At 68.9% G+C, this 115343-nt stretch carries 91 protein-coding genes and 1 pseudogene (2 of these 92 only partly in view); 40 read left to right on the top strand and 52 right to left on the bottom strand.

Annotation, left to right across the window (positions count from 1 at the left end):
- Positions 1–410, top strand: partial view of an ABC transporter ATP-binding protein gene (locus tag OID54_RS02015; RefSeq protein ID WP_443055746.1) — the 3' end only. Its footprint begins 1483 nt before the window's first position; 410 of the gene's 1893 nt are visible here — the last part of the coding sequence; its start codon lies off the left edge, out of view; it ends in the stop codon at positions 408–410.
- Positions 411–425: 15 nt separating this feature from the next.
- Positions 426–1481, top strand: coding sequence for an iron-siderophore ABC transporter substrate-binding protein (locus tag OID54_RS02010; protein ID WP_329012974.1), 1056 nt, complete (start codon positions 426–428; stop codon positions 1479–1481).
- 134 nt (positions 1482–1615) lie between these two features.
- Here the strand turns inward: OID54_RS02010 and OID54_RS02005 are convergent, their stop codons facing one another.
- The 6 genes from OID54_RS02005 to OID54_RS01980 all read right to left on the bottom strand — a co-directional run bounded on the left by OID54_RS02005 (position 1616) and on the right by OID54_RS01980 (position 8370).
- Positions 1616–3307 carry a lysyl oxidase family protein gene (locus OID54_RS02005; RefSeq protein WP_329012972.1) on the bottom strand — a complete coding sequence of 564 codons (1692 nt, stop codon included), beginning with the start codon at positions 3305–3307 and terminating at the stop codon, positions 1616–1618.
- Positions 3308–3593: 286 nt separating this feature from the next.
- A complete protein-coding gene (gene pspAB / locus OID54_RS02000; RefSeq protein WP_329012970.1) occupies positions 3594–4187 on the bottom strand; it encodes a PspA-associated protein PspAB in 594 nt (197 codons plus the stop codon).
- 83 nt (positions 4188–4270) lie between these two features.
- Positions 4271–5188 carry a zinc metalloprotease HtpX gene (htpX, locus tag OID54_RS01995; RefSeq protein ID WP_329012967.1) on the bottom strand — a complete coding sequence of 306 codons (918 nt, stop codon included), beginning with the start codon at positions 5186–5188 and terminating at the stop codon, positions 4271–4273.
- Positions 5189–5514: 326 nt separating this feature from the next.
- Positions 5515–6033 (bottom strand): GNAT family N-acetyltransferase, encoded by a 519-nt coding sequence (locus tag OID54_RS01990; RefSeq protein WP_329012964.1) that lies wholly within the window; start codon positions 6031–6033, stop codon positions 5515–5517.
- Positions 6034–6194: 161 nt separating this feature from the next.
- Positions 6195–7211, bottom strand: a complete 1017-nt coding sequence (locus tag OID54_RS01985) for a methyltransferase (RefSeq protein WP_329012961.1) — start codon at positions 7209–7211, stop codon at positions 6195–6197.
- 361 nt (positions 7212–7572) lie between these two features.
- Entirely contained in the window at positions 7573–8370 is a 798-nt protein-coding gene (locus OID54_RS01980) for an SAM-dependent methyltransferase (protein WP_329012956.1), read from the bottom strand.
- A 576-nt stretch (positions 8371–8946) separates the two neighbouring features.
- On the opposite strand from OID54_RS01980, the gene OID54_RS01975 reads away from it, so the two are divergent.
- Together OID54_RS01975 and OID54_RS01970 are read left to right on the top strand one after the other, a co-directional pair.
- A complete protein-coding gene (locus OID54_RS01975) occupies positions 8947–9387 on the top strand; it encodes a hypothetical protein (protein WP_329012952.1) in 441 nt (146 codons plus the stop codon).
- A 475-nt stretch (positions 9388–9862) separates the two neighbouring features.
- Positions 9863–11794: an HtaA domain-containing protein gene (locus OID54_RS01970; protein ID WP_329012949.1), complete on the top strand. Its 1932-nt coding sequence runs from the start codon at positions 9863–9865 to the stop codon at positions 11792–11794.
- A 194-nt stretch (positions 11795–11988) separates the two neighbouring features.
- Here the strand turns inward: OID54_RS01970 and OID54_RS01965 are convergent, their stop codons facing one another.
- Positions 11989–13386, bottom strand: coding sequence for a cellulose binding domain-containing protein (locus OID54_RS01965; RefSeq protein WP_329012946.1), 1398 nt, complete (start codon positions 13384–13386; stop codon positions 11989–11991).
- Positions 13387–13557: 171 nt separating this feature from the next.
- On the opposite strand from OID54_RS01965, the gene OID54_RS01960 reads away from it, so the two are divergent.
- Both OID54_RS01960 and OID54_RS01955 read left to right on the top strand, forming a co-directional pair.
- Positions 13558–14535 (top strand): hypothetical protein, encoded by a 978-nt coding sequence (locus tag OID54_RS01960; protein ID WP_329012943.1) that lies wholly within the window; start codon positions 13558–13560, stop codon positions 14533–14535.
- Positions 14536–14758: 223 nt separating this feature from the next.
- On the top strand, positions 14759–15049 hold the full coding sequence (locus OID54_RS01955) for a WhiB family transcriptional regulator (protein ID WP_329012940.1): 291 nt from the start codon (positions 14759–14761) through the stop codon (positions 15047–15049).
- Between the two features lie 31 nt (positions 15050–15080).
- Here the strand turns inward: OID54_RS01955 and OID54_RS01950 are convergent, their stop codons facing one another.
- Together OID54_RS01950 and OID54_RS01945 are read right to left on the bottom strand one after the other, a co-directional pair.
- Entirely contained in the window at positions 15081–15326 is a 246-nt protein-coding gene (locus OID54_RS01950; protein WP_329012938.1) for a hypothetical protein, read from the bottom strand.
- A complete protein-coding gene (locus OID54_RS01945; RefSeq protein ID WP_329012935.1) occupies positions 15310–15561 on the bottom strand; it encodes a DUF6400 family protein in 252 nt (83 codons plus the stop codon). The genes OID54_RS01950 and OID54_RS01945 overlap by 17 nt, the downstream gene beginning before the upstream one ends.
- A gap of 636 nt (positions 15562–16197) precedes the next feature.
- Between OID54_RS01945 and OID54_RS01940 the strand changes: the two genes are divergently transcribed.
- Together OID54_RS01940 and OID54_RS01935 are read left to right on the top strand one after the other, a co-directional pair.
- Positions 16198–16539: an ArsR/SmtB family transcription factor gene (locus OID54_RS01940; RefSeq protein WP_329012932.1), complete on the top strand. Its 342-nt coding sequence runs from the start codon at positions 16198–16200 to the stop codon at positions 16537–16539.
- A gap of 439 nt (positions 16540–16978) precedes the next feature.
- Positions 16979–17413: an ATP-binding protein gene (locus OID54_RS01935; protein WP_443055509.1), complete on the top strand. Its 435-nt coding sequence runs from the start codon at positions 16979–16981 to the stop codon at positions 17411–17413.
- Positions 17414–17468: 55 nt separating this feature from the next.
- Here the strand turns inward: OID54_RS01935 and OID54_RS01930 are convergent, their stop codons facing one another.
- The 10 genes from OID54_RS01930 to OID54_RS01885 form a co-directional block, all read right to left on the bottom strand.
- Positions 17469–18164 (bottom strand): alpha/beta fold hydrolase, encoded by a 696-nt coding sequence (locus OID54_RS01930; RefSeq protein WP_329012929.1) that lies wholly within the window; start codon positions 18162–18164, stop codon positions 17469–17471.
- A 176-nt stretch (positions 18165–18340) separates the two neighbouring features.
- Positions 18341–19939 carry a polyamine aminopropyltransferase gene (locus tag OID54_RS01925; RefSeq protein ID WP_329012924.1) on the bottom strand — a complete coding sequence of 533 codons (1599 nt, stop codon included), beginning with the start codon at positions 19937–19939 and terminating at the stop codon, positions 18341–18343.
- Between the two features lie 5 nt (positions 19940–19944).
- Positions 19945–20382: a DUF350 domain-containing protein gene (locus OID54_RS01920; protein ID WP_329012921.1), complete on the bottom strand. Its 438-nt coding sequence runs from the start codon at positions 20380–20382 to the stop codon at positions 19945–19947.
- Positions 20383–20451: 69 nt separating this feature from the next.
- Positions 20452–20865 (bottom strand): DUF4247 domain-containing protein, encoded by a 414-nt coding sequence (locus OID54_RS01915; protein ID WP_329012919.1) that lies wholly within the window; start codon positions 20863–20865, stop codon positions 20452–20454.
- The gene (locus OID54_RS01910) at positions 20862–21356 is read right to left on the bottom strand and encodes a DUF2617 family protein (RefSeq protein WP_329012917.1); all 495 of its coding nucleotides are present in this window, start codon (positions 21354–21356) and stop codon (positions 20862–20864) included. Before OID54_RS01910 ends, OID54_RS01915 begins: the two co-directional genes overlap by 4 nt.
- Positions 21357–22019: 663 nt before the next feature.
- The gene (locus OID54_RS01905; RefSeq protein WP_329012915.1) at positions 22020–22394 is read right to left on the bottom strand and encodes a hypothetical protein; all 375 of its coding nucleotides are present in this window, start codon (positions 22392–22394) and stop codon (positions 22020–22022) included.
- 351 nt (positions 22395–22745) lie between these two features.
- Complete coding sequence (locus OID54_RS01900) at positions 22746–23375, bottom strand: hypothetical protein (RefSeq protein WP_329012913.1); 630 nt, start codon at positions 23373–23375, stop codon at positions 22746–22748.
- Entirely contained in the window at positions 23368–24117 is a 750-nt protein-coding gene (locus OID54_RS01895; RefSeq protein ID WP_329012911.1) for an SDR family oxidoreductase, read from the bottom strand. The genes OID54_RS01900 and OID54_RS01895 overlap by 8 nt, the downstream gene beginning before the upstream one ends.
- 30 nt (positions 24118–24147) lie before the next feature.
- Positions 24148–25086 carry a helix-turn-helix transcriptional regulator gene (locus OID54_RS01890; RefSeq protein ID WP_329012908.1) on the bottom strand — a complete coding sequence of 313 codons (939 nt, stop codon included), beginning with the start codon at positions 25084–25086 and terminating at the stop codon, positions 24148–24150.
- Between the two features lie 208 nt (positions 25087–25294).
- Positions 25295–25630, bottom strand: a complete 336-nt coding sequence (locus tag OID54_RS01885) for a hypothetical protein (RefSeq protein WP_329012905.1) — start codon at positions 25628–25630, stop codon at positions 25295–25297.
- 167 nt (positions 25631–25797) lie between these two features.
- Between OID54_RS01885 and OID54_RS01880 the strand changes: the two genes are divergently transcribed.
- Positions 25798–26028 carry a hypothetical protein gene (locus tag OID54_RS01880; protein ID WP_329012901.1) on the top strand — a complete coding sequence of 77 codons (231 nt, stop codon included), beginning with the start codon at positions 25798–25800 and terminating at the stop codon, positions 26026–26028.
- 101 nt (positions 26029–26129) lie between these two features.
- Here the strand turns inward: OID54_RS01880 and OID54_RS01875 are convergent, their stop codons facing one another.
- Complete coding sequence (locus OID54_RS01875) at positions 26130–26723, bottom strand: TetR/AcrR family transcriptional regulator (RefSeq protein WP_329012898.1); 594 nt, start codon at positions 26721–26723, stop codon at positions 26130–26132.
- A 72-nt stretch (positions 26724–26795) separates the two neighbouring features.
- Here OID54_RS01875 and OID54_RS01870 point away from each other — a divergent pair, with 72 nt between their 5' ends.
- Positions 26796–27626: a class I SAM-dependent methyltransferase gene (locus OID54_RS01870; protein ID WP_329012895.1), complete on the top strand. Its 831-nt coding sequence runs from the start codon at positions 26796–26798 to the stop codon at positions 27624–27626.
- On the opposite strand, the gene OID54_RS01865 is transcribed toward OID54_RS01870, so the two are convergent.
- From OID54_RS01865 to OID54_RS01850, 4 genes are read right to left on the bottom strand one after another with little or no spacing between them, the layout of a single operon-like run.
- The gene (locus OID54_RS01865) at positions 27586–29118 is read right to left on the bottom strand and encodes an ABC transporter ATP-binding protein (protein ID WP_329012893.1); all 1533 of its coding nucleotides are present in this window, start codon (positions 29116–29118) and stop codon (positions 27586–27588) included. The two genes, OID54_RS01870 and OID54_RS01865, sit on opposite strands and share 41 nt — an antisense overlap.
- Complete coding sequence (locus tag OID54_RS01860; protein ID WP_329012890.1) at positions 29115–29951, bottom strand: ABC transporter permease; 837 nt, start codon at positions 29949–29951, stop codon at positions 29115–29117. Before OID54_RS01860 ends, OID54_RS01865 begins: the two co-directional genes overlap by 4 nt.
- Positions 29948–30898 carry an ABC transporter permease gene (locus OID54_RS01855; RefSeq protein WP_329012887.1) on the bottom strand — a complete coding sequence of 317 codons (951 nt, stop codon included), beginning with the start codon at positions 30896–30898 and terminating at the stop codon, positions 29948–29950. The genes OID54_RS01860 and OID54_RS01855 overlap by 4 nt, the downstream gene beginning before the upstream one ends.
- Positions 30895–32502: an ABC transporter substrate-binding protein gene (locus OID54_RS01850; protein ID WP_329012885.1), complete on the bottom strand. Its 1608-nt coding sequence runs from the start codon at positions 32500–32502 to the stop codon at positions 30895–30897. Before OID54_RS01850 ends, OID54_RS01855 begins: the two co-directional genes overlap by 4 nt.
- A 145-nt stretch (positions 32503–32647) precedes the next feature.
- Here OID54_RS01850 and OID54_RS01845 point away from each other — a divergent pair, with 145 nt between their 5' ends.
- Positions 32648–34579: an ABC transporter ATP-binding protein gene (locus OID54_RS01845; protein WP_329012882.1), complete on the top strand. Its 1932-nt coding sequence runs from the start codon at positions 32648–32650 to the stop codon at positions 34577–34579.
- Positions 34576–36330 carry an ABC transporter ATP-binding protein gene (locus OID54_RS01840; RefSeq protein ID WP_329012878.1) on the top strand — a complete coding sequence of 585 codons (1755 nt, stop codon included), beginning with the start codon at positions 34576–34578 and terminating at the stop codon, positions 36328–36330. The genes OID54_RS01845 and OID54_RS01840 overlap by 4 nt, the downstream gene beginning before the upstream one ends.
- 109 nt (positions 36331–36439) lie before the next feature.
- Here the strand turns inward: OID54_RS01840 and OID54_RS01835 are convergent, their stop codons facing one another.
- From OID54_RS01835 to OID54_RS01820, 4 genes are all read right to left on the bottom strand, one after another.
- The gene (locus OID54_RS01835) at positions 36440–37126 is read right to left on the bottom strand and encodes a TetR/AcrR family transcriptional regulator (RefSeq protein ID WP_329012875.1); all 687 of its coding nucleotides are present in this window, start codon (positions 37124–37126) and stop codon (positions 36440–36442) included.
- A gap of 200 nt (positions 37127–37326) precedes the next feature.
- Positions 37327–37923, bottom strand: a complete 597-nt coding sequence (locus tag OID54_RS01830; protein ID WP_329012872.1) for a choice-of-anchor C family protein — start codon at positions 37921–37923, stop codon at positions 37327–37329.
- Positions 37924–38309: 386 nt separating this feature from the next.
- The gene (locus OID54_RS01825) at positions 38310–38735 is read right to left on the bottom strand and encodes a DUF6892 domain-containing protein (protein ID WP_329012870.1); all 426 of its coding nucleotides are present in this window, start codon (positions 38733–38735) and stop codon (positions 38310–38312) included.
- A 268-nt stretch (positions 38736–39003) separates the two neighbouring features.
- Positions 39004–41382 carry a DUF7507 domain-containing protein gene (locus tag OID54_RS01820; RefSeq protein WP_329012867.1) on the bottom strand — a complete coding sequence of 793 codons (2379 nt, stop codon included), beginning with the start codon at positions 41380–41382 and terminating at the stop codon, positions 39004–39006.
- A gap of 675 nt (positions 41383–42057) precedes the next feature.
- Between OID54_RS01820 and OID54_RS01815 the strand changes: the two genes are divergently transcribed.
- Positions 42058–49869, top strand: a complete 7812-nt coding sequence (locus tag OID54_RS01815; RefSeq protein WP_329012864.1) for a SpvB/TcaC N-terminal domain-containing protein — start codon at positions 42058–42060, stop codon at positions 49867–49869.
- A 61-nt stretch (positions 49870–49930) separates the two neighbouring features.
- Complete coding sequence (locus tag OID54_RS01810; protein ID WP_329012861.1) at positions 49931–59926, top strand: neuraminidase-like domain-containing protein; 9996 nt, start codon at positions 49931–49933, stop codon at positions 59924–59926.
- Positions 59927–60123: 197 nt separating this feature from the next.
- Here the strand turns inward: OID54_RS01810 and OID54_RS39100 are convergent, their stop codons facing one another.
- The 3 genes and pseudogenes from OID54_RS39100 to OID54_RS01800 form a co-directional block, all read right to left on the bottom strand.
- Positions 60124–61086: a PDR/VanB family oxidoreductase gene (locus OID54_RS39100; protein ID WP_443055745.1), complete on the bottom strand. Its 963-nt coding sequence runs from the start codon at positions 61084–61086 to the stop codon at positions 60124–60126.
- Positions 61087–61233: 147 nt separating this feature from the next.
- Positions 61234–61761, bottom strand: a pseudogene (locus OID54_RS39095) (cytochrome P450); the annotation flags it as partial.
- Between the two features lie 695 nt (positions 61762–62456).
- Positions 62457–63548, bottom strand: coding sequence for an NAD(P)-dependent alcohol dehydrogenase (locus OID54_RS01800; protein ID WP_329012856.1), 1092 nt, complete (start codon positions 63546–63548; stop codon positions 62457–62459).
- Positions 63549–63620: 72 nt separating this feature from the next.
- Between OID54_RS01800 and OID54_RS01795 the strand changes: the two genes are divergently transcribed.
- From OID54_RS01795 to OID54_RS01765, 7 genes are all read left to right on the top strand, one after another.
- Positions 63621–65069 (top strand): aldehyde dehydrogenase family protein, encoded by a 1449-nt coding sequence (locus OID54_RS01795; protein ID WP_329012853.1) that lies wholly within the window; start codon positions 63621–63623, stop codon positions 65067–65069.
- Between the two features lie 1129 nt (positions 65070–66198).
- A complete protein-coding gene (locus tag OID54_RS01790) occupies positions 66199–66447 on the top strand; it encodes a hypothetical protein (RefSeq protein WP_329012850.1) in 249 nt (82 codons plus the stop codon).
- A gap of 339 nt (positions 66448–66786) precedes the next feature.
- Positions 66787–67875, top strand: a complete 1089-nt coding sequence (locus OID54_RS01785; protein WP_329012847.1) for a BMP family ABC transporter substrate-binding protein — start codon at positions 66787–66789, stop codon at positions 67873–67875.
- A 29-nt stretch (positions 67876–67904) separates the two neighbouring features.
- The gene (locus tag OID54_RS01780; protein ID WP_329012843.1) at positions 67905–69461 is read left to right on the top strand and encodes an ABC transporter ATP-binding protein; all 1557 of its coding nucleotides are present in this window, start codon (positions 67905–67907) and stop codon (positions 69459–69461) included.
- Positions 69458–70636, top strand: coding sequence for an ABC transporter permease (locus OID54_RS01775; protein ID WP_329012840.1), 1179 nt, complete (start codon positions 69458–69460; stop codon positions 70634–70636). Before OID54_RS01780 ends, OID54_RS01775 begins: the two co-directional genes overlap by 4 nt.
- Entirely contained in the window at positions 70633–71547 is a 915-nt protein-coding gene (locus OID54_RS01770) for an ABC transporter permease (protein ID WP_329012837.1), read from the top strand. Before OID54_RS01775 ends, OID54_RS01770 begins: the two co-directional genes overlap by 4 nt.
- Positions 71548–71760: 213 nt before the next feature.
- Positions 71761–72408 (top strand): SMI1/KNR4 family protein, encoded by a 648-nt coding sequence (locus OID54_RS01765; protein ID WP_329012834.1) that lies wholly within the window; start codon positions 71761–71763, stop codon positions 72406–72408.
- Positions 72409–72747: 339 nt separating this feature from the next.
- Here OID54_RS01765 and OID54_RS01760 read toward each other — a convergent pair whose 3' ends face one another.
- From OID54_RS01760 to OID54_RS01745, 4 genes are all read right to left on the bottom strand, one after another.
- The gene (locus OID54_RS01760; protein ID WP_329012831.1) at positions 72748–73215 is read right to left on the bottom strand and encodes a VOC family protein; all 468 of its coding nucleotides are present in this window, start codon (positions 73213–73215) and stop codon (positions 72748–72750) included.
- A gap of 79 nt (positions 73216–73294) precedes the next feature.
- Positions 73295–74698 carry an amidohydrolase family protein gene (locus OID54_RS01755; protein ID WP_329012829.1) on the bottom strand — a complete coding sequence of 468 codons (1404 nt, stop codon included), beginning with the start codon at positions 74696–74698 and terminating at the stop codon, positions 73295–73297.
- Positions 74695–75783 carry a methyltransferase family protein gene (locus tag OID54_RS01750; protein ID WP_329012826.1) on the bottom strand — a complete coding sequence of 363 codons (1089 nt, stop codon included), beginning with the start codon at positions 75781–75783 and terminating at the stop codon, positions 74695–74697. Before OID54_RS01750 ends, OID54_RS01755 begins: the two co-directional genes overlap by 4 nt.
- Entirely contained in the window at positions 75780–76832 is a 1053-nt protein-coding gene (locus OID54_RS01745) for a zinc-binding dehydrogenase (protein WP_329012824.1), read from the bottom strand. The genes OID54_RS01750 and OID54_RS01745 overlap by 4 nt, the downstream gene beginning before the upstream one ends.
- A gap of 520 nt (positions 76833–77352) precedes the next feature.
- On the opposite strand from OID54_RS01745, the gene OID54_RS01740 reads away from it, so the two are divergent.
- From OID54_RS01740 to OID54_RS01725, 4 genes are read left to right on the top strand one after another with little or no spacing between them, the layout of a single operon-like run.
- On the top strand, positions 77353–78213 hold the full coding sequence (locus tag OID54_RS01740) for a fumarylacetoacetate hydrolase family protein (RefSeq protein ID WP_329012821.1): 861 nt from the start codon (positions 77353–77355) through the stop codon (positions 78211–78213).
- A gap of 25 nt (positions 78214–78238) precedes the next feature.
- A complete protein-coding gene (locus tag OID54_RS01735) occupies positions 78239–79402 on the top strand; it encodes an amidohydrolase family protein (protein ID WP_329012818.1) in 1164 nt (387 codons plus the stop codon).
- A 28-nt stretch (positions 79403–79430) separates the two neighbouring features.
- The gene (locus tag OID54_RS01730) at positions 79431–80204 is read left to right on the top strand and encodes an HpcH/HpaI aldolase family protein (protein ID WP_329012816.1); all 774 of its coding nucleotides are present in this window, start codon (positions 79431–79433) and stop codon (positions 80202–80204) included.
- Positions 80201–80557 (top strand): cupin domain-containing protein, encoded by a 357-nt coding sequence (locus tag OID54_RS01725; protein WP_329012814.1) that lies wholly within the window; start codon positions 80201–80203, stop codon positions 80555–80557. Before OID54_RS01730 ends, OID54_RS01725 begins: the two co-directional genes overlap by 4 nt.
- A gap of 95 nt (positions 80558–80652) precedes the next feature.
- Here the strand turns inward: OID54_RS01725 and OID54_RS01720 are convergent, their stop codons facing one another.
- The 3 genes from OID54_RS01720 to fdxA all read right to left on the bottom strand — a co-directional run bounded on the left by OID54_RS01720 (position 80653) and on the right by fdxA (position 83005).
- Positions 80653–81450, bottom strand: coding sequence for an IclR family transcriptional regulator (locus tag OID54_RS01720; protein ID WP_329012812.1), 798 nt, complete (start codon positions 81448–81450; stop codon positions 80653–80655).
- Between the two features lie 191 nt (positions 81451–81641).
- Positions 81642–82649 (bottom strand): NAD(P)/FAD-dependent oxidoreductase, encoded by a 1008-nt coding sequence (locus OID54_RS01715; protein WP_329012809.1) that lies wholly within the window; start codon positions 82647–82649, stop codon positions 81642–81644.
- Positions 82646–83005: a ferredoxin gene (fdxA, locus tag OID54_RS01710; RefSeq protein ID WP_383539646.1), complete on the bottom strand. Its 360-nt coding sequence runs from the start codon at positions 83003–83005 to the stop codon at positions 82646–82648. Before fdxA ends, OID54_RS01715 begins: the two co-directional genes overlap by 4 nt.
- 166 nt (positions 83006–83171) lie before the next feature.
- Here fdxA and OID54_RS01705 point away from each other — a divergent pair, with 166 nt between their 5' ends.
- Genes OID54_RS01705 through OID54_RS01690 form a run of 4 tightly spaced genes read left to right on the top strand, consistent with a single transcriptional unit; the run spans position 83172 to position 87483 of the window.
- A complete protein-coding gene (locus OID54_RS01705; protein ID WP_329012806.1) occupies positions 83172–84524 on the top strand; it encodes an aromatic ring-hydroxylating oxygenase subunit alpha in 1353 nt (450 codons plus the stop codon).
- The gene (locus OID54_RS01700) at positions 84521–85090 is read left to right on the top strand and encodes an aromatic-ring-hydroxylating dioxygenase subunit beta (RefSeq protein WP_329012803.1); all 570 of its coding nucleotides are present in this window, start codon (positions 84521–84523) and stop codon (positions 85088–85090) included. Before OID54_RS01705 ends, OID54_RS01700 begins: the two co-directional genes overlap by 4 nt.
- Before the next feature lie 21 nt (positions 85091–85111).
- A complete protein-coding gene (locus OID54_RS01695) occupies positions 85112–86323 on the top strand; it encodes a Dabb family protein (RefSeq protein WP_329012800.1) in 1212 nt (403 codons plus the stop codon).
- On the top strand, positions 86320–87483 hold the full coding sequence (locus tag OID54_RS01690) for a hypothetical protein (RefSeq protein ID WP_329012797.1): 1164 nt from the start codon (positions 86320–86322) through the stop codon (positions 87481–87483). The genes OID54_RS01695 and OID54_RS01690 overlap by 4 nt, the downstream gene beginning before the upstream one ends.
- 156 nt (positions 87484–87639) lie before the next feature.
- Here the strand turns inward: OID54_RS01690 and OID54_RS01685 are convergent, their stop codons facing one another.
- A complete protein-coding gene (locus tag OID54_RS01685) occupies positions 87640–88107 on the bottom strand; it encodes a MarR family winged helix-turn-helix transcriptional regulator (protein ID WP_329012794.1) in 468 nt (155 codons plus the stop codon).
- A gap of 82 nt (positions 88108–88189) precedes the next feature.
- Here OID54_RS01685 and OID54_RS01680 point away from each other — a divergent pair, with 82 nt between their 5' ends.
- Entirely contained in the window at positions 88190–89065 is an 876-nt protein-coding gene (locus tag OID54_RS01680; RefSeq protein WP_329012792.1) for an alpha/beta fold hydrolase, read from the top strand.
- Between the two features lie 106 nt (positions 89066–89171).
- Here OID54_RS01680 and OID54_RS01675 read toward each other — a convergent pair whose 3' ends face one another.
- The 5 genes from OID54_RS01675 to OID54_RS01655 form a co-directional block, all read right to left on the bottom strand.
- Positions 89172–90281: an ABC transporter ATP-binding protein gene (locus tag OID54_RS01675; RefSeq protein WP_329012789.1), complete on the bottom strand. Its 1110-nt coding sequence runs from the start codon at positions 90279–90281 to the stop codon at positions 89172–89174.
- Positions 90282–90291: 10 nt separating this feature from the next.
- Complete coding sequence (locus tag OID54_RS01670; protein WP_329012787.1) at positions 90292–92094, bottom strand: ABC transporter permease; 1803 nt, start codon at positions 92092–92094, stop codon at positions 90292–90294.
- Positions 92095–92096: 2 nt separating this feature from the next.
- Complete coding sequence (locus tag OID54_RS01665) at positions 92097–93212, bottom strand: ABC transporter substrate-binding protein (RefSeq protein ID WP_329012782.1); 1116 nt, start codon at positions 93210–93212, stop codon at positions 92097–92099.
- A gap of 438 nt (positions 93213–93650) precedes the next feature.
- Positions 93651–94937: a M24 family metallopeptidase gene (locus OID54_RS01660; protein ID WP_329012779.1), complete on the bottom strand. Its 1287-nt coding sequence runs from the start codon at positions 94935–94937 to the stop codon at positions 93651–93653.
- Between the two features lie 325 nt (positions 94938–95262).
- A complete protein-coding gene (locus OID54_RS01655; RefSeq protein ID WP_329012776.1) occupies positions 95263–95847 on the bottom strand; it encodes a MarR family winged helix-turn-helix transcriptional regulator in 585 nt (194 codons plus the stop codon).
- Positions 95848–96035: 188 nt separating this feature from the next.
- Between OID54_RS01655 and OID54_RS01650 the strand changes: the two genes are divergently transcribed.
- The 9 genes from OID54_RS01650 (at position 96036) to OID54_RS01610 (ending at position 106329) form a co-directional block, all read left to right on the top strand.
- Positions 96036–97508: an aldehyde dehydrogenase gene (locus OID54_RS01650; protein WP_443055508.1), complete on the top strand. Its 1473-nt coding sequence runs from the start codon at positions 96036–96038 to the stop codon at positions 97506–97508.
- A 170-nt stretch (positions 97509–97678) separates the two neighbouring features.
- Positions 97679–98212, top strand: coding sequence for a cupin domain-containing protein (locus tag OID54_RS01645; protein WP_329012773.1), 534 nt, complete (start codon positions 97679–97681; stop codon positions 98210–98212).
- A 73-nt stretch (positions 98213–98285) separates the two neighbouring features.
- Positions 98286–99308 (top strand): VOC family protein, encoded by a 1023-nt coding sequence (locus OID54_RS01640; RefSeq protein ID WP_329012770.1) that lies wholly within the window; start codon positions 98286–98288, stop codon positions 99306–99308.
- Positions 99305–100093 carry an aspartate dehydrogenase domain-containing protein gene (locus OID54_RS01635; RefSeq protein ID WP_329012766.1) on the top strand — a complete coding sequence of 263 codons (789 nt, stop codon included), beginning with the start codon at positions 99305–99307 and terminating at the stop codon, positions 100091–100093. Before OID54_RS01640 ends, OID54_RS01635 begins: the two co-directional genes overlap by 4 nt.
- On the top strand, positions 100090–100992 hold the full coding sequence (locus tag OID54_RS01630) for an alpha/beta fold hydrolase (protein ID WP_329012763.1): 903 nt from the start codon (positions 100090–100092) through the stop codon (positions 100990–100992). The genes OID54_RS01635 and OID54_RS01630 overlap by 4 nt, the downstream gene beginning before the upstream one ends.
- A complete protein-coding gene (locus OID54_RS01625) occupies positions 100977–101753 on the top strand; it encodes an SDR family oxidoreductase (RefSeq protein ID WP_329012761.1) in 777 nt (258 codons plus the stop codon). The genes OID54_RS01630 and OID54_RS01625 overlap by 16 nt, the downstream gene beginning before the upstream one ends.
- A 68-nt stretch (positions 101754–101821) precedes the next feature.
- Positions 101822–103516 carry a thiamine pyrophosphate-binding protein gene (locus tag OID54_RS01620; RefSeq protein WP_329012759.1) on the top strand — a complete coding sequence of 565 codons (1695 nt, stop codon included), beginning with the start codon at positions 101822–101824 and terminating at the stop codon, positions 103514–103516.
- A 39-nt stretch (positions 103517–103555) separates the two neighbouring features.
- A complete protein-coding gene (locus OID54_RS01615) occupies positions 103556–105049 on the top strand; it encodes a 4-hydroxyphenylacetate 3-hydroxylase family protein (protein WP_329012755.1) in 1494 nt (497 codons plus the stop codon).
- Positions 105050–105177: 128 nt separating this feature from the next.
- On the top strand, positions 105178–106329 hold the full coding sequence (locus OID54_RS01610; RefSeq protein WP_329012752.1) for a flavin reductase: 1152 nt from the start codon (positions 105178–105180) through the stop codon (positions 106327–106329).
- A gap of 75 nt (positions 106330–106404) precedes the next feature.
- Here the strand turns inward: OID54_RS01610 and OID54_RS01605 are convergent, their stop codons facing one another.
- Genes OID54_RS01605 through OID54_RS01570 form a run of 8 tightly spaced genes read right to left on the bottom strand, consistent with a single transcriptional unit; the run spans position 106405 to position 114250 of the window.
- On the bottom strand, positions 106405–107589 hold the full coding sequence (locus OID54_RS01605) for a 4-hydroxybenzoate 3-monooxygenase (protein WP_329012749.1): 1185 nt from the start codon (positions 107587–107589) through the stop codon (positions 106405–106407).
- Positions 107589–108758 (bottom strand): bifunctional 3-oxoadipate enol-lactonase/4-carboxymuconolactone decarboxylase PcaDC, encoded by a 1170-nt coding sequence (pcaDC, locus tag OID54_RS01600; RefSeq protein WP_329012746.1) that lies wholly within the window; start codon positions 108756–108758, stop codon positions 107589–107591. Before pcaDC ends, OID54_RS01605 begins: the two co-directional genes overlap by 1 nt.
- Entirely contained in the window at positions 108755–110305 is a 1551-nt protein-coding gene (gene pcaB / locus OID54_RS01595) for a 3-carboxy-cis,cis-muconate cycloisomerase (RefSeq protein ID WP_329012743.1), read from the bottom strand. The genes pcaDC and pcaB overlap by 4 nt, the downstream gene beginning before the upstream one ends.
- Positions 110286–110834 (bottom strand): protocatechuate 3,4-dioxygenase subunit alpha, encoded by a 549-nt coding sequence (gene pcaG, locus OID54_RS01590; RefSeq protein ID WP_329012741.1) that lies wholly within the window; start codon positions 110832–110834, stop codon positions 110286–110288. Before pcaG ends, pcaB begins: the two co-directional genes overlap by 20 nt.
- The gene (pcaH, locus tag OID54_RS01585; protein ID WP_329012738.1) at positions 110834–111631 is read right to left on the bottom strand and encodes a protocatechuate 3,4-dioxygenase subunit beta; all 798 of its coding nucleotides are present in this window, start codon (positions 111629–111631) and stop codon (positions 110834–110836) included. The genes pcaG and pcaH overlap by 1 nt, the downstream gene beginning before the upstream one ends.
- Before the next feature lie 4 nt (positions 111632–111635).
- On the bottom strand, positions 111636–112826 hold the full coding sequence (locus tag OID54_RS01580; RefSeq protein ID WP_329012735.1) for a thiolase family protein: 1191 nt from the start codon (positions 112824–112826) through the stop codon (positions 111636–111638).
- A gap of 51 nt (positions 112827–112877) precedes the next feature.
- Positions 112878–113504 (bottom strand): CoA transferase subunit B, encoded by a 627-nt coding sequence (locus OID54_RS01575; protein ID WP_329012732.1) that lies wholly within the window; start codon positions 113502–113504, stop codon positions 112878–112880.
- Entirely contained in the window at positions 113504–114250 is a 747-nt protein-coding gene (locus OID54_RS01570; protein WP_329012729.1) for a CoA transferase subunit A, read from the bottom strand. The genes OID54_RS01575 and OID54_RS01570 overlap by 1 nt, the downstream gene beginning before the upstream one ends.
- 207 nt (positions 114251–114457) lie before the next feature.
- On the opposite strand from OID54_RS01570, the gene OID54_RS01565 reads away from it, so the two are divergent.
- On the top strand, positions 114458–115343 hold the 5' portion of the coding sequence (locus tag OID54_RS01565; RefSeq protein ID WP_329012726.1) for an IclR family transcriptional regulator domain-containing protein. The gene runs 779 nt beyond the window's last position; only the first 886 of its 1665 coding nucleotides appear in the window; it begins with the start codon at positions 114458–114460; the stop codon falls past the right edge of the window.

The following is a 115343-nucleotide window of genomic DNA, read 5'->3' as shown; positions in this document are numbered from 1 at the left end:
TCGTCGGCGAGGGCGGCCACCGACTGAGCGGCGGGCAGACCCAGGCACTGGCACTCGCCCGGCTCGTACTCGCCGATCCCCCCGTCGTGATCCTCGACGAGGCCACCGCGGAAGCGGGCAGCACCGGGGCCCGCGCGCTGGAGAAGGCGGTCGCCCGGGCCATCGACGGTCGGACGGCCCTCATCGTGGCGCACCGACTCACCCAGGCGGCAGCAGCCGACCGGATCGTTGTGATGGAAGCCGGCCGAATCGTCGAAACCGGCACCCACGACGAACTGCGCACTGCCGAGGGGCCCTACGCCGCCCTGTGGGATGCATGGTCGGGCAGCCGACGGACACGGGAGGGAACAATGCCGGGCGACGGCACCCCCGCACCCTCCTCACCGGCGACAACACCCTCAGGAATCTGAACCGAAGGATCACCGATGGCCCGCTTTCGAAGCGCTCCATGGCTCGCCGCCGCACTCGCCTGCGCCCTCCTCGTCTTCGGCACCACCGGGTGCGACGGCTCCGGCGACTCCGCGGGGGAGGAGCCCGCGGGGCCGTCCGGCAAGAGCGGCGCCGTCTATCCCGTCACCGTCAAGCACACGTGGGGCAGCACCACGATCACCTCGGAGCCCCAGCGGATCGTCACCGTCGGACTGACCGACCAGGACGCGGTGCTCGCCCTCGGCAAGGTCCCGATCGCCACCACGGAGTGGCTCGGCGGCTATCCCGGCGCCATCGGGCCCTGGGCCCAGGATCGGGTGGGTGACACAGAGCTCCCCACCGTCCTCAAGGACACGGGAACGGGCCCCCAGGTGGAGAAGATCGCCGCGCTGAAGCCGGACGTCATTCTGGCCCTCCACAGTGGGCTCACCAAGGAGCAGTACACATCCCTGAGCAAGCTGGCCCCGGTCGTCGCCCAGCCTGAGCAGTACGGCGACTACAGGATTCCCTGGCAGGAACTGACCCAGAAGGTCGGCCTGGTGCTCGGCAAGCCCGTGGAGGCGATGGAGGCGATCACCGACACCGAGGCCCAGATAGCCGCTGCCACCAGGATCGGGTTCAAGGACGCCCGCGTCGTCATGGCGACCCGCCACGAGGGCATGTTCGTCTTCGGCAGTCACGACCCGCGTTCGCGACTGCTCGGCAACCTCGGCTTCCGACTGCCGCAGGACCTCGACACGGTGATCGGGAACCGGTTCGGTGCCACCATCGGCAAGGAGCGCATGGATCTGCTCGACCAGGACGCCGTCGTCTGGATCGTGAGCGATGTCGCCAAGGACCGTGCCGAGCTGCACAAGGACCCCTCGTACCGCGATCTGACGGTGGTTTCGGAAGGCCGCGAGGTCTTCGTCCATGAATCGGGCGACTACGGCCGTGCGACCTCGTTCGCCTCGGTGCTCAGCCTGCCCTATGTGGTGGAGCGGCTGGCTCTACAACTGGCGTTTGCCCTCGACGGAATGCCGGAATCCGTTGTGGATCAGCCCATGCCCTGACTGCGCCGTGATACACGAGCGCCCGCCCCGGCCGCGCATGGTGTTGTGCGTCCTCATGCCTGCACGGGTGCACACACACCGAGCCCCGGTCACGTCGCAAGTGACCGGGGCCCGGCTGTGGTGTCAGACTCGCCCTAGTTGGCGTTGATGAGGTCGTGGGCCGGGACGGTTACCGTACGGGCTCCCGGCGTGCCGCCGAGGATGACCTTCCGCATGGCCGAGTTGTTGCTGGTGGTGGTCTCCTTCAACCGCTTCTCGGGGTTGGCGAGGACCTCGATGTAGTACGTGCCGTTGGGCAGGTCGGTGATGTCGAAGGACTGGTCCGGGAGGTCCTGGGTGTAGGTGTCACCGGAACCGACGTCCAAGACCTCGCGGACGGAGATGGCCTTCTCCTCGCCGCACGCGCTCGACAGGTCGGTGCTGAAGGGGTGCCAGTTGGCATTCTTCACCGTGTAGTCCACGGCATCGGTGTTGACCAGGCAGAACGCCTCTTTGCCACTGCGCACTGCCTCCTTCTTGTCCGCCTTCAGCAGTCGGTAGCTCGCGAAGTCGGTGAAGTGCCAGTGGTTGTGACCCGGGCGCGGGTCCCACTCCATCGTGCCGGTGGGGGTGTATCCCACCTGCTTGCCCTTGGCGTCGTAGAAGTACTGGTACGCGTCCATGAGCTCCGCGCCGGGGGCGCGGAATCCGTCGACGACCAGCTGGGCCGGCCCTGCGTTCCAGACGTTGGCGCTGAAGGACATGAAGTCCTTGCCCGCGGGGTTCTCGGGCGAGGTGCTGATCTGGACGTCGAAGGCCGGCAGCGACCGCAGATCCGGCTTCGGGACGTCCGGCACGACGGCCTTGCCGGTCGGGCGCTTGGCGTTGGCCTTCAGGCCGGGAGCCTTGCGGGAGCCGTCGGTCTGGCCCGGGCGGTCACCGACGTTCGCGACCGTGCGAGCGGACTTCTGGAGCGCCCAGGGCAGCGCGGGCGGAGCCGGTGGATACGGTGCATGGCCGACGTTGTACGTCGGGCCGTCACCGCTCGTCGCTTCCTGGAGCGTCATCTTGGGAGCGGGGTCGTGGTGCCCGGCGTGCCCGGCGCCGTGGGAACCGTGCTTGCCCTTCGCTGCGGCACGCTCCATGGGGTTGGCCTCGACCGTGACGGTGACCTTGACCGTTTGCGGCTTGTTCGCGATGCCGAAGAGGTCACGGTACTTCTTGGCCACGTTGATCTTGGCGGTGTACGTGCCGGCCGGCAGGGTGACACCCTCGGTGTACCAGCTGTTGTAGGTGTTGGAGGCCCAGCCGTTCTCCACTCCCCACACCGATCCGAGGGTGAACGGGTTGCGCGGGCAGCTCTCGGGATACCGCGAGGTGGCTGCGGCATCGGGGCGTACCCGTCCGGACGCGTTGTTGGGACAGAAGTTCTCCTTCGCGTCCAGCACCTTCTTGCCCGATGCGTCGGTCATGGTGATGTGGGTGAAGTCGGGGAGCCCCTGGAAGTCCTTCACCAGGCCCGCCGGCAGGTCCTTGGTGGTGACCTTCTTCCCCTGACGGATGGTCTGCTGGACGGTGATGGGATCCTTGTACGACTTGCGCTTTGCCGTGAGCTCCAGGGGGGAGCCCTCGGCGGTGAGGTAGGTGCCGAGATTCAGGTCGAGTCCGGTGGCCCCCTCGTAGGTGTGGATGTTCACCGACTTGGATGCAGCGATAAGAGTGAGCTTCGGTGTGGCCTGGGCCTTCTTGGCGTCAGGCGCCGCTGCGACAACACCGGCGGTCACGGTGAGCGCCGCAGCGGCAGCAAGGGCCGGGCGGGCGAAACGTGCACGTGAAGATCTGGTCATGGGTCCTCGTGAGTGCGAAGCGTTGCGAAAACCGTGGGACATGGTCTGTACCACTGGGGATTGGTCTGTAACTGCCACCGGCGGACAGTTGTTCACACTGCAACCGCCGAAGGGTGCGGGCCGCTCATCCGTCCCGCTGCCCCTGCAGATGTGTCGCGGCCCTCTAGGGTTGTCCGTGTCTTCTCAACGTGAGCAACGTTGGCCAGAATGATGCTGCGCTGGGCAAATCAAGTCATCATTAGTCATTTGGCTACGCCAAATTGATGAACCGTGGTAAGTGGCGTGATCATGGTTCCAAGCCCGGGGCACCCCAGAGCGGAAACCATCGGGCCAGATCGGGCTCCATCGGGAGGTCGACGTCCAGCGACGCCCGGACCTGGAGCTCCAGTGGAGTGTCCCTGCGGTCCTCGGCGCCGGGCAGCGGTGCGAACGGATAGAAGGCGCCGCGCTTGTAGAGGTAGACCAGCCCCAGTGGGCGGCTATGGACCTCATCGGCGAAGGCGACGAGGGAACACAGCAGATGCGGACCGAAGCCCGCCTCCTGGAGCAGGGTGTTGATCGCATGGAGGTCGTTGACCAGAGACACCGTGTCATCGGCCGGATGTCGTACGAGCACCCATGAGTACCCGTACCCGTCCTGGACGAACTCGACCGGCACTCCGCCGTTGCGCGTGCCCACGTCCAGCAGACCCCTGATGTCGTCCTGGAGCCGTAGGAACGCGCCGCCCTCGACGCTCGCGAAGCACACCGATCCGCTGCCCGTGGACAGAAAGCCCGTCTCTGCCTGCAAAGTGAGGGCGGCGGATGGCAGGGCAAACAATTGGTCCAGATCGGGGCGTACCGGCTTGCTGCGGCCGAGGATCGCATCAAGAAACCCCATGAGAGGAATCCTCCGTCCCTCCGACGAGTCGGTCGTTCACCGGGTCTGCGGTCTGCGGTCTGCGGTCGGCGGGTCAGGTCCGGTCAAGGCCGGGTCAGCTCCGCGGAGATCTTGCTCAGCTGCTCCAGACGCTGTTCCAGGGAAGGGTGTGAGGAGAGCAATCGCGCCAAGCTCTCACGCGATGAGAAGGCAGGGGCGAACCAGAAGGCGTTGTACGGCTCCGCCTTGCGCAGGTCCCGCGTGGGGATCCGGGCCATTTCCCCGGTGACCTTGGTCAGCGCGGAGGCGAGCGCGGACGGCCGTCCGGTCAGCAGGGCGGCGGCGCGGTCGGCGGACAGCTCCCGGTAGCGGGAGAGGAGCCGTGTCAGCAGAAAACTCACCGCATAGACGGCGGCGCTGATCAGGGGGATGAGGATCATCAGAACCGCGGCATTGCTGTTGTTGCGGCCGGCCCGACCCAGCCCGCCCCAGAGGGTGGCCCTGGTGATCACACCGGCCAGCACACCGAGGAAGGAGGCGATCGTCATCACCGCCACATCGCGATGGGCGACGTGCGAGAGTTCGTGGGCGAGGACGCCTTCCAGCTCCTCCGGTTCCAGGCGCCGCAGCAACCCCGTCGTTGCGCAGACCAGGGCCGTGCGCTCGTTGCGCCCGGTGGCGAAGGCATTGGGCACATCGCTGTCCGCGATCGCCACCCTGGGTTTGGGCATGTCGGCGAGGGCGCAGATGCGATCGACCGCGCCATGGAGCTCGGGCGCCTGCGCGGGCGAGACCGTGTGCGCCCCCATGCTGTACTCCGCGATGCGGTCGCTGAACCAGAACTGGGCGATGAACAGCCCACCGGAGATCACCAGGATCAACGGCCACGCCTTACTGAATGCCGCCAGCAGGACACCGACGAACACGACGTACAGCAGCCCGATGAAGAACATCGTGGTCACCATGCGGGTCGTGAGCCCCCGGTCCGGGGCGTAGCGGGATCGACGCCGAAGTGCGGCCATCAGTGCACCTCCCGGACATGGCCCCCCGCACTACCCCTCCCATCGATTGTGCGCCTTTTCTCCTCCGATCGGTGGGCCTCTCCTTCCGGGGGCGGCCGGCCCGAGCCGATTCCCTGTCCGGGGGCATCTCAGGCAGCGCGGCTATGCCCGAGCGGAGCGATGGACGAGGTGTGCGCACCATCAACGGACCGTTGCCAGGCGCTCACCCTGCGCAGTGGATGGACTTCTTCTCGCCGCACTGGAGGCACCCGTGCCCGGTCCTGGGAAGGGCGACCGGTGCCCGCCCCAGTTTGCCGGGCCGGTGGGAGCCGAGAGGAGCCGGGCCCTCAGCCCGACTCCGCGCAGCCCGCCGTCGGGAGGGGGCGATGCGCCGCGTACACGGTGACCGCATTGCCCCACAGATCGTCCTCACGCAGCGCAGTGAATCCGAGTCGTTGTGCCACCCGTACCGAGGGGGTGTTCCCGGGCCTGATCATGGCGGTGAGATAGGGGACGTCCAAGGTGGCGAATCCCCACTCCTTGCAGGCTCCGGCCGCCTCGGTGGCGTAACCGTGTCCCCAATGGTCGGCCCGCAGTGTCCAGCCGAGTTCCACCTCGTCGAACTCGTCCCAGTAGTTCAATCCGCATCTGCCGATGAACTCGCCCGTGTCCTTGAGCTCGACCGCACAGAGGCCATGACCTCGCTCCGCCCACTGCTTCTCGACGGCTGCGAGTCGTCGCAGGGCCTGATCGTGGGTGTAGGAGCCGACGAACTCACTGACGCGGGGGTCGTCGTGGAGCGATACAAAGGCTTCGACGTCTGAGGTGGTCAACGGACGTAAGAGGAGACGTGGACTCTCGATCATGCGATCGACACTAGTCCGTCGCCGTTCCTTCTCCTACGCTTGGACGCGGGCCGACCCTCCTCGCCCCATGGCCGACGGGCCGTTGGCTCGGGCGGCATGCCGTGGCTCACCTCCCGAGCCGTGCTCGATCGCACTTCAGGGGCGACTGAAGTGACGCACTGTCAACAGGGCTTCGCCTCGATGATGTGCATTCCGGGCGCCTCCAACGGAAGCGTCCGTAGATGGTGGAAGCCCGCTTCCTTCAGAAGGGCTACGTACTGGGCTTCGGTCCGTTCCCTTCCACCGAGGCCGAACAGCATTACCAGGTCCAGGGCGGTGGTCATATCGGCGCTCGGCCGTTCGGGCAGAACCGCCTCGACGATCAGGAGACGGCCGTGCGACTCGTCCTGGGCTGCCCGGCACCGACGCAACACCCTCAGCGCCCGCTCGTCGTCCCAGTCGTGCAGGATCCAGGACAACAGATGGGTCCTGCCCGTGGGCACTGCGGCGAAGAAGTCACCTGACGCGACCGTCGCGCGCCCGTTCAACCCGGCGGAATCCAGGGCTGCCTGGGCGGGTTCGGCCAGGTCGGGCAGGTCGAACACTGTACCGGTCGGTTCCGGGTGCAGGGTGAGGATGTCCGCCACGAGGGTCCCCAGACCGCCGCCCACATCGACGATGCTGCCCGCCGTGCTGAAGTCGTACGACGTGGCGACCGCCCGTGCGGTACGGCGGGTGAAGCTCGCCATCGCGGCGTGAAAGACCGCACCGTCCTCGGGGTGTTGTGCCATGTGCGCGAAGTAGGTGTTCCCGAAGCGCTCTTCGAACGAGGGTCTTCCGGTACGCAGGGTCGACAGCGGATCATCCAACATCCGGTACGTCACCCGGTACATCAGCTGGAACCAGGGGCGCAGGGTGGTCGGGTGGTCGGATTCGAGGAGTACGCTCTCCTCGGTCCGGCCGTATGTGCCGTCGTCGCCGAGCCGGAGGAATCCGATGCCGACGAGCGGGCGCAGCAGTCGACGAAGTGCGTCGGGCCGGGTGTCGGTCGCCTCGGCCAGTGCGTCCACCGACAGGGGGCCGGCGGCGACAAGGTCGGGTATGCCGAGTTCTGCGGCCGTCTGCAACGCTCGGTCGGTGACGAATCCCCAGGACTGCGCGACGAGCGTGTCTGCCGTGGTGGGAAGGGCGGAGGTCAAGTGTCGGACTCCTTGGCTGCGGCGAAGAGCATGTGCGGGGACGCCACCGTGCGGGCGGTCGCTCCCGCCCAAATATGATCATGGTTGAGCGCCGCGGGGACCGAAAACGGTGACATCTCTTGTGGTGCGACTGCATGCGACCCAATGCCACTGAGTCCGATCGGCACACGACCGACATGATTGACCGGCCGACCGACCTGCTGATGCCCCCATCACTGGGTCGGCCGCGCACCCGGGTCACGATGACGAGCCGGTGGGCCCGATCGCCACCGCTCGCTCGGGGAACTCGCCGCCCGCATCCCGTTGGTCCGGGCTGTCGCCACGGTGATCGACCGGCCACGAGGGGGACCGCGGTCATGGGTCAGGGCTTGCGGGCGACTCCCGCGTACATGTTGGTCGTGGTGCTGGGCAGTTCCTCCCCATCGGCGGGGCGCCACGAGGTCATTGGGACGACTCCCGGTGCGACCAGTTCCAATCGGTCGAAGAGTCGTTCCACCTCGGCACGGTTGCGCAGGTACATGGGGATGCCCCTGCGGGTGTACTCGGCTGCCAGTGCCTCCGAACCGTCGGCGAGATCCGCGGTGGCGAGTGTGATGGCCAGATGACTTCCGGACGCCAACGGTTCCATCAGGGTCTCGACCAACCCCTGTGCGTCCTGGACGAATTGGAGCATGGCGATCACGGTCAGGGCGACCGGCTCGTCCAGATCGAGGGTCTGCCGGAGTTCGGGGGCGGCGAGCAGTGTGTCCGGGGCGTTCATATCGGCCTCCACATAGGCCGTACGACCCTCCGGTGTGCTGCACATGAGGGCGTCGGCGTGGGCGAGGACGATGGGGTCGTTGTCCACGTAGACGATGCGCGACTGCGGATCCACTCCTTGTACGACCTGGTGCAGATTGGGTTCGGTGGGGATTCCGGTGCCGATGTCGAGGAACTGACGCACTCCCGCCTCCGCCGCCAGCCAATGGGCCATCCGACGCATGGCCGCCCGATTGGCCAGCATGCTGGTACGCAGACCCGGCCACGCGCGCAGCGATGCTTCCCCCGCCGCCCGGTCGACCTCGTAGTGGTCTTTGCCGCCCAGGATGTAGTCGTACACCCGCGCCGAATGCGCCTGGCTGCCGGAAGGTGATGTGGTGATGTCGTTCTCCTCGTGCACGGTCTACCGCCTTGTCGAGAGGTTCTTACGGCCGGTTCAGCCCGCCCGTCCTGATGGGTCTGGGGCACTGGTGGAACGCCGGGTGTTGTCCCTCAGGCGTGGACGAGGAGGGAGCGGCTGGCCCGTTCGTGGAGGAAGGCGTGCCGCGAGCGGTTGCGTGCCAGGAAGCGCAGCCCCCTTGACGTCGTATCTGTTCGCAGTGGTGTCCACACGCACCCCCCAGTGCAATCCCGCGTCCCGCGCCTCTCCATCCGCGCGGGACGCTCAGTATGCCGCCTGGCCACCTCGGTCACCCAGCAAATCCCCACCTTGGAGAGGGTTTCGGCGGGGCCTGGTTGAGCCCCCTTCGCCCCTTCTCTCGGTTGGGGAGAGCTGATCCCCATCGGTCGTATCCCGTGCGTGTGGCGTGCGAAGCAACGGGCGTCCCGTGGGGGAAGCGGTGTGTCTGCGAGGCACTTCGCAACAGCCGCGGGCACAGGGCAACACCCTTGAATTGGCACACGGTGCCTCGGTTTGACTTTTATCAGGTCTTTACGATTATGTGCGGATTCAAATATCAAGATCCAGGGGTCGTTCATGCATCGTTCCATCCGTTCCGCCGCCGTGGCCTCCGTGGTTGCCGCCGGCCTCGTGTTCGGCCTCAGTGCCTGTTCCGAGATCAGTGACGCCGCGAAGGACGAGGCCGTCGACCAGGTCGACAAGGCGGTGAACGAGGAGTACGACGTCACCTACGAGGTCACGGGGAAGAGCGTCGACTCCATCCAGTTCTCGGCCGGTGGCGGAAGCGCCATGGCGCCCAAGCTGGAGACGGTGGAGAAGCCGACGCTGCCGTGGACGAAGACCGTGACCCTGCGCGGGATCATGCCTCCGTCGGTCCTGCCCATCGCGCTCGACGCCGGTGCCGATGCACAGGTCACCTGCAAGATCACTTACAAGGGGAAGGCGATCGCGGAGGAGTCTGGAGGCGGCCTCGCTGCCGCCGGAGGCTGCGTCGCGGTCTCTCCGCTCGCTCAGTAGTAGCGCCGCTCGCCCATCCGGTGGGTCAGGAACTCATCCTGCCCCACCGCTATGTGGCGGTGGTGGGCTCAGGGTGCGCACGATGGGAAGTTGTCCATCGCGCGCACCTTTTTGCGTGGCAAGGGGGTCCGGGCCGTGGCTCCGTCCATGAGTGGACCCTTGGGAATGCCAAGGCGGCCTTGAGCGCGCCCGGCGCGCCCGGCGCGGAGAAAACCCTGGTGGGCGGCGTTCGCCGCGACCGTGGATGCTGAACGCCGACTGGTGGTCTCGCTGTTGGGTGCATGGCCCTTGACTGGTTTAAGTCGAAGGGTGATCGATAGTGACAATTTAGGTAAGGCTCACCTAATATGATCAGTGTCGACTTCGGACCCCCCACTCCGAGTGGTCTCTCCTTTTGCCTTTGTCCAAACCCAGGGCGCAGCCATGCGTTTACACGTGTCGGTGGCCCTATCTCCCCGAAGGAGACATGCAACGCATGTCCATGCCTCGCAACAGCCGTCTGGCTGCCCTCGCCGCGCTGACCGTCGTATCCGTGGGTGCGGGCGTCCTCGCCGTTCCCGCGGCAGCCGCCCCGGTCGCCCAGGTGTCCGCGGCCTCCGTCGCACAGGCCGTGGAGCCCAAGAGCGGCGACGCCAGCGCCGCATCCCCGATCCTGGTCTCGGGCCAGGCCGGCTGGGGCTTCAAGGCGTCCTGGGTCGACTACGTGACGAGACTGGGCGGCTCCGTGACGGAGGCCGGCGGCGCGACGAAGGGTGCGAACGGCGTCATCTCGTACCCCGTCGCCCATGGTTCGGTGAACCCTGCCGGTCGTGACGCCGACGTGCGCTTCTCCGGTTCCGTCACCTACGCGGTCCCCGAGCACGGCATCAAGGCGATCACCCTCGCCAACCCGCGGGTCGTGCTGAAGGACGGCGTCGGCACCCTCCACATCGACGTGTCCACGGACCTGGAGGGCAGCACCCCGACGCCCGTCGCCACCGTGCCGTTCGCCACCCTGAAGGCGTCCGCGAGCGCCCTGAACGGTGCCACGGTCAACTGGTCCGGAATCACGGCCGCGCTGACGGACAAGGGCGCGGAGATCTTCTCCTTCCAGGGGCGTCCCATGTACCCGGCCGGGACGGCGCTGGACACCCTCGCCGTCGGCGGCAAGGTCAGCGTCCCCAAGCTGACGGTCAGCCAGGTGGCGGGTCTCGGCGCGGACAACGAGGTGACGGTGACCGGCAGCGGTTACGTCCCCGGCCGCGGTGTCTACCTCGCCCAGACCATCGCGATGCCCGCCGACACCTTCCCGAGCGTCTTCGGCAACGCCGCGTATATCCGTCAGGTCGGCGCCGACGGCACCTTCACGACCAAGCTGAAGCTCAACGAGACCTTCACTCCCGCCGGTGCTCCCGCCGTGAACTGCCGCACCACCGCCTGCTTCGTCGTGAGCTTCAACTCCCACGACGGCAGCGACAGGCACTGGATGGCCTCCCGCGCCCAGGACGTCGCCCGGTCCATCAGCTTCGGCGCGGCAGAGGTGACCACCCAGCCGAAGTCCCGCACCGTTCGTTCGGGCGCCACCGCGACCTTCACCGCAGCCGCCAGCGGCGCGGACTCCGTACGCTGGGAGCGCAGCACCGACCGCGGAGCGAAGTGGACCACCGTGGCCGGTGCCACCTCCAAGACCCTCTCGGTGAAGGCGAGCGGCGCGGTCAACTCCGCCCGCTACCGCGCGGTGTTCACCAACGCGCTCGGTGAGGTGCCCACGTCCTCGGCGACGCTGACCGTCTCCGCAGTGCCGACCCGCGTCATCTCCTTCAACGCCTCCCCGGAGCCGGTGGCGAAGGGCGGCAAGCTGGCGATCACCGGTACGCTCCAGACGATGGGATCGACCGACGACACCTGGCGTCCGCTGGCCAAGACGGCGCTCGTGATCGAGTCGCGGGCCAAGGGCAGCACCACCTGGACCAAGGCGACGAGCGTCACGACCGGCACGAAGGGCACCTTCTCCGCTTCGGTCACCGCAAGCAAGGACAGCGACTGGCGCGCCCGCTCGGTGGGCACCGCCGACCGCGCCGCCGCCGTGAGCTCCAGCGACTATGTGGACGTCCGTCTGAAGACGGCCATTTCGAGCTTTAACGCCGGTCCGGAGCCGGTGCGCAAGGGGCGCGCGATCACCGTGGGGGGCACCCTGCGCAGCCTGGACGGTTCTTGGAAGAACACTGCGAGCCAGTCCGTGACGATCTGGTTCAAGGCCGACGGCGCCAAGACCTGGTCCAAGCAGAGCACGGTCCGCACCAACAGCAAGGGCGCCTTCACCAAGGCGTTCACGGCGAACAAGGACGGCAGCTGGAAGGCCGTGTTCACGGCCACCTCGTCGCGCCTGCGCACCACCAGCGGCAGCGACCGGGTCGACGTGCGCTGACCCCGTTGGTAGACGGACGCGCGCTGTAGTGGACGGCCGTTGGCGGCGGGCCTGTTGGGCTCCGCCGACACCGGCCGTCCTTTCTGACTCACCAGCGCTGCTGGTTTCCGGGGCGTACTCCCGGTGGGATCCGCCAGGTCCGGCAATGCGTCCGACGGGAGTTGTGGTGGGGCCGACTCATGCGTGGGCCGGGATCATCCCGCGGTCACCGTGTCCTCGAAGGTCTTGCCCGCAAGGCGATACGCACTGACCTTGGCCGCGACCGCTGCCGGAGTGAGCACCCGGTCCTTGATGTGCAGTACGTAGTCCACCTGCTGCTCGTACGCCCGTGCCGCGGTGGCGGTCTGGCCGGTCAGATCCGTCAGCCACTGGTTGAAGGCGATCACCATCCCGCGCTCCGGCAGATAGGCGGCACCGTGGGTGCTGAAGAGCTGCCCGTCGATGTAGTACCGGATGTCGTTGTTGTCGATGGTCACGACGAGGTCGCGCCACCCCGCGTGGCTGCTGCGGGCCACCGTGTGCTGGTTGACGCTCTGCCCCGTAAGGGAGTCATAGGTTTCCCACGACGTGGTGAAGAAGATGTTCGAGGTCTCGCCCCAACCGCCGTTGGGCAGGTACTCGAAGTCGTACTCCGCGTAGTCGTCGGCCATCGGCGCCTTGAGGTCGTTGATGGTGAAGAACGTCTGGACCACATGATCACCATCGGGCCCGTACACGGGTGCGTCGCTGAACTTCACCCGGGCCGCGTAGGTGCCGTTCTTGAACTTCATCGCCGAGGACGAGATCTCGGCCTGTCGGGTGCTTGCCGCAGTGCCGGATGTGGAGGTCTCCAGGCGCATCACGGAGTTGCCGTCGGCGGCGGAGAAGCTCACGTTGTCGGGTGACCAGGTCGCGCCCGGGACCCCCGGGCCCCCGGACCACGAGCGCAGGCTCCAACCGTGGGCGGAGAGTCGCGGATCGGTGTGGGTGTTGTAGTTGAAGTCGTCGAAAAGGGTCTGGGCGGGCGGCGGCTCCACCGTTCCCCCCGGCTCGGTGCCCCACACGGTCGTTCCGGCGAATTGAGCGGTGGCCTTCGGCCAGTCCGTCCACGTGCTCTGCCCGCCGCCGAAGGAATGGTCGTCGCTCTGGTTGATCTGCTGCCAGTCGGCTCGGTGGAAGCGGAGTTGTATGTCCCCGGTGTCTGCGTTGGGGGCGAGAGAGCCGGCGGCGGTGGTGAAGCCGATCTCCAGATAGCGGTCGGCAGTCGGTGTGGGGTTGGTGAGCGTGCCGAACGTACCCGTGATGTTGGCACAGCCCTTCACGGCCCAGTCACAGGCGAACCGGTAGACGGCGTTCGTCGAGTCGGCCTTGAAGTAGTAGCGGACCTTGACACCGCCGAGCGAAACCGGGGAACTGCCGGTGTTGCGCACCTTGAACCAGGGTGCGGACTGGGCGACTTGGGAGCCCGACGCGCTCGTACGGTACTGAACGCTGAGGGTGCTTTCGGCGGCGTTCGCGGTGGTGGGAAGCACCGCGAGGCCGATCGCGCCGAGGGCCATGGCGAGCGCGCTGGTGGCGGTGGTACGAAGCCGACGGTGGGGGGTTCTTCGCATGACGCTGCCTCTCCTGAACGGTTGAGACTGACGAGGCACCCGAGGGGGAACCGGGTGCCAGAGCATGATCGTACTCAGGCGTCCCCCACACCCACGGTGTGCTGTTGACTTGACCTTCTCCCCGTGTCAACGGCTGGGCTGGTCCTGTCGCCATATCGAAGGAGGACACGGATGCTCCCCTACACAGGCTCCGGCCCGTACTGCTACGCGAACTCGCTGGCCATGGCCGCGGGCGATCAACTGCTGCCACCGCCGGGGGTCATTGAGACGCTGACGGGCTCGCCCTTCGGCTTCCAGTTGATCGGAGGCACGATGCCCCTGTTCGACCCCTACGGCTGGGACCCGGAACGCGGCCTCGACGCTGCCGTCGATCTGCTCGGCCTGCGTTGTACCCGTACCGCAGGAGGCAGCCGGGCCGCGGCGAGCGCCCGACTGCAACGCGCCGCAGCCCGGGGCCCGGTGCTCGCGGGACCGGTGGACATGGGGCTGCTGCTCTACCGACCGGGCACCCCTGCACCGGGCTCCGGGGACCACTACGTCGTGGTGCTCGCCGCCGATGACGATGTCGTGCTCCTGCACGATCCTGAGGGCCATCCCTACGCAACCCTGCGGACCTCGGCGTTCCTCGACGCATGGCGGGCGGATGCCGTCGACTACGGCGAGGCGCCGTTCGTGATGCGGAGCGAATTCGTCCGCGAGCGGGAGGTCGCCGCTCGGGACGCACTGTGGCAGGCGCTCCCCGGGGCAATCGCCTGGCTCTCGGGGCGCACCGATCTTCCCGTGCCTGCCGGGACGCTCGGCGGAGCCGACGGGGTCGGAGCCTTCGCAGACCTGGTGGAACACGGACTGGATCCGGGCACCAGGGACCTGCTGGGCTCCTTTGCCATCCGAGTTGGCGCCCGCCGCCTCTCCGACGCTTGCGTCTGCCTCGAACTGTTGCACCTGCCGGGGCCCGCGGCCATCGCCGGGGAACTGTCCCGTCGGCTGGGGGCGCTGCAGGAACCGCTGGTCACCCAGGACGACAAGGTCCTGGCGGCGGGGCTGCGCAGCATTGCGCCCGGATACGGACAGCTGTGCGACGCACTGCGTCAGGCAGTCAAGGCCGGTCGCCCTCGGATGGCGTCGAGCCACCCCGGTCCTCTCGGCTGAGAGCTGCTCGTGAGCCTGCCCCGTGTGCAGGGGAGCGGATTCACGGCGCTGAGGGCGTCGTGTCCCTCTGGGCACCGGGGCCGGCCGAACCGTCCGTTCCGGTACTTCCTCAGACTATCTCGCAACAGCTCAAGGGCACTTCAGCAACCCCCTGGGCGTTCAGGTGTTCGGCGGCGACATAGGCTCGCGGTCAGCCGTGTTGCGGGAGAGAAGGGAAGACCTGATGAATGCATTACTCCACTGGGGCGAGCAGGCAGCCTGCCGGGCTACGGACCCGGAGTCGCTGTTCGCCGAAGCCGCTCAGCAGAATCGGGCCAAGACCGTCTGCGCACCTTGCCCCGTACGCACCGAGTGCCTCAGCGAAGCCCTCGACAACCGTCTGGAGTTCGGTGTTTGGGGCGGGATGACCGAGAGGGAACGGCGAGCCCTGCTGCGTCGCAGGCCGGATGTCACCTCCTGGCGCAGGGTTCTGCGTGCTGCTCACCACGGCCACCGACAGGCCAGCCCGGACTGAGCGAGCCGGTTTGTGCTGCCACGGCCGACGATCAGCAGACGGGGTCGTCCTCAGGGCGCAGGCGGACACCGGGCCTGGTGTTGAGTGACCACATATGGGTGCAGCCAGGACATTGCAGATGGACCACCGGCCCCCTGTTGGAGATCAGATAGCGCCAGTGCAGGGAGCAGTTCCTTCCCTCGGCGCAGACCGCGCAGGCGCGGGCGTCATCACAGGCGGGGCAGTCCACCCAGGCCCGGCGAGCGATGTCCGCCTGCGGATCAATGGGAAGGCGCACGACCCGACCCCTCTCCCGGCAGAACACCCGCCGCGACGAGCAGGTCGTAGGTGCGCTGCTGCTCGCCGTCGAGACCCGAATAGAGCAGTGCGTACGCCTCGTCCTCGCCCTGGAGGACGGCCAGAGGATCCCAGTCCGCCCCGAGGGCGGCGATGACCTCGGCCCGTCGTCGGGACTCATCGACGGAGAGGTCGAGGGTGAACGGAATGACCTCGTTGGTTCTGTCCTGGTTCATCACTGGGCTTCCGATGTGAGGACGGGGCACATCTAGCTCTACCAGAGGAGCACCACTTCAAGGAAGGGTGCCCTAAGTTGCAAGGTGTAGGTGGGTGGATACGTTCCGTTCGGTGCGCGGGTGAATTACCTCGGAGGGCCCGGAGGTTGCTGGTGTCGAGCGCGGTCCGACGCCGCCGTCGAGTCGGTGTGTTGTGACACACCTCATACCCATCGACCATTCCGCACTCCGCGCGTGACCTGAGGGCGCGGACGGCGTTGCGTCCTTAGCGGATGCTCCGAGGGGCCATCGGCCTCGGTCCGTGCTTGGGGGCCGCGGGATGTCCGTACCGGATCCCCCGTGGTGAGGTGTCGTGTGCGGTCCACAGGTGCGCGACCAGCCGTCGAGGAGTGACGGTATGGGCTGTGTGCGTCCGGCCTGCCGGGGGGAGCGGTGTCCGTGCGCAGGTGGGCGGGCCGGAAGTGCACCCCGCCCCCGTGTTACGGCTGTTGAGGGGCGAACCCCTCAACACGAGCTTCTTTCTAGCGAATTGCATATTTCTGCACTTCGCTAGATGCTGTGGGGGCTGAGCTCGCGGCGGAAGCGGGCGCAGTGGGACGCCCCGGCCCGCCCGGGTGGCGAAAGGAGTCAGCGAACGTGCCGGTTCCGCTGTATCAGGCGAAGGCTGAGTTCTTCCGGATGCTGGGTCACCCCGTGCGCATTCGGGTGCTGGAGTTGTTGCAGGACGGGCCGATGCCCGTGCGTGACCTCCTGGCCCAGATCGAGATCGAACCCGCCGCGCTCTCGCAGCAGTTGGCCGTGTTGCGTCGATCCGGGATCGTGACCTCCACCCGGGAGGGGGCGACCGTGGTCTACGAACTCGCGGGCGGTGATGTTGCGGAGCTGATGCGAGCGGCGCGCCGCATCCTGACCGAGATGCTGGCCGGGCAGCACCAACTGTTGACCGAACTCAGGGACGCCGAGGTCGCCCCCGAGTGAGCCACGTATCCGCGAAGAGCCCTGGCTCATAGGGGCCGCGCCCCTTTCTGAGCGTCTCCCTGTCGGGCGCGGTGTGGTCCGTGAGCCGCCATCCCCTCGCCTGGCGAGCCGGCTGGAACGAGCTGCTACCTGAGATGGCACCGCCCATCTGCTGCGGCTTCGAGCATGGCCATGCGCTTGGGCCGGTCCGCGGTCCAACGCCAGCCGGTTCGCGGCCCCCTTCCTGGCCCACCCCCACCAGCATCGAAGAGGCCGTACGAATGACCGAGTCCCCCTGTCTTCAACATGACCAAGCGCCCGCAGTCAGCGGCCCCTTGCTCATCGAGGACCCGTATCGTCCACCTGCCCGCAGTGTGAATCCCCTCGACCGCTCGGCCCGGCGCATCGCGCACCGCCGTCCGACCCTGCGGGCACGTCGACTCTCCCCTGCGGGGCTGCGATGATGACCGGGCTCGCGGGGCTCCCCGCACTGCCCCACCGGCTCGTACTGAGCCTGCCGGCCAAGGGCCACGCCGTCCGTACCGCCCGTGAGACCACCGAACAGATCCTGGTGCAGTGGGGCATCGGTCTACGGCATCCGCACATCGGCCCCGCCCTGTTGGTACTCGCCGAACTGGTCACCAACAGTGTGCGACATGCTGCCGAACTCTCGCCCACCATCACCCTGCTGCTGGCCGCGGGCCCCGAGACACTGGCCTTCGCCGTCCACGACAAGCACCCCCATCGGCCCGAGCTGTATGGCCCCGGGGCGAGTGCAGCCGGCGGTGGACTGGCCACGGTGACCGAACTGATCACCGGACTGGGGGGAACGGCCGCGGTGCACGGTGATGCGAAGGGACCGGGCAAGAGCGTGTGGATCACGGTTCCCCTGTAGTCGCGAGGCTGTCGCCGCGAGACGGACCCGTACGCCGCACCGGTGGCCCGCGGGGTCAGGAGGCCCCGCCGAGCTGGGCCAGCAACTGTCGTGCCGTCACCGGAGCGCCTTCCGGTGCATCCCGGTCGGTCAGGGCGGTGGGCAAGGGGGCTAGTCCGAGCAGACCGCACACCAACGATGTGGTGATGTGCTGCCAGGTGTGTGCGTCACGGACCATGGCATGGCCTCCCTTCGGCATGCTGACCCCCAGGGTGTACGCGCCCGCCCGCTCTGCCCGCGCGAGGTACTCCCAGGTGTCCTCGGCCACCGTGACCCGATCGCTTCCGTCGTGCAGTGCCACCAGGTGCCGATCGCCCACCTCGGCAAGAGGTTCACCCGGCGGGCACCACGGCGCCAACGCCACGACACCCTTGATCTGTGCCTCACCCGCCAACCGAAGTGCGGCCCGCGCGCCCATCGAGTGGCCCACGAGGACCACCGGCACGTCGCCCGCCGTATCGACGACGGCCCGCAGGGCCTGCCGAGCGTCTGGGACGGCATCCTCCCGTACTCCGTTCCAACCCCGATGGCGGTAGCGCACCCTTCCGACCAGGACCTGGTCGTTGCGCGTCGCGCGCATGATGCTCGAAGCGAATGGTCTCAACCGGACGGCAGGAAGGTTGACGGCGGGAGGCGCCTCCAGGGCGTCGGCACGGCCTCCGTGCAGCAGAAGGACGGCGGCCTGTGGGCTCGGCGGCAGCCGGCGGATCACCAACGCTCCCCGCCCGGAGTGTCGGGGCGGGTCGGATCGATCGGGCGTCTGCGATGGTTGCACGGGCTCAGTCCTCGGTCGGGTCTTCGACGTCCCGTCTGTCTGTCGTGCCCTGCGGGCGGACGACGCTCCCTCGAAGACACTCCCTACAGTTTGCGGGGGCACACAACGGTCCATCAGTAGTTCTGCCACTCATGGCGTGTGTATTCGAGCACCGAGGGGTCCATCAGGGTACTGGGTCGAACGTCCAAGGGCCGCCGGTCCCGTGGGAAGACCGTCGAAGCCGCGAGCACCTCACTGTCCAACGAGCGCAGTGACGGCGCGTCCGCGGCCAGCCGAGGGGAGGACGGTGGACGCCCGGTGGGCAAGGTGGCGAGGACGAACCCCCAGTTGCCGAAGCTGGGCACGTCCATCTGGTAGGCGGTCGTCCCATAGCCGGCCGCGCCAATGGTGGTGACGATGGACCAGTACGCCTTCGGGGCGAAGAAGGGCGAGCCTCCTTGCACCACGATCTGTGAGTGGGGATGCAGGACGCGGCCCAACAGATGGTAGAACTCCACGCTGTACAGCTTGGCCACCGCCGCGGTGTCCGGGTCCGGGAAATCGATCACCACGGCGTCGTACCGCTGTTTCGCGTCCCGTAGCCAGTTGAAGGCATCCGCGTTGACGACCTGGGCGCGCGGGTCGTCGAGCGCATGCTTGTTGAGTTCGGCCAGGGGCCCGAAGGAGCGGGCGAGCCGGGTCATCGACGGGTCGAGATCGACCAGCGTCACCCGGTCGACGTCGTCGTACCGCAGGACCTCGCGCAGGGCCAGTGCATCGCCGCCCCCCAGGATCAACACCGAGGAGCGCTTGCCGGACAGGGCGGGATGAACGAGGGCCTCGTGGTAGCGGTACTCGTCGATTGAGGAGAACTGGAGGTCGCCGTTGAGGAAGAGCCGGGTGTCGGGTTGTCCGGTGAAGGCAGTCGACTGGGTGACGACGATGTCCTGGTAGGGCGTGGTCTCGGCATGGACGATCGGATCGCGGTAGAGCTGCTGGCGGGCGGTGACCTCGATGTCGTCGGCGAGGACGTACACGGTGGCGAGTACGCCGAGTACGGTCGCCATCGCGGCCAGCAGGGCTGCCTGTACGCCCCTGCGCGTCTCACGGCGGAAGATCCACAGCACCACGACGACGCCGGCCACAGCATTGACCGACCCCACCACCAGCGCGCCCTTGAGCTGGCCGAAGGTGGGCAGGAGCAGCAGTGGGAAGCACAATCCCCCCACCAGAGCCCCGACGTAGTCGAAGGCGAACATGTCGGCCACCGCGCTGCCGGCCTCCTGGCGTCTGATGCGCTGGAGCAGTGTCATCAGCAGGGGAATCTCCGCACCGATCAGAAGACCTACGGTGAAGGAGATCGCCACCATGGCGGGCATGTAGATGCGCAGCCACGCGAAGCACACGTACAGGACGAGTACCGACAGCCCACCGACGAGCGCCAACAGCACCTCGACGAGCGCGAAGGCACCGACCGCACGTCGTTGGAGCGGTTTCGCAGCCAGGGACCCGATCCCCATCGCGAAGACCATCACGGAGATGACGACCGAGGTCTGCATGACGGAATTGCCGATGAGATAGCTGCCCAGTGCTGCCAGGGCCAGTTCGTAGACCAGGCCACAAGCAGCGCAGACGAAGACCGCGAGCAGCAGCAGGAACCGTACTCCCCGCCCGTGGCGAGGTGGCACCCGCTCGGTGGCGGAAGGAGCGCGCTCCAGCGTGATGGTGCTCATGGCCGTCAGGAAACAGCGGCGCCGACCATGACGGCCGTGCCCAGGTACATGGCTGCCTGGACCCAGGCGGCGGGGTGGGGGCGTTCCCCGTTGTCGTCCAGCACGGCCGCGCCCAGACGGCCGGGCGTCAACAGCCCGACGATCAAAGAGATCAGGGTCATGACCACAACACCGGCAAGGCCGTAGAGCAGGGTGCTGAACAGGCCGTAGCCCAGACCTTGTTCGGACTCACTGGCCCGGATGGACTGCTCGATCACGAGACCGATGGCTATCGTCTGGCCGCCGAGGAGCACGGCGGCGCCCCGGTTGCGTTCCGTCCACACCACATGGAAGAGCTTCCCGGGGGTGACGAGGTCGAGCGCGATGAATCCTGCCGCCATCACGATGAATCCGATGAGACCGTAGAGCAGGGCGATGCCCGCCGATTCGAAGATCTCTGCCACAGGATTGCCTTTCGGGTACGTCGTCGAGGAGTTCGAGAGGGAAAGAAAGGGGGAGCGAACTGCTGGGGACTACTTGCCGGAACCCGGGCCGCCACCACGGAACTCATTGCTGCCGGGGGCCGGCCAGGCGAGGCGCAGGTGCGGGTTCCAACGTGCGTAGCCGACGGCGTAGTCGACGACCTCGATCAGGCTGCCCTTCTTCTGGGGGCTGATGGCCACGATGTCGTCGCGGTACATCAGGAAGACCAGGCCGTCGTTGTCGCGGCGCTTGCGGGCCGCGGTGTGGCCGTCGATCTCCGTGGCCACCTTCCCCACCTGGTCGGCGCTGTCGAGATAGCCCGTGTTGGACGGGGCGTACTGCTGGGATATCCAACTGTGGGGCACGTCGTTGTGTTTCGGCTTCTTCTCCGAGCCGCCGTCGGAACACGCGGTGAGTGTCACCGCAGCCAGGAACATCGCACTGATGCAACGGGCGGACTTCATCGGGCCTCCAGCCGGGTCTGCGTCGCCACGATCTGGCGGCTCTGCGGGTAGGTGTGCCAAGTGCACCAACTCAACCCCGTGGCGTGCCGGTCCACGGTGAGCGCGGTCACCGCTTCGTGGAAGCCGGGGAAGATGCCGTACAGCGCCCGGGGATGTGCGTCCGCCCGGCTGCGTATCTGTTCGACCCGAACAGTGAAGTCCTCGGCAGTGAGGTGTTCACAGTGGGCGGTGAAGCGATAGGTCCAGTTGTCGAAGGACCGTACGGCCGTGTTCGGCAGGCCGCCGGTGACACCGGGCAGGCAGGCGACTGTTTCCCGAACGGGGCCGGCGAAGACCTGATGGGAGGCGCCGAGCAGCCTGAGTTGCACGGCGAGTCCACCGACCGTGAGGTCGCGCACGGCGAGTGCCTCGTGCGCCGGCCAGCCCAGGGTGAAGGAGAGTTGGTCGGCGTCCGTGTCCAAGTACGGTGTGGTGAGGGCTATGCCGCTCATGCCGTGCCGCCCGAGCCGTCGGCCGTGGCCACGAAACTGCCGTGCCGAGGTTCGCGTCCCACTGCGTCACGCACAGCCGGGGACACCACCGGTGCGATGCCGAAACCGGTGAACTTGACCTTGCATGGTGATCCCCCGAGGTGAAATGTGCGGCAAGCGTCGCTGAGTATCGCACAGGGGATCGCATGCGCCAGCGAGGGGAACCCTCGGCGGTTCGGCCCGCCTTGCACCGTCCGGTCCCGTTTCGGCCCCTGGAGCCTTGGGCTTTGTGGCCTTGAGCGGGTTTCGACGAGCGGTGCGGAGAGCCCGCGTCACAGCGTGCGACTACCGGGAATGATCAATGCAATGCCGCGAGAGGGGACCGCACGGTGTGTACGAGTGATGGGGTCGGCCGCCCGCACCGCCGGCGAGGCGGGTGGCCGAAGGGAGTCGCTTCAGGGTTGAGCGTCCCCCATCGCACTTTGGGGTGCATCCGTGACCGATTGACGGGGTGTCGATGTGGAGCGCGCCGGCGGCGCCCCGGCAAGCGGTGGCATCACCCGGGGAGCTACGTGATCGTCGGGTGCGGGGGCGCTCATCAGGACCCGTCACGCCGAGCGTGCGTGCACCTCACGGGGCACGCTGGACCGGCAAAGGACCCGACGGGCGCCCCTCGGACTCCGCCTAGGGTTTGGTCCACGGCGTACAGGCGGTGTCGGCTCCCGCCGGCCCGGTGCACACCCGGTAGCTGAGCACCGGTGCGCTGGGGGCCATGGCCTGCTCCCCGCAGCCGGAGGTGACGCCGTTGGCGTCGTTGATGGTTGCCGTGACCGTGCTTCCGGAGCTGCTCTGGTACGTGTAGTGGGTCCGTACGCCCCAGTTGTCGCTGAACGTGTCGCACGCGTAGACCCGCAGCCCGTCGCCACCGGCCCCTCCGTACCCACGAGCCTGACCGTTGGCCTCGACGATCCGTTCGCTCGCCGCCGCCGGGGTCATGGTGAGGAGCAGGGTGCTCGTGACAGTGAACGCCGTGAGCAGGGCTCTTGTCGTACGTCGCATTTCGGGTTCCCCTCGTTAGGTCCGCTCCCCGGTGCCGGGCGGCGACAGACGTCGCCGTGGCAGGTGTCTGCTCGACACCGGTCCTGCTCCATGCCACGCCCTGGTTGAACGGCACCCGCCGGGTGTTCGGACAAATGGGCGCGCACCGGGAAGCATTGGTCGCGCAGGGATGCGTGAACCTCGTTCACCCCGCCGGTCACCTTCCTGCCTGATGCGCGGGACAAGTGTTCCCTTCGGCTGGACCTCTGTCGGACCTCTGTCGGACCTCTGTCGGATCTTGGTCGGATCTTGGTCGGATCTCGGGAGGTCGGCGGACGGACGGCGGCCCGGTCGAGCCGGTGCCCTACGTCGTCAACGGTCTTCGAACCCGTCGTCCCGTTGCTGTGTGGAGAGCGCGCGGTGGCTCTCCACCTCCGTGAGCACCCGGTCCAATCGACGCGAACGGCGAAGGAGAAGCGGGGACCGAGCTCCACCGAAGGCGAGGAGCGTGACGGGGATCAGCCGGCCGCCCAGAACAGCCAGGGCAATCGTCCAGGGCGGGATGCCCACCAGTGCGCACATCACCACGGCGGCCCGGGGTGTCCAGGGCAACAGGGAGAGGGCGGCCACGGCCCATGCACCGTACTGCGAGATGAGCTCGCCGACTTCGCGCAACTCCTCGCGCTGGGGAGCCAACCCTCCGATGGTGCTCAACAGCCATGGACCTGCCGACTGGAGGACGAGCGCGGTGAGGAAGGCACCCATGGCCGATGCGAGGACGAAGGTGAACGCGATCGTTCGCCAACGTCGCGGATGGAGTGCCGACAGCCCCATCAGGAGCAGTTGGTTCGGAAGCACGGGCAGGGCGTAGTCGCTCATGGGGAAGACGGCGAGGGTCGGGAGGAACCACGGTCTGTGCGCAGCACCGTCGAGACGTATCAGGAGCCGGCCCGCACGGCTGGAGGGAGGTCCGACTTCGATGGTCGTGGGGGCCTCAGCCATGGCGCATCGCCCGGTATCCGAGCGAGGGAGCGACCCTCATGAGGGCCGGGAGGAGGCGTGCCTTGCCGACGTAGATCTCCGCCCTTCCCCGACGCAGGCCGTCGATCACCGAGCCTGCCGCCCGTGCCGAGGTGATCTTTCCCCGACCCCGGCCGGCCGTCATATCGGTGTCGACCAGTGGGAGGACGGCGTCGATCACCTGTATGTGGGGGGCGGCACCCTCGCACTGGTAGCGCAGTGCACGGGTGAAGGTCCGTACCCCCGCCTTGGCGGCGCAGTACACCGGGGCCGAGCGCTTGGGAATGAGGGCCAGCCCACTGCTGATGTTGACGATCGCCGCTGAGGGTTGCTGTGCGAGGTGGGGAAGGAGTCCGGTGGAGAGGGTGATGACCGCGTCGAGATTCACGGCGAGCTCACGACGCAACACCGGCCGGAGTTGTTGAGGGTCGCCGGTCAGGAAGTCGCTCAGGTTCTGTACGCCCGCATTGTTGATGACGACGGACAACCCGGGGTGACGAAGGGGTAGTTCGTCGACGTACGTGTCCACGGCTTCGGAGTTCGAAAGATCGACGACGTCCGTCGACACCAGTGCGCCGTGCTCCGCCGCGAGATCGGCCAGCGCCTCGGGGTTGCTGCCCACCGCCACGACATGGGCGTCGAGTGCGACGAGTTGGCGGGTCAGCTCTCGGCCGATGCCGCGGGCGCCGCCCGTGACGAGAGCCGTCGTGCCGGTGAGTTCCATCGAGTCCTTCTCTTGCGGGTGCGTGGTCTCTTACGGGTGTGGGGTGCGGGTGGGGGTGTTCAACGGCGGCGAGGGGCGAAACGCCGATCGATAGGCCGCAGGTGTCATGGCGGTGTGACGTTTGAAACGACGGGTGAAGTGGGGCTGGTCGGCGTAGCCGCAGGCGAACCCGATCACCCCCACGGGGTGTCCACTGCGCATCAGGAGTTCGGCAGCGGCCTCTGTACGCACGCTGCCGAGGAGTTCGCTGAAGCCACCGGCACCCCTGAGCCGTCGTTGGATGCTCCGTGCGGGAAGGTGGAGTTCGGTGGCGAGGTCGGCGAGCGTCCAACGCCGGGCGAGATCGGTACGGAGCAGTCTGCGGGTCCGCGCCGCCGGATCCGTACCGCGGTCCAGCGTGGGGACGTGGATGTCGCGGGCGACATCGGACCAGGTGAACCGCCAGAAGCCGCTGTCATGGGTGGGTGGTGCCGCGGTGTAGGCGCCGTGTGCCACCACCGTCACCGGCCGGTCGCGGCCCACGGTGACGGCGACGTCCTGTGCGCCCGTCAGGGACAGCAGTGCGCTGAGCACGCCCAGTACCAATGCGTCCTCGGCCGGCTCGGGAGGTGCGGAAGCCGGTCCCACGTGCTGCGCGACCAGTTGCCCGGCACCGTGCTCCAGGATCACCACACGATGACGGGAATGGGTGAACCGCTCCAGCCGCTGCCACCGGTGGAACAGATCATGGGGGTCGACGGCGCTCAGGAGTGCGGAGACGGCGGGGTCGGCCGGGTGCGCCGAGAGCAGTGATCCGACCCGCAGCAAGGGCAGCAGGCCGTGCTCGGCGGCCACAGCGGTCAGGAATCGACGCTTGGCGTCGAAAGGCAACAGGGCGCCGTCGCCGGTGGGGGCGACGGTGGGTATGCCCTCGGCGGCCAGTGCGCCCTGGACCAGCCCGACCAGTCGGGCACTCGCGTACTCGTCCATCGACAACCCTCTCCTCTGCCACTCGGTGAACACGCTACGTCCAGGGTGGGGAGGGTGTCTTGAACGATCGCGCCACCGTGCCCGGCCGATTCGGGGCTCCACGGGGATGTCCTACAGGGGCCGACCGAGCAACGGCCCGCACACGGGGAGACATGGCCGCGGTGTGTTCGCCTGCGCCGACGGTGTGTCCGCCGGCGCAGGCGTTGTGTCACGTCTGGGCACCGCCCCCGCCGATCAGGAAGTCGCCCTGGGTGCACCAGGCGGTTGAGGTGCCACCAGACGGTACGAGCGCGCCGAAGTTGCGATAGGTCTCGATGTCACCCTTCTGACAACTCACGAATGCGCGGAACGGGTGGCCCTCGCAGGTGACGGCCAGCCCCTCACTGCCACCGTTGGTCAAGAACACGTACTCGCACGGGTCGACGGCCGCCGCGGCCTGGGTGGGCACGGCACCGGCCCATGCCGGCCCCGACGAGACGAGGAGCCCGCTCGCGCCGAGAGCAAGAGCTGTGGCGAAGGCGGCGACAGTGCGTCGGATACTCAAAACGACCTCCGAGAGATGAAGCACGAACGCCCACGCTCCATCACTGAGAGTGCTGGGGTGGGCGCATAGCGGGATCACTATGCCTGACCTCTCGGGCGGCCTAGGGACCGCGCTGTAGCCCGTGCTCGCGCTCCGGACTCTCCTCGGGGCGTCCTCATCGACCTGGGGTGAAGGCGCTCATCGCCTTCGGCGCGGCCCGAGTCGGTCGGCACGGCGCTCATGGATGCGCCGGTGGCCGGGCCGTGGCACCGAATGCGGTCCGAGATCTGTCAGGTCTCGTCCTACGGCTCCTCCGCCCGGCCTTGGCGTTGCTGCCGTCGATGCTCATGGTGTCGGCACGGGTAACTGTGGTGACCAACTTCAGCCGCTCGGGGGACAGTCGGCACACCGTCGAGTGAAGCCCCCACACTCTTTCGGCTGAACCGCGACCCTCAGTCGGGTACGGCCCCGCCGTGCGGTTGCCTACCCGAGCCGTCGGGGCGTGGTGGGTGAGCGGCGTTCAGCGTGGTGGCGTCGACAGGGCACCCACGATGACCGAATCCACCACCCTGCGCACGGCCGTGCCATCCGGTGGTGTGCCCGTACGGTCGGCGAAGAGCATATGAGCGGCCCCGATCAGGGTGGTGGCGAGGACGTGGAGGTCGCACCCGGCGTCGATCCGGCCCAACTCCCTTTCGACGGCGAGGTAGGAGCCGAGCATCGCGGCGGCCTCCGTGAGCAGCGGGATGCCGGTTGGTGTCGTCCGTCGAAGTCGAGCGCGGAGTTCGTCCCGAGAGATGACGAGGGAGACGATCGCCACCGCAACGGACCCGAAGAGATCCGTCAACGCAACGGTGAGGTGATGGGAGACGACACCGCTTCCGGCCGAGGTGAGCAGCGCGGTGGCGTCCAAGCGGGCGATGCGGTCACGCACCAACTCGGCGAGGAACGCGTCGAAGTCGGTGAAGTGCCGGTGGAGCACTCCCTTGGCGCAGCCCGCCTCTGTGGTGACCGCCCGGCTGGTCAGCGCGCTCGGCCCGTCCCGCAGCAGTACGCGTTCGGCAGCGTTGAACAGTTGCTCGCGCGGATCGCGGATGGCCACCCCTGTCGGCACGTGGTGGCTTCCTCTCCTCGGTCCGTCACCGGCCTGATTGACGGCGGGCGTGCACCACAGCATAGTGGGCACATGCCCACTATGGAGCCGGAGCCCGCGCCCGGCATCGAACCGGCACCCCACCAACACCCGCGTACAGCAGGTTCGTTCGGCGCCGATGCCGAACGCTACGACCGGACCAGACCCGGCTATCCCCGGGCTATGGTCGAGCGCATCGTCGCCGCTCTTCCCGATTCGCCCCGGGTGCTCGATGTGGGGTGTGGCACCGGCATCGCGGCCCGGCAGTTCCAGGAGGCCGGTTGCCGGGTACTGGGTGTCGATGTCGATGCACGGATGACCGACCTGGCGGGTCGGCGCGGACTCCGGGTCGAAGTCGCCGCCTTTGAGTCATGGGATCCGGCGGGCCGGGAGTTCGACGCGGTGGTGTCCGGGCAGAGTTGGCACTGGGTGGACCCGGTGGCGGGAGCTGCCAAGGCCGGGCAGGCACTACGGCCCGGTGGTCTGTTCGCCGTCTTCTGGAACGCGGGCCGACCTCCGTTGGAGTTGGTGCGGTGCTTCGCCGAGAGCTACCGGCGGGTCGCACCCGAGTCGCTCGCCGCCCGTTTCTGGGCGAGGCCGGCCGAGGACGCGTACGCGAAGCTCTGCACCAAGGCAACAGACGGAGTGCGGGAGGCCGGTGTGTTCGGCCCCGCGGAACGGTGGCGGTTCGATGGGGAGCGGTCGTACACCCGTGATGAGTGGCTGAGCCAGCTACCCACCACGGGTGCTCATGCGCAGCTTCCGCCCGTCCTGGCCTCGCAGGCCGCGGCCGAGATCGGCGCTGCCATCGATGCGGCAGGCGGCGGCTTCACCATGCGCTACGTCACACTGGCGGTCGTCGCCGTGCGTTCGGCGACCGGCTGACTCGGGGCGGTCGTGCGCGGCCGATGGAGCCGTCCGCGAGTTCGACGACTTCATCGGCGATCCGGCCGATCACCTGCGGGTCATGAGTGACCACGAGGAGGGCGAGCGATTCCCGCTCCCGCAGTTCGTCCAGGAGATCCAGTACGGACGCCCGATTCACCGAGTCGAGTGCCGAGGTCATTTCGTCGCACAGGAGCACACGAGGCGCGGCGGCCAGCGCACGGGCGATGGCCGCGCGCTGCCGTTGCCCGCCGGACAGTTCGGCGGGCGCCCGGCGCAGAAGATCCGGCGCGAGGTGGACCAGTGCGAGCAGCCTGGCGGACTCCGCCTCGATCTGCTCCGGATCCCTCATTCCCCGCAGCAGCCGCAGCGGTCTGGTGAGGGCCGCCCCGATGGTGTGGCCGGGGTGGAGCGTTTCCAGCGGGCTCTGCGGTACGAGTTGGACGGCCGCCCGATCCGCGGTGGGGCGCCGGCGCGCCTTTGCCGCCAGGGCGCGGCCGTCCAACAGCACCGCTCCCCGGTCGGGCGGGTGTAAACCCGCGATGCACCGTGCGAGCGTGCTCTTCCCCGAGCCGGACGCTCCTGTGACGGCCAGACAGTGGCCCGGCCGGACGGCCAGGTCCACCGCGTCAAACACTCGCCGGGAACCGTGGGCACACCGCAACCCGGTGACGTGGAGCAGGGGTTGTGCGGGTGACTCGACACCGCTGCGCGTGGTGGGTTCGCGATGTGCCGCCACCAGTCGCCGTGCTGCCGGGGACCGAGGGGACGAAAGCACCTCGTGCGCCGGCCGGTCCTCGACCACGCGCCCGTCGTCCAGGACGACCAGTCGGTCGACGAGGCCCTGGACGGACGCCAGATCATGGGTGATCCACAGCAGGGCGACCCCGGTGGACCGCAGTCGGGCCAGTTCGGTGCGCACCTCCGCCCGGGCCGAGGCGTCGAGGGCCGATGTGGGCTCATCGAGTACGAGTAGCTGGGGCGCCCTGGCGAGCGCGACGGCCAGTGACCCCCGCTGCTGTTGGCCACCTGAGAGTTCGGCGGGGCGCCGGTCGCCGAGCGAGGGGTCGAGCCCCGCCCTGCACAACACCGCATCGACCTCTCGTTCGTTGCCATGGCCACCGCCGAGTGCCGTACGGACTGTTCTCCCCAGCCGTTGGTACGGGTTGAGGGCGGCCCCCGCGTCCTGGCCGACGTACGAGGCGATCCGACCGCGCAGCCCCGACGGCGGCTCGGGGAGGCTGGGTCGGCCCGCGACGGTTACTTGTCCGCCGCGGTGGACCAGGCCAGGGCGCAGCAGGCCCAGTACCGCGAGTGCGAGCGTGGTCTTGCCCGAGCCGGATGCGCCCACCACAGCGATGCTTTCACCGGGTGCCATGCTCAGATGGACCGTGTGGAGGACCGGACCGTTGGGGGAGTGCACCTCCAGGTCGGTCACACGGACCAACGGTTCGGTGGTCGGCTGCTCGGATTCGGCTCTGATCCTGGTCATCGTCCGGTCCTCGGTGTGCGACGGGTCACGCTGTCCGACAGCAGATTGACGCTCACCGCGAGAGTGGCGATGAGCAGGAGCGGTGCGATCAGTGCCACCGGTTGCAGGGTGGCTCCGGGCAGGGCTTCGACGACGAGCGTGCCCCAGTCGGATCCGCCGCTCCCGATTCCGAGGAATCCGGCGGCCGTCACCAGGTAGAGCGCGAGGACGAACCGGAGTCCGACGTCGGCGTGCACCGTGGCGGAGATCAGCGGCAGCACCTCGTACCGGAGGAGCCATCCCCAGCCCTCCCCCCTGGCGATCGCCAACTCCACATGGGGCCGTCGGAGCACCGGGGTTACCGCGGCGTGGACCACTCGGGCGGACAGTGGCGCGCTGGCCACCGCAGCCGCGATTACCACGCCGAGGCGGCCCGGCACCGCCGTCAGTACGAGCAACAGCGCCAGCACCGGAGGGAGGGCAGCGACGGCGTCCAACGGGCGCATCACCAGACCTGACCGGCCTCTTTGATGTCCCAGCAGGGCCGACACCAGACCGGCCGCCGTACCGGTCGCGACGGCTATGGCCGTGGCGAGGACGGAGGTGAGCACCACGGACGGGCCTCCATCGAGGAGTCGGGAGAGCACGTCACGCCCCAGGTGGTCGCCGCCGAGCCACAGCCCGGGGCTGGGGGCCGCATAGGGCGTGGTGATCTGGGTGGTGGGGGAGTGCGGGGCGAAGAACGGGCCGGTCAGCCCGATGAGCAGTACGGCTCCTGTGGTGAGCGCACAGGTCCACAGGAGAAGGGGCCGCGGTGCCCGGACGGTGTCGCTCTGCGCTGCGGGGCGGCTCATGTGGACCTCGTACGGCCGGTGGCTGCGGCGATCAGATCGGCGGCGACTGTGGCCAGGAGGGTGAGCGCACCCATGAACATGGCCAGCGCCTGGACGACGGGGAGGTCCCCGCTCCGGACGGACGACACCAGGATCCCGCCGATGCCGGGGTAATTGAAGACGATCTCCACCAGGACGGTTCCCCCCATCAGCCCGGCAGCGCTGATCAGCCAGATCTGCACTGCCGACGGCAGTACCGCGGGCAGTACCGCCTGCCGCAGGATCGCGCGCTCGGGCATTCCGTTGAGGCGCATGAACTCGATGTGCGGTGCGCGTAGCGCCTGGACGGTCTGCGCGCGGATCATGCGGCTCGCGTACGCCAGACTCACCAGGAGGAGGCTCAGCACGGGCAGCACCAGCACCTCGGGATGGCCCAACGGGTGCTCTCCGGCCGGAACGAGCGAGGCCGCGGGTAGCCATCCCAGCCGGCCGGCCACGACCAGGGCGAGTCCGCTGGCGATGACGAACTCGGGCACCGCCACGGTCAACAACAGCGCGGCCGATCCCGCGCCGTCGAACCGCCCGCCGGCGCGACGACCCAGGGAAACCCCCAGCGCGAGCGAGGCCGGAACGAGCAGGGCGACGGTGATGCCCGTCAGCACGGCGGTGTTCCCCAGCCGCCCGGACAACAGGTCGGCCACGGGCATGCCGTTGGCCGAGCTGCCCAGGTCGCCGCGTAGGAGCCCGGTGACCCACTCCCAGTACCGCTGTGCGAGCGGCTCGTCCAGGCCCAGCCGCTCCCTGGCCTGGTTCGCCTGGTCCGGGGTGGAGCTCGGGCCCAATCTGGCGGTGGCCGGATCACCCGGTAGCAGGTCCACACCGGCGTAGACGACGAGTGACAGTGCACCGAGCAGACCTGCCGCGAGGGCGAGCCTGCCCGAGGCATGGCGCAGGGTCCTCCGCGTCACGCGACGAACCCCGCCTTGCCCAGCCACGGGTACTTCGGTGACTCGCGACCGTCAATGCCGGTGAGCTTCTCCTTGGCCACGCTGAGCACATCACCGCGCCCCCAGGCCACCCAGTTGCCGCGATCGGCCATCACCTGCTGAGCGGTTTCCCAGGCCGCTGCCCGTTCGGTTTCGGACCTGGTGGAAATGGCGGTGGCGACCGCGCGGTTCAGTTCCTCGTCCGGGAGCGCGAGGGTGGGGTAGGCGGCGGAGCGGGTGTAGGTCAGGGCCAGGGAGAAGGGACCCAACGGGAAGGCGAGGGCGTCGCACGCCTTCATGCCCTCCGCGTCGAAGCCCTCGGTGACTCCCACTTTGATGAGGGTCGCCTTCAGACCGAGGCCCCGCAGCTGTTCGACGAACAGTTCGGCGGAGGCGTTGAGTCCGGCTTCGTACTCCGCCGTCCTGACGACGAACGGCTTCCCGTCGGCGCCCGCGGCCTTGAGCAGCTCCTTCGCCTGCCCGGGGTTGTGCTCCGGTACGGGGACGGTGTCCAGGAAGTGTTGTGCCCCGGCCCCGAAGAGGTCGTTGGCAACGGCGCCGAAGCCCAGGAAGACGGACTTGACCAGGGCTTCGCGGTCTATGCCCAATCGGATCGCCTTGCGCACCCGGGGGTCGGCGGACGGGCCGCGGGTGACGTTGAGGACGAACCCGTAGGTGGTGCGCAGTCCTTCGCCGCCGGTTCGGATCTGGAGGCCGGCGCCCCCGGCGCCGGACTTGGCGGTCGAGTAGGAGACGTCGGACGCATAGTCCGCCTGGCCACCTCTGACCGCGTTCACCCGGGCCTGTGGGTCCTCGATGCTGAGGAGTGTGATCTTCTCTGCGTTCCCGGCACCGTTCCAGTACGTGGCATGGCGTTCCAACTGGGTCTCCACGCCTGCTTGGAATCGGGTGACGCGGTAGGGGCCGGTGCCCACGGTGTCGTCGACGGTGAAGCTCCGCGCACCGTTCTTGATGACGTAGAGGCCCGAGCCGGCGAGCAGGGTGGCGGGGTCGCCCACGGTCTTCACGGTGGGGATGACCACCGTGTGGTCATCGACCCGACGGGCGGCCACGAGGTTGAAGTACTGGGAGAGTTCGCTGGGGAAGACACGGTCCGGTGCAGCCCGGTGCTTGAGTGTGTGGACGACATCGGCTGCGGTGAACGGCGAGCCGTCGTGCCAGGTGACGCCCTTGCGGAGGGTCAGGGTGCAATTCTTTCCCTTGGCGTCGGGTTCGGCGGCGGTGGCGAGCGAAGGCTGCGCGGTTCCGTTGTCGAAGGAGAAGAGCTGGTCGAAGACGATGGCGTACCGCACCAGGTCGCAACTCGTCTGACCGACGGTCGGATCGAGGGAATCAGCCGCGCCGGATCCGGGGAAGGCCAGCCGCAGGGTGCCTCCGCGGGTGGCTGCGCCGGTGGGCACACCGCTGGCGACGGGGGTGCCGCCGCCGTTCGACGAGCAGCCGCTGAGGGCGGGCGAGGCCAGCGTCGCCGCGCCGAGGCCGAGCAGGGCGAGGATCCCGCGCCGGGTGACAGGGCCTGTGGCCTGCACGAGTCGGCTATCGGCGGATGACGTTCTTCGGGACATGACACTCCTGGGTCAATGGTCGCCATTTGATGCGTACAGTGTTCGCGTAAGGTTAACCTTACTTGGCTGAATGCGGGCGATGGGGATTACATGCGAATGACAATCATTATCATTAATGTCGCGCGAGCGGAGAGGGAGGGCTCCCATGCCCACTAGCGGTACGACCGTGTACGAGACTCCGCAGGACGACGGAGCCAAGGCCCCATCCACACCTGAGCTCGCAGAAGGCACCGCAGAGCCCGGGGATACCGGAGCGACCCGTGCGGGTCGGGACCCGTTGTTCGCTCTCCTCGGCAGCATCCGCGGCAGGCTCGTCCTCGCCTTCGGTGTGGGCGCCGCAGGCGGTGTGTTCGGTGTCGCCGGTCTGGTCCTCATGGGATTCGCCCTGGACGAACTGCTCTCGTCGGACCCGTCCGGCACCAGCACGGCATGGCTGCTGGGCGCCGCCGCCACAGCGATGATCACCCAGTTCGGCCTGCGCAAACGGGCAGCCGACCTGTCCCACATCGCATCCTTCGAACTGGAGACCACGCTCCGACGCGACCTCGCCCGGCATCTGTCGACCGTCCCCCTCGGCACCGTCCAGTCCTTGGGATCCGGAACCCTGAAGAAGGTCATCCAGGACGACGTCCGTGCCCTGCACGGAGCCGTCGCCGATGCCACACCCATGATCGGAGCCGGTCTCGCCCAACCCCTGGCCGCACTCGCTGCGCTCGCGATCCTCGACTGGCGGCTGCTCCTCGCCGTCCTCGCCATCGTGCCGGCCGTAGTGATCGGCTTCCGACTCGTCACCAAGGACCACGCCGAGCAGCGCCGCGCCTACGACAGGGCCAACGAAGCCATCAACGAAGCCGTGGTCGAGTTCGTCCAGGGAATGCCCGTGGTCCGCGCCTTCGACGACGGCACCACATCCTTCGCGCGGTTCGCCGACCGGGTCGCCGACTTCACCCGGGCCACGGAACAGTGGCAGCGCCGGACGAGGAAGGCGGGGGTCCTCACCCGTGCCGCCATGACCCCGCTGCCCACGCTCGTCATCGTGGTCGCCGTCGGCACCTGGCTGGTTTCGACCGGCTCCCTGTCGCTCGTCGACCTTGTCCTCGCCACCCTGCTCGGGACCATGCCGATCGAGTCCGTCGTCCCCCTGATGTACATCAGCCAGTTCATCACCGAGTCCAGGGCCGGCGCCCAGCGCATCGCAGACCTCCTCGCCATCCGCCCACTCCCGGAAGCCGAGTCACCCCGCACGCCCGCAGACGGCTCGATCGCCTTCACCAGCGTCGACTTCTCCTACGGTGCGGCCTCCGCCGATACTCGCAGGGCGTTGGACGGTGTCAGTCTCCAGGTGCCCGCAGGGTCGGTCTGTGCCCTGGTCGGTGCATCGGGCTCCGGCAAGTCGACCATCGCCCGGCTGATCCCCCGGTTCTGGGACGTGGACTCCGGGGCCGTCCACGTCGGCGGCATGGACGTCCGCGAGATCGACCCCGGCGAACTGCTGCGCCATGTCGGCCTCGTCTTCCAGGAGCCCTTCCTCCTCGACGACACCGTCACCGAGAACATCCGCCTCGCCCGACCCGACGCAACCGATGAAGAGGTCCGAGCCGCTGCCCGCGCCGCACAGGCCGACGACTTCATCCGCCGGGACCTATCCCACGGCTACGACACCCGTGTCGGCGAACGGGGTTCACAACTCTCCGGCGGCCAACGGCAGCGCATCACCATCGCGAGGGCGCTCCTCGCCGACTCCCCGATCATTGTGCTCGACGAGGCGACCGCCTTCGCCGACCCGGAGAACGAGGCGGCCATCCAGCGAGCCCTGGCCGAACTGACCCGCGGACGCACCGTCGTGGTCATCGCCCACCGCCTCAGCACCATCGTCGACGCCGACCAGATCGTCGTACTCGACCGCGGACGGGTCGCCGAGAGCGGCACCCACACCTCCCTCCTCGCCGCCGAAGGCCGCTACGCGGCGATGTGGCGCCAGCACCTCAAAGCGGACCAGTGGGGGCTGTCCGGGCTCTCATCCGCCCGCACCACCCACACGACACGGGTCGGCACCCCAGAGGAGACCCCGGCATGAAGCGCCTGTTCCGTCTGATGATGATCGCCGCCGGCTCACGCGGCGAACGGTTCCTCGCCTCCCTGCGGGCCTCCCTACTCGGCTCCCTGGCCCAGGCCGCCGCCTACGGCGCCCTCATCGGCCTGATCCATGAACTCGCCCAGCCCGACATCGACTCCACCACCGCATGGACCTGGTTCCTCGCCTTCCTCCTCCTGTACGCACTCGAAGCGCTCTGCCGACTCGGCGAGCTCCGCTTCCAGTACGAGGACTGGGCACGGGTGATGTCCGACCTCCGCCTCGGCCTCGGCGAGAAACTGCGCGCCATGCCACTGCGGGAACTGGAGAAGCGCTCGGCGGGCGACCTCAGCACCCTGGTCGGAGGCAACGTCTCGTACGCGTCCATGGGCGCATCCCACATCGCCTTCCTCTTCGTTCAGGCCGTCGTCGTCCCGGTCGTCGTCGTCCTGATCGTCCTGGTGGTCGACTGGCGCGTCGGACTCGTACTCCTGGCAACGCTGCCCGCGGCCCTGCCCTTCGTCCGGGGCATCCAGCGCCGCGCCGGCACGGGACTGCGCGCGACCAACACCGCCGACGGGGCCGCCGCCTCACGGATCGTCGAGTACGTCCAGGGGCTGCCGGTCCTGCGAGCGGCCGGACAGGTCGGTGAGTCCTCCCGCCGGCTCGACGCGGCACTGAAGCACCAGACCCACGTCATGAGCGAGTCACAGAAGTCGCTCACCACACCCAGCATCATCGCCATCGCGGCCGTGCAACTCGCGATCGTCGCCGCCGTCGCGGTGGGAGCGGCCCTCGTGCTCGATGCCAGCCTCTCCGCGCCCCTGCTCGCCGCACTGGCGGTGGCGGCCGTCAAGCTCGCCGAACCGCTCGTCACCGCCACCACGATGATCGCCGTCTTCGAACTGTCGGAAGCCTCCCTCGAACGCATCCAGGAGGTCATGGAGAGCGAACCGCTCCCCGTCGGCGATCCCGAGGCCCGGATCGACCGCTTCGACATCGCCTTCGAAGACGTTGAGTTCCACTACCACCCCGACGACCCCGAACCCGTCCTGGACCGGATCTCCTTCACCCTGCCGGCCCGCTCCCTGACCGCCCTGGTGGGCCCCTCCGGTTCGGGAAAGACGACGATCTCCAAACTCATCACCCGCTACGCGGACCCCGACTCGGGCACCGTCCGCATCGGTGGTACGGATCTGTGCCAGGTCGCTCCCACCGAGATCTACCGCCATGTCGCCGTCGTCTTCCAGGACGTCTACCTCTTCGACGACACCATTCGCGCCAACATCGCCATGGCGCGCCCCGATGCCACCGATGACGAGGTGGAAGCCGCCGCCAGAGCCGCCAACGTCCACGAGTTCGTCAGCCGTCTACCTCGGGGCTACGACACTCGGGTGGGCGAGATCGGTGGCGCGCTCTCCGGAGGGGAACGCCAACGGGTCTCCATCGCCCGCGCCATCCTCAAGGACGCCCCCATCGTCCTCCTCGACGAACCGACCGCCGCGCTCGACAGTGGCAGTGAGGTGGCGGTCCAGCAGGCCATCGACGCACTCGTCGCCCATAAGACGGTCCTCGTCATCGCCCACCGACTGTCCACCGTCACCGGAGCGGATCAGATCCTCGTCATCGACCGCGGCCAGGTCGCCGAGCGGGGCACGCACACCGAACTCCTGACGGCGCAGGGCCGGTACGCGGACATGTGGGCCGCTCAGACCGGGGCACGGCGGTGGCGGGTGGCGGCCAGCGGGACGTGAGACCGACCGCGCTCCGGCCCGACAGATCCCGCCGTCCGCTCACCCGTACTACTAGGCCCCGTGGACCAACCGGCAGGGGGCGATCCCAACCCCTCTGGTACGAAGGGTTTCACTCGCCGTCCACGAGGAGCGCGCTCAGCAACGCCGCGACGGCGCGGCCGAACCGTTCCTCGGGAAGCCGGCCCACAGCGGCCCGGTCCTGCGTCGACCCCAGCACCCGAGCGAAGGCGGGCAGCCGGTCGATGTCGGCCCCCTCCACCGCCACACTGCGCTGGCTCGGCTCCTTCGGCGGTACGAGGGGGTGCTGGGCGAGCAACTCTCCCAGCATGAGGTGCCAACACGCCCAGTACGCGTCCAGCGCCTCCTGAGGTGAAAGCCCGGCTTCCAGGAAGTCCGCGAAGCACGCGTCGACGAAGGAGAAGGCGGTCTCGGCCACGAGGTCACCACGGATGAGGATGTGCAACACCCACACGTGATGCGCGAGGTAGTCGTGAGCGTCCATCAGCCGCCGCAGGAGCCGTTCGCCTGCGGTGTCCCCGGGCACCGTCACCGGCAGTCCCTCGGCGACCTGTTCCAGGATGGCGAGGAGCAGGGCGTCCCGGTCCGCGACGTGCCGGTACAGCGAGGTGGCCGCGGTGTCGAGCTCCCGCGCGACGGTACGCATGGTCAGTGCGTCCAACCCGTCGCGCTCGATCACCCTGCGCCCGGCGGCCACCACGACCGACGTGGTCAGGCCCGGGCGTGGCTTGCGACGACCGTAGCGACCGCGATTGTCCGGATCGGACTGATGCACCATGAGTCCATCGTTTCACGATCACAACGAACCACCGCACGGTGGCGGGCCATGGCTCGCCACCGTGCGGTGGTAGGAAGGGTCGGACCGGGTGGCACCGGTGAGAGCAGAAGGCCGGTCAGGGCATTCCGCCGAATACGCCCCGGCCGATGCCATCGGCTCGACCGGGGGAGTTCTCCGTCCCGGTCAGGACGGTGGGGCCGTCAGGGGGTACAGGAACAGGGCGACGAGCCCGTGACGCGCACGTCGTCGATGACGGGCCCATAGGCGCCGGGCGAGGTGCTGGCGAACCCGAGGGTCGTCGTCGACGCGTTGGCCACGAACGTCACCTGCCGTTGCACATAGCCCATGGCGGCACGGGTCTTCCCGGTGGAGTTGAACGAGAAGTCCTGGAAGTTCTGACCGTCCACGAGGACCCTGCCGGTCTTCACGGCCGGGGCCCCCTCCGGGTTCGCGGCCAGTGCATAGGTGACCGTGTAGGTCCGACCCGGGGTCGTGGTGAAGGTCTGGGTCACTGTGCCCGCCTGGGTTGCGTTGAGGTCGACGGACTGACCTCCCTCGGCCGCCTGCCAGAATCCTTCGCCGATCAGGTCCACGCCTCCGGCGGTGACCTGCCAGGGTCCGATTGCCTGCCCGCTGTTGACCGTGGTGAACGAGTTCGCCGGCGCTGTGGGGTACTCGAAACTGCCGTCGTCGAACCGGCTCACCGCCGCCGCCGACGGGGCGGCCAGTGCGGCACCCGAACCGGCCATGAGAATTCCTGCCGCAACAGCGACGACCAACGAACGCGCAACCTTCATGAATGCCTCCTGAAGAGAATCAGCTTGCCGTTCAACACGATCAGCATTCCGGTCGGCCGGAAGGGAGGGGAAGGGCCCTGGTCAGGCGTGCGGGAGTACGGCACAGGGACGCATGGTCCTGGACCGTATTCGTGTGCTTCAACAAGCCGGGTGGGTCCACCGCGATCACACTTGCGACACCGGCGAGGCGTCCGGGGAAGCGGCTCCGGGCGTGCTATGCGGATGGAAACGGAACGGATGGGAGTCGTGGTGCTCGTGCTTCGACCTCGTCTAGGGGGAAGTCGCTCTTGGTGGCAGAGAAAGTGCGCGGATGCCGGGTGCTCTGCCCACCGGACCGTCGTCGGTGTCGGGCGCGTACTGCGGACCGGTGGGCCGTCGACGGGTGACTACTCGACAGCGATGCCGCGCGCCGCCAGGATCTCCAGCTTGTTGGAAACGGCCAAGAGTGCTTCCTCCGCGCCCTCTATGCACTTGAGGTTCGGCAGGAGCGCGAGGTCGTCGAGTGAGCGGACATCGAAGAGGTCGTCCTCGCCGTCCCACATCGGGGCGCACTCGTTGTAGACCTCGTTGCCGCCGTCCGCCAGCAGCACCTCGACACTGGCCAGCAGTTCGTCACTGATCTCCAGTGCTTCGAAGAAGGCCCGTGCCTCCGGCAGCACGGTATGGGCCAGGTCCCTCTCGACGGCGTAGCCGAAGGGATCGTCGACGCCCAGGTGCTCGGCGAGATTGAACTTCGGGGTGAGCGTCTCGTCCGAGTACATGAGCTGTTCGACGACGAGGAGTTTGAAGTTGAAGTCGGTGAAGGTGGTCATGCCATCAACGTAAGGCACGGCAGTGACATCGGGCAGTCACGCAGATCCTTGCCCTTCGTTGGGAAGGCCCCAGCACGGTGGGCCGCCGTATCCGTTCCTGTTGGCAAGACGGGCAGTGGAAGGGCTGGCGCCGACCCGATGGATCTGCCGGTGGGGCCTGGCGTGTGTTGGGGCCGAGGCCGCTCTCAACGTGTTGTCGTGCCGGGCTCACCCGGTGAGCCCGGCACGACAACAACAACGCCCGTGGGGAGTGCGATGCTCCTCCGGTCTATCCCTTGTCCTTGTCCTTGCCCTTCCCGTTCTCACCGCGCTGGTTGGCGAGGTCGACGGTGACGGGAGTGTCAGCGTTCTGGGCGGTGATCGTGTAGGGCCCGGTCACCGGCTGCGCAGGAAGGACATAGCCCTCGGGGACGTCGGTCTCCTTGAGGTAGTACATGCCGGCGGGCAGACCGTCGAAGACGCACACCCCCGCCCGGTCCGTGGCGCATCCGGCTCCGCGCCTCTCGTCCGCCGCGACGGTGCCGGAGGCCGTGGTCTGGAGCCCGGCCACGCCGTTGGTCTCCCTCCACAGCTCGAACACCGCCCCCGCCAGCGCCCTGCCGTTCTTCGCATCGGTCTTGCGGACCTTGACCGCTCCCTTGACCGGTGGGATGCGCACGGTTGCCGTCACGAGCTCGCTCGCCACGGTGTTCCCGGCGGGGTCCTCCGCGGCTGCCTGCGCTCGGTTGGTGACCTCGCCCGCGGCGCCGTCCGTCTCGGTGATGATGTATTCGCCACGACAGACGGTCGACGCGCCGGGTGCCAGGGTCGTCGTGTCACAGACGACCGTGGTGATGTGGTCGTCGACCACGCGTACCGCGGTCAAAGTTCGGGTGCCGCTGTTGGTGACGGTGTAGGCGTACTGGACGGTGTCCCCGACCCGGTGCGGGCCCGGGCTGGTCACCCGCTTGGTCAAGGAGACCGAAGGCCCGCCCTCGATGGGGAGGGTCGCCTGAGCAGGTGGTGAGGTGACGGTCCGGCCTTCTGCAGTGCCGCTCGCGGTCGCGGTGTTGGTGACGAACCCCGCGTCGGCATCCGCCTGGGTGACGGTGTAGCTGCCCCGACAGGTGGTGCTGTCGCCGCTTTGGCCCTCGGGTTGCAGCGTGCTCGCCTCGCAGATGATGCCGGTGACTCGATCGTCCGTGATCTGAACGCCGGTCAGCGGGTGGCCGCCGGTGTTGCGTACTGTGTAGACGTACTCCACCTCGGTACCCGCACTGTAGGGGCCGGGAGTCTCGACGGCCTTCTCCACGGCGATGCTCGGCGGCTGGGCGATCGGCACCGTCTCGTCGGACGGAGGCGAGGTGACCGGAGTGGTGCCGGAGGTGGCCGTGGCGATCGCGGTGTTCGTGATGGAGCCCTCGGCCACGTCTTGGGCGGTGACGATGTAGATCGCCGTGCAGGTGACCGTCTCGCCCACCCCGAGAGTGGTCACCGGGCAGCTCACCGGCCCCGTCTTCGGATCGTCCACCGTCAACTGAGTGACGGGGGCACCGCCCGAGTTGGTGACCACGAAGTCGTAAGGAACCTCGGTTCCCTCCTCCAGTAGCGCGGGCACCGGTTGGTGCACCTGCTTCACCAGATCGAGCGCGGGCAGCGGACGCTCGGTGGTGATCGTGACATTGCGGATCAGATGGACGTCGGTGAAGAGTCCCGTCGATCCGGCGAAGCCGAACTTGTAGGTGGCCGGGACCGGTTCGGGGGCGGGGGTGGAGATCACCTGGTGGGCGCCGGTGCCGTCGTTGAAGTCGATCGTCACCGTCAGCACCGGATCGGGGGCCGGGGTCAGGTGCACGTTGACCCGGCGGCGCGAGGGCTCCAGAGCGGCTTCCGCCTCGGCGGGGGTGGCCCCGGGCGGCAATGCGGTCAGCGGCCCCTGGAGTTCCCCGGGCAGCGTGGACGGCCAAGGGCCGCTGGTGGAGAAGTTGTCGGTGGACGCGGTGAGGAAGCAGTACCCCTCGATGCCGTCACCCGGGCCGCGGACGGTCACCATGTTGGCTCCCGGAGCGGGAATCCGGAACTCGGTGCCGGCCGGTGAGCGCGTGGCACAACCGTTGCCGCGCTGTTCCCAGTCGCCGAAGTAGTTGCCCAGGACGTCCAGCCCGATACCGAGGTAGCCCCGGTCCACGCCGGGAAGGAAGGCATTGGCGGGGTTGTCGTCCGGCAGTTTCTGCGCGTAGCCGAGGCTGCCGCCGAAGGCACCGGGGTGCGTGAGCGCCGTATCACCGTCGACCAGGAAGAACGAAATGCCGTCCGCGGGGGTCGCAGGGGTCGTGCTGCCGTACTGCCACTGGTCGAAGGTGACGTCGAGGCCCTCGGCCGCGGGCAGCGCTTGGTCGTACAGGACCGCGCCGGCCTGGTCGTTGGAGGCGTCGGTGAGCTGGAGGTACCCGTTCGGTGCGCCGCCGGTCGGAGGAACGGGACCGGTCTGTGCCGCCGGGCACCCGCCGAGCGGATGACTGCCCGGACCCGCCACCGGGGCGGTTGCGGCTCCCGTGAGGCACGCCGACCCCACGGCGACGAATCCGGCATCCGCGGTCGCGCCCGTGAACGTCTCCTGCACCAGTGGGGTACCCGCGAGCAGAGCGCCCGTCGCCGGTTGAGCCACGACGCTCGTACGACCGCCGAAGTCGGCAGCTGTCGAGAGACCCGGCGTCCCCGCTCCCCATGCACAGAGCACCGTTGCCGCGAGGAGGCCCAGAGTTCTTCGCCCGCGGAATCGCGCGGGTTGCTGTGCTTTCACCATGGTCGCGATCAGTACCCCTGAGGAGGGGCTCGGCAGTGGCGCTTGCACTGGAGTCGTCGAGCGTCAGCCGCCTGCACCACGAACGTCCCCCGTACAGCCGCTCGCCCGACCGTCGTGACGGGGACATTGCCGTTGTCTCCCCTGGCCGGTGAGGCGAGGTCAGTTCTTCCACCCGACGCCGCAGAGCACCGCGACGTCGACGACGGGCGGCCCACCGAGGTCGGGTTGCCAGGGGAGGTGGGCACCACACCGGGATCCACCGCTCCGAGCCAAGGAGGCCGCTGATTTACGCGGTCGGTGTGTGCTCGCTCGGCCGGGGCGCCCGCGATGCGCGTACGAGGGACCACGGCGGGCCGGCGCGTACGGACCGGCGCATGCCAACGGCCGCACGCCCGGATGCGGCGCTCGCTGGATTTCGGCAGATCCGAATCACTCGTCCGAGCGATGGGATTCGGCCGGGGAGGCGGCCTATCGTTTTGTCGTCAAGAGCCGCTTCCGCAGTGCGTGTTGAACGTAGGGCCATGGAGGCGAAGTCCCATGCCGGACGCAGTAGTTCCGCCTGCCCCCTCCCGCCAATCCTCGCCCACCACAGCGCGTCAGGACGACACTGGCGTACAACCTCCCTCCGTCACCCTCCCCAAGGGGGGTGGAGCGATCCGTGGGATCGGCGAGAAGTTCGAGACCAACGCGGCCAACGGCACCGGGACGCTCTCGGTCCCCTTGGCCGCCAGCCCCGGCCGCTCGGGCTTCGGCCCCTCCCTGGCCCTGCGCTACGACTCCGGTTCGGGAAACGGTCCGTTCGGCTACGGCTGGCAGGTTTCGCTGCCCGCCATCACCCGCAAGACCGACAAGGGGTTGCCGCGCTACGGGGACGACCCCGAGGACGTCTTCCTGATCTCGGGAGCGGAGGATCTCGTTCCAGAGCCTGGCCCGTGTCGACGCGTGCGCACCCTCGGTGGGCACGCGTACCGGGTGCGCCGCTACCGGCCTCGTACCGAGGGGCTGTTCGCCCGCATCGAGCGATGGACGGACGCTGTCACCGGGGACACCCACTGGCGGTCCATCTCGGTCGGGAACGTGACCAGCCTCTACGGTCGGACGCCCGGCAGCCGCATCGCCGACCCTGCCGACCCCTTGCGCATCTTCACCTGGCTGATCTGCGATAGCTATGACTCCAGCGGCAATGCGATGGTGTACGAGTACAAGGCGGAGGACTCCCAAGGCGTCGACCTTGGGGCCGCACACGAGCGACATCGGACCCCTGCGGCCCGGTCGGCGAACCGATATCCGAAGCGGATCAGCTACGGCAACAGGACACCGCGTTGGACCGATCCGGATCTGACATGTGTCAGTTCCGACGAGCCGGTGAACGATCTCCGCTCGTCAGACACTGCCCGGAACGATCGGGCCGCCTCCGTTTCGGTGAACCCCCCGTGGACGGCGCCGCACCTCGACCCGCCCGACCGTTCTGACCACCCCAGCCGCGTCGTCCCCGAGACCGCCGCACCCGAGCCCGAGTGGATGTTCGAGCTCGTCTTCGACTACGGCGAGCATGATCCGACCCGTCCGCTCCCCGCCGAGACCGCCCGCTGGACTTGTCGGCTCGATCCGTTCTCGACGTACCGCGCGGGATTTGAGGTGCGGACCCATCGCCTCTGTCGACGCGCGCTGATGTTCCACCACTTCCCCGATGAGCCGGGCGTCGGTCGGGACTGCCTCGTTGGGTCCACGGACTTCGCCTACCGTGAGGACCCCACGGCCTCCACCATCGAATCGGTGACTCAGGCCGGATACCGCCGTCTGCCCAGCTCCGGTGGATATGTACGCAAACCGCTGCCCCCGCTGGAGTTCGGTTACACCGAGGCACGGATCGACCCCAAACTGCACGAGCTCCCCCCGGAGAGCCTGGAGAACCTGCCGACGGGACCCGACGGCCCCGGCTATCGATGGGTCGATCTCGACGGCGACGGTCTGGCGGGCATCCTGACCGAACAGGCAGGTGGCTGGTTCTACCGGCGCGCCCTGGGGGAGGGTCGGTACGAGCCCGTACGACAGGTCGCGCCCCGCCCCGCGCCGAGGCTCGACGGTGGAGCCCAACTCGTCGACCTCGCCGGTGACGGACAGCTCGATCTGGTCGAGTTCGAAGGCGGGGCACCCGGCTTCTACGAGCGCACCACCGACGCGGACTGGTTGCCGTTCCGCCCCTTCTCGACACTGCCCGGTCTGCAGTGGCGCGACCCGAACCTGAGGCTCGTGGACCTCACCGGCGACGGTCTCGCCGATGTACTGATCACCGAGGACGAAGTGATCAGCTGGTACCCCTCGCTCGCCGAGGACGGCTTCGGTCCCGCGCAGCGCGTCCGGCCGTCCCTGGACGAGGAGTCCGGGCCCCGACTCGTGCTCGCCGACCGGGAGCAGTCGATCCACCTCGCCGACATGTCCGGCGATGGATTGACCGATCTGGTACGCATTCGCAATGGCGAGGTCTGCTACTGGCCGAATCTGGGGTACGGCCGGTTCGGGCCGAAGACCGTGATGGGCGACGCTCCCTGGTTCGACGAGCCGGACCAGTTCGACCAGCGGCGCGTCCGGCTCGCGGACATCGACGGCACGGGCACGGTCGACATCCTCTATCTCCATCGCTCGGCCGTGCTGATCCACCGCAATCGCTCCGGGAACAGTTGGGCACCCGTGGCCGAATTGCCCGTTCCCTTTCCCCGTGCGGACACGTTGTCGCAGGTCGCCACGGTGGATCTGTTGGGCAACGGAACCGCCTGTCTGGTGTGGTCGTCACCGCTTCCCGGCGACAGCGGCCGGCATGTCCGCTATGTCTCTCTGATGGGCGGAGAGAAACCGCGTCTGCTCGTGCACATGTCCAACGGACTAGGCGCCGAGACCCGGGTCAGCTACGCGCGCTCGACCGTGTTCTCGCTCGCGGACCGGGCCGCAGGACGGCCCTGGCGCACCCGGCTGCCGTTCCCGGTGCACGTCGTCGAGCGGATCGAGACCGTGGACCGGATCAGTGGCAATCGGTTCACCTCCCGATACGCCTACCACGACGGTCACTTCGACGGCATCGAGCGCGAGTTCCACGGCTTCGGCATGGTCGAGCAGTGGGACACCGAGACCTTCGCCGCACTCGCCGCCACGCCCGCCACCAACCGCGACCCCGCCGCACATGTGCCGCCTGTGCTGACCAGGACCTGGTTCCACACGGGAGCGGCAGACGACGGACGGATCGCCCGACGGCCGGGCAACGAGCCCTTCCGGGAGGCGGACGGCGGCACGGTCGTGGGCCGAACACACCTCGCTGAATCGACACTCCCGGACACCCCGCTCACCCCGGACGAACGCCGCCAGGCCCATCGGGCGCTCCGTGGCGCCGTACTGCGCCACGAGGTGTACGCCCTCGACGGCACCGAGGCCGCGGCCCGCCCGTACACCGTCTCCGAGCACAACTACACCGTCCGGCTGCTGCAACACGCCGATCGCGACCCCGGGCTGTCGGGGGCCGAGGCGCCGCACGCGGTGTTCCTCGTCCACCCGAAGGAATCCATCACAGGGCACTACGAGCGCACCCTCGATCCGAGGATCGGCCATGAAGTGGTGCTGGAGGTCGATGACTTCGGCAATGTGCTGAGCTCGGCGTCCATCGCCTACGGGCGCGGCCGGCCCTGCCCGGACACCCCGTCCATCCCGGGCGACCGGGCGCCCCAGGAACGCCTCCATGTCGTCCACACCCGGCACCGCTACACCAACGCCGTCGACCTGCCCGATGCCTACCGCACCCCGGCGCTGTGCGAGACCCGCGTCTGGGAGGTGTGGGGACTGCGTCCCGAGGGCCGGTTGTTCAGCCCAGCCGAGTTGGACGCGCAGCTGAAGTCGACCACCCGGGAGGTGCCCAACGAGCGGTGGGACGAGGCACCGATGGCCCCCACGCGCAGGTTGCTCGCCCACACCCGGACCCGATTCCGCCGTGACGATCTCACCGGTCCGCTGCCCCTGGGCTCGCTGGAGCCGAAAGCCCTGCCGGATCTGAGCCACCGACTGGCCCTCACTCCCAGTCTGGTGACGGCACTCTACGGCGACCGGGTGGACGACGCGCTGCTGTCCGGCCCCGCCGGCTATGTACGGCAGGACGATCACGACGGCTGGTGGATCCCCTCCGGCCGAGCCTTCTACTCCCCTTCCCCGGCTGACGACGAACTGGCCCACGCACAAAGCCACTTCTTTCTCCCGCACCGCTTCCTGGATCCGTTCGGGGCGCTCACCGAGGTGAGCTATGACCCGTACGACCTGCTCACCCGGCAGGTATGCGACCCGGTGGGCAATTTGGTCACCGTCGGGGAGCGGGATGCGGACGGGCGGGTGAGCGGCAACGGGAACGACTACCGGGTCCTGTCCCCAAGACTGGTGACGGACGCCAACGGCAACCGGGCGGAGGTGCTGTTCGACGCCCTCGGCCTGGTGGTGGCGACCGCCGTGACGGGCAAGTCGGGCGAAGCCCGCGGCGACACCCTCGACGGAATCGACCCTGACCCCGATGACGCGCTCGTAGCCGACTACTTCAAGGCCCCCCTCACCGATCCCCATCGGCATCTCGGCGGTGCGACCACACGCGTTCTCTACGATCTCTTCGCCTATGCCCGCACCCGTCGGCAGGAGCGGCCGGCCTGCCCCGCACTGTCCACCCTCACCCGGGAGGTCCATGCGCACGAGCTTGCTGAGGGTGAGCAGTCGCCCGTGCAGCAGAGCTTCTCCTACTCGGACGGATTCGGTCGGGAGATCCAGCAGAAGGCCCAGGCCGAGCCGGGCCCGCTGACCGAGGGCGGACCTGTGGTGGCGGGCCGTTGGGTCGGCACCGGGTGGACCGTCTTCAACAACAAGGGCAAGCCGGTCCGCATCTACGAGCCCTTCTTCTCGGTCACCCACTCCTTTGAGTTCGCGGTCGCCGTGGGCGTGAGCCCGGTGCTCTTCTATGACCCTGTCGAGCGCGTGGTGGCCACCCTCCACCCTGATGACACCTGGGAGAAGGTCACTTTCGACCCCTGGCACCAGGAGACCTGGGACCTCAATGACACGGTGCTGGCCGACCCCCGGGAGGACCCAGACGTCGGCGGCTATCTACGGCGCTATCTGTCGGGCCGCGACGAGTGGCGGAGTTGGTACGGGCGTCGCATCGACGGAAGCCTCGGCGCGGCCGAGCGATCCGCCGCCGAGAAGACCGCCGTCCACGCGGCCACCCCCGCGACGCAGTGGTTGGACAGCCTCGGCCGGCCCTTCCTCAGCCAGGCGCACAACCGATTCCGGGACGGGGACACCACTCGGGAGGAGCGCTACACCACCCGACACCACCTGGATATCGAAGGCCGTGAGCGCCGGATCGTCGACCCGCTGGGCCGAACCCTCGTGCGGCAGGACTTTGACCTCGTGTCCGGCAAGGCATTGGTCGACAGTGCGGACGCCGGCGTGACGGTCGCCCTCCAGGACTGCGGCGGGACGACCATGCTGTCGTGGGACGGCCGTGGGCACACCACCCGACTGACGTACGACGCGCTGCGACGCCCTGTCGGCGTCCATGTGCGCCAGGACAGCGGACCGGAGCTCTTGGTGGAGCGGACCGTTTACGGTGAGTCCCATCCCGATGCGGAAGCTCTCAATCTGCGTACGCGCTACCACCAGCACTACGACGGCGCCGGTGTCGTCACCGCCGAGCGCCACGACTTCAAGGGCAACGTCCTGCGCACCAGCCGGCTGTTGGCCACTGAGTACCGCGAAACCGTCGACTGGGCACCCCTGGACCCGCTGAGCGACGCCGAGATCATCGACCACGTGCCCTACGGGCTGCTGGAGCCGGACGAGTTCGTCCTGACGACGACCTACGACGCACTGAACCGACCGATCACGATCGTCTCACCCGACCGCAGCGTCCTCCGCCCCGGCTACAACAGCGCGGGACTACTGGAACGCGTCGACGTCCGACTCCGTGAAGCCGACCCGCAGTGGACGCCCTTCGTCACCGGCATCGACTACGACGCCCGAGCCCGCCGCACACTGATCCACTACGGCAACGCGGTCCGGAGTGAGTACACCTACGACCCGATGTCCCACCGTCTGAGCCGACTGCGCACCGTCGGGCGGGCGAGTGTCCTCCAGGACCTCAGCTACGTCTACGACCCCTCGGGCAATGTCGTCCATGTCCGCGACGATGCGCAGCAGACCCTCTACTTCGACAACACGGTGGTCGAACCGCACACCGATCACACCTTTGACGCCCTCTACCGGTTGGTCGTCGCATCGGGCCGAGAACACATCGGCAGCCTCCCGACCCCGCAGCCCACCTGGAACGACGAAGCCCGCCGTCATCTGACGCACCCGCATGACGGAACCGCCATGCGGACCTACACCGAGCGGTACTCCTACGACGCGGTCGGCAACATCCTTGCCCTCGTCCATCGGGCGGCCCGTGGCGACTGGACCCGAAACTTCCACTACCGCGAGCCGAGCAGTCTGGAACCGGACCGGTACGGCAATCGGCTGACCGACACCCGGGTGGGAGCCGGCCCCGTGGAGCCGTACACCTACGACGCCCACGGCAACACCCTCTCCATGCCGCACCTGGCCGCGATGGGCTGGGACCACAGGGACCGCCTCCAGCGCGTGGACCGCGGTGGCGGCGGCATCGTGCACTACGTCTACGACACCAACGGTCAGCGGGTTCGGAAGGTGGCCGACCGGCACAACGGCACCCGGCAGTACGAGCGGATCTACATCGGCGGCTTCGAGGCGTACCGCGAGTACCGGGGCGACGGCAAGACCATTGCGTTGGAGCGCACGACGCTGCACATCATGGATGACGCTCGCCGTGTCGCACGGGTCGAGAACCGGACGCGGGGCGACGACGGTTCGCCGGAGCACCTGATTCGGTATCAGTTCGACAATCTGCTGGGCACGGTCTGCCTGGAGACCGATGACCAGGGCGTTCCCACCTCCTACGAGGAGTACCACCCCTTCGGTACGACGTCCTACCAGGCGGTGCGATTCACCGGGGAGCCCTTGAAGCGCTACCGGTTCACCGGCAAGGAACGCGATGAGGAGACGGGGCTCTACTACCACGGCGCCCGCTACTACGCTCCCTGGTTGGGCCGTTGGAGCAGTGTCGACCCTGCGGGGTTGCTCGACGGCCCCGCGCCCTACACCTATGTCAGAAACAACCCGGTGACCCTCTCCGATCCCACCGGGCACCTCAGCGTCGGTCAGTGGGCAGGCATCGGTGCCGCCGTCCTCGTAGGGACCGTGTTCACCATCGCCACCGCGGGGCTTGCGGGCCCCGTAGTAGGCGCAACGGCCGCGGCCGTGATCGGCGGCATCATCGGCGGCGCGGCCGGTGGAGTCGCAGGGGAGCTGATGGAAGCACATGTCGACGGCAGATCCACCAGCTTGGGGCAGGTGGGCAAAGCCGCGGCGATCGGTGGTATCGCCGGTGGGGTTCTCGCGGGCGCGGGGGTCGGGGTCTCGGCGGCTCTGGGCACCACGGCGGGCAAGGCGGTGGTCAGCAGGGTCGCCTCCTCCGCGATCGGTCAGGGTGCCGGCGGGATCGCCAAACGCATCGGCCAGTCAGTGGTGGGACGCGGCGCCTCCCAAGCGAATGCAGCGATCAAGCGTTGGCCCGAGCGTTGGGGACAGCGGATCGCGGACCGCGTTGGCACCGGTCCGAGGGTCCAGGCCGCACGGACCGCTCAACTCGCCCAACAACGTGCGGCTTCGACCACCCGAAACGCCCAGTCGGCGGAGGGCGTCACCCGGGAGATCGCCTCGGCCTCGGGAGAGGAGACGTTCAACCACTCGGTCGGATGGCGGGGCGGATCGGATCAGTCGAAGGGGTTCACCGGTGCATTGGTGGAGTCCCAGGGCGGTTTGCAACTGTCCACCGACGGACTGCGCGCGCAGTGGGGCGAGGGAGCGTATGCCTTCGGGGGCCCGCTGGAGTCGGGACAGACGGGATCGGCCTTCCAGTTCAACGTCGCGCCCCAGACCGCCATCGAAACGGTGACCATCCCGAACCGACCGTCGATCGTGCGTCTCGTTCCCCCACCGGGATCACATATGGTCCCCATCCGCATCACCGGTAGCAACTTCGCCCCGGGTGTACTGGAAGAAGGCCGTCAGGCCGCCGCGCAGCCCATCTGGTTCCGGCCTCCTGTTCCCTTCGGGTACCCCCGCCCGAGCGCCTCGGACGTGTCCGGCCTGACGGGCGGCCTCGGCCAGTTCGGCGGCGTCCTCGTCGCGCCCATCGCCCCCCAGGACGACCAGAGCCCCACCGTCCCCTCCGTGGGCGTGCGGTTCTAGGGCGCCTCCTGCTGAATTCCCGCACCGGGAAACACTTCCCATCGGACCGAAAGGCGCACTCATGGCGTCGCTCATCGTGATCCGCATCCACCCGGTCGAGCCGGTCGACGGGCCCGCGTTCGCCGGGTACCTCAACGGACTCACCATCAAGGCGTGGGACCTCAGCACCAACAGCCCGCTGGAGGGCGTCGAGGTGGGCACTGCCGCCTATCGTGCGCCCGAGAACCCCGCCCTCCCCTGGATCCCGCACCCACGGACCACCATCGTCCAGCACTTCTCGCCGGTCATCGCCGGACAGCCACCGATCCTCCCGCAACCGCTTTCCGTGGCGACCGCGGTGATCAAAGTGCCCGACCCACCCGATCACCCCGAGCATCTGACCAGAGACCTCAGGCTCGAGATCAGCCGCGCGGGCAAACGGATCGTGCACCGCCAGATCTATGTCAACGTTCCCGAAGCCAACCACGCCTGGCCGATGCACCCGGCCGACATGCCCGGCCTCGGCCCGAGCCTCTTCCTCGCCCTGCCCGCCGCCTCTCTCGACAGCCAGAACCCACTGGAACTTCCCGCGAACGGCACCCCGCCCCGATTCGCGGATCTGCGCACCGCCGTACTCGACGTCCTCGGGAACGACCCCGGCGACCCCGGCATCCTCGGCGCCCTCACCCCGCAGCAGGCCCGGCACATCGCCTACGAGATCGTCTGGAACCGCACCCTGCGCCCGCTACCGCTGCCCGACCCGTACACCACGAACGGCAAGCGGTCGCTGGAGGCGATGTACACCGGCAGAAAACGCGATGACGACGAGAGCGAACAGGCCAGACGCCGCTTCGAGGGGGAGCAACAGGCGTACTACGCCAAGGGCAACGCCGAGGCCGAGCGGCTCTCCGGTTTCGTCTACGCGCTCAGCACCGCCGTCGCCGCCGAAGCGGACAGTCGGGGGGCCGAACGCGCCGGACTCGACTTCCCCGTACTGCTGGGGCCACCGTCACCCGATGTGCCCACCGGGGCCCGGTACCGAGAGGCCAAGGTCATCCTCACCGGGCTGGACACCCTGCCCGAGCCGCGGTTCGGCGTGCCCGCCGCCTACTTCTACGTCGTGTCCGCCACCATGCCGACCTCGGTCACCGCAGCCAAGCGCTATGAACTCGCGCTGCTCGCCGAACCCGGACAGACCAAGGACACTCTGCGCGCGGCCGTCGCCCTCGGCGTACTGGAAGAAGAGGCCGACCAGGACGGCGTAGGATTCGCCGCCCCCCTCACCGGCAGCCCGCTCGCCAATATCTCCCAGGCAGCGCGCAGACTCCGTGCCCTGGGTGCGGCGACCGGCCCGGCCGCGACCCTCCCGGTCAGCTCCGTACGATCACTCGTCGAGAGCTGGCTCGCAGTCAAGGAGGAGTCGACCGACGGGTTCTGGGCCGCCCCCACCAGCCCCGTCGCATGGGCCGCACCGCATCTCGAACTGGTGCTCACCGCCCTCACTGCCGGTCATGGTCCGTTGATCGCCGCGATCAAGGCGTTCCCCGTCTCCTCAGCGGCGCAGCTCGCCGAGCGGACCCCTGCCGAGTGGCGGGACAGGTTCGGCCGGCCGGTCGATGTCCTGCTGCTGCCCCCGTTCATCACGGGCGGCAGTCCCGACGACCGGGTCAACGCCTTCATCCGGCACGTGGCGAAGTTCTTCACCCTCCGCTCGGAGCCCGGGGACCGCGAGGATCCCATCCCGGGCGCCCCCAGCCGCTTCCGTGAGCTCACCGACGACCCCCTCACCCGGTTCGTCGGCTTCTACGACGTCAGCGGACCCGACCCGTTCGTCTTCGGCACGGACCGGGACCGGGACCGGATGCGGGTCGCCGTCGCCGATGTCTTCCCCGGCGACCGCGCGGCGCGGGCCTGGCTGGAACAACTGATCCGAACGGTCGACGAACTGGTCCTGCTGGCAGGAGCCGTCGACGATGAGGACCTGCGCTTCTCCCTGATGGAGGCGCTCTTCGCCCGGGGCTTCACCAGCCGCGACCAGGTGCGCCGGACATCAGCCGAGGACTTCACCCGGGCACTCACCGGGACGGTGGCGTACGACCTGGCCCACGTCATCCACGAAGCGGCGGGGGATGCCGACCCGAACGGCCGGGACGGCGGCTTCGTACCCGTCAACCCCGACGGGAGCCTGGTGGACTGCGTCCCTCCGGACCACCTCTCGCCGCTCGGTCCGGTCGCCTACCTCCATGAGCTGCTGCGCCTCAGCTCCCGCTCCACCTGCGAGGATCCCACCCCGGGCGGAGACTTCAGCACCCTCGGAGATCTGGTCGCCGCCCGTCGCGGACCTCTCGGCGAGCTACGGGCGAGCGAAGCGAACCTGGGAACTCCGCTTCCGCTGATCGATCTCGTCAACGAATGTCTGGAGGCAGCCGCAGGCAGCCCCGGCGAGCCCGTCGGCGCCGTCCACGACACCAGCGAAACCGAGGTCGCCGGACACCGGCTGAACGATCCGCACGACCCGGCCACCCTGTTCGCCGCGGTGCCCGAACACTCCACCCCCGCCACGCCGGTCGCCAGGCCGGAGGCGTACGAGGTCCTGCGCCGGGACTTCAGTGCCCCCGTCCTGCCGTACTCCCAGGCACTGGACGTCAACCGCACCTATCTGCGCCAGCTGCGCACCAGCCGGTACGACACCCTGCGCCGCTTCCGGCGTGACATCACCGAGCACGTCCTCGACCCTGCCGCCGAACCGGTGGGCTTCCAACGCCATCTGTGGCGCTACCCGGTCCGGGGCGACCTCGCCCCCGAGTACCTCGGCATCACACCCGAGGAAGCCACACTGCTCTACCGCGCGGAGATCGGTACGGATCCTCCGGGCGGGGCCCCCGAGCCGTGGGAGCTCTACGGCTTCCCCACGCAGACCACGGGGGAGCGGCACTGGACCGAGACCGCCGTACGCCTCGATGAGTTCCTGGCGCGCACCGGCCTGACGTACTGCGAGTTCCTCGACCTCTGGCGCTCCCGGTTCGTGATCTTCCACAACGATCCGGGAGGTGAACGCGATCGGGAGGGACACGGCTCCCGCTTCCCGGACTGCGAACCGTGTCACCTCGACGACTATCGCCTTCGCTTCACCGACCCCCCGGACACGGCCGCCGGCCTCGCCCGGCTCGCCGTCTTCATCCGGCTCCGGCGCAGCCTGAGCGCGCTGCCGGGCGGCGGCTACGGCTTCGACCGGCTCCGCGACATCTGTGAGGTGCTCGGGCTGTACCGCCCGGACGGCTCGGTCAACCCCGACTTCCTGCGCCAACTCGCCGCCTTCCAGATCCTGCGCGACGACTTTGACCTCGCCCTTTCCGCACCTGGCTGGGACGACGACGAAGACGGCAGTTCCGGCTCGCGGCGTACCCCTCTCCTCGCGCTCTGGGAAGGGCCCGAGGCAACCCACTGGGACTGGGCTGTCGATGAACTCCTCGACCAGATCCAGCAGCACGCCCGTGCCCGGCACGGCTGCGGCCACCGTCCGCCCGAGTTCCGCAAACTCCTCGCCGAGAACCTTGACACCCTCGCCCGACTCGCCGGCTTCGGCCCCACCCCATCGGGCGAGGGGAGTCCCGATGACTCCTGGCGTGCCCGCCCCACGCACACCCTGCGGTTCGCGGAAGTCCTCGGAAAGATCTACGCCTCCGACTTCGGCATCGGCGAGATCCTGTTCCTGTTCACCGCCGATGATCACCTCGGCGGCGATGACCCGTTCCCCCTCCAGCCGCAGAACGAGGCACTCGACTCCCCGCTCGGACTTCCGGACGACGAGACCGGCTTCTCGCTGTGGAGCCTGCGCGACACACTCCTCGCCGTGGAGGTGACGGGCGAAGAATCCTCCGCGTGGACCTGGCCCCGCATCGTCCACTCGCTGCGCGACGACTTCGGGTTCGCGCCCCCGGTCGGCGGGTTGGACCCGTTGCTGGTGCTCGGGCAGCACCTCTTCCCCACCGTGCTGACGGCAGCCGGGTATCAGGTCTCCGACGTGTCCCGCCAGTACCGCACCCCACTGCCGTTGAACGAAACCTCGCCGGCGATGTGGAACACCCCGCTCGACGGCCCCTTCCGCTACGACACCGCCACGGAACAGCTGTGGACACGGATCCCGCTGACCGATCAGGCGGTGATCGCCAAACTCAGCCGCATCCGACAGCTGAAGCCCGGCGAACAGACCGCCGTCCAAGAGCTGTACTTCCGGCCCCGAGCCGACCTCACCCCCTTCGCCCTCGTCTTCGGCAACCCGGCCGAGGCCGAGGAACGACTTCTCCAGGAAGAGGACGAGGAGCGCCGCTGGGCCTGGTTCCAGGCCGAGTTCGCCCGGTTCCACGCTCGCTGTGCGGCCATCGCGGACCATCTGAGCCGCCATGTCCGCGCCCGCACCGGCTCCGGTCACACCGTCGGACGCACCGGGGACGGCAGCGGCGAAGGCGACGGCCTCGCGTGGACCCTGTTGCGCCAACTGTTCGCCGATGAGAACCGGGCCGTGGGCCCCTGGGAGTCGGACTCCGGGGCACCGCCAGCTGTCACCTGGCCCGATCGGCCGTCGGGCGGTGCATTCGCAGCCCTCCTCGGACTCACCGGCACCGGTCTCCTGGGCGAGCTCACCCCGGACTGCGCATCCTTGATCTGGCGCGAGACCAGGGGACCCCTGTCCGCTTTCACCTCGCCCCACGATGCCGCGAACGCCGCCCATGTGCAGATTCCCACCGTGCTCCCCTCCCTCGGGCTCACCCTGACCGAGGGGCAGGAGCGCTTCGTCCGGGTCCGCAACGGCTTCGCCCTCGCCAACCCGGACGGACGGCCGCTCGGTGGCGCTCAGGGCTACACCGCCCGGTGGACCGGACAACTCCTGGTCGACGCGGAGGGCCCGTACGACTTCCTCGCCGGGGCGCCCACCCCGCAGGGGCAGCCACCTGACGCACGGGCCGCACAGGGCAAGCGCTGGCGGGTGACCCTGCGGCGAGGCCAGCGCAGTTGGGTCCTCCTCAGCCATCGCTGGCCAGACGAGACCGCACCCGCCCACTGTTCAGGACCGCTGAACCTGCGCAGAGGCGTCCACCAACTCACCGTGGAACTGATCCAGCCGGCTCCGGAGTTTGACAGCCCCGACGACGTCTGCCCGATCGTCGGCGGCTTCGAAATCAAGTACGCGGGACCCGACAGCGCGGGGCAGCCGGTGACGATCCCGTACGAGCGACTCTTCCGCGACCGCAAGGACCAGCCCCTCAGCGATGGACTGCGGGCCCGGGGAGCGGCGGGCGATCTGCTGCGGCTACGGTTCACCAGCACTCTGCGCGATGTTCGGCGCACCTATCAGCGTGCCTTCAAGGCACTGCTGTTCGCCCAACGCTTCGGGCTCCGTGACGACCCGGTGGCCGACGACGGACAGTCCGAGATCGGCTATCTGCTCGCCCATCCCGTCGAGTTCAGCGGACGGTCCTCCTACCGCCGCGGCGCAGGCTTTGCCATCCACCAAGCACACTTCGACGTCAACCTCCTGCCGGTGAAGGACAACTACCATCCGCCGACGCCGGGCCAGGACCGCAGGGCCAGGCCGACCCCCCGCCGTCAACAGGCGCTGTTCGACTGGTGGGAACGGATCTTCGACTACACCGCCGTACGCCGGGCCACCCGACGGGCGCCCGAAGACCCGCTGTGGCTGCTCTTCCACGAAGCAGCCGAGAACCACCCCGACGACCCCGCCCATCTGCTGCGGCACATGGGCGTCGATCTCCTGCACACCCGGCTCGTCCTGCGCTTCCACGACGGCCATGCGGTCACCGGCCTCGACCTACTGGACGAACGCTGGACGGTACGCGTCTTCCACGCCGATCGATGGGTGCGCGCCGTGCGCCGGAACTTCCTCGTCGACGACATCCGGACGGCCCGCCCTGACCTATGGGCAGCAGTCGATCCAGGAGGGACGGCCGCAGGGGAGAGCGAGAGCGGCAACCGGAATCTCACCCGGTTCGTCCGGGACGGTTGCATTGAGAACGGGGAGCCCCTGCGGCACGCCGATGTCCAACACCTCAACGACGGGCTGCGCGAACGCGCCAGAACCGCACTCGCCTCCCATCTGTGCACGATGGATCGGGTGCGAGCCCCGGACGGCACCACCGTCGCCGAACCCGGCAGGCTCGCCGAGGTACTGCTGATCGACGTCTCCACCGGGTTGTGTCGACGTGCATCCCGTATCGAGGAGGCCATCGGCGCCGTACAACTCTTCGTCCGCCGAGCCCTCCTGGGGCTGGAACCGAGGTTCACGGCGACCCCGGCCTTTCGACGGCTGTGGGAGCGGAGTTTCGCGAACTTCGCACTCTGGGCCGCATACACCGGTCGACAGGTCCACCGGGAGAACTGGATCGACTGGGACGAGTTCGAGCACGCACACCGTAGTGAGGCATTCCGTTTCCTGACGGACGAGCTACGCCGGTCCGCTCTCACCGTCGCCGTCCCCGGTGGCCTGGAGCACTGGCCGGGCCCGCGCCCGCCCGGTCATCCGGGGCTGACCCCGCTCCAAGCCGGTGAACCCGCGGGCATCGCGTCCATCAGCCCCGCCCGCGAGGGATACGACCTCCTCGGCACCCCCGAGCGGCACGCCACACCCTCATGGCTCTCCGCACGGGCGCTGCCTTCCTCACCCCACACCGTCGAGTCCCGTACGGACCAACCCCGCACGGACCAGTCCCGCACCGTCGAGTCCCGCACCGACCAGGACGAAGGGCTTTCCACCGGGACCCTCGCCTTCCCGCTCTGGATCGAGGCCGCGATCCGCCTCGGCACCCGCTTCGTCCGGGTCGCCGCAGCAGCCGAACCCCCCGCTTCCACCCGCTTCACACCCCGTGCGGACGGTGATCCCGACGCCTTCGATGTCATGGACGCCGCCCGCTGCGCCTGCGACTGCGGCAGTCCGCATCCGCCGGTCATCGACGAGTACTACTTCTGGACCGTCGACGCCCGACAGCACGAGGAACAGGACCAGCAGGCCGATTGGGACTGGCACACCGCGTCCGCCGTGCCACGACTGTTGCACTGGGACGCCGAACGCACGGTGTGGCTCGCCTGGTGCCGAGTGCACAACGGGCAGTTCACCCAGCCGCGCCGATCCGCCGAAGCGATTCGGGTCGCGGACGGCGGCGGCGACCTGGAGTTCCTCGGCCGGACCGCGGACTCGCTGCTGTTCCGCATCGTCTCCGGCGTCGCCCCACCGCACCACCCGCTGGCCCAGACCGGCTTCCGCTACGACCTGCCGACCGACGAAGCCTTCGCCCTGCCACTCGTCGTCGACCCGGTCGGACCACCTGACCCGGACGACGGCTACCCGGGAGCCCTTCCCGCGTACCCCTACTTCGGCTACCACCGGCCGGGCGCACCGCCCGTCCCCTCATCCCCGTACGCCATTGCCGTAGCCACTGCGGGCGTGCTGCGCACCCACTGCCGGTACGAGGCCGCGCTCGCCTGGTACGACCTGGCCTTCTCGCCGCTGTCATCCGACGCCCGCTGGTGGGGCGAGCCGGAACCCGAGGGGACCGCCCGGCGCGCCCGACGGCGTTCGATCACCCTTCACTACACGGAGACCCTGCTCCAGTGGGGCGACGCCGAACTCGCCCGCAACACCCCCGAATCCTTCGAGCACGCACGACTGATCTTCGACACCGCCGCCCGGCTGCTCGGCCGTCGGCCACGCACCCTGCCGGCGCGATCACCCGCGCGGACCCCGACCGTCGACAGGTTCATCCCGCTCGCCGCGCCGATCAACCCCCGCCTGCTCGCCCTCTACGATCGGGGCGCCGACCGGCTGGCACTGATCGAGTCCTGTCTGAATGCCGCCCGGCTCCACAATGGCGACCCCGAGCGGGACATGCCGTACTGGGGGACGGGCCATCCGCAGGACGGACGGCCCTGCCCGGACGTCATCGACCGTTGCGCACCCCACAGTCCGTATCGCTTCGTCTTCCTCGTACAGAAGGCCGTCGAACTCGCCGGAGAGGTAAGGGCCCTGGGCGCCGCACTGCTCGCCGCCCATGAGAAGGGCGATGCGGAGTACCTCGTGTCACTGCGCGCCACCCAGGAAACCCAACTGCTGAGCCTGGCGACACAGGTCCGCCAGAACCAGTGGCGCGAAGCCGACTGGCAGGTGCAAGCCCTGCGCAAGACCAAGGAGATCACCCAGACACGACGGAACTACTACGCCTTGCTCATCCAGAACGGGCTGATCAGCAAGGAGATCGAACACGAGAACCTGACCGGTACCGGGATGGCCCTGCGCACGGCGAGCAATGTGACCGAGGGCATCGCCCAGGTCATGAGTCTGATCCCGGACATGTTCGTCGGGTTCCCGTGCAACCAGATCCAACCCCCGGTCGGATCCAAGCTCGGCGGGGTGTTCTCCGCAGCGGCCCGGATCACCAACGGGCTTGCCGACATCGCGAGCACCACGGCAGGACTCCGGCTGACGCAGTCGGGCTGGGAGCGCAGGGAGGAGGAGTGGCGTCACCAGGTCGAGGTCCTCGACATTGAACTCGAACAGGTCGAGCGGCAGATCCTGTCCGGCGAACGTCGCCGGGACATCGCCCTGCATGAACTCAACAGCCATCAAAGGCAGTTGGAACACTCGGCGGAGGTGCGGGACTATCTGAGGTCCAAGTTCACCAGCCATGAGCTCTATCTCCACCTGCAACAGGAGACCGCTGCCCTCCACCACCGGATGTCAGAACTCGCCTTCCAGGTGGCCCAGCAGGCCCAACGAGCCTTCAACGTCGAACATGGCCACACCGCACGCGACTTCCTGCCCAGGGAACGGACCGCTGAGCTGCGGGAGAGCCTGCTCGTGGGGGAGCGGCTGCAACTCGCGCTGCGCCGGATGGAACACGCGTATCTGGACGCGAACCAGCGCGAGTACGAACTCACCAAGCACTTCTCGCTCCGCCGCGACTTTCCGTTGCAGTTCCTGCTGCTCCAGGCAACGGGCAGTTGTGAGATCGAGCTGGACGAGTGGATGTTCGACCAGGACCACGGACACTATCTACGACGCATCAAGAGCGTTGCCCTCACGATCCCCTGTGTCGTCGGACCGTATGCGGGGGTGCACTGCCGTCTGACCCTGCTCAGCAGCCGCACGCGGATCAGTCCTGCACTGACCGCACCCGCGACGGGGTGCTGCCCCGGCGGTGAGCCGAACAACGGGTACCCGGCGTTGCCGGACGATCCGCGCATCGTCAATGAGTACGTGGCCACGGAAGCGATCGCCACCTCGACCGGTCAGAACGACACGGGCATGTTCGAGTTGAACTTCAGGGACGAGCGAAGGCTGCCGTTCGAGTTCCGGGGAGCGTTGAGCCGATGGCGGATCGACATGCGGCCCGAGAACAACCGGTTCGACCTCGACACGGTGTCCGATGTGGTGCTGCATCTGAACTACACGGCGAGGGAGGGTGGGGACGTGCTGCGCAGCGCCGCGGAGGAGAGTTCCCGACGCCGGTTGCCGGGGTCGGGGGTGCGGTACTTCGATGTGCGTTACGACATGACGGCGGCCTGGCAGGACTTCCGGTCCGGTCGCCGTGGTGAGCACCACCAGTGGTCCGGTCCCGCCGGTGCTGACGGCGGCCCGGGTGATCATCAGGGGCCTGACGACCGGCACGGGCCCGGCGATCGGCACGGTCCGGTCGGGCGGGAGTTGGCCCTACGGCTGGGGCGGAGCATGTTTCCGTTCCTGCCAGGCGGTCGCGATGTACGGCTCACCAGCGTGGAGATCTTCTTCGAGACCGTCGGAGCTACCAACCCCGCAGAGCACCATCTCCTGCACTTCAGGGCGGCCTCGGACCACGGGCGTTCGTCCACTGACCGGTGCCCTCCGACGGAGGTGCGTTGTGTGGCGTCCGTCGACCGACCCGGCCTCTTCCACGGTGTGCTTCGGGACCCCGCCCTCGGCCGGCACCTCTCCCGTGCACAAGAGCGCCACTTGGGCTCCTTCACCTTCCCGGACCGGCTGCCGGAGGTGACGCGCATCCTTCTGCTCTGCGGCTACGAGGTCTGCTGAGGCAGGGCGAAGGTGTGGTGGGAGCGGTGAGCAGTCGGCCCGCGGGGGAGCGATCGCCTCGGTGGGCCGACTGTTCCGGGTTCGGCCTTGCTCGCATGGCCAAGATCCGCGCTGGACGACGTGGAGCCTCACGCCCACCGTGCCGCCGACCCTGTCATGGGGCGGCCGACGGACGTGCCCCGTCGGCCCGAGCGGGCTCAGAGGTCCAGGACGAGTCGATCGCTCTCGCAGCGCCCGACGCAGATCATCATTGTGCGCCCGGCAAGGCGTTCCTCGTCGCTGAGCACCGAATCCCGATGCTCCGGCGTACCGGCGAGAACACGTGTCTCGCAGGCTCCGCAGTAGCCCTTCTCGCAGTCGTAGGACAGACCGGTCACAGCCTCGCGCAGGACCTCGATGAGACGGCGGTCGGGAGGCACGGTGAGCGTGGCTCCGGTACGCGCGAGCTGCACCTCGAAGCTCCGGTTCTCCGCGGCGTCGAACGCCGTTTCCAGGTCGTCGCCGGCGGCGAAGCGCTCCAGGTGCAGCCGGTCGCTGAGATCCAGCCGGGCGCACTCACGCTCGACTGCCGCCAGCATCGGCGGCGGCCCGCATGCGTACACGGCGGTGTGTGCGTCCAACTCGCCCAGCAGCCGGGGGAGGTCCGGCAGGCCCGCCTCGTCCTGGGGGAGCAGGGTGAGCGCATCGCCGGCCAGTGCGGCGAGTTCGTCGGCGAACGCCATCGTCGAGCGGGTGCGTCCGCCGTACACGACGGTGAAAGGAGTGCCGCGTCCTGCCGCATCCCGGACCATGGCGAGGATCGGTGTGACCCCGATGCCGCCGGCGAGGAACAGATAGGACGGGGCCTCCGCGAGCCGGAAGTGGTTGCGCGGCCCGCGTACCGCGAACGTTGCACCGGGGCGGGCGAGCTCATGGAGTTCGGTGGAACCGCCCCGACCCACAGGCTCTCGCAGAACGCCGATGCGCCACTTCGTGGCATCGGCCGGGTCACCGCACAGGGAGTACTGACGCAGTCGGCCCGAGGGCAGACGCAACTCGATGTGTGCGCCGGGCCGCCACGGGGGGAGCTCGACTCCGTCCGGGAGCCCGAGGCCGACGGCGATGACGCCATCGGCCGCAGCGTGCACGTCCGTCACCTGAAGTGGGGTGGGTGTGTTCAGCGCGCGTACCGTGCCCGTCGTCGCTGCCGCCCGGGGGCCGGGCGTGAAGACCGCAGGGGCCGCATCCCAGCCGGACTGGTTGCCGCGCGTCGGGTAGGCAACGAGTCCCTCCTCGATCACCCGGTAGTCGGGCAGCCGGGTCAGGACCTGCATCATCATCGCGCGGAACATGGCTCGGGCGAGGTGGGCGCCGGCGCACCGGTGCGAACCGATCCCGAAGCTGAGGTGCCGACTGGCGTCGCGGTCGAGCCGAACCAGCTCGGGCTCGGGGAACACCGCGGGGTCGTGGTTCGCGGCGACCCAGGGGATGAGCACCCGGTCGCCCGCCTGCATCGGGCAGCCGCCGACCTCCACGTCCCCGGTGACGGTGCGTGCCATCGACTGCGAAGGGGCGAACGCGCGGAGGAACTCCTCGGTCGCTCCGTCCAGTAGATCGGGGGAGTCGATCAGCCGCTGGAGCTGCTCGGGGTGGCGGGCGAGGTGGACGAGCGTCGACCCCGTCAGGGACGTCGTCGTATCGACGCCGCCTGCGATGAGCAGGCCGATCACCGACACCAGTTCGTCCTCGTCGAACTCGCTGCCGTCGGCGCGCCGGCCGGACACCAGCGTGCTGACAGCATCGGCGCGGGGTGAATGGCGACGCTCGGCGATCAACTCACGGATGCGCTGGTCCATGTAGGCCAGCCCCGCGGCCCCACGCACGGCGCGCTCGCTGCCGGCCGGTGCCGCGAAGATGTCGTGGATCGGCCCGGCCAGCTTCGCCCAGTCCTCCTCGGGGAAGCCCAACCAGTCCAGGGTGACCGCCGCCGGCAGTGGGTTGGTGAGGTCGCGGACGAAGTCGCAGGAGCCGAGCTCGATGAAATCGTCCACGACACGGGCGGCATGGCGCTCGATCATGGGTACCAGCTGCTCGACCGCCTCCGGGGTCAGCAACGGGTTGATCAGTTGCCGGTACTCGGTCGCACGCGGTGGGTCGAGCTCGATCGGATACTGTTCGAGCCCCGGTCCTTTGGGGATGACGATGCCGACCCCCTGCCCGCCATGGTCGCTGCGGGCTGAGGAGAACGTTGCGTCGTCGCGGGCGATGCGCGCCACGTCGGCGTACCGGGTCGTGTAGTGGAAGCCGCCGTGGGATGTCGAGCGGCCCACCGGGCAGCTCTCACGGAAGCCCGCGTAGTAGGCGACCGGATCGGCGTTGGCCTCTTCGGAGTGGTGGTCGAAGTCGATGTCGGCAGACATGGTGGCACGCTCCACGTGCTCGGGACTGTGCGCGGTGTTGTCCGGCCGCGCCACCGGATGTCAACGGCCTCATCGGCGTCGGTCACCCTAAGGTGTGCCGCTGAGCTTGACAACGTTTTACGGGCAAATGTTCAGAAGGTCAGTACGGCTTTGCCGACCGTGCCGGACCGGACCGCCGCGACGGCCTCGTTGATCTGCTCGAACGGGAAGTAGCTGATCATCTTCTCGACCGGGAACCGGCCCTCGGCGTTGAGCTCCAGCAGTTGCGGCAGGAAGAGTTGCGGCACGCTGGACCCGGCGACGATGCCGGTGACCGTGCGTCCGTTGAGGATGCTGCGCCAGTCGAAGCTCATCGACTCGCTCGGGCCGACGCCGATGACACCGGCGCGACCGAGCGGCCCGAGAGCCTCCACCGCCGTGCGCAGGACCTTCTCGTGCCCGGTCGTGTCGATCACGAAGTCGAACCCCTCGGGGACCAGGGCCGTCAGTTGCTCGGCAGTCCCCCCGGCCGATGAGTCGATTGAGTCGATGGTGTGGGTTGCTCCGTAGCCACGGGCCGCCTCCAGCTTGGCCGGGTTCACATCGACGGCCGCGATCACCTTGCAGCTGCTCAGTGCAGCGGCGATGATGGCGGCCACACCGACGGCCCCTGCCCCGAAGATCGCTATCGACGAGCCCGGGCGGGGTTGAAGCACATTGAGCACACCACCGGCCCCGGTCTGGAAGCCGCAGCCGAAGGGGCCGGCCCGCAGCAGGTCCCAGGACGGGTCCATCTTGACGACCGCCCGCTCCGGTGCGACGACATGGCTGGCGAACGACGACTGGCCGAGGAAGTGGGCGTTGACCTCCCGCCCCTCGTGGGTCACCGCGGTGGAGCCGTCAGGGCGGCGGCCGGAGAAGTTCACCGCGTCGAAGCTGCGGCAGTAGGCGGGTGAGCCCGTGCGGCACAGGGCGCACGTACCGCAGGAAGTGAAGGACATGGCGACGTGGTCACCCGGGCGTACGGAGGTGACGTGTGCGCCGACCTTCTCCACGACGCCCGCCCCCTCGTGCCCGAGCAGTGCCGGTGTGGGGAAGAAGCCGGCGAACTCAAGGTCGGTGCCGCAGATGCCGACCGCGGCGACGCGGACGAGCACCTCGTCCGGGCGGGGATCGTCCAGGTCCACTTCGGTCAGGACGAACGGCTGTCCGGGCTGCTCCAACAGAGCGGCGGTGGCGCGCACAGGGCCTCCTCAGTGCCTCACAAAGCGAGACTGCATATTGACATGCGGGACAGGGTCGGTCAATGTTCCCCCATGGCGGCTGTTGACTTCCCTCCTTCCCAACACTTCATCGACGGCGAGTGGGTTGCGGCCCGCGACGGCGGCACACTGGACGTCCTCGACCCGGCCACCCAACAGGTGATCACCGAGGTCGCCCGGGCGGGCGGCGCCGACGTCGACGACGCGGTCACCGCGGCGCGACGCGCCTTCCCTGCCTGGGCTGCGACCAATCCGAGCGAGCGCGGGGCGCTGCTCCGGCGCTGGGCCGACCTGATCATCGCCGAGGTCGAGGCGCTCGCGTCCATCGAGGCACAGGACGTGGGCAAACCACTGTCCGGGGGCCGGACGAACATCTACATCGCCCACGGCATCATCGACTACTTCGCGGGCGCGGCAGACAAGCTCACCGGAGTCACACTGCCGACCCGCAGTCCCGACTACCTGGGCTACACGATTCCCGAGCCGTACGGCGTGTGCGCGATCGTCATCCCGTGGAACGTTCCCGCCGTGCTCACCGCCGCGAACGTCGCGCCGGCGCTCGCCGCGGGCAACACCGTCGTCCTCAAGCCGTCCGAGATCGCGCCGCTGGCCCCGTTCGCACTCGTCGAACTCGCGCGCCGCGCCGGCTTCCCACCAGGGGTGATCAACGTTGTGGCGGGCCTCGGCCCCGAGGCGGGCGTCGCACTCACCTCGCACTCGGGCGTCGACCACATCAGCTTCGTCGGCTCCACCGCCATCGGGCGGGCGATCATGGCGGCTGCGGCACAGAACCTCGTCCCGGTGAAGCTGGAGCTCGGCGGCAAATCGCCGAACGTCCTCTTCGCCGATGCGGACCTGGACACGGCGATCCCGGCGATCGTCACTTCCATCACCGAGAACGCGGGACAGAACTGCTACGCGGGGTCCCGACTGCTCGTGGAGGCATCGGTGCACGACGAGGTCGTGGAGCGGGTCGCCGCCGCCATGGCCAAGGTCAGGACCGGGCCCTGGGAAGCCGACCTGGACATGGGTCCGTTGGTCAGTGCCACTCAGTTCGACCGCGTCAGCGGCTTCCTTGCCCAGACGCCTCGCGAGGGGGCTCGGCTGGTCACCGGTGGCGAACCCGCGGACGAGGGTTGGTTCGTCCGGCCGACCGTGTTCGACCAGGTGGAAGGGGGGATGCGCATTGCCCGTGAGGAAGTCTTCGGCCCGGTTCTCGCCGTGCAGTCCTTCCGTGACACTGCCGAGGCGACCGAGTTGATGAACGCCACCGACTTCGGCCTGTTGGCCTGTATCTGGACCAACGACGTCTCGCGGGCGCTGCGGCTGGCGAAGGAGGTCCGTTCCGGACAGGTAGCCGTCAACCAGTTCCACGACGCGGGAGTGATCGGGTTTCCGTTCAATATGCAGAAGGACAGCGGCTTCAGCCGGGGCGGAGGATACGCGGCGCTGCGTGAATACACCCAGGAGAAGGGCGTGGCCATCCGACTGCTGGACCGCTGAGACCGGACACCACCGTCGGAGCGCGGTCCGGACAGGCCCTGGAGGGGTGGGTCAGGACGCCGCATCCGCCTGAGCGGGGCGGGAGTCGACCCCGGCCGTGCGCTGTGGCGTCGAGCGCGCGGCCGTGTTGTTGCGTACACCTCTCTGTCTCCGGTCGGTCGACTTGGGCCCTCGCCGTGCACAACGGTCGGCCTTGTCGGGCTGCGGTCCGGACGGCGAGCTCGACGGTTGCGGGAGTGGGGATCGACGGCAATGACCGCCGACCGGTTCCCACTCCCGCACGACGAAGATTTCCACTTGCCCTCGGCCCATGGCCATCGTGCCTGATCGGGGCACCCGTGCGGGAGGATGACCGAAGGCGCACGGCGACGTCGAGTTCGCCCATGTACCGAACCCGTTGCGCCCGCTGACGGGCGATGAGCCCGTCGGTGGCCACACCTGGGCGACCTCGAAGAGTGCCTTCTGTCGCACACCGACTCGCCCATGAGATGGCCGCATCCCGCACCAAGGCCGACACGTGCCCGAGTGCGGGTTGCGGCTCATCGCTGTTGTCCGGCTCAGGCAACTGCCATCCATGCGGGCTGCGCAGGCCGTAAGCGGACACGCACCGCGGGCCGATGTCGGCTCTGCCCTCCTGGCCGGCCGGGCGGGACGGTGGGCAGAGCATCTTCGAACGACACTCCGCACCATGACCGGTCGGCTTCAGGGTGCGCCGGATCAAGTGCATTCCCCGCGGAGGCTTCCCTGTCGCCACCGCGCGGATCTGCGCCCCCGATGCTCATACGCCCCTGGGCCTCCTCGCCGCCGACCAGCTGCTGCGCGCTGCTTGTGAGCCGATCCCGGCCGAACAGTGAACCGGCGCTCTCACCCCGCTCGCCGCTCAGGCACGGAACAGGCATTTCGCTCTTCGTTGCGACTTCACGCACCCCGCTGCCGCCCACCTCTCCACCGGCTTTCGCCCTACTGCCACCTGGCCTGTCGCTTGGCGAGCAGGTGAGAAGCCGACGAAAAGAAGATGTGGTGCAGGAGCGTTGACACCACCGTGCGGCGGCGGCAGAGTACCTCGCAATACGTTCCACCACCTCGCAATGCGAGATGGTATGGGTGAGGAGGCTGCCCGGTGCAAGCCATGGCGCAGACCGATTTCGGCGGACCCGAGGCGGTGTTCCCGCAGGACGTCCCAGAAGCGATCAGCGGATCGCGCGACCTCGTCACCCCTGGCGCCCACCGGCAACACCTTCCGGCGCTGAAGGATGCCCGGCGCAACACCGAACGCGCCGGTGAGTCCGTTGTGAACGTCACCACCGCAGAGATCGCCGAGTACATCGGGGCTGTGGCAGGCGAATTACCACCGCTGCCGACAGGCCCGTTCCGCTGAGTGCACTACGTACGAGGTGTTCGGCCGCCGCGACCACAACAACTGCTGTCTGGCGTACACATCGTGCGCGCCGAAGCCGCCCGCACCACCGACGACTCCATCAGCTCCGCCCCAGCCGTATCGACGCCCTCTGGCCCCAGCGGCCGGACAGATGGATTCCCGTGGTTCGCCGTTCTCAGAGACGGCCGCAGGAACAGCCCGGTGAAGAGCCCTTCTTCCACGATGCATGTCTCCTGCGCCGAACTCGAACGAAGCGCCGAACCCGCCAACTGATCGTCACCCCCCGCCGCCACGACCGCCTTGACGGGGCGGTTCCACCCAGCGAATGGAACCACGCACATGACTACACACAGCATGCTCTGGCGTCGTGGGGCCGCGGCCGGCCTCGCCCTCGCAGGAGCCATCGCACTGTCCGGCTGCGCCAGCAACGATGCGACGGCACCCAAGACCACCCCCGCGGCGAAAGGCAACAGCGAATCCGGCGGCAAGCAGCCCGATGTGAACGGCGACGGCAAAGTCGTCATCGGTGTCCTCAGCCCCGGTGACATCAACGACAAGGGCTACTACCAGAGCTTCGTCGACTCGGCCGACGCCTTCGCCAAGGAGAAGGGCTGGACGGTCATCAAGCGTGGCAGTGTGCCCCCGAGTGACGCGCTCACCGCGGCACGGGCGCTGTGTCAACAGAACGTCGACCTGGTAGCGATCGGTGCGAGTGAGCTCAAGACGGCCATCCCCGCCTCGGAGGAGCCGGTCTGCGGCAAGTCCGCCTGGTACGTGCCGATGCAAGCCAACATCGACCAGACCCCGAAGATCGTGCTGTCCACCGACGACCCCAACCAGTCCATGCTCGTCGCTGGCTATGCGGCGGGTCTGAAGATGAAGGCGGCCGGCCACACCAAGGCAGGGTTCATCACCGGCATCAAGGCCGACTACAGCGTCGCCGCCTCCACCGCCTTCCTGGCCGGCATCCGGGAAATCGTGCCGAAGGCCACCCTCACGACCACCTACACCGGCGACTTCAACGACTCGGCCAAGGCCAAGGAGGCCACCCAGGCGCAGATCAGCCAGGGCGTCAAGGTCATATACCCCTATCTCGGCGGCGCGACCGACGCCGCGGCGAAGCTGGCGAACGCCAGCGGCGCACTGACCCTGACCCCCGGCACCGACCGGTGCGCCTCGACGAGCCCGAAGTTCGACATCTCGGTGCTGTTCAGCCCGGGCGACTACTTCCGTGCCGCCCTGGAGGAGTTCGCCAAGGGCAACTTGAAGATGGGCACGACGCGCGTATGGCAGCTGGGCGTCGACCCCTATCCCACCGTGAAGATCTGCAACGGCCAGGGCGACGAGGACCAGCAGCTGTCGGAGTTCATGAAGAAGATCGGCAGCAAGGAGATCGACGCGGCGGCCGAGGTCAAGCGACTCGGCTGACGTGCCGACACCCACGAGGAAGATCAGCAATGACACCGACGACCTCTGCGGTTCCGATTCTCGAACTGCGCGGCATCACCAAGTCCTACGGATCCGTCACGGCCTGCGACGCCGTGGACCTCAGGGTCGACGCCGGCGAGATCCACGGACTCCTGGGTGAGAACGGGGCGGGCAAGTCCAGCCTCATGAAGGTCCTGCTCGGGCTGGTCCGGCGCGATGCCGGCACCGTCCTGGTGCGCGGCGACGAGGTCGCGCTGGACAGCCCGCAGGAGGCAGCCGAACTGGGCATCGGCATGGTGCACCAGCACTTCAGCCTCATCAACGGGCTGACCGTGTGGGAGAACGTGGCGCTCGGCGACACCGGCAAGGTGAACAAGCAGGCCATCTGCTCCGACATCGCCGACGTCTCCGCGCGGTACGGACTGCCGATCGACCCCGAGGCGCGCGTCGAGGAGCTCTCGGCCGGCGAGCGCCAGCGGGTCGAGGTGGTCAAGTGTCTGCGGCGCAACCCTCAGATCCTGATCCTCGACGAGCCCACCTCGGTACTGACCCAGGCCGAATCGCAGGAACTGTTCGCCGTGCTCGGCCGTGTGGTGCAGGAGGAGGGGCGAGCCGTCATCCTCATCAGCCACAAGCTCGCCGAGATCGCCCAGGCGACGGACCGGGTGACGGTCCTGCGCAAGGGCCGTGTCGCCTTCCGGGCCGTCACGGCAGAGACCACCCCACAACTGCTCGCCAAGCAGATGGTGGGCCGTGAAGTGTCTCTGGGCGAGGAAGGCGCAGCCCTCGGCCTACTGCCCGTACAGAATGCAGGCACCGCCGGGGGCGAGGCACAGGGACGGCAGCAGACCGTGCTGCGCCTCGCCGAACTCACCGTCGTACAAGGCGGGGTCACGGTTCTCGACGAGGTCGATCTGACCGTGGGCGCGGGCGAGATCGTCGCCCTCTACGGAGTCGAAGGCAACGGTCAGACGATGCTCGGCGATGTCCTCGCCGGGCTGGTCGTGCCGACCGACGGCACCATCGAGATCGCCGGGAGCCGGGTCGACGCAAGCCTCCCCGGGGCGCTGTCCAAGGCCGGTCTCGGCATCGTGCCGGAAGACCGGCACCGCAGCGGTGTCGTCCTCGACATGAGCATCGCCGAGAACCTGACGATGAAGTCACTGGACAAGGTCAGCGGGCGATTCCTGGTGCGGCGGCGCGCGATGCTCGCCCGAGCCCGACACCTCGCGGACGAGTTCAACATCGTCACACCGTCGCTCGACGCACCCGTGCGCAGCCTGTCCGGCGGCAACCAGCAGCGGGTCGTACTCGCCCGGGAGCTGTCCGGTCACACCCGGGTACTGGTGGCCGCTCAGCCCACCCATGGGTTGGACGTCGGTGCCATCGAGGACATGTACTCCCGACTACGCAGGGCCGCTACAGAGGGCGTCGGGGTGCTGCTCATCTCCACCGAACTTGAGGAAGTCATGGCCCTTGCAACCTGGATCGCAGTGATCTCCTCAGGACGGATCACCGGAGCACTCCCCGTCTCCGAGGCGACTCCCGAGCGGCTCGGCATGCTCGTGGGCGGTGAGGCCGCATGAGTGCCCCCTCGCTGATGGATCCGGACGACCTCGGTCGGCGCTTCCTGGCCCGGCTCCGCCCGGGGCGCGACGGCTGGTTGACGGCGAGCGTGACCTTCGGGCTCGTGGCCGTCGCACTGGCCGTGTCCGCGCTGCTGCTCATGCTGACCGGAGCCTCGCCGAGTGCTTCGCTGTCGGCGATATGGACCGGGAGCCTGGCCACCACCACCGGATGGACGACGACGCTGCTCAACGCCGCGCCGCTGCTCCTGGTGGCGATCGGTGCATGCATCTGTGCGTCCGCCGGTTCGTTCAACATCGGACAGGAGGGCCAGGTACTCGTCGGCGGCCTGTTCGGAGCCTGGGTCGGGCTGCGGCTGGCGCTCCCCGGTCCGACGATGGTCGTCGTGGTGATGGCCGCGGCGGCGGTCGGCGGTGGTCTGTGGGCAGCGCTCAGCGCTCTCATGTCCCGCTTCCGCGGTGTCAATGTTGTGGTGAGCACGCTGCTGATGACGTTCCTCGCCATTCAACTCGTGACCTTCGCGGTCAGCAGCCCATGGCTACAGGAGAGCGCACAGGGCTCCTCCGGCATCGCCGACGCGCAGTCCAACCCGCTGCCGGCGAGCGCCCTGCTCGCCCACTTCGGTCAGTACCCGTCGCTCCAGCTGAACGCGGGACTGTTCATCGCGCTCGTCGCCGCGGTCGGTGTCGCGCTCGTCCTGAGTCGCAGCCGGTGGGGCTTTCGGGTGCGCATGGTCGGATTGAATCCGCTGGCCGCCAAACACACCGGTGTCCGGGTGGCCGCACTCGGCGGCTTCACCCTGGCGTTGTCGGGCGCCTTCGCAGGGCTGGCCGGAGGACTGCTGTTGGCCAGCCCGGTCAGCCCCAACCGGCTACAGCCCGGGCTCTCGGACAACGTCGGCTGGGACGGTCTGCTCGTCGCCCTCGTCGCGCGCAATCGACCCCTGATCGCGATTCCCGTGGCGTTCGGGTTCGCCGTGCTGCGTGCGGGCGGCGACTTCCTCTCGGCCACCGGGGTGCCGTACTACCTCATCGACATCGTCAAGGCGTTGCTCGTCCTCGCATTCGTCGCGCCGCCCATCCTCGTCGACCTCTTCCGCAGGCGTCGCAGTGGCACGCCGTCGACGCCGTCTCCCCTGCCCGTTGTCCCGACCAAGATGGAGGCTGTCGCGTGAGCGTTCTGGACAGCACCACGACCATTCTGTCGAGCGGTGTCCGGCTGACCGTGCCGCTGGCGTTCGCCGCCTGTGGTGAGTACCTGGCCCAGCGCGCCGGAGCGATGAACATCTCCGTCGAGGCGATGATGCTCGGCGCCGCGTTCACCTCGATCGCCACCGCGAGTGCGACCGGCAGCGCCACCATCGGCCTCGCCGCCGGTGTGCTGACCGGCCTCGTCCTCGGCTTCGTGCACGGCAACCTCTCCCATCGGGCACAGATCAACACCTTCGTCGTCGGCCTGGTGCTGAACGCGCTGGTGCTCGGGCTGACGAGTTATCTGATCACTACGGAGCAGTTCGCTTCGCACCAGGTCGGGATGTTGTCGATCCCGGTGCTCCAGGACATCCCCCTCATCGGTCAGCCGCTGTTCTCCGGCCGCTGGCCCGCCTACCTTCTGATCCTGTTGGTGCCGCTGACCTGGTGGCTGGTGGCGCGCAGCCGCTGGGGCCTGGAACTACGAGCGGTGGGGGAGAACCCGCAGGCCGCCGATGTCGCGGGCATCAAGGTTAACGTACGACGCCGGCAGGCCCTGTTGTGGTGCGGCGCACTGGCCGGTCTCGGCGGCGCCTACCTCGCGGTCGGCGAGGTCGGATCGTTCAACCAGAACATGACCGCCGGCCGCGGATACATCGTCATCGCCGCGGTGATCTTCGGAGCGTGGCGGCTCGGCCGTACCCTGATCGGGTGTCTGGTGTTCGGGCTCTCCGACGCCATGCGTCTGGCACTGCCCGCGCTCGGTGTCACCATCAACTCGCAACTCCTCGTCGCAGCCCCGTATCTGCTTGCGCTCCTCGCCATGCTGTTGTTCACCACCAAGCACCGGGAACCTGCCGCGCTCGGCCGGCCCTTCCAGCGAGGATCGACCTGAGTTTACGCATTCCACAACGTTGGACGCCGACCCCGTGAGTGTGCGGAGTCGGCGTTCTCGTACGGTACGGGCAGTCCCGCGGTGGACGCGGTACGGGCAGCGCCGCGGTGGGCCAAGCGGTGCCACGACCGGCTCGGTCTGGAAGCCCGCATGGCAGGCTGCCCGCCCCACTGGGCGACCTCCTCTGTCAGACCCGCCGTCTATCCTCCGCCCATGACAGCTGAGGATCTTGTTGCATTCGATCGGGCATGGGGACGCCTGGAAGCATGGCTCGCTTCGCAGTCGCCTGCGGATCACGCCGCGCTTCGAGCACCGGCAACGGCCAGGGAGATCGCCGAGTTGGAGGAGCGGCTGGGCTTCGCCCTCCACCCTCAACTCAGGAGGTTGCTGGAGCGACGGAACGGTGTCGCCGAGCCGGAGCCGAACAGCGGATCCGAACGAGGAGTGTTCCCGGCCGGAGGCATCCTGCCGCTGGGCCATCGGTTCAGTTCCACCACCGACATCGCTGAGATGCACGAGATTCTCGTGGACGTCGGTGAGGACAACATCGAGTCCGAGCTGTGGGAAGAGGACGACGAGGACCCCGCCGGCCATCTGCACCAGTGCGTGCCCTTCGCCCTGCCCAATGACGGAGGTGTCGCGTTCGTCGACCATCGGCCCGGGGCCACGTACGGACAGGTGTTTGAGATGGGTATCGGATCCGGCGACCTGGAGGGCTCTCTCTGGGGCACAAGCCTGAGCGAGTTCGTCAGGGCAGTGACGGATGCCCTGGAGACGGGCACGGCGTTCTCGCACCACTGGCCCATCACGTTCGAGCACTCGTCGGGCAGGACCTGCATCGCATGGGAGGTCCGTGCCTAGAACGCCGCGCCGGCACGGTTCGCGGAGACGGCGGCGGAGCCGGGCACGCAAAAGCGCCCCCGCTGGTCCTTTGACCAGCGGGGGCGAAACGCCATGGCTTCGCAGTGGGATGGCACCCGCCGAGCCTGACACAACGCAACGACACAACGCAACGACTCAGCCCGTGCATCGCGCACGGGGAGTGCCGACCCCAAGCTCTCGACCGACCAGGTCGCAGCGATCGGCAGTCGGTCACAGCGAACCGGGCGCCGGCGGTCATCTGCCGGCGCCCGTCCGCGGTTCCGACGTCACCGCCCACGATCGACAGGTCGGCCGAGGAGCGTGCGGTCGGCTCCGGTGTTAGCCCCAGAGCTCCTGGATGGTCGAGAACACCTTCTGGTTGTGCGAGAACTCGATGGTGTTGCCGTCGGGGTCGTTCACGGCGCAGATGTACCCGATGTGGGCGGCCATCTCCACCGGCTCCCATCGCAGGTTGCCCGTCTCGCGGGCCTTGGCCGCGACGTCGTCGACGTCCGCGCGGTTGGGCAGTTCGATACCGATGTGCGCGAACGGCGCCAGCGTGGGGATCTTCTTGCCCGGCTCGATGCCGAAGCGCGCCCCGACCTCGGGGATGAACTCGGCTAGGACCAGGACCAACGGCGAGTCGACCTGGCCCTTGTTCGACAGCCAGGCGCTGCGGCCGTTGCTGTCGTCGTTCTTGGTGACCAGGACCAGCGGGGTGATGCGCTCGTAGAACTCGATCGATTGATCCAGGTCGCTGACCGGAATGGCGATGTGGGTCCAGCGGGGTTCGGTCAGTTCTGCCATGGTTCGGCTCTCCTTGTTCGTGTGTTCAGTACGCTGCGTGCGCTAGGTTCGGCCAGACCGCGACGCGTGGGGCGTGGGGTCAGATGGTGGGCCACTTGGCGCGGTTGGGCAGCCCGGAGCGGGCCACGATGCCTTCACCGGCGGTCTGGGCGCGGCGCAGCAGGTCGTCCTCGTCGATCGTGGTGCAGCGGTAGTCGTCGACGACGCGTTGCCCGTCGACGAACACCGTGTGCACGCCCCGCCCATCGGCCGACCACACGAGTTGGTTCGCCACGTTGTGCAGTGGCCGCCACTCCGGCCGATTCGTGTCGTGCAGTACCAGGTCGGCCTTCTTGCCCGTCTCGATCGACCCGATCTCGTGCTCCGCCTGGAGTCCGCGGGCGCCGTTGCGGGTGGCCATCGCGAACGCGTCCTCGGCCGGGAAGATCGTGGCGTCCCGGCGGGCGTCCTTGAACAGTCCGGCGACCAGATAGGTCGCGCGCATCAGATCGTGGTAGTTCGAGGCGTTGTTGCCGTCGGTGCCGATCGCCACGTTCACACCGGCGGCCACCATCTCGGGGAACTTGCCGATCTGGGTCACGCCGTAGGACACCTTGAGTGCCGTGGTCGGGCAGTGCGACACACTCGTGCCGGTGCTGGCGAGCAGTGCCACCTCCTCGTCGTCGACGTGGACGGCATGGGTCAGGATCGCGTTCCGACCCAATACGCCGATCTCGTCGAGGTGCACCATCGGCCGCTGCCCGAAGGTCGCGAGGAAGCCCTCGGGATCCATCGCCGCCGGCGACATATGGGCACTGAACCCGGTGCCGTACTCGATCGACAGTCCCTTCGCGGCCCGCCACAGCTCGTCGCTACAGCAGGTGTGGCCGATGATGATCGGCCATGCCTGGATGCGACCGTTGGCGACCGACCCGTATTTGTCCATCGTGTCGTTCAGTCGCGAGATCGCCTGTGCGGTCGTCATGCGCAGTACCTCGGGCTCAGGCACGAGGTCCCACGCCCATGGTCCTACGCGTGCGCGGATGCCGATCTCGGTCAGTGCTTCGACGACCGGGTCGATGAACCGGATCGTGCCGGCTTCGAGGAACGCGGTCGTACCGCTCTTGAGCATCTCCAGCGCCGCGAGCTGCGCGGAGATGTGCTCGTCTTCCTCGGTGTAGTGCGTGTGGATCGGCGTGAGCCACTCGAAGACGTTCTCCAGGAACGGGGTGTCGTCCGGGACGAAGCCACGCGTGAGCGGTTCACCGGTGATGTGCACATGCGTGTTGATCAGGCCAGGGGTGACGACGAACCGCTCGCCTGCGATGACGTTGTCGCTGTGCCACTGGGCGGTCACATCGTCGGTCTTGCCGACGGCCACGATCGCATCGCCCCGGATGGCCACCGCGCCGTCGCTGATCACACGGCGGGAGTCGTCCATCGTCACGACGAGGGTGTTGACGATCAGGGTGTCGGCGGGTGCCGTGGAGTTCGAAGGATTCATGAGGTGGCCTCCGGGGTGCGGGAGCGGATGAGGCGGACGTGCTGGCGCGGCACCGGTTCGAACGAATCGACCAACTCGGCTCCGGCCGCTTCGGCCCAAGAGCGCAGGTCCGCGACGGTGACACCGAGCCCCGCTGTCGAGGCCAGCATCGTCAGTGACAGGAGCAGTTCGTGGCGCGCGGCGCTGTAGACGGCGCTGCGGTCTTCGCCGCCCCCGCCGATGCCGTCTCGGACCGGGTCGGGACGCGTGTAGTCGACGACCACGACGACGCCGTCCGCACCGGCCAACTCGACTGCACGGGAAAGCAGTTGCTGAGCCCGATCGGTCGGTTCGGCCCGCAGTACATGTGCCAGGACGACAACGTCGGCCGCGGCGACCGGGAGGGTGACTTCGAGATAGTCGCCGGCAACGGCGATCACCTGGTCACGCATACCGAGGTCCTTGGCCGCCTGCTCGGCGATCGGCAGCACGTTCGGCAGGTCGACGGCGATCACCCTGCCGTTCGGCCGGGAGTGCAGCAGTCCGGTCAGCCAAGCCCCCGAGCCGCAGCCGAGGTCGACGACCGTCGGTTGCTCCGGCCACAACCCGCGACGCTCCAACTCGGCGGCGACGGCCTTCGCCACACCGGCCTGGGTCGGGCCGGTCGCGCGTACGAGCGCCGGGTACAGCTCGATCAGATCGGCTGTCACGGTCGGCGCCGGTGCGCCGGTGCGGACGGTGTCGGCGAGGCCGGGCCAGGCATTCTGCGGACCGGGCGAGTACCGAACCAGTGCGGCCATCGAGGCAGGCGCCGTAGACACCAGAAAGCGTTCGGCCGCGGGTGTGAGGTGGAAGCGGTCCTCGACGGCGGTGAGCAGGTCGAGCGCGACGAGGGTCTCCGCCAGTACGGTCACCGGGCCAGGCTCGGCCGCACCGATCGCGGCTGCCAGTTGTGCGGCGTCCAGTCCGGTCCCTGCATCGGCTTCCTTGGCAAGGGCGTCGAACACACCGAGGTCGAGCGCGGCCGAGAGTGCCCAGTAGGACGTGAAGCCGTTGATCACATCCCACACCGGCGCCGGACTGACCGGAGCGGTCGCCGCATTCATGGGCGCAGCACGATCTTGCCGGTGGCCAGCCGTGATTCCATCCGCTCCTGCGCTGCCGCGGCCTCGATCAGCGGGAATTCGCTGTCGATCGGAGTACGGAACGTCGAGTCCCAGTAGGCGTCGAGCATCGCGGCGAACTCACGGCGGTCGTACGGGTCCGAGCCGAGCAGTTGCAGGCCGAAGTGGTAGGCGTACACCAGGTCGAACTCGGCCCGGTTCCCTGTTGTGTTGCCGAAGAACACCAGGCGCCCGCGCGGCGCGAGGCTGTACAGGCCGGTGTTCCAGGTGGCAGGGCCGACGTGATCGAGCACGAGGTCTGCGCCCCGGCCGTCGGTGAACTCGCGCACGGCCGCAACGACATCGCCGGTCGTCGAGTTGACCACGAGGTCGGCGCCCAGGCCGTATGCGTACTCGACCTTCGCGTCCGTGCTGACCGTGGTGACCACGCGGGCACCACTGGCCTTGGCCAACTGGATCAATGCGGTGCTGACGCCGCTGCCTGCCGCATGGATCAGTGCCGTCTCGCCGAGGCGGACCTTGCCGATCTCGATGAGTGCATGCCAGGCCGTCATCCAGATCGTCGGCACGACGGCCGCATCGGCCAGGTCGACCTTGTCCGGGACGTGGTGCACATTGGCCGCCGGCACGAGGACGTACTCGGCATAGCCGCCGGCCAGCGTGGCGCCGATGACGCCCGTGCTCGGGCATCTGCCGTCGGCCCCAGCGGCGCAGCTCGCGCAGTGATCGCACGGCACGGCCGGATTCACGACGACCCGTGCCCCTTCGGCGAACGCGGTTGCGCTGCCCGCCCGTCCGCTGCCCGCCGGGCCCACCGACGCGATGGTGCCCGCGACGTCCATGCCGGCCACGTGCGGTAGTGTGAAGCCCGGGATCAGCCCGGGACCACGACGTTGCAGCACGTCGAGGTGGTTGAGGCCACAGGCTTCGACCCGGACGAGTACCTCGTCCGGTCCTGGTTCGGGCACGGGCACATCGGCGACCTGGAGCACATCAGGACCGCCGTGTGTTCGATGGAGTACGACCTTCATCCGAGAGACCTCCGCTGGCTGTGGGACTTGGGTCGCCGGCCAGCTCGTTGCACGCCTGGTCGGCATGCAACGGTCTCCAAGAAGCGCTGATATGCGCTCCCCCGATCGGTTTGTTGCCCACCCATCGGGTCGGCCCGAACGTTATTGATGCCCGTCGAGGGTTGTCAATGACCCGGTCCAAATCACCTCGAACTCGGCGAGACGGCGAAGTGTGTGCCGACCATCACCGCACACACCGTGATGCCGAGGACGTCGGTGCCGCGACCCGTCGGAGTGAGACAACGACTGCTCCGCCTCACCGTGAAGGGCGTCGCTCCCATCGACCACCACGCACCTAGGGCGCCTCGCTCGTTCACCGTCGTCGGCAGCCCTGCCGCGCGCCGTACGCCCTGCTGGAGCCGCGGAACGCCGTCCCTCTGACCCCCCGTCTACCTCGTCTGCGGACGGGGTATTCGCGCCTCCCGGCCCGGGCTGTCGTATCGCTTGACATGATGCCATCTCGCATTGAAAGATGCTCGCCATGCAAGTAGTGACGACACTGGCCGGCCTTGGCCGGATCGAGGACGGGTCTCTGGCCCTGCTGGACACTGCTTTTCCACACGTCGGCGCGGTCCTTGAACAAGAGGGCTCGCTCCAGTGCCTGACTTCCTGCGCCGTACTCAGGCGTATCCCACTCGACGAGGCAACGCTCACGGCGCCGTTGGGTCGACCCCGCGCGGTGTGGGGTGTCGGGCTCAACTACCGGTCAAAGGCGGCCCGGACCGGCCGGGGGCTGCCCGAGCAGCCGATCCTCTACCTGGCCGCGTCGTCCGGTGCGTCGGCCCCCGGTGCTCAGGTGGTGATCCCGGAGTCCGTGACCGAACCCGACTACGAGGGTGAGATCGCGATCGTCGTCGGCCGCCGGCTGTACCGGGCGACCGAGTCGGAGGTCTGGCCCGCGATCGCCGCCATCACCGCCGCTAATGACATGACGGCGCGCGATGTCATGCGCACCACCGGCACCCCGGCCCTCGCGAAGAGTTATCCGGGGTTCACACCGCTCGGCCCGTCACTGTGCACTCCCGACGACCTCGCCGACCGCGACGCGATCCGCGTACGGACCCGGGTCAACGGCAAGCTCCTCCAGGACGACACGAGCGCCGGGATGATCTTCCCGGTCCCCGACCTGCTCAGCAGGCTCTCCTGGTTCGCCGCGCTCGAACCGGGCGATGTCGTCCTCACCGGAACCCCGGCCGGCACCGGCCAGGACCGCGCGTGCTTCCTCGCCGACGGCGACGAGGTACGAGTCGAGGTGGACGGCGTACTGCCCCTCGTCACCCGCATCGTGCGTCCTTCGGACGCCTCACCGCGCGACCTCCGGCTGACCGCACCGGCCAGCTGACCCCCTCACCTTGGAGACCACACCGATGTCCATCTCCTCCGTGCCGTCCTACGATCTCGTCCTGGCCGGCGGCACCGTCATCGACCCGGCATCGGCCACGAACGCCCGGCTCGATGTGGCGGTCACCGGTGACCGCATCGCCGCGATCGGCGAGGGGCTGGCAGCCAACGCAGCCCGCACGATCGATGTCACCGGGTCCACCGTGCTGCCGGGCCTCGTCGAGGGCCACACCCATATCTTCCAGTACGTCTCCGCCGTCGGCGCCCCTGCCGAGGAAGCCCATCTGCGCCGTGGCGTGGTCGCCGCGGCGGATGCCGGCACGGCCGGCGCCTCGACGTTCGCGGCCTTCCGCAAGCTGGTGGTCGAGCCGAACCCGATGCGGATCGTCAACTTCCTCAATGTCTCGGTGCTCGGTCTGATCGACTTCAGATTCGGCGAGCTGCTGAACCCCGACACCCTGGTCGTCGAGGACGCGCTCGCGATCGCCGAAGCCCACCCCGACATCGTGCGCGGCTTCAAGATCCGTCTCTCCGAGGACGTCGTCGGCGAGAACTGGGAGTCGCTGCTGAAGAAGTCCCTGTCACTGGCCGAACAGGCCGGTCTGCCGCTGATGCTGCACATCGGCGAGACCTCGGAGCCGCTGCCCATCGTCCTGGACTACCTGCGCCCCGGTGACATCGTGGCGCACTGCTACACCGGCAAGCCGCACGGAATACTCGACGGTGACCGTGTGCAGCCCGCCGTGGCCGCGGCCCGTGAGCGCGGTGTGCTGTTCGACTCCGCCCACGGCAGGAGCAACCTCAGCTTCGAGGTGGCGCGCCGGGCGATCGCGGACGGATTCCTGCCCGATGTCCTCAGCTCCGACACCAGCGCACGCAACTGGCGCGGCCCGGTGTTCGATCTGCTCACCAGCATCTCCAAGCTGGTCGCGCTCGGCGCACCGCTGGAGGAGTGCGTTCGGCGGGCCACCGTCGCACCGGCGCAGCTGCTCGGGCTCGATACCGAGGGCTACGGGCGCCTGGAGGTCGGTGGGCGGGCCGATGTCACGGTCGTCACCGAGACCGAAGAGGTCACACTGCCGGACGCCTCGGGCAACACGATCGTCGCGCCCCGTCTGGAGCCGACCGTGGTGCTGCACGGCGGTGCCGAAGTCGACATCGTGCCGTGGCGCGGTCTGCCGTCGGCCTGACCCACTCGCACTCCCAGGGGAGAATCCCATGCCCGCCGGTGAAGTCCATCTGCTGCGGCGCCGACTGCGAGCAGCTCTGACGGCGGGAAGCCCCGCCGTTGGCACGTTCGTCAAACTGGCGTCGCCCGACGTGGTGGAACTCGCCGCGGCGGCCGGATTCGCGTTCGTGGTCGTCGACCTCGAACACTCCACCCTCACCGAGCAGAACGCCGTGGATCTGGTGCGCCACGCGGACGTCTGCGGCCTACCGGCCCTGGTCCGCGTGCCCGACGTGGACGCCGCCGCCATCAACCGGCTCCTGGAGGCCGGGGCGGCCGGCATCCAACTCTCCATGCTCACCCGGATCGCCCAGGTCGAGGCGCTCGTGGCGGCTACCCGGTTCGCTCCGGCCGGCCGCCGCTCGGTGAGCCTGGCCAACAGGACCGCCCGGTTCGGTGCGGTCCCGCTGGCCGGATTCCTGCGCGCAGAGCAGGAAGCCCCGCCCGTGCTCGTCGGCCAGATCGAGACGGCGCGCACCGACCCGCTGGCGGACCTGCTCGCTCCTGTGGACGTGTGCTTCGTCGGCAGCACCGACCTCGCGGTCGACCTGGGCCTGCCGGCGGACCCGTCGGTCCTGCGCGCCGCGGTGGATCGGGTGGGCCGTGCCGCTCGTTCCGCGGCGGTGGCGTTCGGTGGGTGGGCGCCCACCCGGGATGCCGCACGGGATCTGGGCCTCGGTGACGCCGGCTACCTCGTGGTCGGTTCGGACCTGCAGATGTTGGCGGCCGGCCTGCGGGCGACCGCCGGAGAGGGAAATCAGTGAGCACACGCAACGCAGCGCTGTTCAGCACCGTCGTCAACTGGGACGACCTACCGGTGACCCAGGTGCGGCCTGGGGTCCGACGTCGCGTCTACGCAACGGATGAGGTGATGATCTGCCACCACGAGCTGGAGGTCGGCATGACACTCAACCCACACCGGCACGAGGACTTCGACCAGTTGGTCCACATCGCCGAGGGGCGGGCGAACTACTACGTGGACGGTGTCGCACACGACATGCGCCCAGGATCGTTCCTGCTCGTTCCCCGTGGTAGCGAGCACTATGTGGAGCCGACCGAGGCGCCCTGTGTGAACATCGACTTCTTCGTCCCGCCACGGGCCGACCTGCTGCCCTGAGCGGCGGGGACGCTCTCCTGCCCCACCCACGACGGTGTGCAGGTCACGACAGAAGGCCCACCGCCTCCGCGGTGGGCCTTCCGTTGTTCCGCAGGTCAGCCGCCGTTGGGCGTCCCGTCCGAGTTGCCCAGCCGCTGCGACAGTGCGCGGGCGGTCTCCAGCAGTGCTTGCGCCATCGGCGACTTGACGTCGTCGGGTACGGTCGCCGTCGTACCGACGATCGCGAGTGTCCCGCTGATCTTGTCCCCCTCGAAGATGGGCGCCGCGATGGTGCGGACACCATTGACCGTGGGGGAGTTGACCGACAGTCCGTGCTGCTGGATGGCGTCGAGTTCCTCGACGAGCTCGGTCGACCTGCGGACCGAGCGCGGCAGCGTCGGCACTTGCTCCGGAGGCAGGAACGCGAGGAAGACACGGCCCTGTGCCGAGGACGTCAGGTTCAGGCGTGAGCCGACCCGCACGCTGATGCGCACCATGTGATCGGTGTTGTCCACCGAGCGCACCACGGTCGCCGACTCGCCGTCCCAGACCGACAGCACGATCGTCTCGTCGATGCGCCGGACCAGATCCTCCATGTACGGCTCGGCGGCGGCGACGATCGGCAGACCGGCCCGCGCGGCCGAAGCGAGCGTGAGCACCTGGGGGCCCAGCGAGTAGAGCGAGGTGCGCTCGTCGTACCGCAGGAGGTTCGCCGCCCGCAGGGCCTTGGTGTAGCGGTGCGCGGTCGCCTTGCTGGCCCCGAGACGCGCGGTGATCTCATTGAGGCTCATGTGCGGTTTGCCGACCGTGAACGAGCCGAGGATCAGCGCTGCACGCTGCACCGTCTGGATAGTCGGGGCGGTCCTGTCGGGACCGTCCTGCTCACCGGTGCCGTGCTGCACCTTCGTGGCCATGGATTCCACGCTCCTGTCCATGCTCAGTCAAATTGATGGGAACAACAAATGAAACGCTGTCTTGTATAACGTCATGGTAAGGGTGTGCAGAGTGCTCAGGTGCTTCCATGGCGAGCCATGGCGGTGAACGGGAGCCTAGCGGTCGACAGCCGCGGAAGTGCTCCCGTTCACCGCGTTGTTCCTCTGGACGGCTAGGCGTCGGTGGAGTGGCCCGGTGTGGTCGAACGGGTGGGATCGAGCGTTGCGGCGATGTGGTTGACGGCGAGGGCCGCTTCGCCGAAACCGATGGCGATGAGGTTGACCTTGCCGTCGTAGTCGGCGATGTCGCCGGCGGCGAAGATACGTTCGCGATTGGTGCGCATGGTGGGGTCGACGAGGATGCGCCGGCGGCGTAGTCGAAGCGCCCACTGTTCGATGGGCCCGAGGTCCGCGATGAAGCCGAGCGCCGCGACGACGGTTTGGGCGGGGAGTGTGAGCCGGTCCCCGTCGGCATTGGTGACCACGACCTCGGACATCGGTCCGTCGCCGGAGATCTTGTCGACCTCGTAGGGGGTGAGGACCTGCACCGAGGATGTGTGGAGTTGCTCGACCGTGCGCTCGTGGGCGCGGAACCGGGTGCGCCGGTGGACGAGCGTGACGGTCCTCGCGATGGGTTCGAGTGAGAGTGCCCAGTCGAGTGCCGAGTCCCCGCCGCCGACGATGATGACGTCCTGCCCCGCGAGTTCATTGAGGCGTGGGACGAAGTAGCGCAGTCCGCGGCCCAGGTACTCGGTGCCCACCGGAAGCTCGCGGGGGGTGAAGTTGCCGATTCCGCCGCAGATGAGCACGGCGCCGGCAGTGATGCGGGTACCGGTGTCGGTGGTGGCGGCGACGCCGTCGTCGGTGTCGTCGAGTTGGGTGACACTGTGCCCGAGGAGATAGATGGGGTTCGCCTGGTCGGCTTGCTCGGTGAGCCGGTCGACGAGTTCCTGGCCGCGGACGGCGGGGAAGCCGGCGACGTCGTAGATGAGCTTCTCGGGGTAGAGGGCGGTGATCTGGCCGCCCACCTCGGGCAGTGCATCGGCGATGGCGACGCTCAGGCCGCGGAAGCCGGCGTAGTAGGCGGCGTAGAGCCCGGTGGGGCCCGCACCGATGATGAGGAGGTCGACGGACACCTCGGCGCCCGGGCCTGTGCTGTCGGTGGTGGCGTGGCCGGTCACGTTGCCACCTCGGGGTGGTCGAGGCCCGTCGGGCCGACTTTGCGGGCTCCGCCGGGTGATCCGAGGGGCGGGGTGCCGAGGTCGAAGAACTCGGCGTTGACCCGCTCGAAGTGTTTGCTGGCCTCCGGTAGATCTTCGTGGTGGAAGATGGAGACCTGGGGACAGACGGGTTCGCAGCGCCCGCACTCGACGCATTCGTCGGGCTGGATGTAGAGCATCCGATCGCCCTCGTAGATGCAGTCGGCCGGACACTCCTCCATGCAGGACTTGTCCATGATGTCGAGGCAGGCGTCAGTGATGACATACGGCACGAGCTTCTTGCCCTTCACACGATCGCACAGGATGCGAGACGGCATATCTCAATGCGAAACAAGATGATGGTGGCTGTGCCCACTCCGGATGTCAACCGAGGGGGAACGAATGCTTGACACCGTCGAGTGGGACAGGGACGCTAATGCGACATACGAGATGGCGTCTCACTTAGCGCCACTCGGGTCGGGACTTGTGAGAGGCAAACTCCCCATGGGAAGCAATCCCCGGACCGCCCCAGCGCCGATGATCGTCGAGGACTGGGACCAGCTCACCTTCCGGGTCAACCGTGAGGCATATCGCAGCGCGGAGGTCTTCGCCCGGGAACGCGGCTGGGTGTGGATGCACACCTGGCTCTATCTCGGACACGAGACCGAGATCCCCAACCCCAACGACTTCAAGGCCCGCACTCTGGGCGGTCGACCGCTGATCTTCTGCCGGGACACTGCCGGCGAGGTGCACGCGTTCCTTAACTCCTGTCCACACCGCGGCACCGTGTTGTGCCGCGAGAACGAGGGCTCGACCAGACTCTTCCAGTGCTTCTACCACGCCTGGACGTTCCGCAACAATGGCGAGGTCGCCGCAATCCCCGACGCCGGCGCATACGAGTCGACGGACGAGTTCCGAGCCTCGATGGGACTCCGCAGCGTGCCGCGCCTGGAGATCCACGAGGGTTTCGTCTTCATCTCCTTCGACCCCGACGTCCCGCCACTGCTCGAACACCTCGGCGACGCCGCCGACTACATGTCGATGATCGAGCAGCAGCACGTCGGAGGCATGACCACACTGCCAGGGACACAGCTCTACGGTGTGCGGGGCAACTGGAAACTCGCCGTCGAGAACGCCATGGACGGATACCACTTCGCCCCGACCCACAACACCTTCGTGGGCTACCTGCGGGAGAGCGGCTATGCCGTCACCGATGACAACCAGTACGCCTACAACCTCGGCAACGGCCATGGCCTGCTGGTCCTGACCGGCCACGGCGGTCGGATCAGCATGATCTGGGAACCGCGCTTCGGCGAGGACGAGCGCATCCGCACCGACGCCCACCGAGCCGAGATGACACAACGGCTCGGGGAGCAGCGGGCGCACCACGTGGCGGACGAGAGCCACATCCTGTTCGTCTTCCCCAACCTGCTGCTGTTCGACATCGAGGGCCTGTCGATCCGCCAGCTGGAGCCGGTGGCGCCCGACCAGACCGACGTACGCGCCTGGCAGCTGGTCCCGCGCAACGAGGACCCGGAAACGCGCGCCCTGCGGATGAAGACGGTCGTCAGCTTCGTCGGCCCGGGCGGCCTCGCCACACCGGACGACATCGAGGCGTACGAGGCGGTCCAGCGCGGCATCCAGGCCACGGCGGGCAGCGGTCTCCCCGAACTGGACTTCAGCGATATGTCGCGTGGCATGGCGGATGAGGTCAAGGGGGTGCAGGGCCGGTCGATCGACGAAGGCGCGATGCGGGGCTTCTGGCGGCACTGGGTCGATGCGATAGGGCTCGACGACGGCATCGAAGTCAACGGTGAGCGTCCCGCGTCCTTCCTGTCCGGGAGGGATGTGCGATGACCGCGATCGACAACCGCAGCAGCGTGGAGTGCGCGGGTCGCACCATCACCCGCCAGGAGGTGGAGGACTTCCTCTACGCCGAGGCCGACCTCCTCGACCACTGGAACTACGACGGCTGGCTGGCCCTCTTCGAGTCCGGCGCCCGCTATGAGATCCCGACCACCGACTACCGACCCGGTTGGTCGCCGCATGAGACCGGATCCTTCGTCGACGATGACTGGCCCTTGCTCCTGGCCCGGGTCAAGCGTCTGAAGTCGCGCAAGGCGCATGCAGAGAACCCGCACTCACGCACCCACCGGCTCGTGTCCAACGTACGGCTGTCCGCGCACACGGCAAGTGTCAACAGCACCAACGGCACCGAGCACGCCGAGAGCACGGAGGACTGCTTCCGGGTCGCGGCCTCCTTCGTGGTGCACCGCGCTCGCGACGGGCGCTTCGACGCCTACGTCGGCTGGTACGAGCATCTGCTGGTGCCGACCGAGGACGGGCTCCGTTTTCGGTTGCGGCGCTCGGTCCTCGGCCATGAGTCGTTGGCGGCAGGCGCCCGGCTCAGCTTCATCCTCTAGCCGGCGACGGACGGTGACCCGATGATCAGACACACCCTGTCCTTCCGATTCGCCGACGGAGTCGACCAGCCGACGCGCGATTCCGTACTGGACGACCTGCGCACCTTCCCCGGCCGCTACCCCGCCATGCGCGGCTTCGTCCTCGGCGAGAACATCAGCACCCGTGACCAGACCTTCACCCACACGATGGCTGTTGACTTCGACGGTCAGGACGACCTGCTCGCCTATCTCAGCAGTGAGTCCCACGAGGACTTCGTGCGCACGCGCTGGCGACCGGTCATCGCCCAGCAGGCCATCACCTCGTTCGAGTTCGCCGAGCGTGCGTCGCTCACTGCAGGAAGGACACCGCCGGTGAGCACCCGCCCGCACGGCCCGTACGGCATGGAGTACGCCCGGATCGAAGTTCCCGACATGCAGGCCACGATCGACTTCCTCGAATACCACGTCGGCCTCCAGCTGGAGCAGCGTACGGATGAGTACGCCTATCTGCGCGCCGACATCGAGCACCACTCGATCGAGCTGATCCACGCGCCCGAGCGCACCGACGGATGGACGACCGCGGTCGGCTACAGCGTGGCAAGCGAGGAGGTGCTTGAGCAGCTGCACAAGTACGTCCTCGACGCCGGTCTTGAGGTCCTCGAACTCCAGGAGCGCCAGCAGGCGCTGTGCGACAACGGCTTCGCGGTGAAGGACCCGAACGGTCTCGTCATTGAGCTGTTTACCGAGTTCCAGGAGTACGCCGAGCCGCCGCACATAGAGATACGGCCGCTCGACCTGGTGCACCCCTTCATCGCCACCGCGAAGTTCGACGAGACGGTGCACTTCTACCAGGACATCCTGAAGTTTCTGCCGTCGGACCATGTCGTCGGTTCGACCACGTTCTTCCGCTGTGAGGACCGCTACCACCACAGCCTCGCGATACAGAAGAACACGGAGCACTACGTCGCGCACCTGTGCTTCGCGATGAAGAGCCTCGATCACGTCATGCGGATGCGTGCCCGCGCGCTGTACAAGGACGCCCCGATCGCCTCGGACATCGTCAACCACTCGGCGTCGACGTCGATCGCGTTCTACATGCACGATCCGCGCTTCGGCCCTCGGTACGAGCTGTGCGACGACCACCGGGTGTTCACCCCGGAGGAGCACCTGACGCACCGGCCCCGCAGGATGCCGGCCGACCCGCGCAACATCGATGTATGGCGTCCGGCTTCCGATGACTGGGGACGTTTTTGAGACAGCAACTGCTGGACGTCCTGCGACTGCTCGACACGACCCCCGCCCCGCGGGGGGAGGAGCGGGCGGCGGCCCACCGGGTGCGCGGCTGGTGCGCTGAACGGTGGCCGCACATCGAGTGGCAGGTGTTGGAGCACGGCCCCGCGGGCGGCAGTCTGGTCGCCGCACACGGGGCCGGGCCCCTGCTCTACTCCCACCTCGATACCTCGCTGGACGACGACGGCGCCGGCATCGGGCTCGTCACGGGCAACTTCGCCCCGGTCGGTCCGCTCAGTGTGGCCGGTGACAACGTGGCGGGCTTCGGCCTCGGGGTCGCCCGCGGGCCGGTGGCCGCCGCGCTCGTCGCCTTTGCCGAGGCGGGCGCCGGGCGGCTGCTGCTCGCCGGCTCCGGAACACACCGCCGGGGCGGGGGGATCACCGGTCTGGAGGCATACGCCGACGCGTACCCGCTGCCGCGGTCGGCGATCGTGGCCAAGTCCGGCCCGCCCATTCTGTTGTGGCAGGAGCCCGGCTCGTTCTATCTGACCGTCCGGGTGACCGGTCGCTCCGGGCTCGCGATGCTGCCGGATACGGCCACGCCGCCCGGGGGAGTCATCGAGTCGGCCGGTGTCGTCCTGGACGAGCTGGCTCGTTGGCGCACGGACTATCTGGCCGCCGACCCGAGGGTCGGGCAGGCCGGTCGGGCGTGCGGTGTCGGTGCCATCAGCGGGGGTTGGTCACCAAAGCCCGACCTGTTGCCGGCCCAACTGGAGATCGGTCTGTACCTGGTCGCCGGCGATCAGGTGGAGCCAAAGGCGCTGGCGGCCGAACTGGCCGACCGGTTGCGGGCGCGGTGCGCTGATTCTGCGCTGCGGAACTGCGTGGTCGAGGTGGAGGCCGAGTCGGGGGCGGCAGCCGCGGCCACGCCGGCCGACGCCCCGGTGGTCACGGCCGCCCGGGCGGCCTGGCTCGATGAGTTCGGTGCCGAGCCGTCGCCGGTCACCGGTTGGACGGGATCGACCGACGGTGTTGTGTTGCGGGCGCGCGGCGTCGACACCGTGCGGCTCGGCCCGCAAATGCGGCCGGCCGCCGACGATCCGCGTTGCGATGAAATGTCGTTGGCGCAGTTGGGCGCCTATGCGCGTGTCTATCGTCGGCTGTTGACCGAACTGCCCGCGTAGAGAGCCGAACTGCCCGCGTAGACCCGGAATCCCGGGTGGGCGGGAGTCGGTGGCGGTCGACGTACCGTTCAAGCAGCAGTCCGTTCGACGGTACGGGCCGTAGCGGTCCGCACCGGCTCCCCGTCGCAGGGGGCGGGACGGTCCATCCGTCGCGTATCAGTGCGGCGGGTCGCCGTCCCGCTCCCGGCGTACGGACTGTTCGATGCCCGTCAGCGCCAGCAGTTGGTCCCGGGAGAGCGGCCGGGCGAAGTGGCGGTGCACTGATGCGAGGTGGGCGGGCGTGGCTTCGTCATGGGCCCGCCGCCCGGCCGCGGTGAGAACGACGTCGTCGCCCCTGCCGTCGAGTTCGCACGCCTCGCGGCTGATCAGCCCCCGCCGCTCCATCCTGCCGAGCTGACGGGACAGTCGGCTGTGGGCCCAGTCCATCCGAGCGGTCAACTGGCCCACCCTGATGCAGTGGTCGGGGTCGAACAGGGCCACCAGTGCGGCCAGCACGTCGTAGTCGGCCATCGACAGACCGGATTCCCGCTCCAGGTCGCGTGCGATCAGTGTGTCCACGCGCAGTTGAAGACGGCGGTAGGCGGCCCAGGCTTCCTGCTCTGCCGCGGCTCGTGGTGACGTCATCACCTCAGTGTACTCGTGACATGTAACGAACCTTGCCCTACTGTATTCGTTACACGTAACGAACAATCGGGAAGGTTGTTTCATGACCACCAACGCGCGCCTGATCGAGGTCAACGGCCAAGAGCTGAGCACGGAGTTCTTCGGAAACCCCGACGACCCCGCAGTGCTGCTGCTGCACGGCGCGGGTCACTCCCTGGTCAACTGGCCCGACGACTTCGTCGAGCGACTGGCCACCGGCGGACGGTACGTCGTCCGCTACGACAGCCGTGACGCGGGTCGGTCCACGACCTACCCGGTGGGTGCCCCGCCGTACGACCTGCGCGATCTGGTCGCCGATGCGGCTGCGCTGATCGCGGCGTTGGGTCCGGTCCCGGTCCATGTCGTCGGCATGTCCCAAGGTGCCGCGATCGGTCAACTCCTGGCGCTCGATCATCCTGGGCGGGTCGCCACGCTCACGCTCGCCTCCTCGACCCCCGGCGGCCCCGGACACGACCACCCCGACCTACCTCCGATGTCCGACCGTCTCGCGGCCTTCTTCACCCAGGCGGACGGGCAGGTCGACTGGTCCGATCGAACCGCCGCCATCGAGGCGCTCGTCGAGGGGGAACGCCCGTTCGCGGCCGAGTCGCGACCCTTCGACGCGGAGGGCGTGCGGCTTCTCGCGGTGCGCACGGTCGACCGGTCCCACGACATTGCAGCCCAGTCCACCAATCCCTACCTCCTCGACGCCGGCGAACCCTGGCGACACCGGCTCGGTCGGATCGCCGCGCCGACCCTCGTTCTCCACGGAGTCGAGGACCCGCTCTTCCCGATCGAGCACGGGGTCGCCCTGGCGGCGGAGATCCCGAACGCCCACTTCATTGCCCTGGCGGGGACGGGACACGAGGTCTTTCCGCGCGAGGAGTGGGACACTGTGGTCCCGGCGCTCCTGGCCCACACCGCCGGAATGGGGGAGTAGGCTCCCGCGGTTCCGGCGCCATCTCCGACGTGTACGGTCGTCCGGCTCGCAGACGGTGGCAGGTTCCGACGGTCGACCTGGGTTTCGGCCCACGGGCACCCGGGCCCTACTCCCCGGCCACGGACGCCATGGTGATCAGCTTTTCGGCCGGCAGACGCAGACGTACCGTGCCTGACGTGAAAGCGTCCGGACCCGCGGCTGAACGGACGGTGAGCAGACCCAGCGGTGTTTCCACCCGATGGAGGAAGTGCCCGCCCAGATAGTGGTGGTCGACGGGAGTGCCGGTCACCAGGTTGGGCCCGGTGGCGGAATCGCCCTCGGCGAGGACGAACACGATGTCGTCGGGGCGGATGCCGACGGTGAGCCCGGTGCCCACGGCATGGTCGCCCGGACCGGTGCGCAGCCGCTGGCCGCCCGCCGTGACCTCCAGGCCGTGTGGGTCCGAAGAGGCGACCGAGGCGGATCGGATGAGGTTCATGTGGTCGAGGAAGTTGGCGACGAACTCCGTCGCCGGTGCGGTGTACAACTCGTCCGGCGGCCCCTCCTGAACGATCCCACCGCCCTGCATGATGCCGACCCGGTCCGCGAGCATCATCGCCTCCTCCTGGTCGTGGGTGACCAGCAGACAGGTGATGCCCGTACGCCGCGACAGTTCTTTCAGCTCCATCCGGAGGTCCATCCGGAGCCTTGCGTCCAGGTTGGAGAGCGGTTCGTCCATCAGCAGCACCTTGGGGCGCAGCGCGAGTGCCCGAGCCAGCGCAACCCGCTGCTGCTGGCCGCCCGAGAGTTGGGTCACCTTCCGATCCGCCTGCTCGGTCAGCCGGAACATCTCCAGCGCCTCTTCCACCCGGTCCGCCGCCTCCTTCCGGTCCGGGCGTCGCACCCCACGACGGAGCGGGAAGGCAATGTTCTGACGGATCGTCATATGAGGCCATAGGGCGTACGACTGGAAGACCATCGCCTGTGGTCTCTCCTCGGGGCCCACCCAAACCGGGGGAGTGCGGCCCGAGACCTGCCGGCCGTCGATCGACACGGTGCCGTCGTCGGGGCGCTCCAGTCCGGCCACGATGCGCAGGGTGGTCGTCTTTCCGCAGCCGGACGCACCGAGCAGTACGTAGAACTCGCCCTCGGATATCGAGAGGGAGACATCGCGCAGGGCCGGTACCCGGTCGCGGTCCTGGGTGAAGGACTTCGAGACACCTTCGAGGACGATCATGGTCTGACTCCTAGAGGGACTGACGGCGGGCGACGCGGCAGAAGGCGATGAGCAGGATCGTGATCAGCCCGAGCTGGATCACACCGAGGGCGGCGGACAACCCGGTCTCGCCCGCCGAGCTGTAGCCGAAGATCCGTGTGGACATCACGTCGGTGCCGTCGCTGGAGAGGATGAGGGTGATGGTGAGTTCGCGGATGGTCAGCAGGGCGATCCAGAACCAGGCGTAGGTCAGACTGCCGCGCACCACGGGCAGGATGACCGAGACGAACGCCCGGCCCCGACGGATTCCGGAGACCGCCGCAGCCTCCTCCAGTTCGCCGTGGACCTGGAGCATCGTTCCGTGCAGCGTGCGGTACGCCGTCGCCACGAACCGGCAGGCCACCACGAGCGCGAGGAAGGCCGCGGTTCCGTAGAGCGGTAGCCATCGGTAGGTGGAGAGCCCCATGTACACGAAGGAGACCGCCATGACGATCGACGGGATCGCCAGCGTCATCATGATGAGCGCGTCGAGTCCGCGTCGGCCCCGTACGGTGGTGCGGGTGACCAACCACCCGGCGCACGCGGCGAACGCCACGGCGACCGTCGGCACCACGGCCACCAGGAGCAGCGTCGTCGGCAGCACTTCGCCCAGGTCGTAGGCGGCGTCCGTGTAGGCGGCGAAGGACAACTCGCCGAACGCCTCCGCTGACGGCGGCCGTAGATAGGGCACCAGCGAGGCCCAGACGAGGGTCAGTACCGGCAGCACCACACCGACGAGTGCGTACAGGCTGATGAAGCCGTACCCGGCGATGCGGCCCCGGCGGGTGAGTCTGATCGGTTCGCGGGCGGCGCGTTTTCCGGTGACCGTGGCCATCTGCCCCGCCCGCCGCATCGCCCGGTAGTAGGCGAGCATGATCAGGCCGATCGCGAACGCCATGCCGAGTCCGACGGCCGCGGCGTTGCCGTACTCGGGGGAGCCGGTGGTGCCCTGGGTGTACTGGTAGATCAGGGTGGACAACACCGTGATCCGGGCCGGCATCCCGAGCATCCCCGCATAGTCGAAGACCTCGACGGCGACGATGAAGAAGAAGATGGACACCCCGGCGATCGCCGGTGCCGCAATCGGCAGCAGCAGTTGAAGGGCTGCCCGCCAGCGGGGGATGCCATGGACGGCAGCGGCCTCCTCGACGTTCACGTCGATGACCCTCAGGGTGGGCACGAGCATGAAGAAGGCGGGGCCGGCGAAGTCCAACCCCTGGAGCAGGATGATCCACTTCAGGCTGTAGACATCCGTCAGCGGGCCGCTGCCGCCCAACTCCCCCCACCAGGTGTTGATGATCCCGTTGCTCGGGTTGAACATGAAGATGTAGCCCAGGGCGACGAGGAAGCCGGGGATCGCCATCTTCGCGGCGGCCAGGAAGAGGATGACGCTCTTGCCGCGCAGATCCGTCCTGGTGTAGAGCCAGGCCAGCGGGACCGCGACGAGCAGCATCACCACCACACTGCCCACCCCGAGAACGAGGGTGCGCAGCAGTGTTCCCCCCAGCCCGCTGGAGCCGAGCACCGTACGGAAGTTGTCCAAGGACAACTCGCCGCCGCCGAAGCCCTCTCCGGGGCCGAAGGCGGCCCAGACCAGCCCGGCCATCGGGACGATGAGCACCGCGCACAGCAGCGCGATCATCACCCGGACCACGATCAGTGGAACGTCGACCCCTCGCCGTCCGGCGCGAGCCGACGGGGGAGCCCCCGGCGAGGGGGCTCCCTTCTCCTCGGTGCGCCGGCCCTCGGGGGCGGGGCGCGAGGTGGTCAGTTCAGACACCTTGTCCGACCCCATCGCTACTTCCTCAGCAATTGCGCGACCTGCTTGTTGACCTTCTCGTACTCGTTCATCCACCAGTCCGTGTCCGCGGTCATCACCCCGCCCGCCTTCTCGGCCAGCACGTGCAGATCCGTGCCGGGAGTGGTGTAGCGGGGCCAGTCCAGGACCTCGTACGCCTGCTTGCGGCCTTGCTCGGTCGCATTGAGCCAGTAGAGGAAGAGTTGCGAAGCGGAGGGGTTCTTGGCCCCCTTGACGACGAGTCCGGCGCGCGGCACCACGGGCACCTTGATGGGGGCGTAGTCGACCGGAGCCTTGGAGACGCGCTGGCGCTCGCCTATGCGGACTCCGTAGCCGATGGGGAACTCCCCACTGCTCACCTGGGTGCGGATGGCGGTCGGCACCGATGCCAGGGACACCCTGCCGTTCTCCAGCAGACGGCGCACGAAGTCCAGCGTCTTGTCGACGCCGAGGCCAGCGGCCAGCGGGCTGAAGACGTCGGGCAGTCCGGCAGTGACGATCTTGCCGCGCCACTTGTCGGTGAGCAGTTCCTCCAAGGACTTGGGGGCGTCTTCCGCCTTGATGTCCTTGGTGTTGTAGAGGACCGTCCGGGCGATCTCGGCGATGTAGATGCCCTGGTGGTCGGCCCATACGTCGGCCGCGGCCACGCCATCCATGGAGCCCCAGTCGACCGACTGGACCAGATTGGCACCGCTGAGTTGCTTGACCACCAAGGGGGTGGTCGCGAACACATCGATCGACGGTGCGACCTGTGCCTTGGCCTCCTGCACCAGTTTGTTGGCGAAGGCCGGGTCCGGTTCCCCACTGACGAACTTGATCTCGATGTCGGCACCGGTGTCGGCCCGCAGGGCTCGGGAGAGCTTCCGGGCGTGTGCGGGGGTGCGGGAGTCGGTGCTGACGAAGAGCCGGACCTGGCCCTCCTTGGTGGCCTTGTCGGCGAGCGACTTGAGGGAGGAGGGCAAATTGCCACCGGAACCGGACTTGGCGGAACCGGAACCGGAACCTGAACCGGGGGAGGAGCCGTCGCCGCAGGCGGCCAGCAGGCCACCCGCTCCCACGGCGGCCATGCCGTGCAGAAGGGAGCGCCGGTTGAGCGATGGGGGCCGCTTTGTCATGATCAATACCACCTTGCCGGGAGGGTGGCCGGGCAGTCCGGCCGGGAAGGGATGAATGACCGGGGCGCGGGGTCACCCGGTTGTACGGGGTCCGGCTGTGGGAACCGGAGGACGGGTCGCCAAGACGCCGGGTGCCGGGGAAGGGCCCGGGGCCGGCCGGGGCGACTCGGTCGGAAGAACGCGCGTACGGGCCGGCGTGCGGGGGAGCCGGGCCGGGATGCCGGATCGGCGGCGTCCGTGGCGTCATGTGCGGGTGGCTGCGATGACCGTACGGCCGGTCGAAGCGGATCGTATCCGACCGGAACGGGCTGAACCAGGCCGGATCCTACGAGGTCGGGTGGGCGCCGGGCCTGAGCCGGCGCCTCGCGCGGCGAACCGTCATGGGCGCGCTGCCCGAGCGATTCGGCCGCCCCCGGCCGGTGTCCAGACGTCCACCGTCTAGACGTCCACCGAGTTGAGCCGGGTGGAGACCGTGTTGAACTCGCGGCAGCCGGACTCCGTCGCGGCCACCACCCCGCCAACGATCGCGCCCCGCCTGCCGAGCCGGGCGTCCGGCTGGAGTGAGAAGGTCATGCCGGCCTCGATCTCGAAGTCGAAGAAGGGGCCCGCATGCCCGTCCGCCTGCGGATACGCGCCGGCGAAGGAGTCGACGTGATCGCGGATGCCCAGGGCCGAGCCGCCTCCGGACAGCAAGGGGTTCAGCGAGGCGAACTGCGGGGTCAGATGCCACATCCCGGCCTCGGTGAGCGGTACCTCCATCGCCGCGCACACCTCGGCGAAGGTCGCGCCGGGCCGTACCGCGGCAACACCGGCCTCATAGGACGCACGGGCGACCTCGGCGCAGCGCAGCGTCTCGGTCGGCGGGGTGCCGAGGGTGAAGCTCATGTTGACGTGGGTGTTCAGCTCGGCGTAGTTGGGGAAGATCTCGGCCCACACCATGTCGGAGCGTTCCAGCTTCCGGGCCTGCTCCGGGCGGGTCAGCCAGGTGGGTTCCCCCCAAGCGTAGTTGTCGAGACCCGTCTGGAAGAGCATCCAGGTGACGCGCATTCCCTTGCGCATCATCGTCGCCACGCCCTCGGCGTACAGCGCCGTCTCGTCCTGGCCCGGTGCGGCCAGGGCCATCATGGCCTCGATGGCCGCGTCCCCGGCCGCGGCTGCGGTGGCGATGTGCTCCAGGTCCTCGTCGCTGCGCCGGGCCATCACCAGCCCGTAGTCACGGGTGACGTCGAGGAGCGTGGCTTCCGGCAGCCGTTCGCTGATCGCGTCCCACACGGACCGGGAGACCCAGCCGCCCGGGTAGAACGGCGATCCGTAGCCGGCCCCGATCACACCGAGTCGGCCGCGACCGAGTTGCTTCTCCCGTGCGATCTCCGGCAGGAGTTCCGGTGCGGACCCCACCCGGATGTCCTCGATCCAGGTCTCAAGGCCGCGCTCCCGGGTGAGCTGGTGCTGCGCCGCGACCTGTGCGGCGAAGGCGACCATCGTGGGCTCGCCGTGCCGGGGTACGACGAAGTGCTGGTAGCGGCGGTCGCGGAAGAGGTACTGGCCGGCGTCGTAGCGGTCGCTTCGATCGGCCCCGAAGACGAGCAGACCGTCGAGTTCATGGGCGTCCATGAACTCCTGGGTGCGGCGCATCCGGAACGCGCGTTCGTCGTGCGGTTCCTCCGGGGTACCGGTTGCGAGTGCGGTCTGCTGGGTGGCCCCGGAGATGGTCGGAGTCGGCACGGATGGCTCCCTTCGTGGCCCCTTCGACGGTCACCGCTCATTCGGCGGGGACCGCGGGGGCGTGGACTCAAGCCCTCGTAGTCGGATGTCCGTCAGGTCGGCCGACGCCGTCGTGCACGGCGGTTGCGGGCCTGTGACCTGGAGGGTTGATCTACGTTGCCGAGACCATAGACCCCACCGTCCGAAATCCACAAGGCTTAGGTCAAAGAAGCTTTTAGTTAAGAGGTTGAGGGCTGAGCCCCAAAACGGGCCGGCCTCCGTGTTGCGGCTGATCGCCGCATGCCACGGAGGCCGGGGGAGTGTCGGGCGGAGTCGCGGATGCCGATCAGTCCAGGTCGCGCAGTCGGGTTTCGAGCTTCCTCAACAGCCCGGCGAGCTGCTGCTGCTCCTCATCGCTGAGCGTCTCCAGCATCTCCCGCTCCCGTTCCAGGTGCTCGTCGATGATGCGGTCGATCAGGGCGAAGCCCGCCGGGGTCAACTCCGCGTACACGCTGCGACGGTCCTCGGCCGAGCGGATCCTGCGGATCAGTCCGTCCCGCTCCATCCGGTCGAGCCTCATCGTCATCCCGCCCGAGGTCAGGAGCGATGAGGTCGCCAGCTCCCGTGCGGTCTTGCGGTAGGGGGGTCCCATCCTGCGCAGGCTCGCCAGCACGTCGAAGATCGACTGGTTGATGGAGTGGCGGTCGTACATGCGGTTCGACAGATTGCGGACCAGTAGTCCGCAGCGGGTGACGCGGCCCACGACGTCGATGCTGCTGGCGTCGAGGCCCGGCCGCTCGGTCCGCCACTCGCTGATGATCCGGTCCACCTCGTCGGGGCGGCCCTCCCGGGCGGACTCCCGGACCTGCTCCGTCAGTCCCGCCGATGCGGAATCGGCCGCGGAGGAACGCCTGTCGGGTCGATGGCTCACGTGTGCGCCTGCCTACGGGTCGTCATGAAAAGGCTGAGATCGAAGAATAACAGCACTATGTATTGACGCTCTAAGAGACTTAGATCTAAGTTTTCTCCCGCTGAGCAAACCGGCGTACGGATCCGGTGGCGAGAGCACTGCCCGGACACCGGCGGAGCCGCTCGCGAACCAGCGGAGAGAGGGGCGTCATGGCCGGTGGAAGCATGGACATCATCGTGGCGGGCCGGCACCGACCGGGGCGCGGCCCGACCATGGAGTCGGTCGACCCGGCGACCGGCGCCGCCTTCGCCGAGGTCACCACAGCCACCGCCGAGGACGTCGACGACGCGGTGACGGCAGGTGCCGCAGCCATGCGCGATCCGGCCTGGCGGAACCTCCTTCCCCATGAGCGCGCCCGACTGCTCCACCGGACCGGTGCGCTCATCGAGGAGGAGTCGGAGGAACTCGCCCGGCTCCAGAGTCGGGACATCGGCAAACCGCTCTCGGAGACACGGGCCCTGGTGGCGAGTGCCGCCGGGACCTTTCGCTACGTCGCCGCGGCCCTCGAAACCCTGGACGAGGCGCTCACCACCCCGCGCGGCCCGTACCTGAGCATGAGCGTGCACGAGCCGATCGGCCCGGTCGCCGCCATCACCCCCTGGAACTCACCGATCGCCAGCGAGGCCCAGAAGGCCGCGCCGGCACTCGCCGCCGGGAACGCGGTGCTGATCAAACCGGCCGAGTGGTCACCGCTGGCCGCACTGCGCCTCGGCGATCTGCTGCTGCGCGCCGGCATTCCCCCGGGCCTGGTCAGCGTGCTACCCGGGGCCGGCCGAGTGGTGGGTGAGGCGCTGGTGCGTCACCCGGGAGTCCGCAAGGTCGCCTTCACCGGCGGAACCACCACCGGCCGACGGATCGCCTCGATCGCCGCCGACAAGCTGATGCCCGTCTCCCTCGAACTGGGCGGCAAATCACCCGTGATCGTGCTGCCCGACGCGGATCTGGACCAGGCCGTTCGGGGTGCGGTCTTCGGCATCTTCTCCTCGCAGGGGCAGGCGTGCGTCGCGGGCTCCCGGCTCTTCGTCCATCGCTCCGTACACGACGAGCTGACGGGCCGCATCGTGGCAGCTGCCGAACGCCTGGTCATCGGCGACCCGATGGCGAAGGGGACCCACATGGGCCCGTTGATCTCCGCGGAGCACCGCGCCGCCGTGGAGTCGTACGTCCAACTCGCACTCGACGAGGGCGGACACGTCCGCACCGGGGGCGAACGCCCCACCGGACCCGCTCTGGACAGCGGGTACTACTACCGGCCGACCGTGATCACCGGTCTCGACCCCGCCTCACGCGTCTGCCAGGAGGAGATCTTCGGCCCCGTGCTCGCAATCCTCCCGTACGACGAAGAGGAGGAGCTGACCGAGCTGGCCGACTCCACCCCGTACGGACTGGCCTGTGGCATCTGGACGCGTGACTACCGCAGGGCCTGGCGCCTCGCGCGCCGGATCGAGTCGGGCACGGTCTGGATCAACACCTACAAACAACTCTCCGCCTCCACCCCGTTCGGCGGTGTCAAGGAGAGCGGCATCGGCCGTGAGAAGGGCCGGGAGGGCATCCGGGCCTATATGACGCAGAAGAGCCTGTACTGGGGACTTGACGAGGCACCGTCCGCTTGGGGCACCTGAACGCCAGGGCACCGCGAGTTCGGGCCGGAGGTGTTCCGAACGAACCCCCCTCCCGTGGCACCCGATCGCGCTGCCCCCGCAACACCCACTGACCTTTTCCCCTGGCCGGGCGCACCGACCCCGGCCCATTCCGGGCGGGCAGCAGCCCGTCACCACTGAGAGGACCCACCGTGAGCGAGCACACCGGCACCACCGACCAGTCGACCGAATCCACTCTCCAGGCCCTCCTGGAGTCCTGTGTGGCCAGCCGTGACTCCCGGGACGAGGACTGGGACACCCTCGGCTTCCAGGCCAAGGCGGGCGACGAGTTCCGCCGGGCCCAGATCCGATACATCGGATCTGGCGCCACCGGCAACCACGAGGGGGACGACCGCATCCTGGGCGCCGAGCACTTCACCTTCTCGAACATGCGGCTGCCGGCCGGGGCCATCGGCCCCGAGCACACCCACCACGACGCCGAAGAGGTCTTCTTCGTCCTCGAAGGAGAACTGGAGGTCACCGTCCACGACACCGAGGACGGCACCCGAACGGCGAGCCGTGTCCTCGGCTACCGGGACCTGGTGAGGGTCCCCGCCGGAGTGCCCCGCAGCCTGCGCAACATCGGTACCACCGACGCCCTGTTCTGCGTGGTCATCGGTGCGGCCAAGCCCCAACTGCCCAGTTACCCGCCCACCTCCGCGATGCACGGCATCACCCGGGACTGACGCCGCTCCCGACACCGACCGTCCGCACCCGGCCCGGTCCCCGAGTCCCGTCCGGCCCTTGAGGAGTCGCCCGATGAACGATCCTGTCACCCCCCTCGGACACACCGACGACGGCGCCGGCCCCGTCGTCCGGGGGGAGCACCGAACCGACCGCGCCGCGCAGCGGTCCGCCGGCCCACCGGAACCCGTCGCCCGACTGCGGTCGCTCCGCGCGGTCTCCCTCCACACCCCGCACGCCACCGAGTCCGTGCAGTTCTACAGCGAGGTGTGGGGGCTGACCCCCGTCGAGCGCGGCGACGGGGCGGCCTGGCTGCGCGGCACCGGCCAGGAGCACCACATCCTCGAACTCCACAAGGCGGAGCGAAACGCCCTGGGGAAGATCGTCTTCTCGGTCGGGGACCGCCGGGAAGTCGACACCGCGGCCAGGCGGCTCGCCGAGCACGGGACGGCCCTGCTGGCCGGACCGGGCATGCTGGACCAGCCCGGCAGCGGCTACGGACTGCGGTTCGCCGACCCGGAAGGCCGCCTCGTCGAACTCTCCTGCGAGGTCGAGGCGGTCACCCCCGGTGACCCGGAGGGGCGCGCCGCCATCCCCCGCAAGCTTGCCCACGTGGTGCTCAACACCATCGACATCGACGCCGCCTGCGCCTTCTACACCAGCGTCCTCGGCATGCGGATATCCGACTGGTCGGAACACCAGATGGCGTTCCTGCGGTGCAACAACGACCACCACGCCATCGCCTTCAACCAGGCCGAGTGGACCTCGCTCAACCACGTGGCCTACGAGATGACCTCGATCGACCACTTCATGCGCGGCATCGGCCGCCTCAAGCACCATGACCGACTGCCGCTGTGGGGGCCGGGACGGCACGGACCGGGGAACAACACGTTCTCCTACTTCGCCGACCCGGCCGGACTGGTCTGCGAATACACCTCCGAGGTCGACCAGGTCCAGGAGGACACCTGGCTCTGCCGCACCTGGCGGCGCACCCCCGCCCTGTCCGACCTGTGGGGGACCGCAGGGCCGCCCTCCACCGACGTCCGCACCCGCATGGCGGGCATCCCCGACCCCGGACAGAACGGCGTGCCGGCATGAACGAGTTGACGGTGGCCCTCATCGGCCACGGAGCCATCGGTTCCGTCATCGCCGGCGCGCTCTACGAAGGACGGGTACCGGGCGCCCGGCTTGTGGCGATCGTCGACCCGGTCACACCACCCGCCCCACCGCTCCCGGCCGCCTCCCTCGACACCGCGCTCGACCGCGCCGAACTGGTCGTCGAATGCGCCGGACAGACCGCGCTCCGCGAAACCGGGCCCGCCGTCATCGCCGCGGGCCGACATCTGCTCGCCCTCTCCACCGGGGCGCTCGCCGACGACGCACTGCACCAACGCCTCCTGGCCGGGCCCGGACGCCTCAGCCTCTGCGCCGGGGCGGTCGGCGGCCTCGACCTGCTGGCCGCCGCCACCCTTCGCGCACCCTTCGACACCGTCACCATCCGTACCTCCAAGGCCCCCGGCTCCTTGCTGCGCCCCTGGATGACCGAGGCCGAGACGACCCGGCTGCACACCACCACCGTGCCGTACGAAGTGCTGCGCGCCCCCGCCCGAAAGGTCACCCGCGCCTTCCCCGCGACCAGCAACGTCGCGGCGTCCGTCGCCCTAGCCGTCGGTGACTGGGACCTCGTCGAAGCCGTCGTCGTCGCCGACCCCGACGCAACCTTGAGCCGCCATGAGATCGAAGCCACCGGCCCCGCCGGCAGCTACCGCTTCGAGATCGCCAACCTGCCCTCGCCGTCGAACCCCCGGACCAGCGGCATCGTGCCGTACGCCGTGCTCCGCGCGATCCGCGCGTTCACCGGAGCCTCGGGAGACGTCGTATGAACACCCCGGCCGTCAGCGGAGAACACATCATCGCCTCCGGATCCCGCATCCACGTCGACACCGCGGGCCGGCACGGCTCACCGGTACTGCTGCTCCACGGCATCGGTTCGTCCGCCGTGTCCTTCGCCGGCCAACTCGCCGAACTCGCCCGTCAGCACCGGGTCATGGCCTGGGACGCCCCCGGCTACGCCCGGTCCGACGACCCGGAACTCCCCTTCCGCATGGACGACTTCGCCGATGCCGCCGCGGCCGTGCTGACCGCCCTCGCACCCGGCCCCGCACATGTCGTGGGCGTCTCCTGGGGCGGGGTCATCGCCACCCGGCTCGCCCTGCGCCACCCCGGTCTGGTGCGTTCACTCGTCCTCGCGGACTCGACCCGCGGCTCCGGCCGCACCCCCGAGGGCGCGGCGGCGATGCGCGCACGCGTACACGAACTGACCCGGGACGGAGTCCACGAGTTCGCCCGCGCCAGAGCGCCCCGGCTGCTCTCCGACCGGGCACCCGCCTCGGCCGTCGCCGCCGTACGCGAGGTGATGGCGGCCTCCGTGCGACTGCCGGGATACGCCGAGGCCGCCGCCTCCATGGCCGACACCGATCACACCGCGGCCCTGCCCGGACTGAAGCTCCCCACGCTCGTGCTCGTCGGCGAACACGACCAGATCACCGGAGTGGAGGAGTCACGGACCGTGCAACGACTCGTTCCCGACAGCCGACTCACCGTCATCCCCGGCGCCGGCCACCTCGCCAACCAGGAGCGGCCCGACCTTTTCACCGCGCTCGTCGCCGACTTCCTCGCCGAACAGGACGGCGGGGCACCGGGCCCCGCGACCACCGAGGACGCACACCACGGCGACGGCCCCGGCCCGTCGACGAAGGAGGACCCATGGACCTCGGACTGAAGGAACGGGCCTATCTGGTCACCGGCGCGAGTTCGGGAGTCGGCCTTGCCACCGCCCGGCTGCTCCTCGCCGAGGGCTGTTGCGTCGCCGCGTGCGCCCGCGACGGCGACCGGCTCGCACAAGTCCTCGGCCCCGACGGCGACCGGCTCATCACGGTGGCCGCCGACGTCCTCGACCCGGAAGCGGTCGCCCGGCTCACCGCCGCGGCGGACCGCAGGTTCGGACGGCTGGACGGCCTCGTCAACAACGCCGGCGGCTCACTGATGGCCCCCTGGACGAGCACTTCCCGCGAACAGTGGCGCAACGAACTCGAACTGAAGGTCTTCTCCGTCCTCAACACCGTCGAAGCCGCACTGCCCCTGCTGACGGCATCCGACGCCGGGGCCGTCGTCAACGTCAACGCGATCCTCGCCCGACAGCCCGAACCCCGACTCGCGGCCACCTCCGCGGCACGCGCCGCCCTCCTCAACCTGACCCGCACCCTGGCCGCCGACCTCGGGCCGCAAGGCGTCCGGGCCAACTCCGTCTGTCTGGGCCTCATCGACACCGGACAGTGGCGGCGACGCCACGAGTCCGCTGGCGGCCCCCTCGACTACGAGCAGTGGAGCGCACAACTCGCCGCCGACCGGGGCATCCCCCTCGGTCGCCTCGGCACCGCCGAAGAGGTCGCCTTCCCCATCGCCTCCCTGCTCTCCCCGCGGTCCGCGTACATCACCGGAGCCACGGTCGACGTCGGAGGCGGGGTGGGCCGCTATGTCTGACCCACACCCTCTAGGGCCCAAGCGCCGAACACCACACCCCGACCACCGGATCGAGAACGGAGCCCCACATGTCGCACCGCAGTGAAGGGGCAGGACTGAAACCCGACGACCGTGACGGCCACGACCGCCGTCAAGACCACGGCGACGGCGGCGATCTGCTGGTGACCGTGCTGCGCGAACAGCGCGCCGAAGTGGTCTTCGGCGTGGTGAGCGTGCACAACATGCCGCTCGTCGAAGCCGTCGACCGCGAACTGCGGTTCGTCCCCGTGCGTCACGAGGCCGCAGCCGTGAATGCGGCCGACGCCCACGCCCGCGTCACGGGCGGTCTAGGCGTCGCGCTGACGAGCACCGGCACCGGCAGCGGCAACGCGGCCGGATCGCTGATCGAAGCCCAGTCCGGTGGCGCGTCCGTCCTCCACATCACCGGCCAGATCGACAGCCAGTACCTCGGCCTCGGCCGCGGTGTGATCCACGAGACCCGCGATCAGACCGGGCTCCTGCGCGCGGTCTCCCACCACACCACGACCGTACGGCCCGGAGCGGACGCCGGGGCCCTGCTCCGCTACGCCGCCGGCCGCGCCCGCACACCACCCCGCGGCCCGGTCAGCGTCGAATGGCCGATCGACCTCCAGTACGCGAGGCAGCCCCTGACAGGTCCCCTCGCCCCCGTCTCCGCACCGCCCGAAGCGGATCACGCCCAACTCGCCCACGCGGCAGAGCTGCTGGCAACGGCCCGACGCCCCCTGATCTGGGCGGGCGGCGGTGCCCGGGAAGCCGGGGGAGCACTGCGCACCCTCGCCGAACGCCTCGGCGCCCCCGTACTGTCGAGCAACGCGGGCCGGGGCGCCCTGCCCGAGGACCACCCCCTGGCGGTCGGCAACTTCGCCGCCTCACCGGCCGGCCGAGAACTGCTCACCGACTGCGATGTGCTGCTCAGCGTCGGCACCCACTTCCGCTCCAACGAGACCGCCGACTACTCCATCCCCGTCCCCGCACGGCATGTGCAGATCGACATCGACCCACGGGCGATCGGCCGGGTCTTCCCCGCCGCCGCCGGAGTGGTCGGCGCTGCGGCACCGGTACTCACCGCACTCCTCGAACTGCTGGGGGAGCACACCTGCGAGGAGGGATGGCGAGAACGCGGCGCTGCCGCCGCGGCCCGCGCCCGCGCCGCCCTGCGCACCGCGATCGGCCCCTACGCACTGATCTGCGACACCCTCCGGGACCGGTTCCCCCGGCAATCCGTGATCGCCCGCGATGTCACCATCGCCTCCAGCCAGTGGGGCAATCGGCTGTTGGAGATCCACCACCCCACCACCAATCTCTTCCCGCTCGGTGGCGGCATCGGCCAGGGCCTGGCCATGGGCATCGGCGGCGCCATCGCAAGGCCCGACGCCCCCACCCTCGTCATCGCAGGGGACGGCGGCCTCGCCGTACACCTCGGTGAACTCGGCACCCTCGCCCAAGAACGCCCCTGGCTCGTGCTCTGCGTCTTCAACGACGGCGGCTACGGCGTGCTCCGCAACATGCAGGACGTCCATTGCAGCCGGCGCAGCGGAGTGGACCTGGCGACCCCCGACTTCGCAGCGCTCGCCGCCGCGTACGGACTCCCCTTCCAACGGGTCACCACCGCCGATGACTTCCCCGGCGCGCTCGACAAGAGCCTCGCCACCCGCGGTCCCTGCGTCATCGAGATCGACGTCAATGCGATCGGCCCGACGCCCGTCCCCTTCACCCCGCCCGTCTCGATCCCGGGTTCCTGACCCCGCTGCGATCGGCCCCGACTCCCATGGACGGATCCCATGACTGACACACTCCTCGACGGACAGACCTACCTCGAAAGCCTGCGGGACGGCCGTACCGTCTACATCGACGGCGAGAAGGTCAAGGACGTCACCGAGCACCCGGCGTTCCGCAACAGCGCCCGCTCGATCTCCCGGCTCTACGACGCGCTGCACGACCCCGAACTGCGCGACACCCTCACCTTCGAGGACGACCAGGGCATCAGGACCCACCGCTTCTTCGCCCCGTCGCGCACCCCGGACGAACTGCTCAAGGCGCGGGACGCCATCGCCGCCTGGTCACGCCTCGGCTACGGCTTCATGGGGCGCACCCCCGACTACAAGGCCGCGTTCATGGCGAGCCTGTCGAGCGACCCCGACCTCTATGCGCCCTACGCCGACAACGCCCGTGCCTGGTACCGCCGCTACGCCTCGCAGGCACTCTTCCTCAACCACGTCCTGGTCAACCCGCCCGTCGACCGCAGCCGACCGGTCCACGAGGTCGGCGATGTCTATGTGCAGGTCGTGCGCGACAACGACCAGGGCATCGTGGTCAGCGGCGCGAAGATGCTGGCGACCGGCTCGGCGCTGACCCACGCCACCTTCGTCGCCCAGAACAGCGCGGTCAGCCTGGAGGCCGGCAAGGCCGAGAACTTCGCGCTCGCCTTCATCGCCCCGATGGACACCCCCGGCTGTGTGCTGATCAGCCGCAGTTCGTACGAAGCCCGTGCCGCGAGCCCGTTCGACCACCCCCTGTCGTCCCGGTTCGACGAGAACGACGCGGTCCTCATCTTCAAGGAGGCGCTGATCCCCTGGGAGAACGTGCTGATCTACCGGGACGTGGAGCGGGCCAACTCCTTCTTCCCGCGCTCCGGATTCGTCCACCGCTCCCACCTCCAGGCCGGGACCCGGTTCGCCGTCAAACTCGACCTGATGGCCGGGCTGCTCGCCCGCGCGGTCTCGTCGAACGGCACCGACGGGTTCCGCGGGGTACAGGCCGCCCTCGGTGAGGTCATCACCCTGCGCAACACGGCCTGGGCGCTGACCACGGTCATGGCGATGGACCCGGTCGAAGGACCCGGCGGGACCGTCATACCCAACATCGAGCACGCGGGCGCGCTGCGGATGTTCACCTCGCAGGCGTGGGAACGGGTACGCGAACTGTTCGAAACACACCTCGGCGGTGCACCCCTGGTCGTCCCTTCCAACCACCGCGATCTGGCCCATCCCGAACTGCGCCCGCTGATCGACCGCTTCTACCGTGGCTCCGACTCCTCCGCCGAAAGCCGCATCAAGCTCTTCAAGTTGGTCTGGGACACCATCGGAACCGAGTTTGGAGGTCGGCACGGACTGTACGAGCGGGTCTACTCCGGCAATGCGGACCAGGTCAGGATCGACGCACTCAACGCCGCCCGACGCGGTGGTCTCGCCGCCCGGCTCGACTCCCTGGTCGAAGAGTGCTTGGGCGACTATGACCTCGACGGTTGGACCCGCGGACCGTGGGTGCGGTCGTGAAGCGGCCCGGAAACGCGTCCGTGCGCACAACGCTGGGCCAGAGCCAGAGCCAGAGCCAGAGCCGTACCGCACCAGACCGTACCGCACCAGACCGTACCGCACCAGACCGTCCCGTCCCGGATCGGGCAGTGTCTTCTAACCGGCCGGAGCCGCTCGCCCAGCCCCTGGACCAGACCCTCTTCCGGCATGTCATCGGCCACTTCATGAGCGGTGTCGCGGTCATCACCACCCATGAGGGCGGCATCGACCACGGCATGACCGCCAGCGCGGTGTCTTCTCTGTCCCTCGATCCGCCGATGTTGCTGATCTGCGCCCACACCAAGGCACCCACCCATGCCGCCGTCAAACGCGCGGGAGTGTTCGCCGTCAACGTCCTCGGCGAGGACCAGGAACACCTCGCCGCCCAGTTCGCCGGTCCGCGCGCCGACAAGTTCGCCGGGGTCGACTGCGACCGGGGTGTCGGGAACGTTCCCGTGCTCTCGGCCGCCCTCGCCGCCCTGGAGTGCGAGGTGATCGAGGACGTCGTCGGCGGCACCCATCGGGTGTTCCTCGCCCGAGTCGTCGGCGCCCGGGCCAGGGACGGCGCACCCCTCGGCTACTTCCGCGGCAAGTTCGGCCGCTTCGAACTGGCGCAGGACTCGACCGCGTACGAACAGTTGCGTGAACTCGTCGTCAACCGCACCCTGCCGCTCGAAGGCACGCTCGACGTCGACGACCTCGCGGCCCGGCTGCGGACCCCGCCGTCCGCGGTCTACTACGCCATGACCCGTCTCATCGGTGAGGGGCTCGTGGGACGCGACCCCGAACGCGGCTATGTCCTCGTGCCCCTGGACACCCGGGCTTCGGACGAGGCGTTCGACGGGCGGCTGGCCATCGAACTGGGGGTGGCAGCCTCTCTTCCCGGGCCCTTGAGCCCGGCCGTGGCCGACCGTTGGCGTGAGATCGCCGCTACCGCCGAGCGGCACGTGGCGGACGGCCGGATCACCGATCTCGACGGCTATCTCACGGCGATCGAGGAGTTCCATGACTTTCTGATCGGGCTCGCCGGCAACCCCACCCTGCACCAGATCTACCGCAGGCTCAGCACCCCCGGCTTCATGGCCGCAGCCCTGAGCGGGAGCAGCACCCCCAGCGCCCATGCCATCGACGAGCACCACGAGATCATCAACGCCTTCGCCGCCGGTGACTCGACCGAGATCGCCCGGCTGCTGACGCTGCACAACCAACACACCAAGCAGGCCCAACACCAGGGCATCCACAACGCCGGCGGTCGGGTCTGACACCACATCCGAACCGAACGACCCGGTGCCCGCGGCCTGTCACGGCCGCGGGCACCGGGTCGTTTCCCTGCGGGCTCAGTAGTCGATCGGAAGACCGGTGTAGTTCTCGGCGAGTTCGGCTGCGGCATGCCCGGAGACTGCCAGCCGATCCAGCCGGGAGAGTTGCAGACGGGTCTCGAACGGGGAGTGCGCCGGATCGTGGTGCAGGGTCGTGGTCATCTCGTACGAGAACTGCTCGGCCCGCCAGACGCGGCGCAGACACGTGTCGGAGTACGCGTCGAGGAGCTCGGCCGAGTCGGAGCCGTGGGCCTGGACGAGGGCACGGGCGAGGACGGTCACGTCGGACACCGCCAGATTGAGCCCCTTGGCGCCCGTCGGCGGCACGATGTGCGCGGCGTCACCCGCCAGGAACACCCGCCCGTAACGCATCGGTTCGGTCACCGAACTGCGCATCGGCAGCACGGCCTTGCCGGAGACCGCGCCGCGCGTCAGCTGCACTCCGGCGTCGCCGCTGAGGGCGAGTCGGGCGTCGAGTTCGTCCCAGATCCGCTCGTCGGGCCAGTCCGCGGGGTCGGTGCCGTTGTCGACCTGGAGGTAGAGCCGGCTCACCGTGGGCGTGCGCATACTGGCGAGCGCGAAGCCGCGCGGGGAGTGGGCGTAGATCAGCTCGTCGTAGACCGGCGCCGCCTCGGCGAGGATGCCCAGCCAGGAGTACGGGTAGGTCCGCTCGTACGTCGTACGGATCGAGGTGGGGATCGCTTGGCGTGCCACTCCGTGGAAACCGTCGCAACCGACGACGTAGTCGCAGCTCAGGGTCTGTTCGCGACCCTCGTGAAGATAGCGGATGAGCGGTCGGTCGGTGTCCGCGTCCTCCACGGCGAGAGCCCGCGCCCCGAACAGGAGCGGTCCGGCGTCCTCGGAACGGAGGGCGATCAGATCCTTCACGACCTCGGTCTGCGCGTACACCATGACCGTTCGCCCGCCCGTGAGGGACGGGAAGTCGACCCGGTGGGAGCGCCCGTCGAACCGCAACTCGATGCCGTCGTGGACGAGGCCCTCGCGGTCCATCCGATCGCCGACGCCTGCGGACCGCAGCACGTCGACCGTGCCCTGTTCGAGGATTCCGGCGCGCTGACGATTCTCGACGTGGGCACGGTCCCGAGATTCGAGCGTCACCGTGTCGATGCCCGCGTTGTGCAGCAGCCGGGCGAGCAGTAGCCCGGCCGGGCCGCCGCCGATGATGCCGACGGTGGTGTGCATCAGACTTCCTCTCCCCTGGGGATGTTGTGTTCGCGTAGGACCTCGTCCGCCACGGCGAAGGCGGAGTTGGCGGCGGGGACACCGCAGTAGACCGCGGCCTGGAGCAGCACCGCGCCGATCTCATCGGGGGTCAGCCCGTTGCGTAGCGCGGCCCGCACGTGCATCGCGAGCTCTTCTCGATGGCCCCCCGCGACGAGTGCGGTGAGGGTGATGCAACTGCGGGTCCGTCGGTCCAGGGTTTCGTCCGACCAGATCTCGCCCCAGGCGTAGCGGGTGATGAAGTCCTGGAAGGGGGCGGTGAACGCGGTGGTGCGGGCGACGGCCCGGTCCACGTGTGCGTCGCCGAGCACCTCCCTGCGGACGGTCATTGCGTTCTGTCGTCCGCTTTGCCCCGTCCGTCGGGCCGCCTTCTGGTGGCCGAGGTGGTTGAGCAGTACGTCGAGCACGGCCCGTGGCTGCTCGACATTGGCGAGATGGGCCGCTCGGGGGAGTTCCACGAGGTGGGCGTCGGGGATAGCGTCGGCGAGTTCACGTGCGTGCGGCGGCGGGGTGGGCCCGTCGTCACGGCCCACGACGATGACGGTGGGCGCGACGATCCGGGTCAGTTCCGGCCGGAGGTCGATCGTGGCGAGGACCTCGCAGCAGGCCGCGTACCCCTGGGGGTCGACGGCCCGGTGGTCGGCGGTCAGCGTGTCGACCGCGGGATCGGCCGATGCGGCGAAGGAGGGGGTGAACCAGCGCTCCCGTGCCGCCTCGGCGAGTTGTCCCACCCCGCGGTCCCGCACCCGTTCGGCCCGCTCCAGCCAGGGGTCCGGTTCGCCGAAGCGGGCCGAGGTGGACAGCAGGGCGAGTGAGGTGATCCGGTCCGGATGGTGGGCCGCCAGCCAGGTTCCCACCGCTCCGCCGAGTGAGACGCCCGCGTAGGCGAAGGAGTCATGGCCCAGCGAGTCGGCGAGGGAGAGAACGGCTTCTCCCAGGTCGGCGAGGGTGGCGGGCAAGGGGCGGGCGGGCGAACCCCCGTGGCCGGGCAGGTCCCACCGGATCACCCGGTGGTGCCGGGCCAGCGCCGGGGCCTGTCGGTCCCAGAGGGCGAGCGAGGTGCCGAGGGAGGGACCGAGATAGAGCGGCGGGGCGTCCGGCGGCCCCTCGGCGTGATGGTGGAGTTTCATGTGCGGTCCTGACGGGGGCGGCGCGCAAGGGCGCGGTCGGTGAGGGCTGCGGCGGAGCCGAGATATCCCAACGGATCGTCGATGTCGGGCGGCAGGGCCGTCACGGCGAGCTCTGCGGGAGAGTGCGGGCGGTGGGGCCCTTGCTGCGCAGACCGGGGCGCATCGGGGCCGGATCCGGGTTCGGACGGGTCGTCGACCGAAGGCTGCGGTTCGGGCGCACGGCTGCGGGCCTCGCGGCGCAGTGCGTCCAGCAGCTCCAGGTGCTCATCGGCGGCCCGCCGTGATGCCCGGTTGAGGAGTTCCCTGGCCTCGGTCTTGCCCAGTTCGGTGACGAGTTGGGCGCTCAGCCGTTCGCTGAGTATCCGGCCGTCGGTCAGGTCCAGGTTGGCGCGCATACGGGCGGGATGGACCAGCAGGCCCGCGCAGAGTTCCTTGGTGTGGTGGGCGGCCCCGCCTGTCAGCCGTAGGGCCTCGCGCAGTGGTGCCCACTCCGCGTGCCAGGCCCCGGCGGGTCGTTCGTCCTCACCGGCCAGCGAGCCGAACAGCACGGCCGACAGCGAAGGGACCTGACGGGCGGCGGACGCGATGAGGGTGGCCCTGATCGGGTTCTGCTTGTGCGGCATGGCGGAGGAGGAGCCCCGCGTGCCCTCGGTGACTTCCGCGATCTCGGTACGGGAGAGCACCAGCACATCGGCCGCGATCTTGCCGAGCGCCCCGGCCGTGAACGCGAGGGCCCCCGCCAGGTCGGCCACCGGTGTGCGCAGGGTGTGCCAGGGCAGGGCGGGGGCTGCGAGACCGAGTTCTGCGGCGTACGCGGCGACCAGTTCGAGTCCCACATCATCGCCGGCCCCTGTGTCTCCGGCCCCTTCCACCGCGTCCCGTTCGGGCGGCCGGACCGTCCGAACATGGCAGGCGGCCAGCGTGCCGGCGGCCCCACCGAGTTGGGCGGGCAGTGAACCGCGTACGCGCGTGAGTCGGTCGTGGGCGTCCAGGACGAGTGAGCGCCAGCCCGCCGCCTTGAGCCCGAAGGTGGTGGGCACGGCGTGCTGGGTGAGCGTCCGACCCGGCATCGCCGTGGTCCGGTGGGCGCGCGCTAGCCGGGCGAGTTCGTCGGCGGTCCGCACCAGATCGGCGGCGATCGTGCCCAGCGTCCGGTGGGCGATCAGGACCAGGGCCGTGTCCAGGATGTCCTGGCTGGTGGCGCCACGATGGATGTGGTCGGCGTGTTCCGGTGCGAACTGCGCGACTGCGCGGACGAGATCGGCGACGAGCGGGATGACGGGGTTGCCGCCCTCGCGGGCCCGCAGCGCGAGGGAGCGGGCGTCGAACCGGTCGGCGCGGGCCGCGGCGGTCACCGCCGGGCCCGCGGCGGCGGGAATCCGTCCGGTGGTGCACCAGGCGCGGGTCAACGCGGCCTCGGCGTCGAGGAGGGCTTGCAGCACCGCCCGGTCGCCCGTTTCGCGCTCGGCCGTGCTGCCGGCCCGTACCGGGGCCAACAGCCCGGTGTCCAGGTCCGTTTCGTCCGGGTCAGTCGTGGTGGAAGTCAAGGAAGACCGTCTCCTTCTCCCCTTGGAGATGGATGTCGAAGCGGTGGGTTCCCTGCCGTTCCTCCTGGGCTACCAGGGTCGCCGCCCGCTCGGGAGCCAGCGCGGACAGCAACCGGTCCGATGCGGTCGGGTCGAGGTAGGCCCGGGTGTGGAGGTGGTGGGCCAGACCCCGCGCGAACACGGCTATCGCCAGATAGGGCGCGGTGGCGGGAGGGGCGAGCGTACGGATGACCCAGTGGCCGTCCGCGTCGGTCGCGACCCGCCCGAAGCCGGTGAAGCCCACCCCGTCACGACCGGGTGAGCCACCCGTCACGGGGTCACGGCGGAGAGAGCCGGGAAGGGCTTTCGGCACCCGCTGCCAGGTCTCCACCAGGGCGTCGGGCACCGGATCGCCCTTCCCGTCGCGTACGTACCCATGGACGGTGAGGGTGTCGGGGTGCCCGGCGGGTGCCGCATCTCCGCCGCCGGGGGTCGACAGCGCGTACCCGAAGAAGGGGCCTACGGTCTGGGAAGGGGTCGGACGGGGCATCAGTGCTCCTCGGGGTCCGGGAGGGTCCTGGCGGGGCCGTCGAGCACGATGTCCCAGTGGTAGCCGAGCGACCATTCGGGCACCGACAGGTCGGGGCGGTAGTCGGCGACGAGCCGGGCACGGGCGGCCGGGTCGGTGACCGACTGGAGGATCGGGTCGTACGCGAACAGCGGGTCGCCGGGGAAGTACATCTGGGTCACCAGCCGCTGGGTGAACCGGGTGCCGAAGAGCGAGAAGTGGATGTGCGCGGGGCGCCACGCGTTGATGTGGTTGCGCCAGGGGTAGGCGCCGGGCCTGACCGTGGTGAAGGAGTACCGGCCCGCGTCGTCGGTGAGGCAGCGGCCCGCGCCGGTGAAGTGGGGGTCGAGCGGGGCCGGATGGCGGTCGAGCCCGTGCGCGTACCGGCCGGAGGCGTTCGCCTGCCACACCTCGACGAGTTGCCCGCGTACCGGTCTCCCCGAGCGGTCGAGCACCCGACCGCTGACCGTGATCCGCTCGCCCAGTGGTTCACCGATGTGCTGCCGGGTCAGATCCGCGTCGAGCGCGGTGACATCGGTGACGCCGAAGACCGGCCCGGATAGTTCGGCGGCCTCCGGGTCGCCGCCCGCCGCCACCAGGGGGCGGAGCGGATGGCGCAACAGACTGCTGCGGTAGGGCGCGAAGCCCCGGTCCGGATGGTTCGGCGCCTCGCCGCCACCGGCCGGGGCGGCCCGGCTCGCCGCCCTGTGCACGGCCGCGATCTCCGCGCTGATCTGCTCCTGGTCCGGGGACGCGCCCCGGCTGTCGATGGTTGTCATGGGTTCACCTCTCCAGGACCAGTGCGATGCCCTGACCGACGCCGATGCACAGGGTGGCGACGCCCGTCCCGGAGCCTGCGGCAGCGAGTTGATGGGCCACGGCACCGGTGATCCGTGCCCCGGACGCTCCCAGCGGGTGACCGATCGCAATGGCGCCGCCGCGCGGGTTGACCACGGCCGGATCCAGCCCCGTCCACTGCCCGATGCAGGCCAGCGCCTGGGCCGCGAACGCCTCGTTCACCTCCATGATCTGCACTTCATCCACAGCGCGGCCGGCCTTGCGCAGCGCGCGTTGGACCGCCTCGACGGGGCCCGCGCCGAAGAATTGGGGTTCGATGCCCGTGACTGCGCTGGCCCGGATCCGGGCCAGCGGTTCCCGCCCGCAGGCGCGCAGTCCCTCCTCGTTGGTCAGGAGTAGGGCCGCGGCGCCGTCGTTCAGCGGGGACGAGTTCCCGGCGGTGACGGTGCCGTCATCGCGGAAGACAGGCTTCAGCCGGGCGAGGGCAGCGGCGGAAGTGTCGTCGCGGATGCACTCGTCCCGGTCCAGGTCCACCCCGTCGACCGGGACGACCTCCCCGGCGTAGAGTCCTGCCGCCCAGGCAGCGGCGGCCTTGCGGTGGCTGTCGAGCGCGAAGGCGTCCTGGGCCTCGCGCCCGACCCCGTACCGCTCGGCGACGAGTTCGGCTCCCTCACCCAGCGGAACGGTCCACTCGGTGGGCATCCGGGGGTTGACCATCCGCCAGCCGAGGGTCGTGGAGTACATCTCCTGATGGCCGGAGGGGAAGCCGCGGGCCGGCTTGGGCACCACCCAGGGGGCGCGGCTCATGGACTCCACACCTCCCGCGACGGCCACCGAGGCGTCCCCGACGGCGATCGCGCGAGCCGCCTGGACCACGGCCTCCAGGCCGGATCCACAGAGCCGGTTGACGGTGGTGCCGGGCACGCTCACGGGCAGTCCGGCGAGGAGGACAGCCATCCGGGCGACATCCCGGTTGTCCTCGCCCGCCCCGTTGGCGTTGCCGAGGAAGACGTCGTCGATGCGGGCCGGATCGAGTCCGGGCGTACGGGCAAGGAGGGAGCGGAGCACACCGGCGGCGAGATCGTCCGGCCGTACGCCGCTGAGCGCGCCGCCGTACTTGCCGATCGGTGTGCGGACGGCGTCGACGACATAGACGTCGTGGAGACGGTCGGTCATCTGAGGGGGCTCCTTGCTGGGGCGTCGATGGGCGGTGGGGCGGGTGTGCGTTCAGTGGACGGGTGCGGCGGTGCGTTCCCGCACCTCCGCGGGCGTGACCCCGGGAGCCGTCTCGACCAGGACGAGTCCGTCATCGGTGATGTCGAGGACGGCGAGGTCGGTGATGACACGGTGGACGCACGCCCGGCCGGTGAGCGGGAGGGTGCACTGCTGAACGATCTTGGGGGAGCCGTCCCGGGCGGTGTGCTCGGTCAGGGCGATCACCCGTCGGACGCCGTGCACGAGGTCCATGGCACCGCCCATTCCCTTGATCATCTTTCCTGGGACCGACCAATTGGCGAGGTCGCCAGCCGCGGAGACCTGCATCGCACCCAGGACGGCGGTGTCGATGTGACCTCCGCGGATCATGCCGAAGGAGAGCGCAGAGTCGAAGAACGCCGCCCCGGCCGCAACCGTGACGGTCTCCTTGCCCGCGTTGATCAGGTCTGCATCGATCTCGTGCTCGCTCGGATAGGGGCCGACCCCGAGAATTCCGTTCTCCGAGTGGAGCACGACGTCCACGCCGTCGGGGAGGAAGCCGGGGATGAGCGTCGGCAGTCCGATACCGAGGTTGACGTGGGAGCCGTCGGTCAACTCGGCCGCGGCGCGCGCCGCCATCTGTTCGCGTGTCCAGGGCATCAGGCTCGCACCGTCCGGTTCTCGATCTGCTTGTCCCTCGCCTGCTCGGGAGTGAGCGCGACGACCCGTTGGACGAACACCCCGGGCAGGTGGACGGCGTCCGGATCCAGCGCGCCAGGCTCCACCAATTCCTCCACCTCGGCGATGGTGATCCGTCCTGCCATGGCGGCGAGCGGATTGAAGTTGCGGGCGGCCTTCCGGAAGACCAGATTGCCCAGCCGATCCCCCCGGGCGGCTCGTACGAGCGCGAAGTCCGTGGTGATGGCGTGTTCCAGGACGTGGTCGAGGCCCGCGAAGGACCGGATCTCCTTGGCCGGGCTCAGTACCGGTTCCACGCCGTGGCGCCGGGCGAGACCGCCCTCCGCGACCTCGGTGCCCACGCCGGCCGGGGTGAAGAAGGCGGGTATGCCGCAGCCGCCGGCCCGCAGCCGTTCCGCGAGCGTGCCCTGGGGGACGAGTTCCACTTCCAGCTCGCCGGCGAGGTACTGCCGGGCGAACTCCTTGTTTCCACCGATGTACGAGCCGGTGACCCGGGCGATCCGGCCCGCGGCGAGCAGGGTGCCCAGGCCCGCGCCGTCCACCCCGCAGTTGTTGGACACCACATGGAACCCTCCCGTCCCGCGGGCGTGCAGTGCGGCGATCAGGGTGCTCGGTACACCGCTCAACCCGAAGCCGCCCACGGCCAGTGAGGCGCCGTCCCCGATGTCTCCGACCGCCTCGGCGGCGCTTGTCCGGACCTTGTCCATGGCGGAATCCTTGTCAGGTCGACTCGACCTCGCAGATGCGAGTGTTCGTCTGATGAACTACAGTTCATTTCTGCTCGGACGAGTGTGCGTTCGTCGACCACGTAATGTCAACGGCCGTACGGGACCCCGCCCGGCCGTCGCCCCACGGCCGCACCCGCACATCGCACCGGCACCCGAGCACCGACGTCAGGACGACACGAAGGGCCGATGGCCACCTTGAACCGGACCCATCAGGAGCCGGCGGCACCCGCCGAAGCGGTCGGACCGCTCATCCGCGGACTGTCCGTACTGCGCACCATCAGCGACGCCGACGGCCGCAGCACCCTCGGCGCACTCGTGCGCGCCACCGGACTGGCCCGCTCCACCGTCGATCGCATCACCGCCACCCTGGTCCGCATGGGCTACCTCCGGTTGGACGGACACACCGCCGTCCTCGCGCCCCCACTGATGGAACTGGGCAACGCCTACCTCGACGCGATCGGACTGCCCGGTCCGCTCGGACCCCTCGCCGAAGAACTCGCCCGAGAACTGGACGAGTCGGTCTCCCTGGCCGTACCGGACGGCGACGGGATCCGGTTCGTCCACCAGACGACCCGCCGGCGCGCCATGTCCCTCACCTTCCGCATCGGAGACCTGCTCCCAGCCGAACGCACCGCCCAGGGAGCGGTGTTCGCCACACACTGGGACCAGACGACCTGGGCGCACTGGCGCGCACGGTGGAACGCCGACCCCGACGGCCGGGACTTCCACCCCGTTCCCCCGGACACCGCGGGCACTGCGGCGGCCACCTTCGAGGGGCGGGCAACCGTCGCGGCACGGCAGGGCTGGGCGGTCGACGACCAACTGATCGAACCCGGCCTCATCGCCCTCGCCCTGCCCGTGCGGGGCCCGGCCGATGACGTCCTGTGCGCGGTCAGCGTCGTGAGCCACACCAGCCGGCACAGCGCGGACTCACTGCGCGACCTCGTGCTCCCCCGCGCACGCGAAGCGGTCGCCGCAATGGAGGGACGACTGCGCGCGGCCGGTCCTGCCAGACCCGAAACCGCACACGGTCTCGCCGACTGGACCGCAGCATCAAAACAGGAGTCGGGCG

Source organism: Streptomyces sp. NBC_00690 (genome assembly GCF_036226685.1).
Classification (GTDB): Bacteria; Actinomycetota; Actinomycetes; order Streptomycetales; family Streptomycetaceae; genus Streptomyces.
The sequence above is the reverse complement of the archived record's forward strand: the minus strand, read 5'-3'. Positions and strand labels throughout refer to the sequence as shown.

Excerpts from the sequence above, each read along its gene's own strand:
- OID54_RS02010 (WP_329012974.1), top strand. The coding sequence starts at position 426 with ATGGCCCGCTTTCGAAGCGCTCCATGGCTCGCCGCCGCACTCGCCTGC.
- OID54_RS02005 (WP_329012972.1), bottom strand. The coding sequence starts at position 3,307 with ATGACCAGATCTTCACGTGCACGTTTCGCCCGCCCGGCCCTTGCTGCC.
- pspAB (WP_329012970.1), bottom strand. The coding sequence starts at position 4,187 with ATGGGGTTTCTTGATGCGATCCTCGGCCGCAGCAAGCCGGTACGCCCC.
- htpX (WP_329012967.1), bottom strand. The coding sequence starts at position 5,188 with ATGGCCGCACTTCGGCGTCGATCCCGCTACGCCCCGGACCGGGGGCTC.
- OID54_RS01990 (WP_329012964.1), bottom strand. The coding sequence starts at position 6,033 with ATGATCGAGAGTCCACGTCTCCTCTTACGTCCGTTGACCACCTCAGAC.
- OID54_RS01975 (WP_329012952.1), top strand. The coding sequence starts at position 8,947 with ATGCATCGTTCCATCCGTTCCGCCGCCGTGGCCTCCGTGGTTGCCGCC.
- OID54_RS01970 (WP_329012949.1), top strand. The coding sequence starts at position 9,863 with ATGTCCATGCCTCGCAACAGCCGTCTGGCTGCCCTCGCCGCGCTGACC.
- OID54_RS01965 (WP_329012946.1), bottom strand. The coding sequence starts at position 13,386 with ATGCGAAGAACCCCCCACCGTCGGCTTCGTACCACCGCCACCAGCGCG.
- OID54_RS01960 (WP_329012943.1), top strand. The coding sequence starts at position 13,558 with ATGCTCCCCTACACAGGCTCCGGCCCGTACTGCTACGCGAACTCGCTG.
- OID54_RS01955 (WP_329012940.1), top strand. The coding sequence starts at position 14,759 with ATGAATGCATTACTCCACTGGGGCGAGCAGGCAGCCTGCCGGGCTACG.
- OID54_RS01945 (WP_329012935.1), bottom strand. The coding sequence starts at position 15,561 with ATGAACCAGGACAGAACCAACGAGGTCATTCCGTTCACCCTCGACCTC.
- OID54_RS01935 (WP_443055509.1), top strand. The coding sequence starts at position 16,979 with ATGATGACCGGGCTCGCGGGGCTCCCCGCACTGCCCCACCGGCTCGTA.
- OID54_RS01925 (WP_329012924.1), bottom strand. The coding sequence starts at position 19,939 with ATGAGCACCATCACGCTGGAGCGCGCTCCTTCCGCCACCGAGCGGGTG.
- OID54_RS01915 (WP_329012919.1), bottom strand. The coding sequence starts at position 20,865 with ATGAAGTCCGCCCGTTGCATCAGTGCGATGTTCCTGGCTGCGGTGACA.
- OID54_RS01910 (WP_329012917.1), bottom strand. The coding sequence starts at position 21,356 with ATGAGCGGCATAGCCCTCACCACACCGTACTTGGACACGGACGCCGAC.
- OID54_RS01905 (WP_329012915.1), bottom strand. The coding sequence starts at position 22,394 with ATGCGACGTACGACAAGAGCCCTGCTCACGGCGTTCACTGTCACGAGC.
- OID54_RS01900 (WP_329012913.1), bottom strand. The coding sequence starts at position 23,375 with ATGGCTGAGGCCCCCACGACCATCGAAGTCGGACCTCCCTCCAGCCGT.
- OID54_RS01895 (WP_329012911.1), bottom strand. The coding sequence starts at position 24,117 with ATGGAACTCACCGGCACGACGGCTCTCGTCACGGGCGGCGCCCGCGGC.
- OID54_RS01890 (WP_329012908.1), bottom strand. The coding sequence starts at position 25,086 with ATGGACGAGTACGCGAGTGCCCGACTGGTCGGGCTGGTCCAGGGCGCA.
- OID54_RS01870 (WP_329012895.1), top strand. The coding sequence starts at position 26,796 with ATGCCCACTATGGAGCCGGAGCCCGCGCCCGGCATCGAACCGGCACCC.
- OID54_RS01865 (WP_329012893.1), bottom strand. The coding sequence starts at position 29,118 with ATGACCAGGATCAGAGCCGAATCCGAGCAGCCGACCACCGAACCGTTG.
- OID54_RS01860 (WP_329012890.1), bottom strand. The coding sequence starts at position 29,951 with ATGAGCCGCCCCGCAGCGCAGAGCGACACCGTCCGGGCACCGCGGCCC.
- OID54_RS01850 (WP_329012885.1), bottom strand. The coding sequence starts at position 32,502 with ATGTCCCGAAGAACGTCATCCGCCGATAGCCGACTCGTGCAGGCCACA.
- OID54_RS01845 (WP_329012882.1), top strand. The coding sequence starts at position 32,648 with ATGCCCACTAGCGGTACGACCGTGTACGAGACTCCGCAGGACGACGGA.
- OID54_RS01840 (WP_329012878.1), top strand. The coding sequence starts at position 34,576 with ATGAAGCGCCTGTTCCGTCTGATGATGATCGCCGCCGGCTCACGCGGC.
- OID54_RS01835 (WP_329012875.1), bottom strand. The coding sequence starts at position 37,126 with ATGGTGCATCAGTCCGATCCGGACAATCGCGGTCGCTACGGTCGTCGC.
- OID54_RS01830 (WP_329012872.1), bottom strand. The coding sequence starts at position 37,923 with ATGAAGGTTGCGCGTTCGTTGGTCGTCGCTGTTGCGGCAGGAATTCTC.
- OID54_RS01825 (WP_329012870.1), bottom strand. The coding sequence starts at position 38,735 with ATGACCACCTTCACCGACTTCAACTTCAAACTCCTCGTCGTCGAACAG.
- OID54_RS01815 (WP_329012864.1), top strand. The coding sequence starts at position 42,058 with ATGCCGGACGCAGTAGTTCCGCCTGCCCCCTCCCGCCAATCCTCGCCC.
- OID54_RS01810 (WP_329012861.1), top strand. The coding sequence starts at position 49,931 with ATGGCGTCGCTCATCGTGATCCGCATCCACCCGGTCGAGCCGGTCGAC.
- OID54_RS01795 (WP_329012853.1), top strand. The coding sequence starts at position 63,621 with ATGGCGGCTGTTGACTTCCCTCCTTCCCAACACTTCATCGACGGCGAG.
- OID54_RS01790 (WP_329012850.1), top strand. The coding sequence starts at position 66,199 with ATGGCGCAGACCGATTTCGGCGGACCCGAGGCGGTGTTCCCGCAGGAC.
- OID54_RS01785 (WP_329012847.1), top strand. The coding sequence starts at position 66,787 with ATGACTACACACAGCATGCTCTGGCGTCGTGGGGCCGCGGCCGGCCTC.
- OID54_RS01780 (WP_329012843.1), top strand. The coding sequence starts at position 67,905 with ATGACACCGACGACCTCTGCGGTTCCGATTCTCGAACTGCGCGGCATC.
- OID54_RS01775 (WP_329012840.1), top strand. The coding sequence starts at position 69,458 with ATGAGTGCCCCCTCGCTGATGGATCCGGACGACCTCGGTCGGCGCTTC.
- OID54_RS01765 (WP_329012834.1), top strand. The coding sequence starts at position 71,761 with ATGACAGCTGAGGATCTTGTTGCATTCGATCGGGCATGGGGACGCCTG.
- OID54_RS01760 (WP_329012831.1), bottom strand. The coding sequence starts at position 73,215 with ATGGCAGAACTGACCGAACCCCGCTGGACCCACATCGCCATTCCGGTC.
- OID54_RS01755 (WP_329012829.1), bottom strand. The coding sequence starts at position 74,698 with ATGAATCCTTCGAACTCCACGGCACCCGCCGACACCCTGATCGTCAAC.
- OID54_RS01750 (WP_329012826.1), bottom strand. The coding sequence starts at position 75,783 with ATGAATGCGGCGACCGCTCCGGTCAGTCCGGCGCCGGTGTGGGATGTG.
- OID54_RS01745 (WP_329012824.1), bottom strand. The coding sequence starts at position 76,832 with ATGAAGGTCGTACTCCATCGAACACACGGCGGTCCTGATGTGCTCCAG.
- OID54_RS01740 (WP_329012821.1), top strand. The coding sequence starts at position 77,353 with ATGCAAGTAGTGACGACACTGGCCGGCCTTGGCCGGATCGAGGACGGG.
- OID54_RS01735 (WP_329012818.1), top strand. The coding sequence starts at position 78,239 with ATGTCCATCTCCTCCGTGCCGTCCTACGATCTCGTCCTGGCCGGCGGC.
- OID54_RS01730 (WP_329012816.1), top strand. The coding sequence starts at position 79,431 with ATGCCCGCCGGTGAAGTCCATCTGCTGCGGCGCCGACTGCGAGCAGCT.
- OID54_RS01720 (WP_329012812.1), bottom strand. The coding sequence starts at position 81,450 with ATGGCCACGAAGGTGCAGCACGGCACCGGTGAGCAGGACGGTCCCGAC.
- fdxA (WP_383539646.1), bottom strand. The coding sequence starts at position 83,005 with ATGCCGTCTCGCATCCTGTGCGATCGTGTGAAGGGCAAGAAGCTCGTG.
- OID54_RS01705 (WP_329012806.1), top strand. The coding sequence starts at position 83,172 with ATGGGAAGCAATCCCCGGACCGCCCCAGCGCCGATGATCGTCGAGGAC.
- OID54_RS01700 (WP_329012803.1), top strand. The coding sequence starts at position 84,521 with ATGACCGCGATCGACAACCGCAGCAGCGTGGAGTGCGCGGGTCGCACC.
- OID54_RS01695 (WP_329012800.1), top strand. The coding sequence starts at position 85,112 with ATGATCAGACACACCCTGTCCTTCCGATTCGCCGACGGAGTCGACCAG.
- OID54_RS01685 (WP_329012794.1), bottom strand. The coding sequence starts at position 88,107 with ATGACGTCACCACGAGCCGCGGCAGAGCAGGAAGCCTGGGCCGCCTAC.
- OID54_RS01680 (WP_329012792.1), top strand. The coding sequence starts at position 88,190 with ATGACCACCAACGCGCGCCTGATCGAGGTCAACGGCCAAGAGCTGAGC.
- OID54_RS01675 (WP_329012789.1), bottom strand. The coding sequence starts at position 90,281 with ATGATCGTCCTCGAAGGTGTCTCGAAGTCCTTCACCCAGGACCGCGAC.
- OID54_RS01670 (WP_329012787.1), bottom strand. The coding sequence starts at position 92,094 with ATGGGGTCGGACAAGGTGTCTGAACTGACCACCTCGCGCCCCGCCCCC.
- OID54_RS01665 (WP_329012782.1), bottom strand. The coding sequence starts at position 93,212 with ATGACAAAGCGGCCCCCATCGCTCAACCGGCGCTCCCTTCTGCACGGC.
- OID54_RS01650 (WP_443055508.1), top strand. The coding sequence starts at position 96,036 with ATGGCCGGTGGAAGCATGGACATCATCGTGGCGGGCCGGCACCGACCG.
- OID54_RS01640 (WP_329012770.1), top strand. The coding sequence starts at position 98,286 with ATGAACGATCCTGTCACCCCCCTCGGACACACCGACGACGGCGCCGGC.
- OID54_RS01635 (WP_329012766.1), top strand. The coding sequence starts at position 99,305 with ATGAACGAGTTGACGGTGGCCCTCATCGGCCACGGAGCCATCGGTTCC.
- OID54_RS01630 (WP_329012763.1), top strand. The coding sequence starts at position 100,090 with ATGAACACCCCGGCCGTCAGCGGAGAACACATCATCGCCTCCGGATCC.
- OID54_RS01625 (WP_329012761.1), top strand. The coding sequence starts at position 100,977 with ATGGACCTCGGACTGAAGGAACGGGCCTATCTGGTCACCGGCGCGAGT.
- OID54_RS01620 (WP_329012759.1), top strand. The coding sequence starts at position 101,822 with ATGTCGCACCGCAGTGAAGGGGCAGGACTGAAACCCGACGACCGTGAC.
- OID54_RS01615 (WP_329012755.1), top strand. The coding sequence starts at position 103,556 with ATGACTGACACACTCCTCGACGGACAGACCTACCTCGAAAGCCTGCGG.
- OID54_RS01605 (WP_329012749.1), bottom strand. The coding sequence starts at position 107,589 with ATGCACACCACCGTCGGCATCATCGGCGGCGGCCCGGCCGGGCTACTG.
- pcaDC (WP_329012746.1), bottom strand. The coding sequence starts at position 108,758 with ATGAAACTCCACCATCACGCCGAGGGGCCGCCGGACGCCCCGCCGCTC.
- pcaG (WP_329012741.1), bottom strand. The coding sequence starts at position 110,834 with ATGCCCCGTCCGACCCCTTCCCAGACCGTAGGCCCCTTCTTCGGGTAC.
- pcaH (WP_329012738.1), bottom strand. The coding sequence starts at position 111,631 with ATGACAACCATCGACAGCCGGGGCGCGTCCCCGGACCAGGAGCAGATC.
- OID54_RS01580 (WP_329012735.1), bottom strand. The coding sequence starts at position 112,826 with ATGACCGACCGTCTCCACGACGTCTATGTCGTCGACGCCGTCCGCACA.
- OID54_RS01575 (WP_329012732.1), bottom strand. The coding sequence starts at position 113,504 with ATGCCCTGGACACGCGAACAGATGGCGGCGCGCGCCGCGGCCGAGTTG.
- OID54_RS01570 (WP_329012729.1), bottom strand. The coding sequence starts at position 114,250 with ATGGACAAGGTCCGGACAAGCGCCGCCGAGGCGGTCGGAGACATCGGG.